Here is a 115343-nt window from a genome sequence, read left to right on the forward strand (position 1 = left end):
CCAGCCCGTGAACGCGCGCGATGACCACCTGCGGCACGGCCTGGATGGTCTTCATCAGCACCGTGCACAACTCCAGCAGCAGCCGCACGCCTTCCTCGTCACGGGCGTCCACGTCCCCGAAGTCGTGCCCGGCGGAGAAAACGGGCCCCTCGGCGGCCAGCACGATGCCGGCCGCGTCCGACGAACCCGCCTCGCGGAACGCCTCCAGCAGTTCGCTGAGGTGCTCGGCCGACAACGCGTTGCGCCGGGCAACCCGATTCATCGTGATCCGGACGACGGACCCGTCCCGCACAACGTCAACCATGCCGCGACACTAAGGCCCTACGTCAGGGAATGCACCTCGCGGATCACGGTGACGATCTCGTCCATGATCTCGGTCAGCTCGTAGTCCTTCGGCGTGAACACCCGCGCCACCCCACGATCGCGCAGCTTCGCCGCGTCGTCCGGCGGGATGATGCCGCCGACGATCACCGGGATGTCCCCGGCACCGGCCGCCTTCAGCCCGTCGACCACGGCGGGCACGACCTCGAGGTGCGAGCCGGACAGGATCGAGAGCCCGACGACGTGCACGTCCTCCTGCACGGCCGCGGCCACGATCTGCGACGGCGTGAGGCGGATGCCCTGGTAGACGACCTCGAAGCCGACGTCGCGGGCCCGCACGGCGACCTGCTCGGCGCCGTTGGAGTGCCCGTCGAGGCCCGGCTTGCCGACCAGCATGCGCAGCCGCTCACCGATCTCCTCGCCGGTCCCGCGCACGCGCTCACGCACCCGTGCGATCTCCGACCCGGCCTCACCGGACGCCGAAGCACCGGAAACACCGGTCGGCGCGCGGTATTCGCCGAACGTGTCGCGCAGCGCCTGCGACCACTCACCGGTCGTCACGCCGGCGCGAGCACAGGCCAGGGTCACCTCGACGAGGTTCTCGTCGGTCTTCGCGGCCTCGCGCAACGCGTCCAGCGCGACCTCGACGGCGGCGTTGTCGCGGGTGGTCCGCCACTGCTGGATCGCCTCGACGGCGTGCAGCTCGACGATCGGGTCGATGGTCTCGATCGCGTTCGCGCCCTCGGCCTGCAACGGCGACGGCTCGGTGGTGTCGAACTTGTTGACACCGACCACGATGTCCTCGCCCGCCTCGACGCGGCGGCGGCGATCCGCCAGTGAGGACACCAGGTTCGACTTCATGTAGCCGGACTCGACGGCGGCGACCGCACCGCCCATCGCCTGCACGCGGTCGATCTCCTCGCGCGCACCGGCGAGGATGTCGTTGACCTTGGCCTCGATCACCGGCGAGCCGTCGAAGATGTCGTCGTACTCCAGCAGATCCGTCTCGTAGGCGAGGACCTGCTGCATGCGCAGCGCCCACTGCTGGTCCCACGGACGCGGCAGGCCGAGCGCCTCGTTCCACGCCGGCAGCTGGATCGCGCGGGCGCGGGCGTTGCGGGACAACGACACCGCGAGCATCTCCAGCACGATCCGCTGGACGTTGTTCTCCGGCTGCGCCTCGGTCAGGCCGAGCGAGTTGACCTGCACGCCGTAGCGGAACCGGCGGTGCTTCGGGTTCTCGACGCCGTAGCGCTCGAGCGTGATCTCGTCCCAGAGCTGGGTGAACGCGCGCATCTTGCACATCTCCTCGATGAACCGCACACCGGCGTTCACGAAGAAGGAGATGCGCTGGACGACCTCACCGAACTTCTCCTGCGGCACCTGACCGGAGTCGCGCACCGAGTCGAGGACGGCGATCGCCGTGCACATCGCGTACGCGACCTCCTGCGCCGGCGTCGCGCCGACCTCCTGGAGGTGGTAGCTGCAGATGTTGATCGGGTTCCACTTCGGCACCTTCGTCACGGTCCACGCGACCATGTCGGTGATCAGCCGCAGCGACGGTCCCGGCGGGAACACGTAGGTGCCCCGGGACAGGTACTCCTTGATGATGTCGTTCTGCGTCGTACCGGCCAGCGCCGACGGGTCCGCGCCCTGCTCCTCCGCCACGGTGACGTACAGCGCGAGCAGCCACATGGCCGTCGCGTTGATCGTCATCGACGTGTTGGCGCCGGCGAGCGGGATCTGGTCGAAGAGCTGCCGCATGTCGCCGATGTGGCTGATCGGCACGCCGACCTTGCCGACCTCGCCCTTGGCGAGCTCGTCGTCGGGGTCGTAGCCGGTCTGCGTCGGCAGGTCGAAGGCCACCGACAGACCGGTCTGGCCCTTCGAGAGATTGCGGCGGTAGAGCTCGTTGGACGCCGTGGCCGAGGAGTGACCCGCATACGTGCGCATCACCCAGGGGCGGTCGCGTTCACGATCAGCTGGGTACGGCACAGCAACCTCCCACAACGTTGTTCAATGGAGCGTACTGGCCGGTAACTCCTGCTGCGCGTGCGCTTGCTCACTGAATCGTGACGGCAGAGCATCATGAAGGGGTGACGGGGATCTACCAGGCGGCAATCGTCTTCGGCGTGATCGGCCTACTGGCTCTGGCGCTGAGGTACTTCGTGGGCAACGACAAACGGCCCGTGCCGGATCTTGACGGCACGGACTTCGGGTTGTTGAGCGAGGTGGCCCTCGTCCCCACGGAGGAGGCGGCGAAGGTCCTCGTGCAGAAGCTGAAGGCGAACGGGGTGCGTGCCACGCGTTCGCGGCACGCGCCGTACCGGGTGATGGTGTTCCCGGCGGACGTCGCGAACGCGCGGCTGGTGCTCAAGAGCTGACGCGCTCCACGTCGGCACCGAGCTTGCGGAGGTTTTCCACGAACCCAGGGTAACCGCGCTCGATGTGGAAGATCTCGTAGACCTCGGTGGCCCCGTCGGCGCACAGACCGGCCAGCACAAGCCCTGCACCTGCACGAATGTCGCTGGCCCACACCGGGGCGCTCGACAGTTTCTCGATTCCGCGGATCACCGCGTGGTGACCGTCCGTGCGCGCATCGGCGCTGAGCCTGATCATCTCGTCGATGAACCGGAACCGCGCCTCGAACAGGTTCTCGGTGATCATCGAGGTGCCCTCGGAGACCGCGGACAGCGCGATCGCGAACGGCTGGTTGTCCGTGGCGAAACCGGGGTACGGCAGCGTCACGAAGTCGACCGCCTTCGGCCGGCCGTCCATGACCACGCGGAAGCCCTCGTCCTCGCCGCCCTCGTAGACGGTGACCTCGGCGCCCGCCATGCGCAGCTTCTCCAGCACCAGGTCGAGGTGGTGCGGGTTCACTCCGCGCACCCGCACGTCGCCGCGCGTCATGACGGCGGCGAAGCCCCACGTGGCACCGACGATCCGGTCGCCGATGACGCGGTGCTCGGTCGGCTTGAGCTCCGTCACGCCGTGCACGGTCAACGTCGAGGTGCCCGCGCCCTCGATGTTCGCGCCCATCTGGTTGAGCATCAGGCACAGGTCGACGATCTCGGGCTCACGCGCGGCGTTGTCGATGACCGTCGTGCCGTTCGCCAGCACGGCCGCCATCAGGATGTTCTCGGTGGCGCCCATGCTCGGGAAGTCCAGCCAGATCTGCGCGCCGTGCAGGCCCTCGGCCTCGGCGACGATGCAGCCGTGCTCGATCCAGGTCTTGGCGCCGAGCTTCTCGAGCCCGCTCTGGTGCATGTCGAGCGGCCGCGAGCCGATCGCGTCACCGCCCGGCAGCGCAACGACCGCGCGCTTGCAGCGGCCGACCAGCGGCCCCAGCACGCAGATCGACGCGCGCAGCTTGCCCATCGCCTCGGAGTCGGCGTGGTAGCTCAGCTCGGCAGGCGTGGTGATCCTCGCCACGTCACCTTCGAGCTCGACCTCGCAGCCCAGGCTCCGCAACGCGTCCGCCATCAGCGGGACATCGAGGATGTCCGGGCAGTTGGTGATGGTCGTGGTGCCCTCCGCGAGGAGTGCTGCTGCCATCAGCTTGAGGACGCTGTTCTTGGCGCCGACGACATCAACTTCGCCGACCAGACGTGCGCCACCGTGTACCCGGAAATGCTCACTCACGGGGCAATCCTACGTACGAGTCATAAAGTGCACTCATGGCGGTGCATCTCACCAAGATCTACACACGGGTCGGCGACGACGGCACGACCGGACTCGGCGACTTCTCCCGCGTGCCCAAGACCTCGCCTCGCATCGAGGCCTACGCGGACGTCGACGAGACCAACGCGTCGCTGGGCGTGGCGCTGGCGCTCGGCCAGCTGGCTCCTGACGTGTACGAGGTCGTGCGCAAGGTGCAGAACGACCTCTTCGACGTCGGAGCGGACCTCTGCACGCCGATCGTGCCGGAGCCGAAGTACCCGCCGCTGCGCGTGACCCAGGCGTACGTGGACCGCCTGGAGGGGTACTGCGACACGTTCAACGAGCGGCTGGGCAAGCTCGACTCGTTCATCCTGAACGGCGGCACGCCGGGCGCGGCTCTGCTGCACCAGGCCCGCACGATCTCGCGCCGCGCGGAACGCCGGGCGTGGGCGCTGATCGAGGACGACGCCGAGCACACGAACGTGCTGACGGCGAAGTACCTCAACCGCCTGTCCGACCTGCTCTTCATCCTGGCCCGCGTCGCGAACCCGGACGGCGACGTCCTCTGGCAGCCGGGCGAGAACGCCTGAAGTGCCATGAGGGTGACCTTCATGGACCTGAGGTCCATGAAGGTCACCCTCATGGCATTAAGAAGCCCAGGGAATGGAACGGCCCGGAGGCGCTGACTCCAACCAGGACAGGAATCCTGTGAGTGCGTCCGGGCCCATCGCGATCTCGACCTCACCAGAGCCGGAGCGGCAACGCAGCACGATCGCACCTGCCGGCATCGCGTACGCCTCCGGCCCTGTGGGCTCGCGGCGCGCGTCGATCTCGAGTCCGTCTCTGGAAATCAGCTGATCAGGCCCCGACCCGAGCGAGAGCACCCGGAACCAGGCGAACGAGTCGCCCCGGTAGTGCCCCACACCCAGGTGCCAGCCACGCCCACGATCGTCGAACACACTGCGCAGCGCGACGTGCACGCCACCCTCACGCAGCAGCCGGATGCGGCGCCAGGCGAAGTAGGCGATGACGATCGCCACCCCAAGAAGGATCAATCCGGCAATCTCGGTGATCCCCACGGCAGGGTCCTCGCGCCCGGTCTCAGGCCGACTGTTCCACGGCCCGCACGCGCGCGGCCGCACGTGCGCGCTCGGCGTCATCCGCGTCCTGCAGCGCCGTTCGCGCCGCGTCCACGTCGATCTCGCCGGCGAGCTCGGCGTCCTCGGCGAGAATCGATACGCCGGTGCCGGTCACGGAGAGGAAGCCACCATGCACGGCGGCGGTGACAAGCGCACCGTCCGTCGTGCGGACTCGAACCACACCACCCTCGACCAGCTGACCGAGAACGGGCTCGTGACCGGGCAGGATGCCGATCTCACCCTCGGTCGTCTGCGCCGAAACGGACGTGGCCTTACCGGACCACAGGCGGCGTTCAACGGCGACCAGTTCAACGGTCATCTCGGCCACGCGTATCTCCCTCGTCGTCTGGAGTCGAACCGAAGTCTAAACGAGTGCCTGACAACCTCGCCGCCCCGCCCGGTGTCAGTACGTTCGACAACCGCCGGAGGGGGGACATGCAGGACTTCGAAGACTTCGTTGCGTTGCGCTCGCAGGCACTGCTGCGCACCGCCTACCTGCTCTGCGGCGGTGACAAAGCCGCCGCCGAGGACATTCTGCAGGACGTCCTGATGAACATGTACGGCAAGTGGCGCCGGATCAGGACCTCGCCAGAAGCCTACGCGCGAAAAGCGATGGCCAACGCGGCGGCGAACCGCTGGCGGCGGCGTGCCCGCAAGCCGGAAGCACCGATGGAACACGCGGAGACGCCGACGACCAGGGGCCACGAGCAACAGGTCGTGGACACGGACAGCGTGGTGCGGGCGTTGGCGCAGTTGCCGAAGAAGATGCGCGCGGTTCTGGTGCTGAGGTTCTTCGACGACCTCAGCGAGGCCGAGACCGCCCGCACGCTCGGCTGCGGCGTCGGCACGGTGAAGAGCCAGACCTCGCGGGGCCTGGCCCGCATGCGGGAGCTGATGGGTGAGCAGGTGCTGACGTGGAACTGAAAGACGCAATGGAGGCCGCGACGGCCGACCTGGACGTGCGGCCGGGATTCGTGGGGGACGTCATGGCCGGGGCTCGACGACGGCACACGCGCAAGCTGGTCGCGATCACCGCGGCGGTGGCGCTGCTGGCAGGCGTGACCGCGGGGGTGGTGCTGACCCGCTCCTCCCCCGAACCGCAGACGGCGGCGGACGCGCGGCTGACCGCGACGACGACGGGTGACCTGGCGAGTGACGCCGAGTTCATCAAGCGGTCGCTCGCGGTGTGGGACAGGGAGTCGTCGACCGGTGACATCGTGAGCGAGATCTCAACGGACGCCCACGTGTTCTGGGCGGCGAACACCGCGAACGGCCCCGCGTCGCTGATCGTGCAGGAGGTGCGGGTGCACAACGCGCCCGGCCCGCAGACGCTCGTGGGCCTGGTGCATCGCGGCACCGTGGTGGACCAGGAGGTGTCCTACCGGGGCGCCGGGAACGAGCGCGGCCTCTACCTCGTCGACGGTCCCGAACCGACGTACGTGGTGCTGGACCTCGGGCAGCGGGTCTTCTGGTCGGCGAACCCGGTGCGTGGACCGGACCTGAGGTACTCGCGCGAGTGGCAGGAGCCCTCGTTCACGGGCGGAGTGGCCGTGGTGCAGACCGGCGCCATGGCGAAGCCCGTGTTCGTGCGCGCGAACACGGTTCCGGCCCCGCACGACTTCACGGCCGAACAGCTCCTCGCGCGCCAGGAGATCAAGCAGATGAAGGTGGTGGAGGCGCGCCCCGGCCTCGGCTGGATGGACGTGATGTGGGCGTCGAGCCGTCAGGAACCCAGCGGCCCCGGCAAGGAGCCGGACGGGTCGAGGGTCTACGACCTGAAGAAGCGCGGCTACCTCGACTACGGCAGCACGCCAGGCCGCTACGTGGACTGGGAGGTGCGTGCCTGGCTTCCGGACGGCCGGTACGCGGTGGTGCTGGACGCGAACGGGGAACTGCTCGGCGCGCTCTACCAGCCCGACGGCACGTTCGACCGCGTGCTGCCCGGTGGCCCGGCGGTGAAGGGTGCGGCGGTGCCGGTGCGGATCGCGTTGCCGGACAACCAGGGCACGATCCTCGCCGACCGCGGGTCGTTGCTGGGCCCCGACGAGCGCAGGGACGCGTGGCTGGCGCCGCCCGGCACGACCGAGGTGGCCGTGTTCCGCAACGGCGCCACCACCATGGTTCCGCTGTCCTAACCGCCCTGCCACGAACGCCAGAGCGTCGCGTAAGTGCCGTCTCTGGCCACCAGATCGTCGTGGGAGCCCAGTTCCACGACCCGGCCCGCGTCGACGACGGCGATCCGGTCGGCGTCACGCGCGGTCTGCAACCGGTGCGCGATCGCGATCACCGTGCGTCTCTCCCGCACGGCCGCGATCGCGCGCTCGGCGTGCCTCGCCGTTGCCGGGTCGAGTGAGGACGTCGCCTCGTCGAGCACCAACGTGTGCGGATCAGCGACCTCCACCCGTGCGAGCGCGAGTTGCTGTGCCTGAGCGGGATCCAGCTGCAGCCCGCCCGCTCCGAGTTCGGTGTCCAGCCCTGCCGGCAGGTCGTCGAACCAGCCCGCGTCCACGGTGTGCAGTGCCGCGACGAGCCGTTCGTCGGCAGCGTCGGGGGCGGCCATCGCGAGGTTCTCCCGCAACGTGCCGATGAACACGTGATGCTCTTGCGTGACAAGCACGATCCGCTGGTCACCCGCCGCCGTGAGATCCGCGACCGGCACCCCGCCGACGAGCACCGAGCCTTCCGCCGGCCGGTCGACGCCGGCGATCAGCCTGCCCAGCGTCGACTTGCCCGCACCGGACACACCCACGACCGCAAGCCGTTCGCCCGGCTGTACAACGAGGTCGACTCCGTGCAGCACCTCGTGACCGTCCACATAGGAGTACCGAACTCCGCGTACCTCGATGCGGTCGTCAGTCGGCTCACCGACCTCGGGCGCGGCTTCGAGGTGAGCACCGATCCCCTCCACGCGGGCGAACGACGCGCCGCCGCGCTGCAGTCCCTCCACCCAGAACAGGATCCGGTCCATCGGTTCGACGAGCCGCCACACGTAGAGGCTGCCGGTGACCACGACCTCGATCTGCACGCCGTCGGCCGCGTACAGGAGGCCGCCAACGAGCAGCACCAACGCCGTGGGCACGGTGTTGACGAAGCTGCTGACCGGGAACAGCACGTTGCGCAGCCGCAACGTCCGCAGCCGCGACCGGTAGGAGCGCGCGATGGCATCGTCCGCGGCGGCGACCATCCTGGTGCGCAGCCCGTAGGTCTCGATCGTCCGGCTGCCCTCGCCGACCGCCGCGGTCAGCTCCGCCACGTCACCGGCGGCCTCGGTCTCCACGAGGTACGCGTCGCGGGCACGGGCGAGGTACCACCGCGTCACCCAGGCGACGAACGGCAACCCGGCCAGTGTCACCAGGCCGAGTACCGGATCCAGCAGGAACATCGCCGCGAACACGACCACGAGGTGTACCAGCCCCGCGAGCACCTCGGGCACGCTGTCGCGCAGCGTCGTGCCGACCGTGCCTACGTCGCTCGACACCCGCGTGAGCAGATCGCCGGTGCTCAGCCGGTCCACCACCCGTGCGGGCAACGCCAGCGTGCGGGTCACGGCCTCCTCGCGCAACGAGGACAGCAGCCGCTCGCCCAGCCGTGCGGTCAGCAAGCTGCTGTACCGCACCAGCAACAGGTGCGCCACCGCCGCGCCCAGCACGCCCAGCGCCAGAACATCCACAGTGGACAGCGTGATCTCACCGCGGTCCACCCCGCCCACGATCTTGCCGAGCAGGTAAGGCCCGACCAGGCCGGACAACGCCGCCAGCGCGGTGAGGCCGAGAACCGCCACGAGCGCACGCCGTTCGCTGTGCAACAACCGCACGGCCGCCTGCCGGACCTCGCGGCGGTCCGCGATCGGGAGCCGGTTCATCGGGCCTCCTCCAGGTGAATCACCTGGTCCGCCTGCCCCGCCCACAACGGCGAAGACGACACGACCACGGTCGTCAGCCCGGATCTGGCCTCCCGCACCCGTTGCGCCACCGCCGCCTCGGTCACCGCGTCGAGCGCCGATGTCGGTTCCACCAGCACCAGCACCTCCGGTTCGCCGATCAACGCCCGGACGAGCCGAAGTCGCTGGCGCTGACCGCCGGACACGTTGCGGCCCTGCGATTCCAGGTGGGAGTCGAGCCCGTCCGGCATCGCCTCCACGACGTCCGCCGCTGCCGCCGCCCACACAGCCTGATCGAGCTCGCTGTCGTCGTGGTCCGCGACCGACACCGCGTCGCGCACCGGCCCGCGGAACAGGTAGTCGTCGTTGTCGGCCACGACGACCTGACCGGGCAACCGTTCCACGGCTTCTCTTGCCGCCGCGGCGTTCTCGGACACGACGACCGTCAGCGCGCCACTCTTCACGTCGAACGCCTCGGCGTCGGTGTCCTTGGGATCCGGTTGCAACGACAGAACGTCGATCACCCGTCGCGCCGACACCAACGCCCGCGGAATCGAGTCCGCACCTTCGATGAAGAAGCTCACCGGCATGATCAACGTCGTGACGTACAGGTACACCGCGACCATCTCGGGAATCGTGATCGCCCCGGTCACCGCCATCCGCGCCACGATCCACGTGACGACCGCGAGGAACAGCGCCGGCAGCCCGAACGTGAGCGCCTGCACCCAGCTCACCCACCGCGACACCCGGTAGCCGTCGGCGAGCACCTCGCGGGACATCGCCCGGAAACGCTCCTCGAACGCCGGCTTGCCGCCGATCCCGGACAGCACCCGCAGCCCGGCCACGATGTCCCCGGCCCGTGCCGCCAGTTCGCCCTGACTGTGCCGATAACCGGTCTCCACCGCGTGCAGCCTGCGCATCACCGGTCCGGTGACCACGGCCAGCACCGGCACACCCAGCAACACCACTACCGCAACGAGCGGCGAGATCCGCACGAGCAACACGGCCGTCACCGCGTACGCGATCACCGCCCCGACCCCAGGCCCGGTGCTGGTGAGTGCGTGTGCGATCCGCGCAGTGTCACCGTTCTGCACGTAGGTCAGCTCACCGCTGGACAACCTCCGCCGCACCACGCCACCAAGCCGCGTGACGTGCCGGACCACCACCTGGGCCGTGCGAAGAGCCGCATCGGTGCGCACCAACGACATCGTGCGGTGCCGGAACATCCCGGCGATCGCCAGCAACCCCGCCACCACGACCAACGCGACACTCCACCACACGAGCGCCTGCCGGTTCCCGGCCCGGAGACCGTCCTCAATGGCCTGTGCGATGAGGTACGGCGGCAGGATCAGCCCGCACATCCACAGCGACCCCCACCACGCCCCGGCGAGCACCCGCCACGGCTGCATCCGCACCAGCCACCACAGGTACCGCCAGGGCGAGCGGACGTCGGGCGTCCCCGGATCGTCGTACGGCGCATGTCGGGGCATACCCCGACAGTGCCATCACGCGGCGTGCTCGACCACCGAATTCGACCTGGCCCCGACCGCGGTGATCGCGACCGCGCCCAGTGCCGCCACCGCGGCGAAGGCGTAGAAGCCCCACGGATGCGCCAGCCCGGCCGTGAGGAGCGCGCCACCGAGCAACGGCCCGCTGATGGCGCCGAGCCGGCCGATCCCGGCGGCCCATCCGATGCCGGTCGCCCGGTTCTCCTCGTAGACCCGCCCGGCGTACGCGTAGACCAGCACCTGCGCGCTGAACACGAAGCACCCGGCCAGCAGCACCGCCACGTACACGCCGACGCCCGGCAACTTGATGCTCAGCAGCGCCAGGAACACCACCGCCGCCGAGAACCACCCGATCACCGCGGGCCTGATGCCGATCCGGTCGGCCACCGCACCCGCGATCAGCAACCCGAGCACCGCACCGATGTTGAGCGTGAGCAGAAGAGCAAGCGCCGTGCCGAGTTCGTATCCCGCGCTGCGCATGATCTGCGGCAGCCACGTGTTGAGCCCGTACACGAGCAGCAGCCCCATGAACGAGGCGATCCAGAACGCCGCCGTGGCCTTGCGCAGCCCCGGCTTGAAGAGCGACCCGACGGCCTCCCGCGCAGGGGCCTTGCGCGCCACCGTCTCCGGCAGGTGCTTGACCATCAGCGGAATCAGCACCAGCGCCGGCAACGCCCCGGCCACGAACAACGCCCGCCACCCGAGCTGGGGAATCAGCACGATCCCGAGCAGCGCCGTGATGACCGCACCGACGTGGTACCCGGTCATGATGAGCGTGGTGGACCGGCCACCCTGCTGCGGCCGCGAGTCGTTGACCATCGCGATCGCCGTGGGCAGGCAGCCACCGAGCCCCAGCCCGGCGAGGAACCTCAGCACGCCGAACGTCGTCGCGTCCTGCGCCAGCGCACAGGCGAGCGTGAACGCCGAGAACCCGGCCACCGCGAAGATCATCACCTTGCGGCGCCCGATCACGTCGGTGATCGTGCCGATGATCAATGCGCCCAGCATCATCCCGACCAGACCGGCCGTGGACACCGCGCTGGCGGACGCCGTGGTGAGCAGCTTCTCCTGCAACAGCACGGGGATCACCGTGCCGAGCACGACCAGGTCGAAGCCGTCGAGCAGGACGGCGGCCCAACACAGCGGCAACACCCATTTGTTCACGCGCTTTCCTCCTCGCTGAGGGCCCCTGGTGTTGCCGTGCATCGTGCGGCGACACCCCGGCGAGCAGCGAGGGGGCTTTCCACTGAATGGAAACCTAGTGCGCCCCGAAACGCCTGAAGGGCCGCCCCTCCACAAAGGAGGAACGGCCCTTCGAAGACGGCAGTCTTAGTTGCCGGCCAGCTTCTTGGCGTTGGCCTCGACGTCGTCCAGCCCGCCGCAGGAGAAGAACGCCTGCTCCGGGTAGTGGTCGAACTCGCCCTTGCAGACGCGGTCGAACGCCTCGACGGTCTCCTTGATCGGCACGAAGGAGCCCTTCTGGCCGGTGAACTTCTCCGCGACGAAGAAGTTCTGGCCGAGGAAGCGCTCGAGGCGACGGGCGCGACCGACGAGGACCTTGTCCTCCTCGGAGAGCTCGTCCATACCGAGGATGGCGATGATGTCCTGCAGCTCCTTGTACTTCTGCAGGATTCGCTTCACCTCCTGGGCGACCCGGTAGTGCTCCTCGCCGACGATCGACGGCTCGAGGATTCGAGACGACGACGACAGCGGGTCGACGGCCGGGTAGATGCCCTTCTGGGAGATCGGACGGGAAAGCTCCGTCGTCGCGTCCAGGTGGGCGAAGGTCGTCGCCGGGGCGGGGTCGGTGTAGTCGTCCGCGGGCACGTAGATGGCCTGCAGCGAGGTGATCGACCTACCGCGCGTCGAGGTGATGCGCTCCTGGAGCTCACCCATCTCGTCGGCCAGCGTCGGCTGGTAACCCACGGCCGAAGGCATGCGGCCCAGCAGGGTCGACACCTCGGAACCGGCCTGGGTGAACCGGAAGATGTTGTCGATGAAGAGCAGCACGTCCTGGTTCTGCACGTCGCGGAAGTACTCCGCCATCGTGAGAGCGGACAGGGCGACGCGCATACGCGTGCCCGGCGGCTCGTCCATCTGACCGAACACCAGCGCGGTGTCCTGGAGGACCTCCATCTCCTCCATCTCGAGGAGGAGGTCGGTGCCCTCACGGGTGCGCTCGCCGACACCGGCGAACACGGACGTACCGGAGAACTCACGGGCAATACGCGTGATCATCTCCTGGATGAGCACGGTCTTGCCGACACCCGCGCCGCCGAACAGGCCGATCTTGCCGCCCTTGACGTACGGGGTGAGCAGGTCGAGGACCTTGACGCCGGTCTCGAGGATCTCGGTCTTGCCCTCGAGCTGGTCGAAGGCAGGCGCCTTGCGGTGGATGCCCCACTGCTCGCCGTCGCGGCCGAGGCCGGGCGAGTCGAGGCAGTCACCGAGGGCGTTGAAGACGTGGCCCTTGACGATGTCGCCGACGGGCACCGAGATCGCCTTGCCGGTGTCGGACACCGTGGCGCCGCGGACCAGACCGTCGGTCGGCTGCATCGAGATGGTGCGGACGAGGTTGTCGCCGAGGTGCTGCGCGACCTCGAGGGTCAGCGTCTTGGCGACGGCCTCGAACGTGATCTCCACGTTCAGGGCGTTGAACAGCTCCGGCACGGCGTCGCGCGGGAACTCCACGTCGACGACCGCACCGATCACCCGGACCACACGGCCGGTGCGGGTGGTGGTGGCAGTAGCACTCATGTCACTCATCACTTCCTGCGCCACCGGTAAGCGCGGAGGCGCCACCGACGATCTCGCTGATCTCCTGGGTGATCTGGGCCTGACGGGCCGAGTTCGCCGCCCGGCTGAGGTTCCGGACGAGCTCCGTCGCGTTGTCCGTCGCGGCCTTCATTGCCGTGCGGCGTGCCGCCGACTCCGATGCCGCCGCCTCCAGCATGGCGGAGAACAGCCGGGTCTTCACGTACTTGGGCAGCATCGCACCGAGCAGCGCTTCCGCGCTGGGCTCGAAGTCGTACACCGCACGCGGCCCCTTGGGGGTCTCGCCGGTGTACTCGACGTCCATCGGCGCGATCCGCCTGGCGGTCGGCGTCTGGTTCAGCATGGACTTGAACTCGGTGTACACGACGTGGATCTCGTCCACGCCCTGCGCACCGTCCTCCGTGCCCTCCAGGAACGCCTCCACCAGCGCGTCACCGGCCTCAACGGCGTTGACGTAGTGCGGGGTCTGCGAGAACCCGCTCCACGACGCGGTGACCTCACGACGGCGGAACGTGTAGTACCCGATCGCCTTGCGGCCGGTCACGTACAGCACCGGCTCCTTGCCCTCGGACTTGAGCAGCTGGATCAGCTGCTCGGCGGCCTTGAGGACGTTGGCGTTGTAGCCACCGCACATGCCCTTGTCACTGGTCACGACCAGGACAGCGGCGCGCTTCGGGTTCTTGCGTTCCGTCAGCAGCGGGTGGTCGAGGTTCGCCGAGGCCTCGGCCAACGCGGAGAGCACGTTCGTGATCTCGTCCGCGTAGGGGCGCGAGGCCGCGACCCTGGTCTGCGCCTTGGCGAGGCGAGACGTGGCGATGAGCTCGTACGCCTTCGTGATCTTCTTGGTCGAGTTGACCGTTCGGATCCGCTGGCGTAGCTCCCGAATCTGTGCGCCCATGGCTCAGATCACTTCTTGGTGGGCTCGGGCTTGGGGACCTTCACCGACTCGTGAGCGACCTTGTCGGCGTCGAGCGCCTTCTCAGGTGCCTCGTTGACGATGGTCGTGCCGTCCGAAGCGGTGAACTGCTTCTTGAACTCGGAGACGGCCGCGACAACGCGCTTCTGCGAGTCCTCGGGGAACTTCTTGGTCTCCACGATGCTGCTCAGCAGGTCCGCGTGGTTGCGGCGCAGCGAGTCCTTGAAGTCCGCGACGAAGCGGCGGATGTCCGCGACGGGCACGTCGTCCAGGTGGCCCTTGGTCGCGGCGAAGATCTCGACGACCTGCTCCTCGACGGGGACCGGGGAGTACTGGCCCTGCTTGAGCAGCTCGACCAGACGGGCACCGCGGTCCAGCTGGGCGCGCGACGCGGCGTCGAGGTCGGACGCGAACGCGGAGAAGGCCTCCAGCTCGCGGAACTGCGACAGGTCCAGACGCAGCGAGCCCGCGACGTCCTTCATCGCCTTGATCTGCGCGGCACCACCGACGCGGGAAACCGAGATACCCACGTTGACGGCCGGGCGGACACCGGCGTTGAACAGGTCGGACTCGAGGAAGCACTGACCGTCGGTGATCGAGATGACGTTGGTCGGGATGTACGCCGACACGTCGTTCGCCTTGGTCTCGATGATCGGGAGACCCGTCATCGAACCGCCACCGAGCTCGTCCGAGAGCTTCGCGCAACGCTCGAGGAGACGCGAGTGCAAGTAGAAGACGTCGCCGGGGTAGGCCTCGCGGCCCGGCGGGCGGCGCAGCAGCAGCGAGATCGCGCGGTACGCCTCGGCCTGCTTGGTCAGGTCGTCGAAGATGATCAGGACGTGCTTGCCCTGGTACATCCAGTGCTGGCCGATGGCCGAGCCGGTGTACGGCGCCAGCCACTTGAAGCCGGCGGAGTCAGAAGCGGGGGCGGCGACGATCGTCGTGTACTCGAGTGCGCCCGCCTCCTCCAGCGCGGTCTTGACGCCCGCGATGGTGGAGCCCTTCTGGCCGATGGCGACGTAGACGCAGCGGACCTGCTGCTTGGGGTCGCCCGACTCCCAGGCCTTCTTCTGGTTGATGATCGTGTCGATGCAGACCGCGGTCTTGCCGGTCTTGCGGTCACCGATGATCAGCTGACGCTGACCGCGACCGATCGGGGTCATCGCGTCGATGGCCTTGATGCCGGTCTGCATCGGCTCGGACACCGGCTGACGCTGCAGCACGGACGCGGCCTGCAGCTCCAGGGCGCGGGTGTCGTCGGCGACGATGTCACCGAGGCCGTCGATCGGCTGGCCCAGCGGGTTGACGACGCGACCGAGGAAGCCGTCGCCGACCGGCACGGACAGGACCTTGCCCGTCCGGCGGACCTCCTGGCCCTCTTCGATCTTGTCGAAGTCACCGAGGATGACCGCACCGATGTTGCGGACCTCGAGGTTCAGGGCGACGCCGAGGACGCCGCCGGGGAACTCGAGCAGCTCGTTGGTCATCGTGCCCGGAAGTCCCTCGACGATGGCGATGCCGTCGTAGGTCTCGGAGACGGTTCCGACCTCTTCCCGGCTGACCTCCGGGGAGTAGCTCGAGACGTACTTCTCGATCGCACTGCGGATCTCGTCCGACGAGATCGTCAGCTCCGCCATGTCGTTCCTGCTCTCACTTCTTCGTTCTTGGGAAAGGGCTCGGGGGCTAGCTGGCGAGATTGCGGCGCAGTGCCGCCAACCGGCCGGCGATGCTTCCGTCGATGATCTCGTCGCCGATCTTGATCGTGAGGCCGCCGGCCAGGGCCGGGTCGACCTCGACGTGCAGCGCGATCGGGCGCGAGTAGATCGTGGTCAGCGTCGCGGTCAGGCGGTCGATCTGCTCCGCGGTCAGCTCCACCGCGGACCGGACGTGCGCGACGGAACGCTGACGGCGCTTGGCCGCCAGGTCGGCGAGCTCGGAGAGCCCGTCCGCCACGCGCACCCCGCGCGGGTTGCGGACCAGCTGGTCCACCAGCGTCTTGGTGACCGGGCTGACCTTGCCCTCGATCAGGGAGTCGACCAGCACGACCTTGCCGTCGACGGCACCGGCGGGGTCCGCCAGCAGCAGCTCGAGCTCGTGCGAGCCCGCCACGATGCGGCCGAGCCGGAACAGCTCGTCCTCCACCGAGTCGAGCTGGCCGTCGCCTTCGGCACGCACCAGCAGCGCGGTGCGCGCGAGCGACTCGACACCGTCGACGAGCTCGCGCGGGCTGGACCAGCGCGCGGTCACGACGGCGACCAGGACCTGCAGGGTCGCGTCGCTCACCTTGCTCGCGAACAGTCCGCGAACGAGCTGCTCACGACCGGCGGGCTCCGACGAGGCGTCGGCGGCGGTGCGACGCAGTGCCGGCTGCTCGATCAGCAGGCCGAGCACGGCGAAGAACTCCTCACCGATCTTGGCGAGGTCACCGGTCGACGCGGTGGCATCGGCCAGCTCCAGCAGCCGCAGTTCAGCGGCTGCCAGAGCTTCACGACTTGCGGCATGCAACGTCATCGGCAGCCTCTACTTGCTCGCGGGCGCCGAGACGGCGTCCAACTCGTTGAGGAAGCGGTCTACGGTGCCACGGCGGCGGGTGTCGTCCTCGAGGGACTCGCCCACGACCTTGCTCGCCAGCTCGACAGCGGTGCGGCCGAGGTCGGCGCGCAACTCCGCGACGATCTGGGCGCGCTGCGCGTCCAGCTGGTGCTGACCCTGCGCGACGATCCGCGCCGACTCTGCCTGCGCCTGCTCGCGCAACTCCTCGATGATCTGCAGGCCCTCGGCCCGCGCGTCATCGCGGATGCGTGCGGCCTCGGCGCGAGCCTCGGCCAGCTGCTCCTTGTACTGCTCGAGCGTCTTCTGAGCCTCGGCTTGCGCCTGCTCCGCTTTCTCGATGCCGCCTTCGATCTTGGCGGTACGCTCGGCGTAAGTCGCCTCGAAGCGCGGGACCGCGAACTTCTTCAGGACCCACAGCAGGAGCAGGAAGGCGACCAGTCCGAGGATGACCTCGGACGTGTGCGGAAGGACAGGGTTTGGCTGACCCTCCGCAGCGAGGACCAAGGAATTCACCACGACGTCGTCTCCCTACGCGATCAGAAGGTGCTCAGGCCGCGGATGCGATGAAGTAGAGAACCAGGCCGATCAGAGCGAGAACCTCGACCAGGACGAAGGTCGTCCAGGCGATGCTCATCAGCGGGCCACGGGCCTCCGGCTGACGGGCGGTGCCGTTGATGACGGCGGCCCAGATCAGGCCGACGCCGATACCCGGGCCGATGGCGCCGAGGCCGTAGCCGATCAGCGCGAGGCCGGGGTTGATGTTCGCGGCGTCCTGGGCGAGAACGATAGCAGCGCTCACTTGTGCATTCCCTTTCCAACTCGTTCCGCGGAAGGCGCGGATCGGAGGCTTGTTTGTTGAGTACCACTCAGTGGTCGGAGGCCAATGCCTGACCGATGTAGCTCGCAGACAGGAGAGCGAAGATGTAGGCCTGGATGACCATGACCAACGCCTCCAGGAACGTCATCGCGATGGCGAAGGCGAAGGAGATCAGAGAAACCGGCTTCAACCAGGTGCCGGCCTCCAGCAGGAGGTACTCACCAGCAAGTGTGAACACCAGGAGAATGAGGTGCCCCGCGAACATCGCGGCGAAAACTCGGATCGCCAGCGTGATCGGGTTCATGATGAACTTGGTGAAGATCTCGATGGGCGTCAGCAGCAGGTAGATCGGCTTCGGCGCGCCCGCCGGAAACAGCTCTTTCTTCAGATAGCCCACGAATCCGTGTCGTTTGAACCCGACGAAGTGATAGACCGGGTACACGACGAGGATCGACAGCGCCAGCGGGAACCCGATGTGCGACAGCGTCGGGAACTGCACCAGCGGGATGAGCCCGAAGAGGTTGTTCACCAACACGAAGGAGAACAACGTGAGGATGAGGGGCACGAAGGGCTTGAAGTCCTTCCCGCCGATCTGCTCCCTGGCAATGGTGTTGCGTCCCAAGTCGTAGATCGACTCGGCGGCGAACTGGAACTTGCTCGGGACGAGCTTCATGTTCCGGGTCGCCAGGACGAAGAACACACCGATGATGACGACCGAGAGGACGACCAAGACCATCGGCTTGGTGACGCCGCCGAAGATCGGTGGGAGGAAGAAGTCCTTGGCGCCAGGGGGAACAAACTCGCCACCCTCAGCAAGAAGTGCCAGCTTCGCCACTGTGTTCCTTCCGGTTCTCCCGGCCAGCGTTCACTCCGCCTGGGGAATCGTCACGATCGGGACTAAACGTACCTCACGGTGCGCATGCGCCTGCCGGGGGTACCCCCGACCCTGGAGCATCCCTGGTTCGAGCGGACCCTACCAGCCGCTATAGGTCACTCCGACAGGCAGGTTGGGAAGACTCGAGGCACCACACTCCTGATCTTCGCGGGGTGGGGCGACCAGCCACGATGATCGCCCGACCGGCGGCATGGCCATCACCCTCAGTTGCGTCCGGCGAACGCCTGACGCAACGGGAACGTGAATGCTAGCTTCGCGACGTGGACATAACTCCGATGCGAGTCCCCGACGCGTATCGCGTCACGCCGAAGCGCCACTCCGACAATCGCGGTCACTTCCACGAGTCGTTCCAGGACCAGGCATTGTCCAGCGTGATCGGCCATCCGTTCAACGTCGCCCAGGTGAACTGTTCGGTTTCCCGGCGGAACACCTTGCGGGGAATCCACGGCACCGTCCTCCCGCCGGGCACCGCGAAGTATGTGACCTGCGTGCGCGGCGCCGTTCTGGACATCGTCGTCGACCTGCGCGTGGGGTCACCGGCGTTCGGGTCCTACGACGTCACAGAGCTCGACGAGAGCACCGAAACGGCGGTGTACATGGCCGACGGCCTTGGCCACGCCTTCCTGGCCCTCACCGACGACACCTGCGTCTATTACTTGTGTTCAGAGGCCTACGTGCCGGGAACGATGATCGAGGTCAACGCCCTGGACCCCGACCTCGGACTGCCCTGGAACCTGACCGGCGAGCCCGTCATGTCGGACAAGGACCTGGTCGCGCCCTCGCTCGCCGAGGCGGCGGGGTCGGGACTGCTCCCGACGTACGAGGAGTGCCTCGCCCACTACGCGAAGCTGCGCGGGACCAGCGGCGACTGAAAGGCCTCTGCAAGGCTGTTGCCAGCGCGCTCCCTATAGCGTCCGCGGACATGACCAACGGCAAGTTCAGGGATCCCCGAACTGTTCCTCATGAATCGGAACAGGAGCGAGCCGTTCGTGAACGGCTCACGAAATTGTTGACGGAAACTCCGATTCCACCGGAGTACCTGATCGACAATTTGGCCGTCTACATGCGGAAGCACCAGCTGACCGATCTGCTTTCGATGGACATGCTTTATCGGATGCTCCCCGAGGTTCCCGGGGTCATCATGGAATTCGGTGTGCTGCACGGCCGCCACCTCGCGGCGCTGACCGCGTTGCGCAGCGTGTACGAGCCTTACAACTCGCTGCGCCGCATCATCGGGTTCGACACGTTCACCGGGTTCCCGGACGTGGCGGAAGTCGACAAGGTCAGCCCGAGCGCGGTGAGCGGCCGGTTCGCGGTTCCGACCGACGAGGTCGACCACCTGCGCGAGGTGTTGGCGGCGCACGAGGCCAGTGAGCCGTTCGGCCACACCCAGCGGACCTTCGTGGTGCAGGGGGACGTGCGGGAGACCGTGCCGAAGTACCTGGAGGAGCACCCGGAGACCATCATCGCGATGGCGTACTTCGACCTGGACCTCTACCAGCCGACCAAGGAACTCCTCGAGGTCATCAGGCCTCACCTCACCAGGGGGAGCATCCTCGCGTTCGACGAGCTCGCCCATCCCAAGTGGCCCGGCGAGACGCTGGCGCTGCGGGAGGTCTTCGGGCTCGACTGCGGCACCCTGCGCCAGCTGCCCGGCCGTGAGCCTCCGGTGATCTACCTGAAGTGGGGCGAGTGATCGTCGTCTCCGAGCGGCCCGAAGGAGTCGGCGGTGCGCTGGATCGTGCACGGTGAACGTCCGGTGTACCGGAGCGAGTGGGTCGAGCTGACGCTCGCCGAAGTCGAGATGCCGGATGGTGCGCGGTACGAGCACCACCTGGTCAGGCTCCCACCGGCGGTGGCCGTGGCGATCGTCGACGACGCGTCCAGGGTGCTCATGCTGTGGCGGCACCGGTTCGCCACGGACAGCTGGGGCTGGGAGCTCCCCGCCGGCGCGGTCGGCGACGGCGAGTCCCTCGTGCAGACCGCGGTCCGCGAGACCGAGGAGGAGACCGGCTGGCGACCGCACGGGTTGTCGGAGCTGGCCTACATCCAGCCGATCAGCGGCATCACCAACGCCGAGCAACACGTGTTCCGTGCCGACGGGGCAACCTTCGTCAGCCCACCCGCCGACTCGTTCGAGTCCGATCGCATCGCCTGGGTCCCGCTCGCCGGCGTGCCCGAGCTCATCGCGCAGCGCAAGATCGTCTCGGCGGCCACGGTCGTCGGCCTGCTGCAGCTGCTGGCGGCCGACCACCTGGGAGAACTCGGATGAACGTCCGGCTCACGGCAGGACAGCGACCCGCTCTGGGCGAGCTCGGCACCGCGGCGCGGTTCGCGTTGTCCGCCGCCACCACCGAGACCTCGGTGTCCAGCACAGCGGATCTGCACTCCTGGTACGCCGGTTGCCATGAGCGGCTGGGCGGCGCCGAGATCGAGCGCATCCCGTTCGCCGAGATGCGCGGGTGGAGGTTCCAGCAGGACACCGGCAACCTCGTGCACGACAGCGGCCGGTTCTTCTCGATCGAGGGCCTGCGGGTGCGCACCGACCGCTCGTGGGTGAGCAACTGGACACAGCCGATCATCGTGCAACCCGAGATCGGTGTCCTCGGCATCCTCGTGAAGGAGTTCGACGGGGTGCTCCACTGCCTGATGCAGGCAAAGATGGAACCGGGCAACGTCAACCTGGTCCAACTGTCGCCGACCGTGCAGGCCACCCGGAGCAACTACACGAGGGTCCACCAGGGCTCCTCGGTCCCCTACTTCGAATACTTCCGGCACCACCCCGACGCCCGGATCCTCGTGGACGTCCTGCAGTCGGAGCAGGGCGCGTGGTTCCTGCGCAAGCGCAACCGCAACATGGTGGTCGAGGTCTTCGACGAAGTGACTCCCGGCGAGGACTTCCGCTGGCTCACCCTCGGTCAGATCAGGCAGCTGCTCAAGGAGCCGCACCTGGTCAACATGGACACGCGGACCGTGGTGTCGTGCATGCCGACGATCAGTTCCGCGCACGACCTGGTGGCAGAGGTGCCCGGCGACGACTTCGCCGCCGACGTGCGGAGGTCGACCTCGGCAGAGGCGAAGTCCCTGCACACCATCGGCGAGGTGCTGAGCTGGCTCACCGAGGTACGCACCCGCCGCGAGCTGTTGCAACAGCAGGTCCCGCTGCACTGCGTGGCGGAGAACGGCTGGCTGCGCACCCAGACCGAGATCTCCCACCAGGACGGCAAGTTCTTCCGGGTGATCGGCGTGGACGTGCGAGCAGCCGGGCGGGAGGTCGCCTCCTGGTCACAGCCGCTCGTCGAGCCGACAGGGCCGGGGCTGCTGGCGTTCCTCGCCAAGCCGATCGAGGGTGTGCTGCACGTCCTCGTGCAAGCGCGCGTCGAGGCCGGATCGATGAACGTCGCGGAGATGGCGCCCACGGTGCACTGCCATCCGGGGAACTACAGCGGCGTGCCCGAGGCGTTCCGGCCGCTCTACCTGGACACCGTGCTGTCGGCGGATCCGGCACGGATCCGTTACGACACCATGCAGTCGGAGGAAGGCGGCCGCTTCCACCGCGCGGTCAACCGGTACGTGGTCATCGACGTGGACGACGACTTCCCGACCGAGACGCCGTTCAGCTACTGCTGGATGACGCTCAACCAGCTCGCCGGTCTGCTCGCCCACGGCAACTACCTCAACGTGGAACTCCGCAGCCTGATCGCTTGCATCCAGGCGGCATGACCGAAAGGTGACCAGCAGCCGTGTCCGACCATGAGCATCGCCCGATCCTCTTCACCAGCCATTCCCACCACGGTCTTTTCGCGCCGCTGGCGGCAATCGCGAGCGAACTCGACCGCCGCGGGGTCGAGGGCCTGTGGTTCGGTTGCACCGAGGACCGCAAAGCGGACGTCGAGGCGCTGTCACCACACGGGCGGATCGGCTTCGTACCCGTCGGCAGGTACGTTCCCGAGCTGCAGCCGGCCAACTGGAGCGAGGAGACCTTCCAGCAGCTGAACTCGAAGTCCAGGGTTCGCGGCTTCGCCACGTTCATGGACCAGTCGCTCGTCGGGCCGTACGCCGCCGAGTTCTACCAGCAGTCGCTGAACGCGATCGACCAGATCAAGCCGGCGTTGATCGTCGTCGACCTCGGAGCGACGTGGATGTTCGACGCGGCGATGACGCGCGGTGTCCCGTTCGTCATCAACTCCCCGACGATGGTGAGCTATCTCTACCCGAAGCCGCTGGCGTGGTCCTTTCCCGCCGCGTTCTCCGGGTTGCCGTTGCGGATGACGACGGCGCAGAAGCTCACCAACCTGTTGTTCGCGCTGGCTCGGATCGGGGTCTTCCTGCACCCCCGGCGAATCAAGGCCACGTGGGCGTTGGTACGGGAGCGCAAGGAACTCGGCATCGGCAACACCGCAGGCCTGTTGCCCGTCTACGCGGACAAGGCGGCGGCGATCATCGGGCACTCGCTGTTCGGCATCGAGTACCGGTTCCCCGGCGCGCCCGCGCACCTGGAGATGGTGGGCCCGGTGATGCCACCCGAGTCGGCCGCCACCCCGGATCCGGGCATCATGAGCTGGATCGAGGCCCACGATTCGGTCGTGTACATGGGTTTCGGCGGCATGAACCGGCCGACCCGCGCACAGATCGACGCACTCCTCGGCGCAGCCCGGCTCCTCGGCGACGCACATCACGTGTTGTGGAGCCTGCCGAAGTCGCAGCACCACCTCCTGCCGGACGACGTGCCGTCCAACGTGCGGATCGAAACCTGGGTGCCGCAGGTCGACGTGCTGGCTCACCCGCACGTGCGGGTGTTCATGACCCACGGCGGCAACGGCACGCATCACGGGCTGTACCACGGCAAGCCGGTGTTGCTGATGCCGCACACGTGGGAGGCCCGCGACGGTGCGGTCAGGTTCGCCGACAGCGGTGCCGGGCTCCTGCTCGACGACACGCGCACGCCGGACCCGGCCGAGATCGAGTCGAAGCTGCGACGTCTGCTGGCCGACGGATCGCTGCGGGAGAAGGCAATGCATTGGCAGCGGGAGCTGCGTGCCGCGGGTGGCGCGAACGCGGCCGCCGACATCGTGCTGCACCACCGATGAGCGAGGCCGTCCGCCTGGGCGTGCTCGGCTGCGCCGACATCGCGATCCGCAAGGTGCTGCCCGCCTTGGCACACGTTCCCTCCATCCGGCTCGTCGCGGTGGCGAGTCGCACCGCGGAGAAGGCAGCGGAGGTGGCCCACCGCTTCGGGTGCGCCGCGGTCGCCGGGTACGAGGAATTGCTGGACCGCACGGACATCGACGCGGTCTACGTGCCGCTGCCGCCCGCACTGCACGCGGACTGGGTCAGCGCCGCGCTCCGGTGTGGGAAGCACGTGCTGGCCGAGAAACCGCTCACGCCGCACCCGGCGGAGACGGCTGCCCTGCTCGATCTGGCCACCTCTGCCCGACGCGTGCTGATGGAGAACATCATGTTCCCCCACCACAGCCGTCAGCGGCGGGTGCGCGACCTGGTGACGACAGGCGCCATCGGCAACCCTCTCGCGTTCACCGGGTCGTTCACGATTCCGGCGCGCCCGGCCAGTGACATTCGCAACTCGGCGTCCCTCGGCGGCGGCGCGCTGCTGGACGCGGCCGTCTACCCGGTCGCCGCCGCCCAGATGCTGCTGGGCGAACTCGACGTCGCCAGCGCCGTGCTCCGGCACGACCGGGAACTCGGCGTCGACGTCGCGGGAGCGGCACTGCTGCACGGAGCGGGTGACGTCACCGCCCAGGTCGTGTTCGGGATGCGGCACGCGTACACGTCCGAGTACCAGGTGCTCGGCGACCGCGGCCGCATCACCGTCGAGAACGCCTACCACCCGCGGGCGGACGCGGTGACGGAGATCCGTCTCCAGTCGCGGAACGGAACCGCCGAGACCCTCGTCGTGCCGCCGGACGACCAATGTGCCAACACCCTCGAGGCCTTCGCCCAGGCGGTGCTGAAGAGCAACACCGGACCGGTCGGCGACCTCACGTCGCGGACAGCCGTCCTGATCGACGAAATGCGGCGGCGCGCACCGGCCGCCTGACGTGGTGGAGCACATGGCGAACCAGATCATCATGACCGACGAGCTCCTCGGCTACGTCTCGAGGATCTCCCTGCGCGACGACGACGTCCTGCGCGAGCTGCGCGAGCTGACCGCAGACCTGCCCGGCGGCAAGACCATGCAGCTCATGCCAGAGGAAGGGCAGCTGCTGACGTTGCTCGCGCGGCTCTGCGGCGCGACGTCCGTCGTCGAGGTCGGCACGTTCACCGGCTACAGCACCCTGTGCCTCGCCCGCGGCCTGCCACCGCACGGCCGCGTGGTCACCTGCGACATCTTCCGCAAGTGGCCCGAGATCGCGCGGCCCTACTGGGAGCGCGCCGGTGTCGCCGACCGCATCGACGTGCGCATCGGCAACGCCGTCGAGGTGCTCGCCGGACTGACGGAGACGTTCGACATGGCGTTCATCGACGCCGACAAAGCCCGGTACCGCGAGTACTACGAGGCCTGCCTCGCGCTCGTGCGGCCCGGTGGGTTGCTGGTGCTCGACAACACGCTGCTCTTCGGCCGGGTCGTCGATCCCGCCGCCGACGACCCGGACACCTCGGCCGTCCGCGAGCTCAACGAGCTGATCGCCGCCGACGACCGCGTGCTCGTGTCCGTGCTGCCCATGGCCGACGGCATCACCCTGGCACTCAAGAACTGAACGCCGCGCGCTCCTCACCGGAGTGCTCGTCGAAGGGGGTCCGCGCCGCTCAACGGCACGGACCCCCTTCGCGGTGACAGGCTTCCGCCCCTCAGCCCAGACCTCCGAACTCCGCGTCGATGAGGTCGATCAGCTGCTCCGCCGTCGCCGAGTCCAGATCGTCCTGCCCCGCGCCGTCTGCCGCCGCACCCTGCTCGGTGAGCTTCGCGAGCAGCACCTGCAGTCTGGTGACGGCCATCGAACGAACCGCCTCGTCGGGCATCGCCGACAGCAGGCTGCTCTCCACGCGGTCGAGCTCGGCGAGGACCTCGGCTGACGCGGTGTCCTCGGAGTCGGTGAGCAGGCCTCGCAGGTGCGCGGCCAGCGCCGCCGGTGTCGGGTAGTCGAAGACGAGGGTCGCGGGCAGCCGCAGACCGCACGCCTTGTTGAGGCGGTTGCGCAGGTCGATCGCCGTGAGCGAGTCGAAGCCCAGATCCTTGAACTCACGATCGGCGGACACCCCCTCGGCAGAGCTGTGGCCCAGCGCGGCCGCCACCTCCGCGCGCACCACGTCGAGCAGGGACAGCCCGGTCGTGGCCGGGGCAACTTCGGGTTGTTCGCGACGCGGCCTCGTCCGCGCCAGGTCGAGGCGGGCGGGCAGCAGTACCGGCAGCGGGCTCGCGAGCGCGCTGTCGAACAACGCCAGACCGTCCTCGTGGGACAGTGGTGACAGACCCGACGCGGTCATCCGGCGAGTGTCGACCTCGGTCAGTCCGGCGGTCATCCCGCCGCCGGACCACGGGCCCCACGCCAGCGAGTGCGCGGGCAGGCCCTGGGCCCTGCGGTGCTGGGCCAGGCCGTCGAGGTAGGCGTTCGCCGCCGCGTAGTTGGACTGCCCGGCGGAACCCAGCAGGCCTGCCGCCGACGAGAACAGCACGAACGCGTCGAGCTCACCGGCCAGGTCGTGCAGGTGCTTCGCCGCAGCCGCCTTCGCCAGGAAGACCTTCCTGACCCGTTGCGGCGTCATGGCCGTGACGACGCCGTCGTCGACGACACCCGCGGCGTGCACCACTGCCGTCACAGGGTGCTCGGCCAGCAGTTTCGCGACCGCGTCGCGATCGGACACGTCACACGCCGCCGTCACGATCTCGGCGCCCGAGGCGGTGAGCTCGCCCGCCAGCTCGGCGATGGCGCCGGCGCGCCTGCTCACCAGCACCAGCTTGCGCACCCGGTGCGTGGTCACCAGATGGCGCGCCACCAGCCCGCCCAGCAGGCCGGCCGCACCGGTGATCAGCACGACCGCGTCCGGGGCCCAGCCGGCGGATTCGGCGGGAGGGTCGACCCGCCGCAGCGTCGGCGCGAACGCCACACCAGAGCGAACGGCGAGTTGCGGTTCGTCCCTCGTCACGAACGCCTCCGCCCCCTGCTCCCCGTCCACCAGGACGATGCGGCCGGGATGTTCCGCCTGTGCGGAGCGCACCAGCCCCCAGACCGCGGCGAGAGCGGGGTCCACGTCGCCGTCGTCGAGGGTGACCGCCCCGCTCGTCCGCAGCACCAGCCGGGACAACGCCGTCCGCTCGTCGGCCAGCCAGGCCTGCACCAGTTCCAGCACTTCGCAGACGACCTCGGTGGGGTCGCCCGTGGCGGACACCTGTGCCAGCACGAAGTCCGGTACGGGCGAGCCCAGTGCGGCGAGGTCTGCGACACGCGGTTCGACGACCGCCCACGTGCCGGACGACACGGCAGGGTCCAGTGGAGTCCACGCGGCGGCGTGCAGCGTGCCCGCCCCCGTGAGACCGAGTTGCCCCGGCCGCACAGCTCGCAACGTCAGCGACTCGATCACGGCGACCTGGCGGCCGATCTCATCCGTCACCACCACCGAGATCGTGTCGTCACCCGCCGGTTCGACGACCACTCTCAGCGCCGTCGCGCCCTTGGCCAGCAACGAGACCCCTCGCCACGCGAACGGCAGTCGCGGGCCCGTGCCCTGTTGGGGGAGGGCCCCCAGTGCCATGGCGTGCAGTGCGGCGTCGAGCAATGCCGGGTGGATGCCGTACTCGCTCGCCCGCGCCGCCGTGCCGGCGTCCAGACCGACCTCGGCGAAGACGCTGTTGCCCACCCGCCACGCGGCCCGCAACCCTCTGAAGGCAGGGCCGTAGTCGAATCCGGCGGCGGACGCCTGCTCGTAGTAGTCGTCGACCGGTACCGGCACGGCGTCGGCCGGTGGCCAGCTCCCGGCCTGCGGCGGCGCGGTGACGGCACCGGGCGCGAGCACACCGGTCGCGTGCCGTTGCCAGGCCTGCTCCCCCGCCGCCCGTGAGTGCACGGTCAGCTCACGCCTGCCGGAGTCGTCCGGACCACCGACCTGCACCTGCAGCTGCCTGGCTCCGTCCGGCGGCAGGACCAGCGGTACCTCCAGCGACAACTCCTCGACCCGATCGCACTCCACCTGGTCCGCAGCGTGCAAAGCGAGTTCCACGAAGGCCGTGCCGGGAAGCACGATCGTGCCGAGCACGGCGTGGTCGGCGAGCCACGGGTGGGAACGCGCCGACAGCCGGCCGGTCAGCACGACCCCGGTCGAGCCGGGCAGACCGAGCGCCGCTCCGAGCAGCGGATGACCCGCCGGGCCGAGGCCCAGCCCTTCGGCGTCCACGTCGGAGTTCGTGCCGAGCGGCCAGTAGTGCTCGCGCTGGAACGCGTAGGTCGGCAGGTCCACCTGGTGCGGGTCGTGAGGTGCCAAGAACGCGCGCCAGTCCACGTCGACACCGGTCACGTACAGCGCGGCAAGTCCGGCGACGAACGACTCCGCCTCGGCGCGGTCACGGCGCAGTGCGGCGACCGCGGTGACGTCGTCGAGGCCGCGGCCGACCAGCGACGTGAGCCCACCGTCGGGACCCAGTTCGAGGAACTTGGTCACGCCTTCGGCGTGCAGCGTGGCGACGCAGTCGCTGAACCGGACCGTGTCCCTCACGTGGCGCACCCAGTGATCAGGCGTGCGGAGCTCATCGGCACGAGCGATCTCACCGGTCGAGTTGACGGCGATCGGAATCACCGGCGCCGAATAGGTGACCTGCTCTGCCACGAGCCTGAACTCCTCCAGCACAGGCTCCATCAGCGGTGAGTGGAAAGCGTGTGAAGTGCGAAGGCGCTTCGTGCGGTGGCCGCGCGCCGCGAGCGTCTCGGCGAGCGCTGTCACAGCACCGGCCGGACCGGAGATCACCGTCGAGTCCGGTGCGTTGACGGCGGCGATCGCCACCTCATCGTCCAGTAGCGCGCGTACCTCCTCCTCTGAGGCCTCGACGGCGACCATCGCCCCGTCCTGCGGCAAGGCCTGCATGAGGCGACCGCGGGCGGCGACGAGGGCACAGGCGTCGGCCAGCGAGAATACGCCCGCCACGTGCGCGGCGGCCAGTTCTCCGACCGAGTGCCCTGCCAGGAAGTCCGGCCGGACGCCCATCGACTCGATCAGCCGGAAGAGCGCGACCTCGACCGCGAACAAGCCCGCCTGGGCGTACACCGTCTGGTCGAGCAGTTCCTCGTCCGCGCCGAACACGACCTCCCGCACCGGGCGGTCGAGGTGGACGCCGAGGTGCGCGCACACCTCGTCGAAGGCGTCGGCGAACACGGGGAACGCTTCGTACAACCCGCGTCCCATTCCTGGACGCTGAGTGCCCTGCCCGGAGAACAGCACCGCGAACCGGCCTTCATCGACCTCTCCCGTGGTGGCGGCCGGGTCGTTCGCGGCGACGGCCGCGAGCCCCGCGACGAGTTCCCGACGGTCTGGTCCCCACACGACGGCCCGGTGTTCCAGCGCGGCCCGCGCCGTCACCAGCGACCACCCGACGTCCACCGCGGACTCACCCTGAACGGCGAGCCGTTCGGCCTGTGCCCGCAGCGCCCCTGCGGTCCGTCCAGACAGGACCCACGGCACCAGCGGACTGCCCTCTGGCGCCTCGCGTTCCTCCTCCGGCGGGCCTTGTTCGAGGACCACGTGCGCATTGGTGCCGCTGACGCCGAACGACGAGACCCCAGCGCGCCGGGGCGTGTCGACGGCAGGCCAGTCGCGGGTCTCGGTGAGCAGCCTGACCGCGCCGGAAGACCAGTCCACGTGCGGCGAGGGCTCGTCCACGTTCAGCGTACGTGGCAGCACACCATGCCTCATGGCCATCACCATCTTGATGACACCGGCCACGCCGGACGCTGCCTGCGTGTGCGCCGTGTTGGACTTGATCGAACCCAGCCACAACGGCCGATCACGATCCTGCCCGTACGTCGCCAGCAACGCCTGCGCCTCGATCGGATCACCCAGCGCCGTACCCGTGCCGTGCGCCTCAACAACGTCCACATCGGACGGACGCAGACCCGCGTTCGCCAACGCCTGACGGATGACCCGCTGCTGTGACGGACCGTTGGGGGCGGTGAGGCCGTTCGAAGCGCCGTCCTGGTTCACCGCCGAACCCCGGACGACCGCCAGCACCCTGTGGCCGTTGCGGCGTGCGTCGGACAGCCGTTCCAGGAGGAGCACACCGACGCCCTCTCCCCACGCCGTGCCGTCGGCGCCGGCACCGAAGGGCTTGCACCTGCCGTCCGGGGCGAGTCCGCGCTGCCGCGAGAACTCGACGAACGCGTGCGGAGTCGCCAGCACCGCCGCGCCACCCGCCAACGCCAGGGAGCACTCGCCCCGCCGCAGGCTCTGAGCGGACAGGTGCAGCGCCACCAGGGACGACGAGCACGCCGTGTCCACGGTCACCGCGGGCCCTTCGAGACCCAGCGCGTAGGACACCCGGCCGGACGCCACGCTTCCGGTGGTCCCGGTTCCGACATACCCCTCGACGGCCGCACCGAGCTGTTCGAGGCGGCTCGCATAGGCACCGACGGTCACACCGGTGAACACGCCCACCTGTTCGCCCCGCACCGACCTCGGATCGATCCTGGCACGTTCGAACACCTCCCACGACGTCTCCAGCAACAGGCGCTGCTGCGGATCCATCGCCAGGGCTTCCCTCGGGCTGATGCCGAAGAACTCCGCGTCGAACCAGCCCGCGTCGTGCAGGAAGCCGCCGTGGCGCACGTAGGAGGTGCCGGAGCGAGCGGGGTCTGCGTCGAACAGCGCTTCGAGGTCCCAGCCGCGGTCGGACGGGAAGTCCGTGACGGCGTCGCGTTCGGTGGCGACGAGCCGCCAGAGGTCCTCTGGCGAGCTGACCTCTCCTGGGAAGCGGCACGCCATCCCGATGATCGCGACGGGTTCGTCGACCAGCGCGTCCGGGGCGGCGGCCACCAGTTGCGGTTCGCCACCGAACAGCTCCTCCAGCAGGAACCGCGTGACGTGCTCCGGTGTCGGGTGGTCGAACACGACGGTGGCGGGCAACTTGAGTCCGGTCGCGGCGTTGAGCCTGTTGCGCAGCTCGACGGCCGTCAGCGAGTCGAACCCCATTTCCTTGAACGCCTTCGCCACACCGACCTGGTCCACCGAACTGTGCCGGAGCACCGCGGCCGTCTCGGTGCGCACGAGACCGAGCAGCGTGCTGTGGCGGTCCGCCGGCGCCAGCCCGGTGAGCCCGGCGTGTGGGCCAGATGGCTGGGCCTCCTCCTCTGCCCCCGCCAGCCTCGCCACAGCGGGGATTTCCGAGATCAACGGCCGCGGCCGTGCCAGCGTGAAGGTGGGGACGAAGCGCTCCCAGTCGATGTCGGCGACCGTGAGGCACGTCTCGTCGTGGTCGAGTGCCTGGTGCAACGCGGCGATCGCGAAGCCTGGGTCCATCGCGCGAACACCGTTGCGGGCGAACAGTTCCTCGGTGCGGTGGTCGACCATGCCGCCACCGGCCCAGCTACCCCACGAGATCGACGTCGCGACGAGCCCGCGCCTGCGCCGGTCCTCGGCCAGTGCGTCCAGCTCGGCGTTGGCCGCGGCGTACGCGGCCTGGCCGGCGCTGCCCCAGACACCCGAGCCGGAAGAGAACAGCACGAACGCGTCCAGCGGGTGGCCGTCCAGCAGCTCGTCCAGGTTGCGGGCACCACCGGCTTTGGCGGCCCGGACCTCGGCGAGAACCTCCGGTGTCAGCTCGTTCAGCGGCGTCCCGTCGGCAACGCCTGCGGTGTGGAACACCGCGTTCACCGGGCCGACCTCGTCGAGAAGGGCTGCCAGCGTTCGCCGATCGGACACGTCGCAAGCCATCACGGTGACCCGGTCGTCCACGGCCAGGTCATCGGCGATCGGTGCCGAAGGGCCGCTTCTACTCGCGAGCACGACGCGTTCGGCGCCGCGCTCCAACAGCCACCTGGTCACGTGCCCGGCCAGCGCACCGGTGCCACCGGTGACGAGCACGGTGCCCTTCGGTTGCCACGGCACGGTTTCCGCGTCGCGCGGCGGGGCGGGCACCATCCGGCGGACGAAGACCCCGGAGTCGCGGATCGCGAGCTGGTCCTCGTCGTGCGCCGTCGCCAGCACCGCCGCGAACCGGGACGCCGCACGCGAGTCGAACTCCACCGGCAGGTCGACCAGCCCGCCCAGCCGGCCGGGGCGTTCCAGCGAGACGACACGTCCGATGCCCCAGATCCCGGCGGCACCGGGATCGGTCAGCGGATCGGACCGGCCGATCGAGACGGCTCCGGTGGTGACGCACCACAGCGGAGCCGCCAGCCCCGTGTCGTCCATTGCCTGCGCCAGCGCGACGGTGTCGTCCGGGCCGAGCAGCGAGAGCACACCCGCGAGATCGTGGTGCGCGTCGAGCACTTGTGCCAGCCCGGCCCGATCGGTGTGCACAGCGGACAGGTCCGGCCGCACCGCGGTGACCCCGGCGGCGATCAGCTCGTCGGCGAACCACGGGGCCGACTTGTCGAGGACGAGCCAGGTTCCGGACGGCGTCCCCGTCAGCCGCTCACCGGCCGGTCGCCACTGGACCCGGTACCGCCACGAGGCGACCTCCTCGTCGCGACGACTGCGCCTGCGCCACGAGGCCAGCATCGGAAGCACCGCGCCCAGAGCGGACTCGGCGCCCGGATCCGTGCCGAGCGTCCTGCCGAGCGCCGGCAGGTCGTGCTGGTCCACCGCGCTCCAGAACGTCGTCTCCGCGGGATCGGTGGCCTTCGCCTGGCTCGCCTGCCGCGCAGTCAGCCAGTGCCGCTGCCGCTGGAACGGGTAGGTCGGCAGCTCCGTGTGCCGCGCGCCCGTGAACAGCGGCGTCCAGTCCACGGCGAGACCGCTCACGTGAGCTTCGGCCAGCGAGAGCAGCATGCGCTCGAACGATCCGTCGGTGCGCCGCAGGGACCCTGCGGCGACCGCGTGCGCGCCGCTCTCCTCGGTCGTCTCCTGGATCGCCGTCGTGAGCACGGGGTGCGGGCTCATCTCCAGGAACATCCCGTGCCCGCGCTCGAGAGCGACTCCGACGGCGCGCTCGAACTCGACCGTGTGCCGCAGGTTCCGGCACCAGTAGTCCGCGTCGAGCGCGGAGGTCTCCAGCACACCACCTGTGACCGTCGAGATGAACGGCACGGCGCAGTCGCGCGGCTCGATGGAGGCGAGGTCGCGCAGCATTTCCTCCCTCAGCACGTCCATCTGCGCGGAGTGCGAGGCGTAGTCCACGGCGACGCGCCGGGTGCGAATGCCTTCCCCTTCGTACGCCGATGCCAGTTCGTCGAGTGCCAGGGAATCACCGGACACGATGACCAGCCGGGGCCCGTTGATCGCCGCGATCGCGAGGCCCCCGGACAGCCGCCGCCGGATCTCGTCCGCCGGGAGCGGCACGTGCAGCATCCCGCCGGCTCCAGCGACCCGCACCAAGGCGCGGCTGCGCAGTGCGACGATGCGCGCGGCGTCCTGGAGTGACAACGCGCCCGCGATGCAGGCCGCCGCGATCTCGCCCTGGGAGTGCCCGACGACGGCAGCGGGCTCGACGCCGAACGCCCGCCAGACCTCGGCCAACGCCACCATGGTCGCGAACAGGGCAGGCTGGACGACGTCCACGCGATCGAGCGAAGGCGCACCCGGCAGGTCGCGCACCACGTCCGTCAACGACCAGTCGACGAACGGGTTCAGCGCCTCGGCACAGGCGTCGATCCGCTCGCGGAAGACCTCGTTGGACTCGTACATCTCGCGTGCCATTCCCGGCCACTGCGAACCCTGCCCCGGAAACACGAAGACTGGACCGGCGCCCGTGCCGGTCGCCACACCGACGCTCGACCGCCTGTCCGAACGGCCTTCTGCGACCGCGTCGAGTCCGTCGGCGAACCCGGCGGGACTGTCGGCGATCACCACCGCGCGGTGTTCCAGCCGTGCCCGCGCCGTCGCCAAGGACAGGCCGACGTCCGCGAAGTCCTCACCCACGTGCTCTCGCAACCGGCGCGCCTGTGCCCGCAGCGCCGCGGGGTCCTTGGCGGACAACACCCACGGCACCATGCCGCCGGTCCCGGAGCGGGGTTCGTGTTCGCCCGCAGGCGGAACGGACTCGAGGATGACGTGCGCGTTGGTTCCGCTCAGCCCGAAAGACGAGACACCGGCTCTGCGCGAGCCCTCCTGCCACGGCCGTGACTCGGTCAGCAGCTCGACACCGCCACCGGTCCAGTCGACGTGCGACGTGGGGGCGTCCACGTGCAACGTCTTCGGCATGACGCCGTGCCGCATCGCCATCACGACCTTGATCACGCCCGCGACACCGGCAGCGGCCTGGGTGTGACCGATGTTGGACTTCACCGACCCCAGCCACAACGGCCGGGTCCTGTCCCGCCCGTACGCGGAGAGGAGCGCCTGGGCCTCGATCGGGTCGCCGAGCCTGGTGCCGGTGCCGTGCGCCTCCACCATGTCCACATCGGACGGTTGCAGCCCCGCGGCTTCGAGTGCCTGCCTGATCACCCGTTCCTGCGACGGCCCGTTCGGGGCGGTCAGGCCGTTCGAGGTGCCGTCCTGGTTCACCGCCGAGCCGCGCACGATCGCGAGCACCGGATGCCCGTTGCGGCGTGCGTCGGACAACCGCTCGACGAGCAGCACTCCGGCGCCTTCCGACCAGCTGGTTCCGTCGGCCGCGCTCGCGAACGCCTTGCAGCGCCCGTCCGGTGCGAGGCCGCCCTGCCGGGCGAACTCGACGAACATCTCCTCCGTGGACATCACCGTGACACCACCGACGATCGCGAGCGAGCACTCGCCGTTGCGCAGCGCCTGGATGGCGAGGTGCAACGCCACGAGGGACGACGAGCACGCGGTGTCCACCGTCACCGCCGGGCCTTCGAGCCCGAACGTGTAGGACAGCCTGCCGGAGACGACGCTGGTCGCGTTGCCCGTCACCAGGAAACCCTCGGTGCGCTCGGGTACGTTCCGCATCGCCGTCAAGTAGTCGTTGCCCGCCAAGCCGATGTACACACCCGTCCTGCTGCCGCGCAGATCCTCCGGGTCGATGCCCGCCCGTTCGAAGACCTCCCAAGACGTCTCCAGCAGCAACCGCTGCTGCGGGTCCATCGCGGCGGCCTCCCGCGGGGAGATGCCGAAGAAACCGGCGTCGAAACCGGCCACGTCGGCGAGGAATCCGCCGGCAAGCCCGGTCTCCGTCCAGCCGCGGTCGGCGGGAGACTCACCGATGGCGTCGCGGCCGTCGTTGAGCAGCCGCCACAGGTCGTCGGGTGAGCCGACGTCACCGGGATAGCGACAGCTCATGGCCACCACGGCGATCGGGTCGTCGACGGTGGACGTCAGTGCGGGGACCACCGGGCGTTCGTCGCGCACACCGGTGATCTCCTCACGCAGGTGGGCCACCAGGGCGCCCGGCGTCGGATGGTCGAAGACCAAGGTCGTGGAGAGCCGCAGACCGGTGGCCGCGCTGAGCCGGTTGCGCAGTTCGATCGCGGTGAGCGAGTCGAAACCGATGTCGCTGAACGGTTTTGTGGTGTCCACCGCGTCCGGCGTCGCGAACCCCAGCACCGCCGCGACGTGGCCGAGGACGAGTCCGGCCAGGTCCGCCTGCCCGGCAGGTGTCCTCGCCGGCTGGACCGACTCCCGCACCTCCGGCAGATCGCTCACCAGCGCCGAGATCCTCGTGAACGCGGCGACGTAGCGGCTCCACTCGATGTCCGCGATCACCGGGGACGTCTCGTCGTGGTCCAGTGCCTCTCCCAGCCCGGCGAGTGCCCGCTCCGGGGCGATCGGCAGCGCGCCGTGCCTGCTCAACGTCTCCGCGACAGCACCGTCGGCCATGCCGCCGCCGGCCCACACGCCCCAGGCGACAGCGGTCGCGGACAGCCCCAGCGCACGCCGGTGCACGGCGAGCGCGTCCAGAAACGCGTTGCCGGGCGCGTAGTTGCCCTGCCCGACCGCGCCGAAGAGTGCGCCGGCCGACGAGACCAGCACGAACGCCGACAGGTCGAACCCGGAGGTCAGCTCGTGCAGGTTGAGCGCTGCCACCATCTTGGGGCGCAACGAGTGTTCGACCCGGGCGGGGGTGAGCTGGTCGAGCATGCCGTCGTCGAGGACGCCCGCAGCGTGGAAGACCGCGGTCAGCGGGTACCGCTCCGGCAGGTTCGCCAGCACTCGTGCCAGTGCGTCCCGGTCGGCCGCGTCGCACTCCTCGATGGTCACCTCGGCACCGAGACCGGTCAGCTCGGCCTCCAGCTGGGCTGCGCCGGGAGACCGGCTTCCGCTCCTGCTCACCAGAACGAGGTGTTCGGCTCCCTGTCCGGCCAGCCACCTGGCGATCTGGGTGCCGAGCACACCGGTGCCTCCGGTCACCAGCACGGTTCCCCGCGGCCGCCAGTCCCCGCGCGGTTCGCCTGGCAGAGGTGCGCGGCCGACGCGGCGACCGAAGATCCCGGCGCCGCGCACCGCGACCTGGTCCTCGTCGACCGCCTCGGTGGACAGCACGTTCATGAGGTACCCGAGCTCGCGTTCGCCGAGCTCCGCGGGCAGGTCGACCACCCCACCCCACAGCTCGGGGTGTTCCTTGGCGACCACACCTGCGAGGCCCCAGACGAGCGCCTGCGCCGGGCTGGTCAGCCGGTCGATGTCCGACACGGAGACAGCGCCACGGGTGGCGAACCACATCCGGGCGTCCGGCAGCGCTCGGACCAGCGCCATCGTCGCCGCGAATCCTCTTGGCACAGCGGGGAAGTCCGGATCCGCCCGCTCATCGATCGCCAGCAGCGACAGCACTCCGCCGACCGGCGCGAGTCCGCCCAGCTGCTCGGTGAACCACTCCGGGTCGGCGTCGGCGTCGGCGTCGACGTCCAGCCGGGCAACGGTGGCGCCACGGGCGATCATCGCGCTCTCGATCGGATCGAGCAGTGCGGGATCCGATCCGACGAGCAGCCAGCTGCCGCTGATCGGGACGGAGTTCTCGATCGCCGCCCAGGTCGTCCGGTAGCGCCAACCGTCCACAACGGACTTGCTCTCCGCCTGCCTGGCGCGCTTGCGCTCCGGCCAGTACCGCGTGCGCTGGAACGGGTAGGTGGGCAGGCCCGCCCGGCGCGCGCCGGGCAGCAACACCTGCCAGTCAGGCGACATCGCGCCCCTGTTGTGCAGTTCGGTGACGGCCGACATGAGCTGCCGGGGTTCGGGACGACCTGCACGTGCGGTCGCGACCACCAGTGCGCGCTCGGGCTCACGCAGGCTCGCCTCGACCATCGCGGCGAGCGACCCGTCCGGCCCGATCTCGACGAACGCCGAGATCCCTTCTGCTTCCAGCGCACGAACGCTGTCGCAGAACCTGACCGGCAGCCGGACCTGGTCGACCCAGTAGTCCGGACTGGACATCGCTCCCTCGGTGCGCAGTCCCGTGGTCGCGCAGACCAGCGGCAGCGTCGCGGCGTGGAACGTCACGTTCCCGGCGATCTCCCGGAACTCGGCGAGCATCGGTTCCACCAGCGGCGAGTGAAAGGCGTGGCTCACCCGCAGTCGCTTCGTACGACGTCCGTCAGCCGCCCACCGCTCGCCCACCGCGCAGACCGCGTCCACCTGACCGGACACCACCACGGACGAGGGTCCGTTGACGGCGGCGATCGCGACACCGGTGCCGGTGAGCGATTCCGCGACCTCGGCCTCGCCGGCCTCGATCGCGACCATGGCACCCACTGCGGGCAACGCCTGCATCAACCTGCCGCGTGCGGCCACCAGCGCGCACGCGTCCGCCACCGACAGCACTCCTGCCACGTGCGCGGCCGCCAGCTCACCGATCGAGTGCCCGGCGACGAAGTCCGGACGCATGTCCCAGTGTTCGAGCAACCGGTAGAGCGCCACTTCGAAGGCGAACAGCGCCGCCTGCGCGAACGCGGTCTTCTGCAGCTCCTCGGCTTCGTCCGACCAGATCACGTCGCGCAGCGGGCGTTCCAGCAACGGGTCGAGCCGGTCGCACAGTTCGTCGAAGACCCGCGCGAAGACCGGATGCGCTTCGTGCAGCTCGCGTCCCATGCCGAGCCGTTGTGCGCCCTGTCCGGTGAACAGGAAGGCCGTTCGGCCTTCGGCCACCTTGGTGCTCCCGGTCAGGTGGCGCAGCCCCTGGAGCAGTTCCTCCCGGTCGGCGCCGACGACCGCAGCACGGTGGTCCAACGCGGCACGCGCGGTGCCGAGCGCGAGAGCGATGTCCTCGGGACGCAGTTCAGGATGAGCCGTGACGTGATCGGCCAGGTTCGCCGCCTGGGCCCGCAACGCGTCCTCGCCTCGTGCGGAGAGCACCCACGGCAGCACCGCGGACTCGCCAGGAACGACTCCGACGCTCTGCTCCGGCGCCTCCTCCACGATCACGTGCGCGTTGGTGCCGCTCAGGCCGAAGGACGACACACCAGCCCGCCGCGGCTGCTGGGCCGACGGCCACTCCTGCGGCGTGGTGAGCAGCTCGACCGAGCCGGACGACCAGTCCACGTGCGGTGACGGCGCGTCGACGTGCAACGTCTTCGGCAACACCCCGGCACGCAACGCCGAGATCATCTTCAGCACGCCGGCGACACCGGCGGCGGCCTGGGTGTGGCCGATGTTCGACTTGATCGAGCCCAGCCACAACGGCCGGTCCCGCTCCCGCCCGTACGTCGCGAGCAGTGCCTGGGCCTCGATCGGATCACCCAGCTTCGTGCCGGTGCCGTGGGCCTCGACGACGTCCACGTCCGACGGCTTCAGCTCCGCGCTCGCCAGCGCCTGCCGGATCACCCGTTCCTGCGACGGACCGTTCGGCGCGCTCAGCCCGTTGCTCGCACCGTCCGAGTTCACCGCGGAACCGCGCAGGACGGCGAGCACCGGATGACCGTTGCGCAGAGCCTGTGACAGCGGCTCCAGCAGGAGGAGTCCGGCTCCCTCCGCCCAGCCGGTGCCGTCGGCGGCCGCCGCGAACGGCTTGCACCTGCCGTCGGGAGCCAGTCCGCGCTGACGGCTGAACTCGACGAACCCGAGGGGTGTCGACATGACGGTGACGCCGCCCGCGATCGCCATCGAGCACTCACCGTGGCGCAGTGCCTGCATCGCCGAGTGGATGGCCACGAGCGAGGACGAACACGCGGTGTCCACCGTGATGGCGGGACCTTCCAGACCGAGCGTGTAGGCGACCCGGCCGGACACGACGCTGGTCGCGGTTCCGGTCAACAGGTAGCCGGCTGCGTCGTCGCCGGAGTCCTCGTCCCACGCACCGCGGTAGTCCTGTCCGGCGACTCCGACGAAGACACCGGTTCGGCTGCCGCGCAGGGAGAGCGGGTCGATGCCGGCGCGTTCCACGGTCTCCCACGAGACCTCGAGCAGCACCCGTTGCTGCGGGTCCATCGCGAGCGCCTCCCTCGGCGAGATGCCGAAGAAGCCCGCGTCGAAGTCGGCCGCGTCGTGCAGGAACCCGCCCTCGCGGGCGTAGGAGGCGCGCGGATTGCCGGGATCGGGATCGTGGAGAACGGTGGCGTCCCAGCCGCGGTTCACCGGGAACGCCGAGATGGCGTCGGTGCCGTCCAGGACCAGCCGCCACAGGTCCTCCGGCGTGCGCACACCGCCCGGATAACGGCATCCCGCGCCGACGATCGCGATCGGCTCGCCCGCGGCCATCGGTGTGCTGTCCTCCGCGGCCGGATCCGTTCCCAGCGCGCACAGGTGTTCGGCCAGCGCGGCGGGCGTCGGCCGGTCGAAGACGACGGTCGTCGGCAGCCGCAGGTTCGCGGCCGCGTTCAGCTGGTCTCGCAGCCGCACGGCCATCAACGAGTCGAACCCCATGTCGCGGAAGGCCCGATCGGGTGCGACGTCCAACGGTGACGGGTGACCGAGCACCGCGGCGGCGTGGGTCCGCACCAGCTCCAGCGACTCGCGCAGGCGATCGGCCTCGTCCGGTCCTGCCGACCGGCCCCTGCCGGGTTCCGGTCGCGTGTCCACCGGGTCGGCGCGGTGGAGTTCGTCGAACAGACGACTCGGCCGCACGCTGGTGAAGGCCGCGACGAAAGCCGGCCAGTCCACGTCGGCGACGATCCGGGGATGCCGCCTGGGCGCGTTCATGGCCTGGCCGAACGCGGTAGCCATGGCCTCCGGTGCGAGCGGACGGACACCAAGGCGCTCGTCCAGGCCCGCGGTCTCCTGCCACGGTCCCCACAGTACGCAGCGCGCCGAGCCGCCGTCCGCGACCCGCTGATCGACGACGGCCGACCAGAACGCGTCGATCACGGCAGCGGTACCCCGGCCGATGCCTCCCCACGCACCGGCGACCGATCCGTTGACCACTAGCTCGGTCTCGGGCCGTTCGCACAACCGGCTCGCCACGGCGACACGGTCCGCCACGGCGGCGGCCAGTGCGTCGGGGTCGATGCCGAGCAACGGACCAGAAAACTCCGCTTCGTCCGCGTGGACCACGGTGGTGCAGGAGTCCGGCAGCGTGTCCAACGGCGCGATGACCGCGTCTGCCACGCCCAGCAGCGGCACGAGCCCGGCCGCGGCGTCGCTGAACACCGTGGTGCTCTCCGGCGTCCACGGACCCGCGGCGGGTTCGGAGACCGGAACTAGCCGGCGCGCGAACAGTCCGGAAGCCCGAACGGCGAGCTCGTCCTCGCCAGCGGTGAACGCGGCTGCGAGAAGTCGTGCGCTCCGGTCGTCGCAGCTGTCCGGAAGATCGACCAGTCCACCCCAGCGGTCCGGGTGTTCCACCGCCGCTGTGCGACCGAGGCCGAGAGTGACCGCCTGGACCGGATCGGCGACCCCGTCCGACGCCAGCACTCGCGCCACACCACGGGTGACGCACCAGAGTCGCGCGTTTCCGCCCGTGCGGAGAAGGGTCTGCAGCAGAACGAGGTTGGCCGCGGGAGCCGACTCGTCTAGGGCCATCAGGGAGACGACTCCCGTGAGCCCTTCAGGAAGACGATCGGCGTCCGCGAGTTCATGGGTGGTGACGGCGGCTCCGTGGTCACGCAGCGCGGCGCGCACGACCTCGACGGCAGGATCACCGGCACGTCCGGCCGGCACCACGAGCGACCACGTTCCGGCCGGACGGGGAGCAGGGTTCTCCGGCAGCGGCCACCAGACGGCCTCACAAGTGTCCGAAGAGGACAGGGCCGGCTCGGTCGCGGTACCGGTCAACCAGAATCGCTTGCGCTGGAACGCGTACGTGGGCAGGTCGAGCGGGCGCGCACGGGGCAGGAGTGCCTGCCAGTCCGGCTCGGCGCCGTGCACGGCGAGTTCGGCGACCGCCGCCACGACGGCGACGGACTCGTCCCGATCCCGTTGCTGCGCGGGAACCACGGCGATGCCGGAAGTCTCCACGCAGTCACGTGCCATGGCCGACAGCACGCCGTCCGGCCCGATCTCGACCAGCACGGCCGCCCCGTGCCGCTCGAGCGAGCGGACGCCGTCAGCGAACCGGACCACGTCCCGGACGTGCCGCACCCAGTAGTCCGCGCCGAGCACGTCCTGCCCGGCCAGCTCACCGGTGACGTTGGAAACGAGTGGAATCCGCGCCGGCTGGTAGGAGATCCCGCGCGCGACCGTCTCGAACGCGGCGAGCATCGGCTCCATCAGCGGTGAGTGGAAGGCGTGGCTGACCCGCAACCGGCTGGCCCTGCGACCGCTGTCGCGCCATTGCCCGGCGATCGACTCGACTGCGTCCTCGGTACCGGACACGACCAGCGACGCGGGACCGTTGACCGCGGCGATGCCCACTCCGTCCCGGAGCAGCGGCAGCACCTCGTCCTCCCGCGCGTCCAACGCCACCATCGCGCCACCCGACGGCAACGCCTGCATCAGCGCGCCCCGTGCGGCGACCAGCGCACACGCGTCAGGCAGCGACATCACGCCGGCGACGTGGGCGGCTGCGAGCTCACCCACCGAATGACCGAGCACGAAGTCCGGTGTGAGCCCCCACGATTCGAACAACCGGAAGAGGGCGACCTCGAAGGCGAACAGGGCGGGCTGGGCGAACTCCGTGCGGTCGAGCGCGGTCGCGTCGTCACCGAACACCACGTCCGCGACGGACCGGCCTAGCGTCCGGCCCAGCTCCGCGCACGCTTCGTCGAACGCGGTGGCGAACACCGGGAACTCCGCGTGCAGGTCCCGGCCCATGCCGAGTCTCTGAGAACCCTGACCGGAGAACAGGAACGCGGTCTTCGCCGCGGCGCCGGCAACTCCCGTGACCATGTTCGCCGCGGGCCGCGCGTCCGCGAGGGCGGCGAGACCGGCGCGGTACTCGGCGGGTGTGCGCCCGGTGACCGCTCCCCTGTGGGCGAACCGCGATCGCGTCGTGGCCAGTGCCGTCGCCACTTCGTGCGCGGAGAAGTCCTCTTCCAGGTGCGCGAGCAGCCGTCGAGCCTGCGCGCGCAACGCGTCGTCGGACCGCGCGGACAACAGCCACGGCACCGCCGCCGGTGCGGCGACGTCCGGTTCGGCCACTTCCGCATCGGGCGCCTGTTCGAGGATGACGTGCGCGTTGGTGCCGCTGATGCCGAACGCCGACAGCCCGCCCCGGCGTGGCCGCCCGGTGTCCGGCCACTCCCGCGCCTCGGTCAACAACCGCACCGCACCGGACGACCAGTCGACGTGCGGGGTCGGGGTGTCGACGTGCAGCGTCCTCGCCAGCACGCCGTGGCTCAGCGCGCCGACCATCTTGATCACTCCGGCCATGCCGGCGGCAGCCTGGGCATGGCCGATGTTCGACTTCACCGACCCCAGCCACAGCGGGTGCTCCGCCTGCCGGTCGCGGCCGTAGGTGGCGAGCAACGCCTGCGCCTCGATCGGGTCACCCAGCCTGGTGCCCGTGCCGTGCGCCTCGACCGCGTCCACGTCCCCCGGCTCGAGCCGGGCGTTCGCCAGCGCCTGCCGGATCACCCGTTCCTGGGACGGGCCGTTCGGTGCCGTCAGGCCGTTGGACGCGCCATCGGAGTTCACCGCGGACCCTCGGACCACGGCCAGCACGCGATGCCCGTTGCGCACCGCGTCGGACAGCCGTTCGACCAGCAGCACGCCGACACCCTCGGCCCAGCCCGTGCCGTCGGCGGCAGCGGCGAAGGACTTGCACCTCGCATCGCCGGCGAGACCTCCCTGGGCCTCGAACTCCATGAACAGACCGGGATTCGCCATCACGGCCGCGCCACCGACGAGCGCCATCCCGCACTCGCCGTTGCGCAGCGCCTGCACGGCGAGGTGCAGAGCGACGAGTGCTGACGAGCAGGCGGTGTCGATCGTGATCGCGGGCCCCTCAAGACCGAACGCGTACGCGAGACGCCCGGAGGCGACGCTGATCGACCTGCCGGTCAGCAGATGTCCTTCGACGCCGTCGACGGGCTGGTGCATGCGGGCGCCGTAGTCCTGATCGGCCACTCCGACGAACACACCGGTCCGGCTGCCCCTGATCGACGCGGGGTCCATGCCCGCCCGTTCGAAGACCTCCCACGACGTCTCCAGCAGCAACCGCTGCTGGGGGTCCATCGCCAGCGCCTCGCGCGGTGCGATGCCGAAGAAGTCGGCGTCGAAGTCGGCGGCGTCGTGGAGGAAACCGCCCTCGCGCAGAAACGACCCGCTGCGCCAGCCGCGGTCGAGCGGCGCCACCGACAGGGCGTCGCGCTCGGCGGCGACCAGCTCCCAGAGCCCCTCCGGTGACGTCACGCCACCCGGATACCGGCAGGCCGCGGCGACGACGGCGATCGGCTCCGACTCGACGTCCGCGAGCCGCTTCCGCGTGCGGTGCAGATCGGCGGTGACCCTCTTCAGGTACTCAACAAGCTTGTCTTGATCCGGCACGCGCGTCTCAGCTCCGTCTGGGGTCGAATGCGAATTCCACAAAGGTGACCCGATACTTGCTCCGCAACGTAATCAGGCAAACCTTGCAGACACCTTGTACAAACCTCCCAGAACAGCGCGAACAGCATTCCACGACTGCCCACGACACAGATTCGAAGCTACACTCGGAGGACCAGATCCCTTCACCGAAGAGGAATTCAATCCGTGTCCGAGGAAACGCAGCAAAAAGCAAAGAACGCCGTGAAGTTCTTCGAGATCTCCACTGACGACCGGGAGCGGATCGAGAGCTTCTACGGCAACATCTTCGGCTGGACTTTCCACCACATGCCGCAGCACAACTACAGCATCATCAACATCCCGGGGCACGGCGACTTCGTCGGAGGTGTGTACGACAACAAGGGCAAGGAGGACAACTGGGCAGTTTTCTGCATCGAGGTCGACGTCAACGAGATGGAGGACATCAGCCGCCAGGTCGTGGAGGCCGGTGGCACCATCACGTATCCGGTGGCGGAGGAAGGCGACGCCGACGGCACCACCACCGGCGCACAGTTTCTCGACCCGTCCGGAAACCGATTCTCGATCTTCTCGTTCAAGCCGGCGGAAAATCCGGCGGGCGAGTTCGCGGACCTGCTGGCGGGCAAGCCGGCGGAATCCTGATTCCACTGCTTCGAGAACGAAGGGCGCGTGCGAACCGAGCACGCGCCCTTCGTCGTCTCAGGCCAGGTCGCTGAACTCGCTCTCGATGAACTCGAGGAGCTCTCCCGCGGTGGCGGAGTGGATCCGGTCGGCGACGGAATCGTCGTCCGCGCCGCCGCTCCACCGGCGCAACATGGACCGCAGCCGCGCCTCGATCTCCGCCTCGGCACCGGCGTCCGGCTTCATCGACGACAGCGCCGCGTCGATCACCACCAGGTCGCGGAGCACCTGGTGGTGCGCCGATGTCTCCTCCGGCGCGAGCAGGGCCGTCAGGTGCGCCGCGAGTGCGTCGGGGGTCGGATGGTCGAAGACCAGCGTGGCCGGCAACTGCCGTCCCACAGCCGTTTGCAGCAGGTTGCGGAGCTCGACCGCCGTCAGCGAGTCGAAGCCCGTCTCCTTGAAGGCCCGCCCCGCGTCGACCAAGTGGGGCGAGATGTGTCCGAGCACCGAGGCGACGTGCACCCGCACCAGTTCCAGCACGGCGTCGTACCGATCGTCGGCGGACAACGCCATGAGCCTGGTCGCGAAGGACTCACCCGTCGCGACGACGGTCCGCAGCGGTGGGCGTGACCGGACGAGCGACCTGAACAGCGCGGGCACGTCGTGGTCGCCGCGGAGGTCGAGTCGCATCGGCACCAGTGCGGGCCTGCCAGAGGTGATCGCCGTGTCGAACAGAGCAAGTCCCTGCTGCGCCGTGAGCGCGGCGATCCCGGCGCGCAACACGCGTTGGAGATCCACTTCACCGAGGTGTCCGGTCATGGCGCTGCGCTCCGCCCAAAGACCCCATGCGAGCGACGTGGCGGCGAGACCCCGGTGGTGCCGGTGCTCGGCGAGCGCGTCGAGGAAGGCGTTGGCCGCCGCGTAGTTGCCCTGGCCCGCGTTGCCCGTCGTGGCCGCCGCGGAGGAGAACAGCGCGAACAGCGACAGGTCGAGGTGCGCGGTGAGCTCGTGCAGGTGCCAGGCCGCGTCGGCCTTCGGGCGCAGCACCCCGGCGAGCTGTTCCGGGCTGAGCGACCCGATCACGCCGTCGTCGAGCACGCCCGCCGCGTGCACGACACCGACCAGCGGGTGTTGCGCCGGGATCCCGGCCAGCAGGTCGGCGACGGCGCCTCGATCGGTGACGTCGCAGGCGGCCAGGGTCACGTCGGCGCCCAGTTCGAGCAGTTCCGCCTGCAGCCGTTCGGCCTGTCGCGGACGGCGGCCGGCCAGCACCAGGTGGCGCACACCGTGTTCGGCGACCAGGTGGCGCGCGACCAGGCCGCCGAGCACGCCGGTGCCGCCGGTGACCAGAACCGTGCCGCCCGGATCGAGCACCGGCGGCATCGTCAGCACGGCCTTGCCGACGATCGTCGCCTGGCTGAGCGCGCGGAAGGCCTCCGGCGCCCGGCGGACGTCCCAGGTCGTGACGGGCGGAGGCCGCAGCACCCCGGCTTCGAACAGGGCGCCCAGTTCGGCCAGCATCTCCCCGATCCGTTCGGGCCCTGCCTCGGCCAGGTCGAACGAGCGGTACCACACGCCGGGATGGCGGGCAGCCACCTCAGCGGGGTCACGCACGTCGGTCTTGCCCATCTCGACGAAGCGACCGCCATCCCGCACCAGTCGCAGCGACGCGTCGACGTACTCGCCCGCCAGCGAGTCCAGCACGACGTCGACACCCTTGCCGCCGGTGGTCTCGCGGAACCGCTCCTCGAAGTCGAGGGTGCGCGACGACGCGAGGTGCGCCTCGTCCAGGTCCACCGCCGGCCACTTGCCCGGACTGGCGGTGCCGAAGACCTCCGCGCCTAGGTGTCGCGCGAACTGCACGGCGGCCGTGCCCACACCACCGGCCGCGGCGTGCACCAGCACCGACTCGCCCGGCTGGAGCCCCGCCAGGTCGGCCAAGCCGTAGCAGGCCGTCAGGAACGCCACCGGAACCGAAGCGGCCGTGGCGAACGACCAGCCGGACGGCATCCGCACAACGGTGCGCTGGTCCGCGATCGCGAACGGCCCGAGCGCGCCCTGGAACATCCCCATCACCCGGTCGCCGGGCGCGAACCGGGTGACGCCGGAGCCGACCTCCACGACGACGCCGGCGCCTTCTGAGCCCATCTCGGCGGCTTCCGGATACATGTCCAGCGCGATCAGCACGTCGCGGAAGTTGACGCCCGCCGCGCGAACTGCGATCCGGATCTCGCCGGGCCCCGGCGCCGCGCAGGAGCCGGGGACGAGTGCCAGGCCGTCGAGCGTGCCCTTGACGGTCGTGTCCAACCGCCAGTCCGCGACCGCCGCCGGTGGGACGAGGGCACGGCCCAGCGCCGCGCGGACGAGCCGCCGTCCCAGCGCGACGCCGTCCCGCAGAGCGAGTTCCGGTTCGCCGGAAGCGACCGCTGCGGGCAGCGTCGCGACCGACTCGGGGGCGGAGTCGACGTCCACGACGACGATCCGGCCAGGGTTCTCCGTCTGCGCCGAGCGGACCAGGCCCCAGACCGGCGCGGCGGCGAGGTTGCCGACGTCCTCGCCTGTCCTGGTGGAGACGGCACCGGAGGTGACGATCACCAAGGTGCAGGTGGACATCCGCTCGTCAGCGAGCCAGGAACGCAGCAACGCCAAGCAGTTCGCGGTCATCTCGTGCACCGCGCCCGTCATGGCGGCGTCGTGCACGAGCGGAAGCCCCACGACCACGTAGTCCGGCGCGTTCGCTGCTCCGGCCGCCTCGACCTGTTCCACCGCGATCCCCGTGGCCGCGAGCTGCCGGACCGGAGTGAGCCGGTCGTCGCCGAGCACGGTCCAGCGCTGTGCCGGCGGGAGCCCGACCTCGAGGGGCGTCCACTCCACGCGGAACAGGGCGTCGTCCGAGGCCGCCGAGTCCCGTGTCCGCCGCAGCGTCACGGAGTCGATCTTGATGATCGGCACGCCGTCCGCGTCGGTGGCCTCCAGCGACACCGCGTCACCGCCCGCCGTGCGCAGCCTGGCGCGCAACGTCTTCGCACCGCCGGCGTACACCGAGGCACCAGACCACGCGAACGGCACGCACAGGCCGTCGGGAACCGGCAGCACTCCCAGCACAAGACCGTGCAACGCCGCGTCGAGCAGGGCGGGGTGCACGCCGAAACCGGTGGGATCGGTGCCGTCCGGCAACCGGACCTCGACGAACAGCTCGCCGGCACGCGTCCACGCCGCTGCCATGCCGCGGAACGCGGGTCCGTAGTCGAGACCGGTCACAGCCAGCCGGTCGTACAGGTCCTCGACGGCCAGCGCTTCGGCACCCGCGGGCGGCCACACCTCCACCGTCCCGGGCGGTGTCACCGCGGCCTCCGCGAGCTCACCACTCGCGTTGCGGACCCAAGGCGTTCCCAGAAGTCGTGAGTGGACGGTGACCGCGCGACGCCCCTCGGCGCCCGCCGCAGCCACCACAACGCGCACCTGCACGGTCTCGTCGCCCCTGACGACCAGCGGAGTCTCCAGCACCAGCTCGGCCACGCCCGCCGCACCGGCGTGCCCGGCGGCGAGCGCGGCCATCTCCAGGAAGGCCGTGCCCGGTAAGATCGCCTCGCCCGCGACGACGTGGTCCTCCAGCCACCGGTGCGACCGCGACGACAGCGAACCGGTGAGCACGAGCCCATCACCGTCCACATCGGACATGACCACGCCCAGCAGAGGATGGCCGGTCGCGGTCAGGCCCAGATCTGCCACATCTCCCCGCCGCGGCGCGTCAGGCATCCAGTAGTGCTCGTGCTGGAACTCGTAGGTCGGCAGCTCGGCCCTCCACACGCCGGCGTAGAACGCTCGCCAGTCGACGATCACACCGTTCACGTGCAGTCGTGCCAACGCGGCCACCAGCGACTCCTGCTCGGCCTGTGCGGCTCGCAGGGCGGACGCCAGCACGGCGTCCCCGCTGACGCAGTCATGCGCCATGGCCGTCAGAACACCGTCCGGCCCCAGTTCCAGGAATGCGGTCACACCGTCGGCCTGCAGCGTGTGCACTCCGTCCGCGAACCGGACGGTCTCCCGCACGTGCCGCACCCAATACTCCGGCGTACACACCTCATCCCCGACGACCGCACCGGAAACGTTCGACACCAACGGAATCCGCGGCGCCGAAAACGTCAGACCCGACACCACCGCACCGAACTCGCCCAGCATCGGATCCATCAACGACGAGTGAAACGCATGCGACGTCCGCAAACGCTTCATCTTGCGGCCCGCCAACAACACCTCGGCCTCAGCCACGGCATCCAACGGACCGGACAACACCACCGACGACAGACCGTTCACCGCCGCCACACTCACACCCTCCGGCAGCAACGACACGACCTCGGACTCCGAAGCCTGCACCGCCACCATCACCCCACCCGACGGCAACCCATCCATCAAACGACCACGCGCCGCCACCAACACACACGCGTCCTCCAACGAGAGGACACCAGCAACATGCGCAGCAGCAACCTCACCAACCGAATGCCCAGCAACGAAGTCCGGTCGAACACCGAAGTGCTCCACCAACCGGAACAACGCCACCTCAACCGCGAACAACCCAGCCTGGGTGTACAACGTCCGGCTCAACTCAACGTCATCACTACCCCACACCACATCGCGCAACGAACAACCCAGCAGACCATCAAGTTCCGCACACACAACATCAAACGCCCCAGCAAAAACCGGAAACGCCTCATACAAGCCACGGCCCATACCCAGACGCTGCGCACCCTGGCCCGAGAACAACATCGCCAACCGGTGCTCACGAGCACTGCCCTGCACCACGGCGGCTCCTGCGTCACCTCCGGCGAGAGCGGCCAGTCCTCGCAGGAGATCCGCGGGAGATCCGCCGACGATCGCGGCCCTGTGGTCGAACGCCGACCTGGACGCCAGCGTCGCACCCACCTCCGCGGCCGGAACTTCCTCGGAGGTGAGCTGCTCCAGCAGTCGCCGCGCCTGGGCGGTGAGCGCGGACGGCGTGCGACCGGAAAGCACCCACGGCGACGATGCCGGGACCAGCTCCGCGAGCGGTTCGCCGACGACAGGAGCCTGTTCGATGATCATGTGGGCGTTGGTGCCGCTGATCCCGAACGACGACACACCAGCACGCCGCGGACGCCCCGCCTCCGGCCACCCCGCACTCTCGGCGAGCAGCTCGACAGCACCAGAAGACCAATCCACGTACGGCGAAGGCTCATCAACGTGCAAAGTCCGCGGCAACACCCCGTGCCGCAACGACTCCACCATCTTGATCACACCCGCCACACCCGCAGCCGCCTGCGTGTGACCGATGTTCGACTTGAGCGTCCCGAGCCAGAGCGGAACCCCGCGGCGCTGACCGTAGGTGGCGAGCAAAGCCTGCGCCTCGATCGGGTCACCGAGCCGCGTTCCCGTCCCGTGCGCCTCCACAACGTCCACATCGGACGCTTCGAGGCCCGCGTTCGCGAGTGCCTGCTGGATCACGCGCTGCTGTGCGAGCCCGTTCGGCGCGGTCAGCCCGTTGGACGCGCCGTCGGAGTTGACCGCGGAGCCCGCGACGAGCGCCAGGACCCGATGGCCGTTGCGCACGGCGTCGGACAGCCGCTCCAGCAGGACGATGCCGGCACCTTCGCTCCAGCCGGTGCCGTCCGCCTGCGCGGCGAACGCCTTGCACCTGCCGTCCGAGGAGAGACCACCCTGCCGGTCGAACTCGGCGAACGCGTCCGGGTAGGCCATCACCGTGACACCGCCCGCCAATGCGAGCGTGCACTCACCCTGCCGAAGGGACTGAGCCGCCAAGTGCAAGGCCACCAAAGACGACGAACACGCCGTGTCCACCGTGATCGCCGGCCCCTCCAACCCCAGCGCGTACGCCACCCGGCCCGACACGACGCTGCCCGCACCGCCCGTGATCCGGAACCCGCTGTCGTCGGACTGCCCGTAGCCCTGGTTCGTGCACCCGGCGAACACCCCGGTGCGACTCCCCCGCAGTGCGGCCGGATCGATCCCCGCGCGTTCGAGCACCTCCCACGACGTCTCGAGCAGCAGGCGCTGCTGTGGATCCATCGACAGTGCCTCGCGCGGTGAGATGCCGAAGAACTCGGCGTCGAAGCCGGCCGCATCAGGCAGGAACCCACCACGCAGACCCGTCACGTCCCAGCCGCGGTCGAGGGGCGAGTCGGTGATCGCGTCACCGCCGGCGTCCACGAACCGCCAGAGCTCTTCAGCAGAACGGATTCCGCCGGGGAAGCGGCACGCCGTCGCCACGATCGCGATCGGTTCGCCGGGATCCACGAACATCGCGGCGGGAGCGTGCGCCGGTCCGTCACCGGATCCCAGCTGTGCCAGCACATGCCCGGTCAGAGCGCGCACCGTCGGGAAGTCGAACACCAGCGTCGCGGGCAGCCGCAGTCCCGTGGTCCTGGTGAGTTCGTCACGCAGTTCCACCACGGTCAGCGAGTCGAAGCCGAGATCGCGGAACGTCCGGTCCACGTCGACACCGGTGGCATCGGCGTGTCCCAGGACAGCGGCCGTCGCGGCCCGCACCAGCTCCGGCACGACGCGCTCGCGTTCGGCCGGCGACAGGTCCGCCGGCCCACCCGTCCGGTCGACGGCGGCGTGCTGACGGGTTTCCGCGAGCTCGTCGAGCAGCGGGCGGCGCCGTGCCGAGGAGAAGCTCGCGGCGAACCGTTCCCAGTCGACGTCGGCGACGGTGACGAACGTGTCGTCGAGGTCCAGTGCCCGCTGCAGTTCTGCGATCGCGGTGCCAGGACGCATGCCGCGCAGACCGCGGCGGCGCATGAACTCCCAGGTGGCGGCGTCGGCGGCCATACCGCGCTCGGCCCAGACACCCCACGCCACCGACGTTGCGGGTAGCCCGCGAGCACGCCGGCTCTCCGCGAACGCGTCGAGGAACGCGTTGCCCGCAGCGTAGGCACCCTGGCCTCCCCCGCCCCACACACCGGCGCCCGAGGAGAACAGCACGCAGGCATCGAGTTCACGGTCGCCCAGCAACTCGTCGATGTGCACAGTGCCGCTCACCTTGGCGTCCACCACCGCCGCGAAACCATCCACAGTGGACTCCATCAGCGGTGCCGAGAGTTCGGGCACGCCGGCGGCGTGGAACACCGCTCGGAGCACCGACCCCTCAGCCTCGAGCCCGGCCAGCACCTCCGCCAGCGCATCCCGGTCAGCGACGTCACACGCCACCACCGAGACCCGCGCGCCGGACGCCTCCAGCTCCGCTTCGAGCTCCGCCGCGCCCTCGGCCTCTGGCCCCCGGCGGCTCAGCAACACCAGGTGCTCCGCGCCGCCCGCGGCCAGCCACCGGGCCACCTCGCCGCCGACTCCACCGGTACCACCGGTCACCAGCACCGTCCCGCGCGGCTTCCAAGGCTCTCGCGTCTGCGGGGCCGGGGCACGCACCAGGCGTCGCAGCAGCACTTCCGGTCCGCGAATCGCCAGCTGGTCCTCGTCACGGGGATCCGCGAGAACATCGGCCAGAACGGCGAGCTCGTCGTCGCCACACGTCTCCGGCAGATCGATCAGACCGCCCCAGCGCTCGGGATGCTCCAACGCCACGACCCTGCCGAGTCCCCACACGAGCGCCTGTTCCGGACGCACGACCTCGGCGGACCGGCCCGTCCGGACAGCTCCGGAGGTCATCAGCCACAGCGGGGCGCCGACCTCGGCGTCGCCCAGCGCCTGCACCAGCGACAGAGATCCGGCGGCGGGATCCGCTCCCAGCGCCAGCAGGGAGACGACACCGTCGACTCCGGTGGCCTCCTCCCGCAGCCTGGCCGCCAGCTCCACCCGGTCGATCCGGGCCTCGTCCACGGCCAGGCCGCGTGCGCCCAGCCCCTGGATGATCGCGGCGATCCGCTCGTCCTCGGCGGCACCGGCGGGCACGACCACCAGCCAGTCGCCGGACAGAGCCGCGAGGCCGGTGGTCCGGGACCTCCACGCGATCCCGTAGCGCAGCGAACTCGCCGCCTCCGGCCGTGCGGCAGAGCCGGTGTCGACCCAGAACCGCCTGCGCTGGAAGGCGTACGTCGGCAACTCGACCCGACGGCCACCGCTACCGGCCAGCACCGCGGCCCAGTCCACCGTCACGCCACGAACGAACACCTTGGCCAACGCGGTCAGGAAACGGGTGCCATCCCCTTCCCCCCGCCGCAACGTCCCGGCCACCACAGCCTCGGCCGCATCGAGTGTGTGCTCAACACTCGGCGTCAGCACCGGATGCGGACTGACTTCGATGAACACCGAATGCCCATCACGGTGCAGAGTCTGAATGGCATCCTTGAAACACACGGTCCGGCGCAGGTTCTCGTACCAGTAGGCCGCATCACCCTCCGGCACGACGCCGACCTCGGTAGCGGAATACCACGGAATCACCGGCCCGCGCGGAATGACGCCTTCGAGAGACGCCAGCACTGCCTCACGGATCTGCTCGACCTGGCGGGTGTGCGACGCATACGTCACCGGAATCCGGCGCACCCGAACGCCGGAGTCCTCAAACCGTCCGATGAACTCCTCCAGCACCGCATCATCCCCGGCGACCACCGTCTGAGCCGGTCCGTTGACCGCGGCGACCTCGATCCGGTCACCCCAGTCAGCCAACCAGGTCCGCACGTCATCGGCAGCGGCCTCCACCGACACCATCCCGGCGGTACCGGTCAGCGACAACAACGCCCGGCTCCGCAACGCCACCACCCGCGCACCGTCCGAAAGAGACAGTGCGCCGGCCGCACACGCCGCCGCGATCTCGCCCTGGGAATGCCCCACCACCGCATCCGGCACGACACCCGAAGCCCGCCACAACCCGGCCAGCGACACCATCACAGCCCACAGGACCGGCTGAACGACATCGACCCGATCCAGGCCTGGCGCGTCTTCCGCTTCATGCAGGACGTCCACCAGCGACCACTCGACAAACGGAGACAGCGCCTGCCCACACCGGCTGATCCACTCTGCGAACACCGGCGACGAATCCAGCAGCCCCGCCGCCATACCGGCCCACTGGCTGCCCTGACCGGGAAACACGAACACCGTCTTCCCCACCGGTCCCGCAACCCCACGCACCCCAGAACCAGGCGACAAACCGTCCAGCAGCTCCGCCCGGTCAGACCCGAACACCACCGCACGATGCTCAAACAAACGACGCGTGGTCACCAACGACCACGCCACATCCACAACATCGGCATCGACGTCGCCCAACCTCTTCGCCTGTGCCGTCAACGCCCGCTCATCCCGCGCCGACACCACCCACGGCACCACACCACCGGTCAGCACCGAAGACCCGGGAGCCAGAGGTTCATCACCCTCGAACCCAGGAGGCTCTTCGAGGATGATGTGCGCGTTCGTGCCACTGATCCCGAACGACGACAACCCGGCCCGACGCGGACGCCCACTACGAACCCAGGAAACAGGCTCGGTCAACAACCGAACCTCACCACTGGACCAGTCGATGTGCGGACTCGGCTCATCAACGTGCAAAGTGCGAGGCAGCACCTCGTGCCGCATCGCCTCGACCATCTTGATCATGCCGATGACGCCGGCCGCCGCCTGGGTGTGTCCGATGTTCGACTTCACCGACCCCAGCAACAACGGCCGCTCACGACCCTGCCCGTACGTCGCCAGCAACGCACCGGCCTCGATCGGATCACCTAACGGAGTCCCGGTGCCATGCGCCTCCACCACGTCAACGTCCACAGCGGACAACTGCGCGTTCGCCAGCGCCTGCCGGATCACCCGCTGCTGCGCCACACCACTCGGCGCCGTCAATCCGTTCGACGAACCGTCCTGGTTCACCGCGGATCCGCGCACCACGGCCAACACCGGATGACCGTTGCGCACCGCGTCCGACAAACGCTCCACCAACAACAGACCGACACCCTCGGCCATGCCGAAACCATCAGCCCCCGCACCGAAAGCCCGGCACCGCCCGTCCGGCGACAGCCCACCCTGCCGGGAGAACTCGCTGAGCCATCCGGGGCCGGCCATCACTGTCACGCCACCGGCCAGCGCCAGCGTGCACTCGCCACGCCGCAGCGACTCGACGGCCAGGTGCACTGCCACCAACGAAGACGAGCACGCCGTGTCGATCGTGATGGCAGGGCCCTCGAAGCCGAAGGTGTACGCCACCCGGCCGGAGGCGACGCTCGCCAAGGTCCCGGTGACGAGGTGTCCCTGAAGGCTCTCGGGCGCCTCGTGCATCCGGGGGCCGTAGTCCTGGGCCATCACGCCCAGGAACACGCCGGTGCGGGTGCCCCGCAGAGAGTCCGGCACCACTCCAGCGCTCTCCAGCGCCTCCCAGGAAGCCTCGAGCACCAGGCGCTGTTGCGGGTCGACGGCCATCGCCTCGCGAGGGCTGATGCCGAACAGGTCGGGGTCGAACATGGCGGCGTCGTGCAGGAACCCACCTCTCCGGGCATAGGTGCCACGCAGGCTCTCCTCGTCCCAGCCGCGGTCGCTGGGCAGGTCGGAGGTGACGTCACGACCGGCGAACACGAGCCGCCACAGGTCGTCCGGCGACTGCACGCCACCCGGAGCGCGGCAGCTCATGCCGACGATCGCGATCGGCTCGTCCGTTGCGCGCGCGGCCACGACATCGTCGCCACCACCCGCACCGGTTCCGCGCACCACAGCGAGGAGGTGCGCTGCCAGCGCGGCGGGTGTGGGGTGATCGAATGCGATGGTCACGGGCAACCGCAGGCCCGTCGCGGCGCTGATCTCGTTGCGCAGCTTCATGATGGACAACGAGTCGAAGCCGAGATCGAGGAAGGTGCGGTCGGTGGGAACGTCCCGACCGGCGACGGCGGCCACCTCTCGGCGCACGAGAGCCAAGAGCCAGTCCGCCCAGGTGTCCGGTGGCATGTCCGCGAACGGCCCCTCCGACCGCACGGCCTGCCGCTCGACGACGACCGGCTCGACGGCGCGCGGGAAGACGTGGCCCGGTACCCCGGTCCTCCTGGCACCGGTTCCGGCGAAGCACGCGTTCCAGTCCACCGACACGCCACGCACGTGGGCCTCGGCAATCGCGGTCGTGAACCGGCTCGCGCCCCCGTCACCTCGCCTCAGTGTGGAGAGGGTCAGTCCGTCGACTCCCGCCTCCTCGAGCGAGTCCTGGATCGCGAAGGTCAAGCCCGGATGCGGACTGATCTCGATGAACGTCCGGTACCCCTGGTCGATGAGCGTGCCGATCGCACGCCCGAACCTGACCGTGTGCCGCAGGCTCCGGTACCAGTACGTGGCGTCCAGCTCCGTACCGTCCACCGGCCCGCCGGCGAGCGAGGAGAAGAACTCGGTAGTGGCGGGCACGGGAGCCACCGCGGCGATGCCGGACAGCACCTCGTCGCGGATCCGGTCGACCTGAGGCGAGTGCGCGGCCAGCCCGACGGGGATCTTCCGCGCGCGGACTCCCTCAGCGGTCAGCTCCGCCAGCAGCGCGTCCACGGCAGCGACCTCGCCGGAGACGACAACAGAGCCCGGCCCGTTGACGGCCGCGACGACCAGGCGGTCACCCCAGTGCGCCAGCCGTTGCTCGACCTCGTCCACCGGCAGGAACACCGACGCCATGTCACCCAAACCGCTCAACCGGCGTTGCGACTTGCTCCACAACGCCGCGACGCGCGCACCGTCCTCGATGGACAAGGCGCCGGCATCGCACGCGGCGGCGATCTCACCGAGGCTGTGCCCCAGGACGGCGTCAGGCACGACACCGACCGATCGCCACAAGGCCGCCAGTGACACCATCACCGCGAAGAGCGTCGGCTGAACCACGTCGGCCCGGTCCAACGACGGCGCCCCCGGCACCTCTCGCAGCACGTCGAGCACCGACCAGTCCACAAAGGACTGCAAGGCGGCGGCGCACTCCTCGATCCTGGTGCGGAACACCTCCGACGAGTCCAGCAGCTCCGCTGCCATCCCCGGCCACTGCGGCCCCTGGCCGGGAAACACGAAGACCACCTTGCCGGTCTCGGCCGCCACCCCGGTCAGGAGGTTGTCCGCCGCCGCGCCGTCCGCCAGAGCGTCCAGGCCCCGCCTGAAGTCCTCCGGGTCCTGTCCGACCACGGCCGCACGATGCCTGAACGTGGTGCGGCCGGTGGCCAGCGAGAAGCCGATGTCCGCGAGGTTCTCACCGGTGCTGTCCCGCAATGCCCGCGCCTGGTCCGCCAGCGCTTGTTCACCAGGCGCGGAAAGCACCCACGCGACAGGTCCGTGCCGCCTGTGGGTTCGTGGGCGTACCGGCGCAGGCTTGAACACGAGGCCTGCCACCTCGACCCTGTCCCGGCACGCGGCAGCGGTTCGGACGACGTCCGCCATCGCCCCGCCACCATCGGCGGCGCAGCGCACCAGGCAATGCGCCCGGTCGTCTCCGGGGAGGGCGTTCAGCACGACAACGCCGTCCACGCCCCCGGCCACGACGACGTCGATCTCGCCCGCACGCAACCGCTCGATCGCCGCACGCACCGCGCCGAGAGAGCTGGGATGCGACACGTCCACGACGAGACCGTTGTCGCGCAGTCGAAGCGCCCGCGAGAACTGATGGAGGTCCACGCGCCGGAGGAGACTCCCCGCCTCCGGATCTCCCGCAAGGACGATCGCGATCCGGCGATCTCCCAGGGAGACCTCGGTGACACCGGCGTCCTCTAGGGCAGCCCAGCACAGCTGCAGCTGCACCCGGCGCGACGGGCCGGCCTCGGCCGCCGCGGACGGCGTCAGACCGAAGAAGGTCGCGTCGAAGTCGCCGAGCCCGTCAGGATCCGCCACTCCCACGAGCGCAACGCAGTCATCAGATCCGTCCGCCGCCATCGCTTGCTCCAGCACCGCTACCCCCAGAAGTCACACTTCCCGGAAACTGTCCGGCAGAGCCCCTTGTGCCTGTCTTGCAACGCCCTCTCAACGGCTCACAACTCCCTGTCGCCGAGCCATTCCGCGACGCGCGCAGCGGTGACGGGGGCCCAGCCCTCCATCATCGTGAAGTGGTCACCAGGCACCTCCAGCACGTGATCGGCTCCGGGCCAGCTGGACCGCCACTCGTCGGTGTCCGGCCGCTCGCTGCCGAAGTCCACGGTGAACAGCTCTTCAGGGCGGACGAGCAGGAACGGCACCTCGACCGGCCCGTCCTGCCACTTCCTGATCAGCTCCATGTACCTCGTCATGCCCGACAACGAGCTGCTCTCGAACTCCCCGAAGCGGTCCTGCCGGTCGAAGGCTCCGGCGAACACCTGACCGGTGGCCTCGGTGGACTCGTCCTCGGACGGCACGTAGGTGTCGAGCAGGACGAGCCCGGACGGCGGCGTTCCCCGGTCGGTGAGGCACCTGGCCACGGAATGGGCGAACAACCCTCCTGCCGAGTAACCGGCGAGCACCACCGGACCATCCGCCGCGATCTCACCGACCGCGTTCGCGTAGAGCTCGACGACCGCCTCGATGGAGGCGGGCAGGGGCTCTCCCTCCGCGTAACCGGGGATCGGCAGCACGGCGAAGTCCCTGTCCCCGCGGAAGTGCGCCGCGAACCTGGCGAACTGCAGTGGTGTGCCCATGCCCATCGGCGACGGGAAGCACACCAGGGCCGGCCGCGGGCCGCGGGCCAGCGTGACCGGCGTGTAGGCGCCGCCCAGACCGTCGGCCGACGAGAACGCCGGGCGCAGGGCGGCGACCGAACCGAGGAACCGGAAGCCGTCGTCCCAACGACCGTCGCGCAACGCGGAGCGGAACAGCTCGACGATCGGGTCGGGCCCCTGCGCGATCGTCTCCTCGCGCACCGGACCGAGTTCGCCGAGCACGTGGTCGGCGAGTCCGGCCACGTCCCGGTGCTCGAAGACCGCGGTGACGGGGAGCCGCAGTCCGCAGGCGACGTTGAGCCGGTTGCGCAGTTCGACCGCGGTGACCGAGTCGAACCCGAGTTCGGCGATCACCCGGTCCGGCGTGACCTCCTCCGCCGACGAGTGGCCGAGCACGTCGGCGACAAGACCGCGCACCACGTCGAGCACCGCTGCCTGCCTGTCTGGCCCGGCCACACCCGCCAGCTTGTCGCGCAACGAACCGGAAGCCGCACCCGAGGCCGCGGCCGGCCTGCGCGATCGGATGACGCCACGCAGCATCGGCGGCACCTCGGTCGTCCACTCCGACGTGTCCAGCCTCGTCGCGACCAGCGCCGGCTTCCCGAGCGACCACGCCGCGTCGAACAGCTCCAGACCCTCCTCAGTGGACAGACCGGTCTCAGCCCATTCGCCCCACGCGACGGAAACCGCGGGAAGGCCGAGTGCCGTGCGGTGGGCGGCGAGGCCGTCGAGGAAGGCGCCGGCCGCCGCACGGCTTGCCTGACCTGGCGTGCCGAGCGTGCCCGCGGCCGAGGAGAACAACACGAACGCCGAAAGGTTCGCGGTGGCCGTCAGCTCGTGCAGGTGCCACGCGCTCACCACCTTCGCCCGCAGCACCCCTTCGAGGCGTTCCGGGGTGAGTGACGAGAGGACGCCGTCGTCGACGATCCCCGCCGCGTGCACGACCGCGGTCAGCGGGTGTTCGGGGGTGATCCGGCCCAGCAGCGCCGCGAGGGACGCGCGGTCGGAGACGTCGCACTCCTCCACGGACACGACCGCCCCGAGCCCGGTGAGCTCCGCGCACAGCTCCGCAGCCCCGGCAGCACGCGGCCCGCTCCTGCCGGCGAGCACAAGCCGCCGCGCGCCGTGCTCGGTGACGAGGTGCCGTGCCACCAGCGCGCCCAGCGTGCCGGTGCCGCCCGTGACGAGCACTGTCCCGTCCGCGATGAACCCCTCCTCGATCACCCCCGTCCACCGGGTGAGCGTGGGGGACAACGCGGCGCCACCGCGGATCGCCAGTTGCGGCTCACCGGACAGGGCGGCGGGAACGACGGCGGCGAGCGACTCCGGTGCGTCGTCGACGTCGATCAGCACGAACCGGCCGGGGTGTTCCGACTGCGCGGACCGCACCAGGCCCCACACCGCGGCGGCGGCCGGATCCCGCACCGCGTCCTGCCGGTGCACCGAAACGGCCTGCGTGGTCCGCACGACGAGGCGGGAGTTCTGCCAGCGGTCGTCGGCGATCCAGTGCTGAAGGGTGTCGAGCACCAGTCGCGCCGACGAGGCCAGGCTCACGGCGATGTCGTCACCCGGCTCGCTCCGGCACGACAGCACGACGAGTCCTGGCACCGGAGCGCCCGCGTCGATCGCGGTCTCCACAGTGCCGAGGTCCGGGTACCGGTGGAGGTTCGCCTCCCCCTGCTCGCCGAGCCACACGCACGGCGCCGTTACCGACACGTCCACAGTGGACGGAAGCCAGGACTGCTCGAAGAGCGAGTCGAGCGCGGTGCCGCGTCGTCCGATCGAACGGATTCCCACCCGATCGACGGTCACCACCGGTGCTCCGGACGCGTCGGTGCCGTGCAGCGAGATCCCGTCGGGGCCGCTGACGACCCGCACCCGCATCGAGGTGGCTCCGCTCCGATGCACCACCACACCTCGCCAGTCGGCCCAGTGCTCGTCTCCTGTCAAAGTCGCGGCAGCGCTCAACGCGTCGTCCAGCAGCGCGGGGTGCAGCCCGAACCGACCGGCGTCCTCCGCGTCCTCGGCTGGCAGCGCCACCTCGACGAACGCCTCCTCTCCCAGGAAGGCAGGGGCGTCCTCGGGTGTGCCGGTGAGCATCCCGGTCGCGTGCAGGACCCACACGTCACCGTGGCGGGCGTGGACCTTGAGCACACGCCGGCCCGACTGGTCGGCGGCTCCGGCGGACACCTGGACGTGCACCACCCCGCGTTCGGGGAGCACGAGCGGCTCGCACAGCGTCAGTTCCGCGATGCCAGGGCAACCGACCTCGTCACCGGCGAGCACGGCGAGTTCGAGGAACCCGCCGGCCGAGAGGACCTCGGCATCTCCCCGCCGCCTCAGCCGTCCGGTGAGCACCACTCCGCCGGAGTCCGGCAGCGGCACGACCGCGTCGACGTACGGGTGCCCCGTGCCCGCCTGCTCGTCACTCGACCACAGACTGCCGGTCAACCAGAAGCGGTTGCGCTGGAACGCGTAGGTCGGCAGGTCCACCCGGTCCGCGCCGACACCGCCGAACCACGCGGCCCAGCCGACCGGCAGGCCGCGGACGTAGGCCGCCGACAACGCTTCGGCCAGCGTCCGCACGGGGTCCTGATCCCTGCGCTGCAACGGAATCGACTCGACGCCGCCGGCCGGATCGGACACCAGGGTGGACAGTCCTCCGTCCGGGCCGAGCTCGATGAACGTCGTGACGCCCTTCTCCACCAAGCACCGCACACCATCAGCGAAACGCACGGCCTCTCTCACGTGCCGCACCCAGTACTGGGGCGTGCAGAGTTCCGCTCCTGCCAGCCGGCCCGTCACGTTCGACACGACGGGAACCGCGGGCGGGAAGTAGGCCACCCGTGCGGCCACCGCCTCGAACTCCGCCAGCATCGGCTCCACCAGGTGCGAGTGGAACGCATGCGCCACGTGCAGCCGCTTGGCGCGGAAACCGCTCGCGGTCAACAGCTCCAGCAACCGATCGAGCGCGTCGTCCGCACCGGAGACGACGACGGATGACGGACCGTTGACCGCGGCGATCTCGACGCGTTCCGGCAGCAGCGCCAGCACCTCGTTCTCCGAAGCGCCGACCGCCACCATCCCCCCGCCCGGTGGCAACGACTGCATCAACCGTCCGCGGGCGGCGACCAGCAGGCAGGCGTCGTCCAACGAGAACACGCCTGCGACGTGCGCGGCCGCCAGCTCGCCCACCGAGTGTCCCAGCAGGTGAGCGGGCTTGATCCCGAACGACTCCAGCAGCCGGAACAACGCGACCTCGAGCGTGAACAACGCGCTCTGCGTGTACACGGTCCGGTCGAGCAGGTCCGCGTCCGGCGCCTCCCACACGACGGATCGCAGCGGCCGGTCGAGTTCGGCGTCCAGTCGCGCGCACACCTCGTCGAACGCCTCGGCGAACACGGGAAACGCCTCGTACAGCTCACGGCCCATGCCGAGGCGCTGCGCACCCTGCCCGGCGAACAGCAGCGCCGTGCGGCCGGGGTTCGCGCGTTCCTCCGCGGTCACCGCGGCCAGCCCGGCGATCGCGGTGCCGCGATCGCTCGCGAGCACGACCGCGCGGTGCTTGAACGACGACCGCGCGGTGGACAACGTCCAGCCGACGTCCGTGACGTCGAGGTCGGCCGCCTCCTCCACGTGGTGTCGCAACCGATCGGCCTGAGCCACCAGCGCCGCACCGCTGCGCGCGGACACGGGCAGCGGGACCACCGGCGCGATCCGGTTCGTCACCGCCACGGCCACGGCTTCCGGAGCCTGCTCGATGATCACGTGTGCGTTGGTGCCGCTGATGCCGAACGCCGAGACCCCCGCACGACGCGGCGCGTGCGACTCCGGCCACTCCCGCGCCTCGGTCAACAGCTCGACGGCGCCGGCCGACCAGTCGACGTGCGACGACGGCGTCCCCACGTGCAAGGTCCTTGGCAGCAGGCCCGCGCGCAGTGCCATCACGACCTTGATCACGCCGCCGATTCCGGACGCTGCCTGGGTGTGGCCGATGTTCGACTTGAGCGACCCTAGCCACAGCGGCCGGTCCGCGGGACGGTCCTGGCCGTAGGAGGCCAGCAACGCCTGCGCCTCGATCGGATCGCCCAGCGTGGTACCGGTGCCGTGCGCCTCGACCAGGTCCACATCGGACGGTGCGAGCCCCGCGGTGGCCAGGGCCTGCCGGATGACTCGTTGCTGTGACGGCCCGTTCGGTGCCGCCAGGCCGTTCGACGCGCCGTCGGAGTTCACCGCGCTGCCACGCACGACCGCGAACACCCGGTGACCGTTGCGCAGCGCGTCGGACAGCCGCTCGACCACGACCACGCCCGCGCCCTCGCCCCAGGCCGTTCCGTCCGCGGCATCGGAGAACGACTTGCACCGCCCGTCCGGCGCGAGGCCGTTCTGCCGGCTGAAGTCGATGAATCCCCCTGGCGTCGACATCACCGCGACGCCGCCTGCCAGCGCGAGCGAGCACTCGCCTCGGCGCAACGCCTGCGTGGCGAGGTGGAGGGCGACGAGCGACGACGAGCAGGCCGTGTCGACGGTGATCGCCGGACCCTCAAGCCCGAGTGCGTAGGCCACTCGGCCCGAGAGCACCGACGCCGCGTTTCCGGTACCTAGGTGTCCCTCGAAGGCCTCGTTGGCGGTGGCCAACGCGGTGTAGCCCATATCGCTGGCACCCGCGAACACACCGACCTGCGCACCGTGCAACGACTGCGGGTCGAGACCCGCCCGTTCCAGCGCCTCCCACGAGGTCTCCAGCATCAGTCGCTGCTGCGGATCCATGGCGACCGCTTCTCTCGGGCTGATGCCGAAGAAGGCCGCGTCGAAGTGTGCAGCGTCGTCGAGGAACCCGCCGCTGCGGACGTACGTGGTACCTGGACGACCGCGCTCCGGGTCGTAAAGCGCCTCGACGTCCCAGCCCCGGTCCACCGGGAAGTCGCCGATGACGTCGGCGCCGTCCACCACCAGGCGCCACAGCTCCTCCGGCGAAGCCGCACCACCGGGGAAGCGGCAGGCCATGCCCACGATCGCGATCGGCTCGTCGGTGACGCCGGCGACCGGCCCGGCGACCGCGCCGGACGGGCGTTCCCCGACGAGTTCGGCGAGCAGGTGATCCGCGAGCGCGACCGGTGTCGGGTGGTCGAAGACCGCCGTGGCGGGCAACTTCACCCCGGTCGCCGAGATGAGCCGGCCGCGGAGGTCCACCGCGGTCACCGAGTCGAAGCCCAGCTCCCGGAACGCCCTGTGCGAACCGATCTCGTCCGGCGAGTCGTGGCCGAGCACCGCGGCGACCTGAGCACGCACCAGGTCGAGGACCGTGCGGTGGTGCTCGGACTCCGGCAGGCCGGCCAGCAGGGCGAGCCCGTCCGCGTGCTGCTGCCCGGTGGTCTCGGCGCGCAACGCCCTTGCCGCCGCCGGAATCTCACTGATCAACGGCCGGGGCCTCGCCACGGCGTACGTCGGTGCGAACCGCTCCCAGTCCATGTTGGTCACCGTGAGCAGGACCTCGTCCAGGTCGAGCGCCTGCTGCAACGCGCCGATCGCGAGCTCGGGCCGCATGCCGCGTATTCCCATGCCGCTGACCAGTTCCTCTGGCAGTTCGGCGGACATGCCCCCGCCGGACCACATTCCCCACGCGACCGAGGTCGCCGCCAGGCCACGCCGGCACCGGTCCTCTGCGAACGCGTCGAGGAAGGCGTTGGCCGCGGCGTACCCGGACCGGCCGGCACCGCCCCAGACACCGGCACCGGACGAGAACAGCACGAACGCGTCGAGTTCCTGCCCCGCGAGCAGTTCGTCCAGGTTGACCGCACCGGAGACCTTCGCCGCCAGCGAGCCTGCCATGTCCTCCGCGGTGAGGTCGCCGATGAACGTGCCGGTGGAGATACCCGCCGCGTGCACGACCGCCGTCACCGGGCCGACGCGGTCGAGCAGCTCGGCCACACAGGCGCGGTCGGCGACGTCACAAGCCGCGATCGTCGCGCGGCCGTCCAGGTCCGCCACGAGATCGGCGGCACCGGGCGCGTCCATGCCGCGGCGGCTCGTCAGCACGACCCGGTCCGCGCCCGTCGCCAGCAGCCAGCGCGCGACGTGGGTGCCCAGTGCGCCCGTGCCACCGGTGATGAGCACCGTGCCACGGGGCCGCCAACGAGATTCCGGCCGCTGCGGCGCCGGGGCGGGCAGCATCCGGCGGCTGAACACGCCGGACGGCCGCACCGCGACCTGGTCCTCCGCACCGCTCGCCAGCACACCGGCAAGCCGGGCGGAAGCGCGTTCGTCGAGCACCTCCGGCAGGTCGACGAGACCACCCCAGCGTTGCGGCAGTTCGAGGGACGCCACGATCCCGAAGCCCCACACCTGCGCCTGGCGCGGGCTGGTCAGAGGGTCGGACCTCCCGATCGACACCGCGCCCCGGGTCATGGTCCACAGCGGCGCGTCGACCGCGGCGTCACCCAGCGCCTGCGTCAGCGCGAGCGTCCAGGCCAGTCCGGACGTCTCGTCCAGCGACAGCAGGGAAACCACGCCTCGCAGGTCGCTACCGTCCAGCCGGGCCGCGAGGTCGTCCCTCGTGATCACGTCGTCGCCGATCGACAGCCGGACGACCTCGGCACCGGCGCCGGCCAGACCGCTGACGACCGAACCGGCCACCGGGTCACCCGCGTCGACGACCAGCCATCGGCCGTCGAGCGCTCCCGCGACGCTCCCCGCCGCCGGACGCCAGCCGACCCGATACCGCCATCCATCCACAACGGACTCGTCGGCACGGCGGCGGCGCCACGCGGAGAGAGCGGGGAGAACCGCGCCGAGAGACGCGTCCTCGTCGACGCCGAGTGCGGCCGTCAACGAGGCGAGGTCCTCACGTTCGACGGTCTCCCAGAAAGCGGTGTCAACCGGGTCGGCGGTGCCGCGGTCGTCCGCGGGCGCCGCCGTCAACCAGTAGTGACGGCGTTGGAAGGGATAGGTCGGCAGGTCGGCCTGCGGCACACCGCGCCCGTCGAACACGGCGGACCAGTCGACGCCGACGCCACGCACGTGCAGTTCGGCGACCGAGCTCAGCACCCGGCGCAGGCCACCGTCGTCACGGCGCAGCGTGCCCGTCACCACCGCCCGGTCGGCTCCCGCGGCGTCGAGCGTCTCACGCACCGCCGCCATCAGCACGGGATGAGGACCCACCTCGACGAAGGTTCCGTACCCGGCGCTCTCCAGTCCCCGGACGGCGCCTTCGAAGCCCACGGTCCGGCGCAGGTTCGCGAACCAGTAGTCCGCGTCGAAGGCGGCCGTCGTGATCCAGTCACCGGTCACCGTCGAGTAGAAGGGCAACGTGGGAGGCGCCGGAACCACGTCGGCGAACTCGGCGAGCAGACGATCGCGAATCGCGTCCACCTGCTCGGAGTGAGACGCGAAGCCGGTGGCAAAGATCTTTGCCCGCACACCATCGGCGGCGCAGTCATCGGCGATGCCCGCGAGCACCACCGAATCGCCGGACAACACGACGGACGACGGACTGTTGACGACCGCGATCGACACCTCTGGCCAGCGCTTGGCGACGTCCTCGGCCGACAGGGCCACCGCCACCGCGCCACCGCGTCCAACCAACGACTCAGCGGCGACGCGGCTGCGCACGACGACCACCTTCGCGCCGTCCGCGAGGGACAGCGCGCCGGCCACGCACGCGGCGGCGATCTCACCCTGCGAGTGACCGACCACGGCCGCCGGGCGCACGCCGAACGAGGCCCACAGCTCCGCGAGCGACACCATCACGGCCCAGAGCACCGGCTGCAGCACTTCGACGCGGCCCAGCTCCGATCCGTCCACATCGGACACGACGTCGAGCAGGGACCAGTCGACCAGCGGATCGACGGCCTCGGCGCACTCCGTCATGCGTCGTGCGAAGGCGGGCGACGCCGTCAGCAACTCCCGCGCCATGCCCAGCCACTGACCACCCTGGCCGGGGAAGACGAAGACCGGCCTGCCTCCGGTCCCGGCTTCACCGACGACCACGTTGGGCGCGGCCACGCCACGGGCGACGGCGTCGAGGCCGCGCAGCAGTTCTTCCCGGCCGGTACCCGTCACCACCGCCCGGAAGGAGAGCGTCGCGCGGGTGGTGGCCAGCGCGTGAGCGACGTCCACGGGGTTCGGCTGGTCGGCGCCGCCCAGGTGCGCCCGCAGCCGTGCCGCGGACTCGGCGAGCGCCGCCGCCGTCGCCCCGGACAGCACCAGCGGCACGGTGACGTCGCCGGCAGGCTCGTCCGCCTGCTCCGGTTCGGGATCGCCCTGCTCCAGCACGACGTGTGCGTTGGTGCCGCTCATGCCGAAACTCGAAACGCCGGCCCGGCGGGGGCGGTCCGTCACCGGCCACGGCGTGACCTCGGTCAGCGGCCGGACCGTCCCGGACGACCAGTCGACGTGCGGCGACAGCTCCTCGACGTGCAACGTCCTGGGCAGCACCCCGTGCCCGAGCGCCATGACCATCTTGATGACGCCCGCCACGCCCGCCGCGTACTGGGTGTGACCGATGTTGGACTTCAGCGACCCGAGCAGCAGTGGCTGCTCGCGGTCCTGGCCGTAGGTGGCCAGCAGCGCACCCGCCTCGATCGGGTCGCCCAGCGCGGTACCGGTGCCGTGCGCCTCCACCACGTCCACGTCCGCAGTGGACAGTCCGGCACCGGCCAGCGCCGCGCGGATCACCCGTTGCTGCGACTGGCCGTTCGGTGCGGTGAGGCCGTTCGACGCACCGTCGGAGTTGATCGCCGAGCCGCGCACCACCGCGAGCACCTGGCGGCCGTTGCGACGAGCGTCGGACAACCGCTCGAGCAGCACCATGCCGACGCCTTCCGCCCACACCGTGCCGTCCGCACCGGCGCCGAACGCCTTGCACCGGCCGTCGGCGGCGAGACCTCCCTGTCCGGAGAGCCCGGAGAACGACGCGGTGGTCGCCATCACCGTGACACCACCGGCGACCGCCAGTGAGCACTCCCCGTTCCGCAACGCCTGCGCGGCCATGTGCAGCGTGACGAGAGAAGACGAACATGCCGTGTCGACGGTGACGCTGGGGCCTTCCAAGCCGAACACGTACGAGGCGCGACCGGAGACGACGGAGCCGTTGATGCCGGTCATCAGATGCAGGCCGACATCGTCGGACATGTCAGCGGCGATCCCGTAGCCCTGTGTGCCGCACCCGACGAAGACCCCGGTACTGCTGCCCTTCAGCGACGTCGGCGCGATCCCGGCACGTTCGAACACCTCCCACACGGCTTCGAGCACGAGCCGTTGCTGGGGGTCGGTGGCGAGCGCCTCTCGCGGTGACATCCCGAAAAGTCCCGCGTCGAACCCGCCAGCGCCGTCGACGAACCCGCCGAGCCGCACGTAGTCCACATCGGACGAACCGAGGTCCCAGCCGCGATCTTCCGGGAAGCCGGTGATCGCTTCACCACCGGACAGCACGAGCTGCCACAGTTCCTCCGGCGACCCGGTACCGCCGGGCAGGCGGCAGCTCATACCGACGATCGCGATGGGGTCGCCCGCCACGGCCGCTGTCTGCGGGACGTGGGCCGCCGAGTCACCACCGAACAGTTCGTCGAGCAGGTGGCCGGCGAGTGTCCGTGCGGTCGGGAAGTCGAAGACGACCGCCGGGGGCAGCTTCAGGCCGGTCGCCGCGGTGAGCTCGTTGCGCAGTTCGACCGCCGTCAGCGAGTCGAACCCGAGGTCCCGGAACGCCCTGTCCGGGTCGATCAGCTCATCGGCACCGAGCACGGACGTGGCGCGGCGCAGCACCGCCTCCAGCAACGCCTGCTCGCGGTCGGACTCTGGCAGGCCGAGCAGACGGTCCCGCTCGGTCCCCGCCGGATCGGCCGGAACCACCTGCCCGCCGGCGAGTTCCGGCACCTCCCGCAGCAGCGCGGGGCACACCGGGGTGAGCTCGGCGAATCGCCGCCAGTCGAGGTCCATCACGACGGCCGAGGTCTCGTCGCGGTCCAGCACCCGTTGCAACGCGGTGAGTGCCAGGCGCGGGCGCATGGCGCGCACTCCGCGCCGCCGCAGGAAGTCCTCGGTCCCCGCGAGCGCGGCCATGCCGCCATCCGCCCACGCGCCCCAGGCCACCGACGTCGCGACCCGGCCGCGAGCACGGCGTTGTGCGGCGAACGCGTCGAGGAACGCGTTGCCCGCCGCGTACGCTGCCTGCCCGCCGTTGCCGAGCACACCGGCGGTGGACGAGAACAACACGAACGCGTCCAGCTCGCGGTCACCCAGCAACTCGTCCAGGTTGAGGGCGCCGCGCACCTTCGCCGCGTTCTCCGCGGCGAGGTCCGCCACCGACGTCTTCACGATCAGGGCGGGGCTGGTCACCCCGGCGGCGTGGAACACCGCCCGCACTGCGGACCCCTCGGCTTCAAGCCTCTCCAGCACCTCCGCCAGCGCATCCCGGTCAGCGACGTCACACGCCACCACCGAGACCCGTGCGCCGGACGCCACCAGCTCCGCTTCGAGCTCCGCCGCGCCCTCCGCCTCGGAACCCCGGCGGCCCAGCAGCACCACGTGCTCCGCGCCACCCGCGGCCAGCCACCGGGCGACCTGGGCTCCCACCCCACCTGTGCCACCGGTGACGAGGACCGTGCCACTCGGCCGCCAGGGTTGCGCGACCGGCTGCTGTCCAGCGGGGTTCGGCACCAGCCGCCGGACGAGAACTTCCTCGCCCCTGATGGCGATCTGGTCCTCGCCGCTCTGCGCCAGCACACCGGCCAGCAGGCCCGCGACGCGCTCGTCCGCCTCCTCCGGAAGGTCGATCAGGCCGCCCCAGCGCTCGGGGTGCTCCAGCGCCACGACCCGGCCGAACCCCCACACCGACGCCTGTCCGGGACGCACCACCTCGCCGGGCGCACCCGTCGTCACGCCGCCTCGGGTGACCGTCCACAACGGAGCCTCGATGCCGGCGTCACCCAGTGCCTGCACCAGCACCAGCGACGTTTCGGGCAGGTCCGGGTGGTGCTCGTCCACTGCAGGGAACCAGATCACGCCGGTGGGGTCGTCGCCGCCGCACTCGCGCAGTGCCTCTGCGAGTCGTTCGCGGTCGGCACCGGGGTCCACGACGAGCGTGCGCATCGGCACGCCCAGCTCAGGCACCTGGTCCTCACCGTTCGGAGGCACCACGGCCAGCCAGGACCCGGACAACGTCCGTTCCGGCGTCCACGGCCGCCACGCGATGTCGTAGCGCCAGGAATCCACGGCGTCCGGCTTGTTCGAGTTCACCACGGCAGGCCAGAACCGCTTGCGCTGGAAGGCGTACGTCGGCAGATCCACCCGCCGCACACCACGCCCCGCGAAGAAACCCGCCCAATCGACCTCGACACCCCGGACGTGCAAGCGTGCCACCGCCGTCACCAACGCGGTCGCCTCATCACGACCCGCACGCAACGCAGGCACGAACGCCGCCTCCGCAACGCTTTCCTGCCCCAGCCCGGACAACACACCATCCGGACCCAACTCCAGGAAAGCGGTCACGCCGTTGGCCTGCAACGTACGCACACCATCCGCGAACCGGACGGTCTCCCGCACGTGCCGCACCCAATACTCCGGCGCACACACCTCATCCCCAGCGACCGCACCGGAAACGTTCGACACCAACGGAATCCGCGGCGCCGAAAACGTCAGACCCGACACCACCGCACCGAACTCGCCCAGCATCGGATCCATCAACGACGAGTGAAACGCATGCGACGTCCGCAAACGCTTCACCTTCCGACCCGCCAGCAAGACCTCAGCCTCAGCGACAGCATCCGCCGGACCCGACAACACCACCGACGACGGCCCATTCACCGCCGCCACACTCACACCCTCCGGCAGCAACGACACGACCTCAGACTCCGAAGCCTGCACCGCCACCATCACCCCACCCGACGGCAACGCATCCATCAAACGACCACGCGCCGCCACCAACACACACGCGTCCTCCAACGAGAAGACACCAGCAACATGCGCAGCAGCAACCTCACCAACCGAATGCCCAGCAACGAAGTCCGGCCGAACACCCCACGACTCGACCAGCCGGAACAACGCCACCTCAACCGCGAACAACGCAGCCTGCGCCCACCCGGTCCGGCTCAACTCCGCTTCATCACTGCCCCACACCACATCACGCAACGAACTGCCGAGCTCTGCGCACACAGCATCAAAAGCCTCGGCGAAAACCGGAAACGCCTCGTACAACCCACGCCCCATGCCCAAACGCTGCGCACCCTGGCCCGAGAACAACAACGCCAACCGGCCATCCACAACGGCACCAGACAAAGCCAGATCCGCCAGCTGCCCCAGCAAACCCTCACGATCGGCCGCCACCACCACCGCACGATGCCCCAACGCCGCCCGCGACGTCGCCAGCGAAAACGCCACGTCGGCCACCGGCAACTCCGGACGTTCATCCACATAGGACTTCAGTCGTGCGGCCTGCGCCCGCAAAGCCTCCGGAGTCCTGGCCGACAGGACCCACGGCATCACACCGGTGAGTCCGGAGCCGGTAACCGTTTCCTCGACCGGCGGAGCCTGTTCGATGATGACGTGGGCGTTGGTACCGCTGATCCCGAACGACGACACACCAGCACGCCGCGGACGCCCCGCCTCCGGCCACCCGACGCTCTCGACGAGCAGCTCGACAGCACCAGAAGACCAATCCACATAAGGCGAAGGCCCATCAACGTGCAAAGTGCGCGGCAACACCCCGTGCCGCAACGACTCCACCATCTTGATCACACCCGCCACACCCGCCGCCGCCTGCGTGTGACCGATGTTCGACTTCACCGACCCCAGCAACAACGGCCGCTCACGCCCCTGCCCGTACGTCGCGAGCAACGCACCGGCCTCGATCGGATCGCCCAACGGAGTCCCGGTGCCGTGCGCCTCCACCACGTCAACGTCCGCTGTGGACAGTTGAGCGTTGTCCAGGGCCGCACGGATGACCCGTTCCTGTGCCGGTCCGTTCGGCGCGGTCAAACCGTTGGAAGCACCGTCCTGGTTCACCGCCGACCCGCGCACCACCGCCAACACCGGATGACCGTTGCGCACCGCGTCCGACAAACGCTCCACCAACAACAGACCGACACCCTCGGCCATGCCGAAACCATCAGCCCCCGCACCGAAAGCCCGGCACCGCCCGTCCGGCGACAGCCCACCCTGCCGGGAGAACTCGACGAACGAGGACGGCGTGCTGATCACCGTCGCACCGCCGGCCAGCGCCATCGAGCAGTCGCCCGCGCGCAGCGACAGGCAGGCGAGGTGCAGTGCCACCAGCGAAGACGAGCACGCCGTGTCGATCGTGATGGCAGGGCCCTCGAGCCCCAGCGCGTAGGCGATGCGGCCAGAGGCGACACTGCCCGAGTTGCCCGTCGCGAGGTAGCCCTCGTGTTCCTTCGACGGCGTTCCCATCGCCTGCAGGTAGTCGTGGTAGGTCAGGCCGACGAACACGCCGGTGCGGGTACCGCGCAGCGACTCGGGCGTGATGCCGCCGCGTTCCACGGCCTCCCAGGCGGTTTCCAGCAACAAGCGGTGCTGGGGGTCGGCCGCCAGCGCCTCCCGCGGATTGATGCCGAAGAACTCCGCGTCGAAGTCGCCCGCGTCGTGCAGGAAGCCCCCGCTGCGGGTGTACGACGTGCCCGATCGGCTCGAATCGGTGTCGTACCACCGGTCGACGTCCCAGCCCCGGTTCTCCGGAAAGCCGGTGATCGCGTCCTGCCCGGACGAGACCACGCGCCAGAGGTCTTCCGGAGACTCCACGCCTCCGGGGAAGCGGCAACTCATGGCGACGATCGCGATCGGCTCGTGCGACCGCTCGGTCATCTCCTTCAGGCCTCGGCGGGCAACCCGGAGATCTGCCGTGAGCCGCTTGAGATAGTCGAGGTACCGGTCGTCGTTCATGGTTGTCTTCATCTCCCGTGCGGGTTGGCGAAGGCCGGCGTCACGCCGAGCCGAGTTCCCTGTCGATCAACTCGAAGATCGACTCCTCGGTCGCCGATTCGAGGTCCTGGTCGGCGGCGGCACCGGTCGTCCCGTCGCTCTTGCTCCACGTGCCCAGAAGGTGCCGCAACCGCTCCGCGACCACGGCTCGTTCGGCGTCGTCCGGTTCCACCGACAGCAGGACCCGTTCCAGCCGGTCGAGTTCCACGTGCACCGACAGGTGCGCGTTGCCCTCGGCCCCGCCGGGGAACATCCGGTCGTGCAGGTGGCGGGCGAGCGCCTCCGGCGTGGGGTGGTCGAACACGATGGCCGGAGCCAGCTTCAGCCCGGTGTGGGAGGCGAGCCGGTTGCGGAACTCCACCGCGAGCAGGGAGTCGAACCCCAGCTCGGTGAAGGCGAGCCTCGGCCCGATCGCGCCGGGGTCCGGATGGCCCAGCACCTTCGCCGCGTTGGCCCTGATCAGCTGCAGCAGCACCCGATCCCGTTCCGCCGCGGACAGCCCGGACAGGTCATCGGCCAGCGAGGGCCCGGTGCCGATCCCCGCAGCCGCCGCACGCAGGACGCGCCGGCCGGCCGCCGGCACCAGCGCGGACCACAGCGGCGGAACATCGCCGCCGGCGGCCAGCGCACGCACGTCGAGCGCGATGGGCATGAGCAGCGGCAGATCGCTGCACGAGGCCAGATCGAACAGGGCCAGTCCGTCCTCGTTCGACAGCGGCAGCACACCCCCACGGGACATCCGCTCCACGTCGGTGCCGGTGACAGCTCCTGTCATCGCACCGCGTTGTTCCCAGAAACCCCAGGCGAGCGAGGTCGCCGGAAGGCCCAGCGTCCTGCGGTGGCCCGCCAGAGCGTCCAGCACCGCGTTCGCCGCGGCGTAGTTGCCCTGACCCGGCCCGCCGGCCACTCCTGCCATCGAGGAGAACAGCACGAACTCCGAGAGCGATGTCCCACTGGTCAGCTCGTGCAGGTTGATCGCTCCGTCCACTTTGGCCTGGAGGACCTGCCGGACCTGTTCTGCGGTCAACGACTCCACCAGGCCGTCGGACAGCGTCCCCGCAGCGTGGATCACGGCGGTGAGCGGCCGGGTGTCCGGAACGTCGTCGAGCACGCGGCCCAGCGCCTCCCTGTCGGCCACGTCGCAGGCCACGATCTCGACGTGCGCGCCCAAGCCCGACAGTTCATCCACGAGTTCGCGCGCGCCATCGGCGGCGAGCCCTCGCCTGCTCGTCAGCAGCAGGTTGCGCACACCGTGCCGGGTCACCAAGTGCCGGGCCACCAGCGCACCCAACGCTCCGGCGCCTCCAGTGATCAGCACAGTTCCCGGCTCCACCCAAGGGGCTGGGGGAATCGTGAGCACCGCCTTGCCGACCAGTTGAGCCTGGCCCAGTGCGCGGAAAGCCTCACGGGCGTGCCTGATGTCCCACATGGTGATCGGCATCGGTTGCAGGGCACCACATTCGAACAGGTCCACGAGCGCCAGCAGGATCTCCTGGGTCCGGTCGGGCCCCGCCTCCATCACGTCGTAGGCGCGGTACTGGACACCGGGATGCCGTTCAGCCACCTCTTGCGAGTCGCGCACATCGGTCTTGCCCATCTCGACGAAACGGCCGCCACGCGGCAACAAACGCAGACTCGCGTCGACGAACTCGCCGGCGAGGCAGTCCAGCACCACGTCGACACCACGTCCACCGGTCACGTCGAGGAACTGCTGCTCGAAGTCGCAGGAACGCGAGCTGGCGATGTGGTCCGCGTCCACACCGTTGCGCCGCAACGCATCCCACTTGCCCTGGCTGGCAGTGCCGAACACCTCAGCGCCCAGGTGACGGGCCAGTTGCACGGCGATCGTGCCGACACCACCGGCAGCCGCGTGCACGAGCACCGCGTCACCAGGTCCGACGTTCGCGAGGTCGCACAGGCCGTAATAGGCGGTCGCGCCCGCCACCGGCACGGTCGCCGCCTGGGTGAACGACCAGCTGTCCGGGATCCGGACCAGCAGGCGATGATCGGTGACGGCCACCGGTCCGAACGACTCGGCCACCATGCCCATCACCCGGTCGCCCGGCACAAGCTCTGGGACGTCGCTGCCGACCTCCAGGACCACGCCCGCGACGTCACCGCCGATACCGAGGCCACCGGAGCTCGGGTACATGCCCAGCACCACCAGCACGTCACGGAAGTTCATGCCCGTGGCACGCACACCGAGGCGAACCTCGTGCGGCCCCAGCGGTTCGAGCACTTCAGGACAGGGCACCAGCGCGAGGTCCTCGATCGTGCCCCTGCCCGTGGTCGCCAGCCGGTACGGCTGCGCAGCGGGCGGCTGCAACACGTCGTGCTCCCCCAGCCGGACCACTCGCGGTGCGGTAACAACCCCCTCACGGATCCGCAACCGCGGCTCCGTTTTGGTGAGCACCGCGCGGAGCACGGTCTCGGAGTCCGCGTGCTCGTCGCAGTCGACGAGCGAGAACCGGCCTGGATGTTCGTTCTGCGCCGAGGAGACCAGCCCCCACGTCGCTGCTCCCGGCAGGTCGGTGCCGGAGGCGACCAGCACCAGCCTGCACGCGGCGAACCGGTCGTCGGCCAGCCAGGACTGCAGCAGCGCCAACGTCTCCAGCGCCGCGGCGTGCACGGCCGAGGAGTCGGCAGGCCCGGACGGGCGGCAGACCACGACGGTCTCCGGCGCCGCGTCGTCGTGCATCGCGGCACGAAGCGCGTCCAGGTCGTCGAACGCGGCAACGTCTCCGAAAACACCGAACGGGTCGGTACCGAGCAGGGCGATCGTATCTGCGGACACCAGCGGTGACACCGTCACGGGCGTCCAGTCGAGGCAGAACAGCGAGTCCTCGGCACGAGTGCGGGCACCGGCGAGCCGCGCGACGGACACCGGCCGTGTCACCAGCGACTCCACTGTCGCGATGAGCGCGTCGTTCTCATCGGTCAGGGTCACGGTGAGCCGACCAGAGTCCGATTCGGACAGTCGCACCCTTGCGCTCGTGGCACCGCTGGCGTGCAAGGTCACGCCGGCCCACGCGAACGGCAAGTGCGCACCACCATCAGCACGCCCCGCCAGATACGGCGCGGCGTGCAGAGCGGCGTCGAACAAAGCGGGATGCACCCCGAACCTCGCGGCGTCGGCGTGCTGCTCCTCCGGCAGACGAATCTCGGCCAGCACCTCGCCGCCGCGCCGCCACACCCGGTGCAGGCACTGGAAAGCGGGGCCGTACTCGTACCCCGCGCCGGCGAGTTCCTGGTACCCGGTACTGACGTCGACCTCCTCGGCGTCGTCGATCCGCCATTCGATCGTCGGCACCTCGGGTACGTGCTCGCTGAGCACGCCCGTGGCGTGCAACGTCCACGCGCCGTTCTCCGGCCGGGAGTGCACACGGACCGCAGATCGGCCGTCCTCACCCGGTTCGTCCACCCGGAGTTGCACGGTCACGCCGGACCGCAACACCAACGGTTCGTGCAGAGTCAGTTCTTCGACGTGTGGGCACCCCACCTGATCGCCCGCCCGGATCGCGAGCTCGACCAGCGCGGTACCGGGCAACAGCACGACCCCAGAGACCGAGTGGTCGAGCAACCACGGCTGCTCGTGCGCGGAGAGCCGACCGGTCAGCACCACACCATCGCCCTCGGCGAACGCGACGACCGCGCCCAGCAACGGGTGCGCGGCGCCGTCGACCCCCGCCGACGCCAGGTCCGTGGCGAGCGGCCCGGACGTCAGCCAGTACCGCTCGTGCTGGAACGCGTAGGTCGGCAGATCCACCTGACGACCACCGGGGAACAACACGTGCCACTCGACCGGCACCCCGTGGACGTGCAACTCCGCCAACGAGGTCAGCCAGCGCCGAGGTCCCCCGTCGTCACGGCGCAGCGAACCGACCGCGACCGCGTTCTCCTCGTCAAGACATTCCTGCAGCGACGGCACCAGCACGGGATGCGGGCTCACTTCGAGGAACACCCCGATGCCGCGCTCCACCGCGGCGCGGGTGGCCTGCTCGAACTCCACCGTGCACCGCAGGTTCCGGTACCAGTAACCAGCATCCAGGCCTGCCGTGTCGAGCACCTCACCCGTCACCGTCGAGTAGAACGGGATGACCGACGACCTCGGCTCGATGCCGCCCAGCGCGTCGACGAGTTCGTCCTCGATGCTTTCCACCTGGGTCGAGTGGGACGCGTAGTCCACCGGGACACGGCGGACGCGCACGCCCTCGGCCGCACACCGGACGAGCAGTTCCTCAATCGCCCCAGCCGCACCGGACACGATCGTGGTGCCCGGACCGTTGACCGCCGCCACGGACAGCGCGAACTCGTCCCACTCCCGCAGCAGATCCGTCACCGCCTTCACCGGCAACGACACCGAAACCATCCCGCCCCGCCCAGCCAACTCCGCACCAATCAGCTTGCTGCGCAACGCGACCACACGCGCCGCATCAGCCAAACTCAACGCGCCGCAGACGTGCGCGGCGACGATCTCACCCTGGGAGTGCCCGATCACCGCTTCCGGCACGACACCTGCGGCCTTCCACAGTTCAGCGAGCGCGACCCCGACTGCGAACAGCACAGGCTGCACGACATCCACACGATCCAGCGGTGGCGCACCGGGTTCACCGGTCAGCACCGCGAACAAGTCCCAATCGACGTACGGGCGCAACGCGTCAGCGCATCGGCCGAGGTGCTCGCGGAAGACGGAAGACGACTCGATCAACTCCAACGCCATCCCAGCCCACTGCGCCCCCTGACCCGGGAACACAAAAGCCACCCGAGGATCCTCAAGCGCCCGCCCGGTCACGACGTCGTTCGGCGAGTCCGATCCGGCGAGTCCGGCAAGCGCGGCAAACCTGTCGTCACCGACCAGCACAGCGCGCTGTGCGAACCGCGTCCTCGCCGCGAGCGACGTCCCGACGTCGAGCGGAGCCAGACCAGGGCGTTCTTCCAGATGCGCCAACAGTCGCGCGGCCTGCGCCCTCAGGGCGGCGCCATCCCGCGCCGACAGCACCCAGGGCGGCATCTGGCCGTCCAGCAGTGCCGGGCTCGCGTGGACGGAGTCCTGACGATCCAGCTCCGGCTGTTCGATGATGACGTGGGCGTTGGTGCCGCTGATGCCGAAGGAGGAGACCCCCGCACGACGGAGGCGGTCTGCCGGCCAGTCCCGGTTCTCGGTCAGCAAGCCGACCGCACCGGCCGACCAGTCCACCTCCGTCGAGGGCTGTCCTGCGTGCAGCGACTTCGGCAGCACCCCGTGCCGCATCGCCATCACCATCTTGATCACACCGGCTACACCCGCGGCCGCCTGCGTGTGCCCGATGTTCGACTTGATCGAGCCCAGCCACAACGGCTGCTCGCGGTCCTGCCCGTAGGTCGCCAGCAACGCCTGCGCCTCGATCGGGTCACCGAGCCGGGTGCCGGTCCCGTGCGCCTCGACCACGTCGACGTCCGAAGTGGACAGACCGGCGTTGGCGAGTGCCTGCCGGATCACCCGTTGCTGCGCCGGTCCGTTCGGCGCGGTCAGCCCGTTCGACGCGCCGTCCTGGTTGACCGCCGTACCGCGCACGACGGCGAGGACCTGGTGGTTGTTGCGCCGGGCGTCGGAAAGCCTTTCCAGCAACAACATTCCGACACCCTCACCCCAGCCGGTGCCGTCGGCGGCCTCCGCGAAGGACTTGCACCGGCCGTCCGGCGACAGACCACCCTGCCTCGACAGCTCGACGAACACGGTCGGTGTGGACATGACGGTCACACCGCCGGCCAATGCGAGCGTGCACTCGTCGTTGCGCAGCGCCTGACACGCCATGTGCAACGCCACCAACGACGACGAGCACGCCGTGTCGAGCGTGACGGCGGGTCCTTCGAACCCGAAGGTGTACGCGACCCTGCCCGACGCGACACTGCCCGCCATACCGGTGCTCAGGAAGCCCTGGGCCTCCTCCGGAACGGCGGCCAGCTGGGTGCCGTAGTCGTGGTACATCACGCCCGCGAACACCGCGGTGCTGCTGCCCCGCAACGACTCCGCGGGAATGCCCGCACGCTCCAGCACCTCCCACGACGCCTCGAGCAGCAGTCGCTGCTGCGGGTCCATCGACACGGCCTCGCGCGGGGAGATCCCGAAGAACGCCGCGTCGAACTCAGCGGCGTCGTAGAGAAAACCGCCCTCGTGCGCGACCGATGCCCCGGCGTGCAGTCGTTCGACGTCCCAGCCGCGGTCGGCGGGGAACACCGAGATCGCGTCACCGCCGTCGGCCACCAGTCGCCACAGGTCCTCCGGTGACCGCACGCCACCCGGATAGCGGCAGCTCATGGCGACGATCGCGATCGGGTCGTCGTCGAGCACGGCCTGTCCCCGCGGCCGCATCTCGACGACGGCACCGGACAGTTCGGCGGCGAGGAAACCGGCCAGCTCGACCGGTGTCGGGTAGTCGAACACCAGAGTGGCCGGCAGCCGGAGCCCGGTCGCCTCGTTGAGACGGTTGCGCAGCTCCACGGCGGTCAGGGAGTCGATGCCGAGTTCCTTGAAGGCCTTGCGCGGACTGATGGGCTCACCGTCCGCGTACTGCAGCACGGTCGCCGCCTGCGTGCGGACCAGCTCGAGAAGGACCTCGTCGCGCTCGGCGGGATCCGCCTCCGCGAGCGCGTCGAGCACCCCGGTGCTCACCGGGGGCGGTGTGCCTCGACGGGGAACCAGGCCGCTCAGCAACGCGGGAACTCGTCCGCCGGTCGCGGTCCACACCGCCTGCGGGTTCAGCCCGATCGGCAGCAGCAGCGCGTCGTCATGGCTGATCGCCTCGTCGAACAGCGCCAAGCCCTGCTCAGCCGAGAACGGGGTCGTGCCGCTGCTCGCGAGCCGCGCCCGCGCGGTCCGGTCGAGCACCCCCGCCATTCCGCCGTCAGTCGCCCAGGGACCCCACGCCAGCGACTGTCCACACAGGCCCTCCGCGCGGCGCAGGACGGCCAGCGCGTCGAGGAAGCTGTTGGCGGCGGCGTAGTTGCCCTGTCCGGCATTGCCGAACACGCCCGAGGCGGACGAGAACATGACGAACGCCGAAAGATCCATGTGCCGGGTCAGCTCGTGCAGGTGCCACGCGGCGTCCGCCTTCGGGCGCAGCACGTGGTCCACCCGCTCCGGGGTCAGCTCGGCGAGCACGCCGTCATCCACGACCCCGGCCACGTGCACGACCGCCGTCAGCGGGTGCTCGGAGGAGATCCCCGCCAGCAGCTGTCGCACCGACTCCCGGTCTCCGACGTCGCAGGCCTCGATCCGCACCGTCGCACCGAGAGCCGCGAGCTCGTCCCTCAGCTCGCTGGCGCCACCGCTCCTGCTCGCCAGCACGAGGTGCCGGACCCCGTGCGTCCTCACCAGGTGCCCGGCGAGCAACCGCCCGAGCTCGCCCGTGCCACCGGTGATCAGCACAGTACCGTCCGGGCTCCACCGCGGACCGTCCGATGCCGGCTGTGCCTCGACGCGCGCGAGCCGCGGCAGGAACACCGCGCCTGCCCGCACGGCCACCTGAGGTTCGCCCGTGCGCAGCGCCGAGGTGACGGAACTGTCGAGGTCACCGAAGTCGTCGACGTCCACCAGGACGAACCGGCCGGGGTGTTCGGCCTGTGCGGACCGCACGAGTCCCCACACAGCGGCACCCGCCGGGTCGACCGGTGGGCCGGCGGGGCCGTCCGCCCCGCTGGTGACGAACACGAGCCTGGCGGGCGAGTCCGGCTCCTCCAGCCATTCCTGCATCCGCGCGAGCACCGAGTGCGAACGGGATGCGTGCGCCCCGTCAGGTGGGCACGGCACGACCACGGCGTCGACGTCCTCGCCGGACACGGGGGTGCCCGGCACCCACTCCACCCGGAACAGCCACCGGGAGCGGCCGCCGAGGTCCCGCGAGGACACCGGGCGCAGCGCGAGTTCGTCGATGACGCACACCGCGGCACCCGCGTCGTCGGTCATGAGCACCTGGACGCGGTCGTCCGTCCGTCGCGTCAGTCTCACGCGCAACGACGCTGACTCGCTGCTGTGCAACGAAACCCCGCGCCAGGTGAACGGCAGCACAGCCCGCTGGTCGTCCGCGGCCAGCCCCATCGGGTGCAACGCGACGTCCATCAGCGCCGGGTGCACCGAGAACGATCCAGCGGTTGCCCGGTGTGCGGGGTCCAGCGCGACCTCCGCGAACAGCGCGCTGTCGGTTCGCCACGCCCCACGGATGCCGCGGAACGCCGGGCCGTAGCCGAAGCCCACCGCCGCCAGGTCGTCGTAGAAGCCTTGTACGTCAACAGGAACAGCGTTCTCCGGCGGCCACGGGAACGAACCGGGCACAGCGGTGGCCACGGGAGCGAGCACACCACCGGCGTGCCGCACCCACGACTCGCCGTCCGTCCGGGCGAAGACGCTCAGCGCTCGCCGGCCGGACGCGTCCGAATCCTCGACGATGAGTTGCAGACGGACCGGCCGCTCGTCCGGCACCACCAGCGGTACCTCGACCGTCAGCTCTTCCACGCCGCCCGCGCCGAACTCGCCCGCCGCCCACAGACACAGTTCGAGGAACGCTGTGCCTGGCACCAGAACGGCCCCGAGCACCACGTGGTCGGCGAGCCACGGCTGCGCGTCCACCGAGATCGCTCCGGAGTAGAGCACCCCGCCCGAGGCGGGCAGCTCCACGCGGGTGTCCAGGAAGGGGTGCCCGGCGGCACCCGACCCGATCGGCTGCACGCCGTCCAGCCAGTAACGCTTGCGCTGGAAGGCGTACGTGGGCAGGGCAACGCGCCTGCCTCCCCTGTCGGCGAAGAACGCGGCCCACCCGACTTCGGCACCGTGCACATGCAACCGCGCCAACGCGGTGGTGAACGCTGTCACCTCGTCATGCCCGGCGCGCAACGACGGCACGAACAACGCGCCGTCGACGTCGCCGAGAACGTCGTCGCCTGCCGCGCACAGCACCGAGCTCGGCCCGACCTCGAAGAAGATCGCCGCACCAGCCTCGGCGAGCGCGCGCACGCCGTCAGCGAAGCGAACCGGCTTCCGCACGTGCCGCACCCAGTAGTCCGGTGACGTCAACTCGTGGTGTTCCACGACGCGGCCCGTCACGTTCGACACCAAGGGGATGCGCGGCGCGTTCAGCTCCAGTCCCGCGATCTCACTTCCGAAGCCGGCCAGCACCGGGTCCATCAGCGGCGAGTGGAAGGCATTGCCGACGCGAAGCCGCTTCGTCTTGCGGCCTTGCTCCTCCCACCTCGCCGCGATCTCCAGGACGCGCTCCTCGGCGCCGGAGAGCACGACGGACGTGGGACCGTTCACCGCGGCGACGGCCACCTCGTGCTCATGACCGGTGAGCGAGGCCAGAACCTCCTCCTCGGTGGCCTCGATCGTGACCATCGCGCCGCCTGCGGGCAGTGCCGCCATGAGCCGTCCGCGCGCGGCGACCAGAACGCACGCGTCGCCCAGGGAGAGCACTCCCGCGACGTGCGCCGCCGTGATCTCGCCGACCGAGTGGCCGCTCACGAAGTCCGGCCGGACGCCGTGGTGTTCGAGCAGCCGGACCAGTGCGACCTCGATCGCGAACACAGCAGCCTGGGTGAAGTCGGTCCGATCCAGCAGTGCGGAGTCGCCGGAGTCCTCCTGGGCGAACAGCACCGGGAGCAGCGGCTGGGGCAGCAACGGGTCGAGATGTGCGCACACCTCGTCCAACGCGGCGGCGAACACCTCGGACGTGGCGTACAGGTCACGGCCGGCACCGACTCGCTGCGAGCCCTGACCGGAGAACACGAACGCCAGAGCGCCCTCGGTGATCGGCGCCCGCACGACGCCGGGACCGGATGTTCCGTCCGCCAGCGCCCTCAGGCCCCGGACCAGCTCGTGAACGTCACCACCGACGACCGCGGCACGGTGACCGAGCGCGGCGCGCGTCGTGGCGAGCGACCAGCCGACGTCCGCGGGTCCGGCGTCCTCGCCCAGGTGGTCGAGCAACCGTTGTGCCTGGGCCCGCAGCGCGCTCTCCGTCCTGGCCGACAACAACCACGGGAGCACGCCGGGCTCGCGCGGCGCGGCCGGAACGGGGTCCGCGGCGGGGGGCCCTTCGAGGATGACGTGCGCGTTGGTCCCGCTCACGCCGAACGACGAGACGGCCGCCCGGCGGGGCTGGTCGCCGGCGAGCCACGGCACCTGTTCGGTGAGCAGTTCGACGGCGCCCGCCGACCAGTCCACATGGGACGATGGCGTCCGGGCGTGCAGGGTCCTTGGCAGCACCCCGTGCCGCATCGCCATGACCATCTTCACGATTCCGGCCACACCGGCCGCCGCCTGGGTGTGGCCGATGTTCGACTTGATCGACCCCAGCCACAGCGGTCGCTCCCGCCGTGCGCCATAGGTCGCCAGCAGAGCCTGCGCCTCGATCGGGTCGCCCAGCACGGTGCCGGTGCCGTGCGCCTCGACTACGTCCACCAGGTCGGCGGACAACCGCGCGTTCGCGAGAGCCTGCCGAATCACCCGCTCCTGGGACGGGCCGTTGGGCGCCGTCAGTCCGTTGGACGCGCCGTCGGAGTTCACCGCGGATCCGCGGATCACGGCCAGGACGTCATGCCCGTTGTTCAGTGCATCGGACAGCCGTTCGACCACGAGCACGCCCGCGCCTTCTGCCCAGCCAGTGCCATCGGCCGAGTTGGCGAAGGCCTTGCACCGCCCGTCGGACGCGAGACCGCCCTGCTTGGCGAACTCGGCGAACCCTCCCGGCGTGCACATGACCGTGACGCCACCGGCCAGTGCGAGTGAGCATTCGCCGTTGCGCAGCGCCTGCACCGCGAGATGCACGGCGACCAGCGACGAGGAGCACGCGGTGTCGACGGTGACCGACGGCCCCTCGAGACCGAGCGCGTACGACACGCGGCCCGAGATCACGCTGCCGGCCGCACCGGTGACGCCGTATCCCTCCGCCTCCGCGGACCTCGCCAGGAAAGCCACGTAGTCCTGGCCGTTGCTGCCGGCGAAGACGCCGACCCGCTGCCCGCGCACCGAGGTGGGAGCGATGCCCGCGTGTTCGAGCGCCTCCCACGACGTCTCCAGCAGCAACCGCTGCTGCGGGTCCATCGCGGCGGCCTCACGCGGGGAGATCTCGAAGAACTCCGCGTCGAACTCGGCCGCGCCGTGGACGAAACCTCCCTGCTGTGCAAGGGAGTCCCCGTCCTCGATCTCCCAGCCTCTGTCGACTGGAAAACCTCCGATCGCGTCGACTCCTTCCGCGACCAGTCGCCACAACTCGTCAGGACCGCCTACCTCACCGGGATAGCGGCACCCGATTCCGACGATGGCGATCGGTTCCGCACTCGCCGCGGTGAGCTCGACGTTGCGCCGGCGCAACCGCTCGTTGTCCAACATGGACGCACGAAGCGCTTGGACCACCTCGTCGACCGACGTGTCCATCAGGGAGCTCCCCAGTCTTTCAGGACCACCGCCACCCCAGGCGTTTTCGGGGTCACAGCAACTTTCGTGCGGCCCGCGGACGCACACCGCCCGCGGTCACGACAGTAGGTCGGCTCTCCTTGTAACCGGCTTGCATCACCTTCCGTCGCCGGCACCGCCGAGTGCCGCACGCACCAGATCCGCGACGTCCATGGTCATCACGTCATCGCGGTGCGGAACGTCCCCGGACACGTGGTCGTTGGTCAACGCCAGCAAGGAATCCAGCAGTCCCGCCTCCCGCAGGCGGGACAACGGCACCGACGCGATCGCCCGGCGCATCTCGCCCTCGTCGTCCGCTTCCCCGGTGTCGTCAGGAACCAGCAGCCCGCGCAGGTGGGCGGCCACCTCGATCGGTGTCGGGTGGTCGAACGCTAGGCTGGACGGAAGCCGCAGGCCGGTGGCTGCGCTGAGCCGGTCGCGCAACTCGACCGCCGCCAGCGACTCGAAGCCCAGCTCCCGGAACGGCCTGCGCGTGCCGATCGCCGAAGGCGACCTGTGTCCCAGCACGATGGCGGCCTCGGTCCTGACCAGGTTCAGCAGCACGACACCGCGTTCGACCGCGCTCAGGTCCGCGAGCCGCGCGGCCAGTCCGGTGCCGGACACCTCCGCCTCCGGACTGTGCGAGATCGCCACGACGTCCGGCATGTCCTCGATCAACGGACTGGGCCTGCTGATGGTGAACATCGGCGCGAACCGGGCCCAGTCGATGTCCGCGACGACGGTCAGCGCGTCGCCACCACCGACGGCCTGACGCAGCGCGGTGATCGCCGGTCCTGGCTCCATCGCCCGCAGTCCGAGCCGTTCCCACATCTCCGCCGCCATGACCGCGGCCATGCCGGTGGACCACCTGCCCCACGCGACCGAGGTGGCGGGCAGCCCTCGGGAACGACGATCCTCCGCCAGTGCGTCGAGCGCGGCGTTGGCAGCGGCATAAGCGCAATGCGACGCGCTACCCCAGGCGCTCGATCCCGACGAGAACAGCACGAAGGCGTCCAGTCGCTGGTCACCCAGCAGTTCGTCCAGGTGGAGCGCACCGTCGACCTTGCCCGACATCACCTGAGCGCACTCGGCGAGATCGGCTTGCGCGAGCGGCGTCTGCTGACCGACGCCGGCTGCGTGCACGACCGCGGTCAACTCACCCGGCAGGTTCTTCAGCAGCGTCGCGACCGAATCCCGGTCCGCGACGTCGCACGCGGCGATCGTCACCGCGGCTCCGAGCCCGGCGAGCTCGGCACGCAGTTCGTCCGTCCCCGGTGCCTGCTCACCCCGGCGACTGGTCAGCACCAGGTGATCGGCGCCCGCGCGAGCCAGTCCGCGCGCGACCTCGGCACCGACCGCACCGGTGCCGCCGGTGACGAGGACCGTCCCCCTCGGCCGCCACATCTCCGACGGCTGCCGCGCAGCGCGCACCAGCCTCCTGGCGAACACACCGCCGGCGCGCACCTCCACCTGGTCCTCTCCGAGCGCACCACCGACGACCGCGCGAACGCGGTCGACCGTCTGGTCGTCGAGCACCTCGGGAAGGTCGACGAGCCCTCCCCACCAGCCGGGGTGTTCCAGTGCCGCGACTCTGCCGAGGCCCCAGACCAGCGCGTGCTCGTGATCGGCGGACGCGTTGCGGGTCGCGCACCACAGCCTGGCGCCGAAGCCGAGATCTCCCAGCGCCTGCACGAGCAACGCGGTGAGCGTGAAGCTCGCCGGCCCTGGCCCTGGGTGATGATCAGCGAAGGCCAGCAGCGACAACACGCCGGACACCGGTGCGCCGTCGGCGGCCTCGCTCAACCGCTGCCCGAGATCGGTTCGGGTCCATGAAGGATCCACGTCCACCTGGACGGCCCTGCCGTCTGCCAGCACGCGCAGGGCCGCGTCACGCAGAACCGGATCGACGGCGGGCGGCACGACCAGCAACCACACACCGGAGACCGCACCGGCGGCGTCGTCGACCGGCTGCCACGAGACCCGGTAGCGGCACGAGTCGACGAGCGAGTCCTCCCGGCGACGCCTGCGCCAGGACGACAACGCGGACACCACAGTGCCCATCGACTCCTGGTCGACCTCCAGCTCGGCCGCGAGCCCCTCGACGTCCTCGCGGTCCACCGTGTCCCAGAACGCCTGCTCGGCCGCGGGCAGGGGCCCGGCGCCGGTCTGCGCGACCTCCGGCCAGTACCGGCCGCGCTGGAACGCGTAGGTCGGCAGGTCGGCCGGGGAACCGGAAACCCGCCAGTCGACGGGGACGCCGCGCACGTTGACCTGAGCCAGCGAGGTCAGGAACCGGTCCGCGCCACCGTCGCCGAGCCGCAGCGAGCCCACGGCGGCGACCACGCCGGGACGGGTGTCGGCGATCTCCTCGACCGCGACCGTCAACGTCGGGTGCGGACTGATCTCGACGAACACGTCGCAGCCGTCGTCGAGCACCGTCGTCACGGCCTGCTCGAACAACACGGTCTGCCGCAGGTTGCGGTACCAGTAATCGGCGTCGAGGCCGGCCGTGTCGAACCGGCCGCCGGTGACCGTCGAGTGGAACGGGATGCGGGACGACCGCGGCCTGACGTCGGCGAGCCGGCGCAGCAGTTCGTCCCGGATCAGCTCCACCTGCGGCGAGTGCGAGGCGAAGTCCGCTTGCAGCCTGCCCGCGCGCACGCCGAGCGAGGTCAGTTCGGACAGCAGCTCGTCGGCGGGCCCCGGCTCTCCCGCCACCGTCACCGACGACGGCCCGTTCACCGCGGCGATCGACAGCCGGCCGTCCCACTTCGCGATTCGTGCCACGACGTCGTCCACCGGCAGCGGCACGGTGATCATGCGCCCGCCGCCGCTGATGGCGGCGATCGCGGCGCTGCGCAACGCCACCACCCGGGCCGCGTCCGCGAGGGACAACGCACCCGCCACATGTGCTGCGGCGATCTCACCCTGCGAATGACCGAGCACCACCGAGGGTTCGACGCCGTGTGCCCGCCAGAGCTCGGCCAGCGACACCATGACAGTGAACAGCGCCGGCTGCACCACGTCCACCCGCGACAACGACGGAGCACCGCGCTCACCGCGCAGGACGTCGGTCAACGACCAGTCGAGATGTGGTGCGAACGCGCGATCACAAGCCTCGACGGAAGCGCGGAACACCTCGGAGGAGGCCATCAACTCCGCGCCCATGCCCCGCCACTGCGTGCCGGTGCCCGCGAACAGGAACGCCACCCGGCCGCGGACGTCCGCGGTTCCGCGAACCACGCGGGCCGCGGACTCGCCGGCGGACAGCGCGGTGAGCCCCGCCAGCAACTCCTGCCGGTCATCGCCGAGCACGACAGCCCGGTGCTCGAACTCCGAGCGGGTCGCCGCGAGCGAGAAGCCGACGTCACGCACTGACAGCTCTGGTCGTCCGTCCAAATGCGACAGCAGCTTGGCGGCCTGATCCCGCAACGCCGCGCTGTTCCTCGCCGAGATCACCCACGGCACCGGAGCGGCCGGCGCGTCGGTGATCTCCGCCGCCGGTTCGTCAGGTGCCTGCTCGATGATCACGTGCGCGTTCGTCCCGCTGATGCCGAACGCCGACACGCCCGCACGCCGCGGACGGCCGATCTCGGGTATCGCCGTGGTCTCGGTCAGCACTCTGACCGCGCCCGATGACCAGTCCACGTGCGTGGACGGCTCGTCGGCGTGCAACGTCCGCGGCAACACCCCGCGCCGCAACGCCATCACCATCTTGATCACACCCGCGACACCCGCAGCCGCCTGCGTGTGACCGATGTTCGACTTCACCGAACCCAGCCACAACGGCCGCTCACGACCCTGCCCGTACGTCGCCAGCAACGCCTGCGCCTCAATGGGATCGCCCAGGGCCGTGCCCGTTCCGTGCGCCTCGACGACGTCCACATCGGACGGACGCAGACCCGCGTTCGCCAGCGCCTGCCGGATCACCCGCTGCTGCGCGGGCCCGCTCGGCGCGGTGAGACCATTCGAGGCACCGTCGGAGTTCACCGCGGAACCGCGGACCACCGCCAGCACCCGATGTCCGTTACGGCGAGCGTCGGACAGCCGTTCGAGCAGGAGCACACCTCCGCCTTCTGACCAGCCTGCGCCGTCCGCTCCCGCGCCGAACGCCTTGGAACGACCGTCCGGTGCGAGTGCCCCCTGCTTGGCCAGCTCGACGAACGACGCGGCGGTCGCCATCACCGTGGCACCACCCGCGAGTGCGAGCGAACACTCGCCGCGCCGCAACGACTGCGCGGCGAGGTGTAGCCCGACAAGCCCTGACGAGCACGCCGTGTCTACCGTGATGGCAGGCCCCTCCAGGCCGAAGAAGTAGGAGATCCGGCCCGACGCCACACTGGCGGAGGTGCCGGTGATGACGTCTCCGCGCACCTCGTCGACCGCGGCGGACAACAGCGCCGTGTAGTCGTGCAGGATGGTGCTCGCGAACACGCCGGTGTCGCTGCCGCGCAACGAGGACGGCTTGATGCCGGCCGATTCGAAGGCCTCCCACGCGGTCTCCAGCAACAATCTCTGCTGTGGGTCCGTCGTGATCGCCTCGCGGGGACTGATGCCGAAGAAGTCCGCGTCGAACTCGGCGGCACCGGCGAGGAAACCGCCTCGCCGCGGGCACGACGGACCCAGTACGCCGAGGTCCCAACCTCGGTCCGCAGGGAAGCCGGACGTGGCGTCGACCTCGTCCACGACCAGTCGCCACAGCTGGTCAGGGGTCCGGACGTCACCTGGGAAGCGGCAGCTCATCCCGACGATCGCGATCGGTTCGTCGGCGTCCACCGCCGCGGTGGTGCTCGCCGCCGGGGCCGCCGCCCCCGCGGTCAACCGCGTCCTCAGCTCGCGGGACAGCTCGAGCGGGGTCGGGTGGTCGAACACGACAGTGGCGGGCAGGCGCAGCCCGGTGGCGGCGTTCAACCGGTTGCGGAACTCCACGCCGGTGAGCGAGTCGAAGCCGATGTCGCGGAACGCGCGCTCGGCACCGACGGCGGCCGAGTCCGGCAGCGCCAGCACCGCGACGGCGTGCACGCCGATCAGGTCGAGCAGCAACCGCTCCTGCTCGCCGACCGGCAGCCCGGCCAGCCGACCGGCCAGCCGACCGGCCGGCGACGTGGGCGCCGGGGCGGCGCCCGGTTCCGCGGTGCGCCGGACGGGCACGCGAACCAGCTTCCGCAGCAACGGTGACACCACGGCACCCGCTTCCCGCAGGCCGTGCAGGTCCAAGTGCATCGGCACCAACAGCGGGTCGCCCAGCGCACCCGCCGCGTCGAACAACCTCATTCCGTCCTTTATGGACAGTGCGCCACCCATCCTGCTCAGGTCGCGCTCGGTGAGCCCGGCGCCCATGCCCGCACCCGCCCACAGGCCCCAGGCGAGCGACTGCGCCGGCAGGCCGCGGGCACGCCGGTGCTCGGCCACCGCGTCCAGCACGCAGTTCGCGGCGGCGTAGTTCGCCCGTCCAGGCCCGCCGAACACAGCGGACGACGACGAGAACATCACGAACGCCGACAGATCCATGTCCGCGGTGAGCTCGTGGAGGTGCCACGCCGCATCACCCTTCGCGCGGAGCACAGCGTCCACGCGATCCGGTGTCATCGACGAGAAAGCGCCGTCGTCGAGGACGCCGGCCATGTGCACGACCGCCGTCAGCGGACGTTCTGCCGGAATGGCGGCCAGCAGTGCGGCCACCGCCTCCCGATCGCCGGTGTCACAGGCGGCCACGACGACGTTCGCACCGAGCTCGCTCAGTTCGGCCCTCAGCCCGGCTGCGCCCGGTGCCTCCTCGCCGCGCCTGCTCGCCAGCACGAGGTCACGCACACCGTGCCGGGTGACGAGATGCCTGGCGACCTCGGCACCGAGGCCACCCGTTCCTCCGGTGAGCAGCGTCGTGCCCGCCACGCTCCACGGGACCGGCATCGTGAGCACGACCTTGCCGATGTGCTTGGCTTGACTGAGGAACCGCAGCGCCTCCCGCGCCCGGCTGACGGGCCAGCTCCGCACCGGCAGCGGCCGCAGCGCGCCCGCGGCGAACAGCTCGGCCAGGTGCGTGAGCATCTCCTGGACCCGGTCCAGGCCCGCGTCGTCCACCAGGTCGAACGACCGGTACACGACGCCCGGATGTGCCACGGCGACCTGGGCGGGATCACGGAGGTCGGTCTTCCCCATCTCGACGAACCGTCCGCCACGCGGCAACAACCGCAGCGAGGCGTCGACGAAGTCGTGCGCGAGCGCGTTCAGCACCACGTCGACGCCACGGCCGCCGGTGCCGCCGAGGAAGTGGGACTCGAACCCCAGATCGCGCGACGACGCCAGATGACGTTCGTCGAAACCCTGCTCACGCAGGACGTGCCACTTGCCGGTGCTCGCGGTCACGAAGGCCTTGGCGCCCAGATGTTCGAGCAGCTGCACGGCGGCCATGCCCACGCCACCGGCGGCCGCGTGCACGAGCACGCTCTCGCCTGCGCGCACGCCGGCGAGGTCGACCAACGCGTAGTACGCGGTCAGGAACACCGACGGCGCAGAGGCCGCCTGCTCGAAGGTCCACCCGTGCGGAATCCCGGTCACCATGCGGTGATCGGTCACCACGAGCGACCCGAAGGCCGCCGGGAACAGACCCATCACGCGGTCGCCGGGTATCACCCTCGGCACGCCGGGACCGACTTCGAGCACGACGCCCGCACCCTCGAGACCCAGCTGGTCCACGTCGCCCTGGTACGTCCCCAACGCCATGAGCGCGTCGCGGAAGTTGATTCCGGCGGCCCGCACCTGAACGCGCACCTGCCCGTGCCGCAACGGTTCCGCCGCTTCCGGGTGGGGAACCACCCGGACGTTCTCCAAGGCCCCGTCGCCCACGACCGCGACCCGCCACGAACCGTCCGGTGGCATGAGCTCAGCCTCACCGGCAGAGATCAGCCGCGGTATCTCCACCACGCCACCCCTGACCGCCAGCCGCGGTTCGTCCTGCGCCGAGAGCACTCCTGCCGGGAGCGCTCCCCCGTCCCAGGAGAGCAGCACGATCCGGCCGGGGTGCTCCGACTGCGCGGACCGGACGAGCCCTTGGACGGCGGCGCTCGCCAGGTGCTGTGCGGCGTCGGCGGAGTCGCGGGTCACCACGACCAGTGTGCCGTCGGCGAAGCGGGCGTCGTCCAGCCAGAGCTGCACCGATCCCAGCACCTCGTGCACCGCCGCGCGCACGGCGGCGGGCACGTCCGCACCTGACACCAGCGGCGCGGGCATGACGACCGTGCGCCGATGTTCGTCCACCGACAGGAGATCGTCGCACCGGTGGACCTCGAACCCCGCCACGGCGAGCGCGTCCGCGAGCTCCGCGTCATCGCCAAGCAGGCTGCACGCTTCAACTCCGGTGCTCGGATCGGCGTTCTGCTCGAACCACTCGACGCGGAACAGGTCGTCAGGCGCGGAGCGGCTTCCGGCCGACAGCGGACGCAACACCAGCGAGTCGACGGTCGCGACCGGCAGTCCCGCGGCATCGGTGGCCTCCAGTGACACACCATTCCCGATACGGGAAAGGCGCACCCGCAACGCGGTGGCACCAGTCGCGTGCAACGAGACACCACGCCACTCGAACGGCAGTGCCACCTCACCCGCGTCATCCGGAGCGGCCGCGATCAGCGCGTGCAACGCGGCGTCGAGCAGTGCGGGATGCAGTCCGAACCGCGCGGCCTCCTCGGTGAACTCACCTGGAAGCGCGACCTCGGCGAACACCTCGTCGTCGCGCCGCCACACCGTCCGCAGACCGCAGAAGGCTGGTCCATAAGTCAGTTCTGGCCCCAGGTTCTCGTACAACCCTTCGACGGCAACGAGTTCCGCTCCAGCGGGCGGCCACGGCTCTGGCGAGGGAGCGGTCCGGCCATCCGGCGCCAGCGTGCCGATCGCGTGGCAGGTCCAGACCCCGTCCACCTCGGCGGCCGCACCGCGGCTGCACACGCTGACCGATCGGTGCCCCGTCTCGTCCGCGTCGCCCACCAGCACCTGCAGGTGCACGGCACCGAGCTCCGGCAGCACCAGCGGTGTCTGCAGGGTCAGCTCCTCCAGCACCGGGCAGCCGGCCTCGTCACCGGCACGGACCGCCAGCTCCACGAACGCCGTGCCGGGCAGGACGACGGCGCCGTCCACCACGTGGCCGGCCAGCCAGCCCTGCTGCTCCAGCGACAGCCGTCCGGTCAGCACCATCCCGCCGGAGTCCGCGGGTGTCAGCGCGGCGGCCAGCAGCGGATGGCCGACGCCGTGCTGCCCGAGCTCGGCCGGGTCGGTGCCGGGACCGGAGGCGAGCCAGTACCGTCCCCGCTGGAACGCGTAGGTGGGCAGGTCGACGGTCCGCGCACCGGTGCCGGCGAAGACCTGTGGCCAGTCGACGTCAACACCGCGGGCGTGCACCCTGCTCACTGCCTCGGACATCGCGAGCGGCTCCGGCACGTTCGCGCGGGTGAGCGGGACGGCGGCGAGATCGTCGCGGTCGCCGAACACGTCACCGGCCGCGGCGCACAGCGCGCCACCGGGACCGACCTCGAGCAGGGTGCGCACACCCTGTTCCAGCAGGAAGTCCACCCCGTCGGCGAACCGCACCGTCTCCCGGACGTGGCGGACCCAGTAGCCGGGTGAGCACAGGTCGGCAGGACGCGCCTGTGCGCCGGTGAGGTTGGAGATGATCGGGATCTGCGGCGGCCGCAACGACAGGCGTGCCACCAGCTCGGCGAACTCGGCCAGCATCGGCTCCATCCGGTGCGAGTGGAAGGCGTGGCTCACGCTGAGGCGCTTGGTCCGGCGGTCCGCGAACCGGGACGCGACCTCGGCGACGACGTCCTCGTCACCGGACAGCACGACCGAGCCAGGACCGTTGACGGCGGCGATGCCGATCGCGTGCGAGAGCCCCTCGACGGCGGACCTGGCCTCCTCCTCCGTCGCCTGGACGGCGATCATGGCTCCACCGGGCGGGAGTTGCCGCATGAGCCGGCCCCGTGCGGCGACCAGCGCACACGCGTCCGGCAGCGACAGCACGCCCGCGACGTGCGCGGCGGTGATCTCGCCGACCGAATGTCCCAGCAGGAAGTCCGGGTGAACACCCCAGTGGCCGAGCAGGTGCGCCATCGCCGTCTCGACCGCGAACAACCCTGCCTGGGTGAACTCCGTGCTGTCGAGCTCGCCGCCCGCGGACGTGAACACCACGTCCTTCAGCGAACGGCCGAGCAGCGGGTCGAGCAGCGCGGTGATCTCGTCGAACTTCGCCGCGAACACCGGATGTGCCTGGTACAGCTCCCGTCCCATGCCGGCGCGCTGCGATCCCTGACCGGAGAACAGGAAAGCGAGCCCGCCCGTCCGTTGGACGTCCCGCACCACCCGCGGTGCCTCCTCGCCGCGGGCGAGGGCGGTCAGACCGGCGGTCAGCTCATCGGTTCCGCCCGCCAGCACGACGGCCCGGTGGTCGAGCCGAGCCCTGGTCGTCGCCAGCGACAGTCCGACGTCCACCAGGCTCGTCCCATCATCCACAAAGGACAGCAGGCGGGCTGCCTGTGCGCGCAACGCCGGCTCGTCGTGCGCGGAGATCACACAGGGCACCACCGGCAACCCAGTGGTCGCGCCGGCGGCGGGCCGTTCCGCTGCCGCGGGAGCCTCCTCCAGGACGACGTGGGCGTTGGTTCCGCTGAATCCGAAGGAAGAGACCGCCGCCCGGCGAAGGCGATCGGCGGCCGGCCAGTCCTGATGCCGGGTCAGCAGCTCCACCGCGCCCGCGGACCAGTCGACGTGCGGCGACGGCGCGTCCACGTGCAGCGTGCGCGGCAACAGACCGTTCCGCATCGCCATGACCATCTTGATCACGCCGGCGACACCCGCGGCCGCCTGCGCATGCCCGATGTTCGACTTGATCGACCCGAGGCGCAGCGGACGATCGGCCGGCCGATCCTGGCCGTACGTGGCCAGCAGGGCTCGTGCCTCGATCGGGTCGCCTAGCCGCGTGCCCGTGCCATGAGCCTCGACTGCGTCCACATCGGATGGTGACAGTCCCGCGTTCGCGAGCGCCTGCCGGATCACCCTCTCCTGCGCGCGACCGTTCGGCGCGGTGAGCCCGTTGGACGCGCCGTCCTGGTTGACCGCCGAACCGCGGATGACCCCGAGCACCTGGTGGCCGTTGCGCACGGCGTCCGAGAGCTTCTCGACCAGCACCAGGCCGACGCCCTCCGACCAGCTGCTGCCGTCGGCCGCCGCGGCGAACGACTTGCACCGCCCGTCCGCCGCCATGCCCCGCTGCCGGGAGAACTCGACGAACGTCGTCGGCGTCGACATGACGGAGGCACCGCCGGCCAGCGCGAGGTCGCACTCGCCGAGCCGCAGTGCCTGCACCGCCATGTGCAGCGCCACCAACGAGGACGAGCACGCCGTGTCGACGGTGACCGCCGGCCCCTCCAGGCCGAACGAGTAGGCGATCCGGCCCGACATGACGCTGCCCGCGCCACCCGTGCCCAGAAATCCGGCGATCGACTCCGGCACGCGGCGCAAGCGAGCCACGTGGTCGTGGTAGATGACGCCGGTGAACACACCGGTCCTGCTGCCGCGCAACGACTCCGCCGGGATCCCCGCCCGCTCGAACGACTGCCACGCCGTCTCCAGCAGCAGTCGCTGCTGCGGATCCATCGCGAACGCCTCGCGCGGCGAGATCCCGAAGAACGCCGGGTCGAACTCGCCCGCGTCGTGCAGGAACCCGCCCTCGTTCGCGTAACTCGTTCCCACGTGCTCGGGATCGGGGTCGTAGACGTCGGGCCAGCCGCGATCGGCGGGAAACGGCGAGATCGCGTCCCCGCCGTCGGCGACGAGCTGCCAGAGGTCCTCCGGCGACCTCACGCCACCGGGGAACCTGCAGGCCATGCCAACGATCGCGATCGGCTCGCTCGTCCTGCCCTCCACCTCGCGCAACCGCTGCTGGAGCTGGCGGGCATCGGTGATCGCCCGCCTGAGGTAGTCGCGCAGCTTGTCCTCTTCTGACATTCGAATCCTTTCTCGCGGTGCGGGTCAGTCAGGAGAGTCCGAAGCCCTTGTCGATCGCGTTGAACAGGTCCTCGTCGCTCGCGAGGTCCAGGTCGTCCTCCTCGTCGCCGTCCACGGCCGTCCACCGGGACAGCAGTTCACGCAGCTGGTCGGCGACCCGGTCCCGGTCGGCGACTTCCAGGTCCAGTGCGGCCAGGCGCCCGGCCACGCCGGCCAGCCCGGCGAGTTCTCGGTCCACATCGGACACTCGCACCGGCGTCAGCTCGGCACGGAGATGGCCGACCAGGTCGAGCGGGGTCGGGTGCTCGAAGACGACGGTGGGCGCGAGCCGCAACCCGGTGGCCGCGTTGAGCCGGTTGCGGAACTCCACCGCGAGCAGGGAGTCGAACCCGAGCTCGGTGAAGGCGAGCCTCGGCCCGATCGAGCCGGGGTCCGGGTGGCCCAGCACGTTCGCCGCGTTGGCCCTGATCAGCTGCAGCAGCACCCGATCCTGTTCCGCCGCCGCGAGCTCGGACAGGTGCTCGGCCATCGAGGATCCACCGTCGCCGCCCGACCGCGCTGCCGTCGCGCGCAGAACACGCCGGCCAGCTGGCGGCACCAGCGCGGACCACAGCGGCGGAACCACGCCGCCGTCCGCCAGCGCGCGCAGGTCGACCGCCACGGGCAGGACGAGCGGGAGATCACTGCGCAGGGCCAGGTCGAACAGAGCCAGCCCGTCCTCGTTCGACAGGGGCAGCACACCGCCGCGAGCCATCCGCTCCACGTCGGTGCCGGTGACAGCTCCGGTCATCGCACCGCGTTGCTCCCAGAAACCCCACGCGAGTGACGTAGTGGGAAGCCCGAACGACCGGCGGCGCGTCGCCAGCGCGTCCAGCACCGCGTTCGCCGCGGCGTAGTTGCCCTGACCGGGTCCGCCGGTGACGCCCGCCATGGAGGAGAACAACACGAACGCCGAAAGTGGTGTCCCACTGGTCAGTTCGTGCAGGTTGATCGCTCCGTCCACTTTGGCGCGCAGCACCTGCTCCACTTGGTCGGCGGTCAGGGACGCGACCAGGCCGTCGGACAGCACACCCGCGGCGTGGACCACAGCGGTGAGCGGCCGATCGACCGGGACATCGCCGAGCACACGGCCCAATGCCTCCCGATCAGCCACATCGCAAGCCACGATCTCAACGTGCGCACCGACGCTCACCAATTCGTCGACCAGTTCGCGTGCACCCTCGGCAGCGAGGCCCCGCCTGCTCATCAGCAGCAGATCGCGCACACCATGCCTGGTCACCAGATGCCGGGCGACCAAGGCGCCCAACGCGCCGGTACCGCCCGTGATCAGCACGGTTCCCGGCGCCGTCCACGGCTCGGACGGAATCGTGAGCACCGCCTTGCCGACCAACTGGGCCTGGCCCAGCGCGCGGAACGCCTCACGGGCATGCCTGATGTCCCAGGTGGTGATCGGCAACGGCTGCAACGCACCACGTTCGAACAGATCGACCAACGCCAGCAAGATCTCCTGGATCCGGTCGGCCCCAGCCTCCATCACGTCGTAAGCGCGGTACTGGACACCGGGATGCCGCTCAGCCACCTCCTGCGGATCACGCACGTCGGTCTTGCCCATCTCGACGAAACGACCACCACGCGGCAACAGACGCAAGCCCGCGTCGACGAACTCACCCGCCAGGCAGTCCAGCACCACATCGACGCCACGACCACCGGTCACATCGAGGAACTCCTGCTCGAAGTCACAAGTGCGGGAACTGGCGATGTGCGCCTCATCCACACCGTTACGCCGCAACGCACCCCACTTGCCCTCACTGGCAGTACCGAACACCTCCGCACCGAGATGACGGGCCAGCTGCACAGCGATCGTGCCGACACCACCGGCAGCCGCGTGCACAAGCACCGCGTCACCAGGTCCCACGCCGGCGAGGTCGCACAGGCCGTAGTAGGCGGTCGCTCCTGCCACCGGCACAGTCGCGGCGTGCACGTACGACCAGCTGTCCGGGATCTGGACCAGCAACCGGTGGTCGGTGACGGCCATCGGTCCGAACGACTCGGGAACCATGCCCATCACCCGGTCACCTGGCCGAAGTCCTGCGACGTCCCGGCCGACCTCCAGGACCACGCCCGCGACGTCACCGCCGATACCGAGCCCGCCAGGGCCTGGGTACATGCCCAGCACCACCAGCACGTCGCGGAAGTTCAGGCCGGTAGCGCGCACGTCGAGGCGGACCTCGTGCGGCTGCAACGGTTCGGCCACTTCAGGACAGGGCACCAGCGCGAGATCCTCGATCGTGCCCCTGCCCGTCGTCGCCAGCCGGTACGGCTGCGCAGCGGGCGGCTGCAACACGTCGTGCGCACCGAGCCGGACCACTCGCGGCGCGGTGACGACCCCCTCGCGGATCCGCAACCGCGGCTCCGCCTGAGTCAGGACAGCGGGGAACACGGCTCGGGAGTCCGAGTGCTTGTCGCAGTCGACGAGGAAGAACCGGCCTGGATGCTCGTTCTGCGCCGAGGAGACCAACCCCCACACCGCCGCTCCCGGCAGATCGGTGCCGGACGCACCGGAGGCGACCAACACCAGCCTCCGTCCGGCGAACCGGTCGTCGGCCAGCCAGGACTGCAACAGCGCCAACGTCTCCAGCGCCGCGGCATGCACAGCCGAGGAGTCGGCAGGACCTGACGGGCGGCACACCACGACGGTCTCCGGTCCGCCACCGTCCTGCAGCGCGGCACGCAGCGCGTCCAGGTCCTCGTACGCGGCAACGTCGCCGAGCACGCCGAACGGATCGGTGCCGAGCAAAGCGATGGCCCGCAAGGTGTCTCCGGACACCAGCGGCGAGACCTTCACGGGCGTCCAGTCGAGGCAGAACAGCGAGTCCTCCGCACGACCGCGGACACCGGCGAGCCGCGCGACGGACACCGGCCGTGTCACCAGCGACTCCACTGTCGCGATGAGCGCGTCGTTCTCATCGGTCAAGGTCACGGTGAGCCGACCAGAGTCCGATTCGGACAGTCGCACCCTTGCGCTCGTGGCACCGCTGGCGTGCAAGGTCACGCCGGCCCACGCGAACGGCAAGTGCGCACCACCATCAGCACGCCCCGCCAGATACGGCGCGGCGTGCAGAGCGGCGTCGAACAAAGCGGGATGCACCCCGAACCTCGCGGGGTCGGCGTGCTGCTCCTCCGGCAGACGAATCTCGGCCAGCACCTCGCCGCCGCGCCGCCACACCCGGTGCAGGCACTGGAAAGCGGGGCCGTACTCGTACCCCGCGCCGGCGAGCTCCTGGTAAGCGCCGCGAACGTCGACCTCCTCGGCGTCGTCGACCCGCCATTCGACCGCCGGCACCTCGGGTACGTGCTCGCTGAGCACACCAGTGGCGTGCAGTACCCACTCGCCGTTCTCCGGCCGGGAGTGCACCCGGACCGCGCATCGGCCGTCCTCACCCGGTGTCTCCACGCGCAACTGCACGGTCACGCCGCTGTGCGAGCCGGACCGCAACACCAGCGGTTCATGCAGGGTCAGCTCCTCGACGTGCGGGCACCCCACCTGATCGCCCGCCCGGATCGCGAGCTCGACCAGCGCGGTACCGGGCAACAGCACGACCCCAGAGACCGAGTGGTCGAGCAACCACGGCTGCTCGTACGCAGACAAGCGACCGGTGAGCACCACACCGTCCCCGTCGGCGAACGTCACCACGGCTCCCAGCAACGGGTGCGCGGCGCCATCGATCCCCGCCGACGCCAAGTCCGCTCCTACCGGACCGGACATCAGCCAGTACCGCTCGCGCTGGAACCCGTAGGTCGGCAGCTCCACCTGACGGCCGCCGGGGAACAACACGTGCCACTCGACCGGCACCCCATGCACGTGCAACTCGGCCAACGAGGTCAACCAGCGCCGGGCTCCACCGTCATCACGGCGCAGGGAACCAACCGCGACAGTGTTCTCCTCGTCCACACACTCCTGCACCGAGGGCACCAGCACCGGATGCGGGCTCACCTCGAGGAACACGCCGACACCGCGCTCCACCGCCGCCAGAGTCGCCCGTTCGAACTCGACGGTGCACCGCAGGTTCCGGTACCAGTAACGAGCGTCCAGGCCGGCTGTGTCGAGCACCTCACCTGTCACGGTCGAGTAGAACGGGATGTCCGACGCCCTCGGCTCGATGCCGCTCAACAGGTCGACGAGTTCGTCCTCGATGCTCTCGACCTGAGCTGAGTGCGACGCGTAGTCCACCGGAACACGGCGAGCCCGCACACCCTCAGCCGCACACCGGACAAGCAACTCCTCGACCGCCTCGACCGCACCAGACACAATCGTGGTGCCCGGACCGTTCACCGCCGCGACGGACAGCACGGACTCGTCCCACTCCCGCAGGAGATCCGCCACTGCCTTCACCGGCAGCGACACCGAAACCATCCCACCGCGCCCGGCCAACTCCGCACCAATCAGCTTGCTGCGCAACGCCACCACACGCGCCGCATCAGCCAAACTCAACGCACCGCATACATGCGCGGCCACGATCTCACCCTGGGAGTGCCCGATCACCGCCTCCGGCACCACACCCGCCGCCTTCCACAGCTCGGCGAGCGCAACCCCGACTGCGAACAGCACAGGCTGCACGACATCCACACGATCCAGCGGTGGCGCACCGGGTTCACCGGCCAGCACAGCGTTGAGGTCCCAGTCGACGTGCGGACGCAACGCATCGGCACAACGCCCGAGGTGCTCGCGGAAGACCGGCGACGACTCGATCAGTTCCAGCGCCATTCCCGCCCATTGCGCACCCTGGCCGGGGAACACGAACGCCACCTGTGGATCGGCGAGCGCCCGTCCCGTCACGACATCGTTCGGCGAGTCCGATCCGGCGAGTCCGGCAAGCGCGGCAAACCTGTCGTCACCGACCAGCACAGCGCGCTGTGCGAACCGCGTCCTCGCCGCGAGCGACGTCCCGACGTCGAGCGGAGCCAGACCAGGGCGTTCTTCCAGATGCGCCAGCAACCGCGCGGCCTGCGCGCTCAGCGCCGTGCCGGTCCGCGCCGACAGCACCCAGGGCATCTCCTGGCCCTCCAGCAGTGCCGCATCCTGGCGGAAGACCGCTCGCTGATCCGGCCCAGGCTCCTCGATGATCACGTGGGCGTTGGTGCCGCTGATGCCGAACGCGGAGACACCTGCACGACGCGGCCGCCCGTCCACGTTCCAGTCGCGGTTCTCGGCCAGCAGGCTGACCTCGCCGGCCGACCAGTCCACCTTCGTCGACGGCTGTCCGGCGTGCAGCGACTTCGGCAGCACCCCGTGCCGCATCGCCATGACCATCTTGATGATCGCCGCGGCGCCCGCGGCAGCCTGCGTGTGCCCGATGTTCGACTTCACCGAACCCAGCCACAGCGGCTGCTCGCGGTCCTGCCCGTAGGTCGCGAGCAGCGCCTGTGCTTCGATCGGGTCGCCGAGCACGGTACCCGTTCCATGCGCCTCGACAGCGTCCACATCGGACGGACGTAGTCGTGCGCTGGCGAGCGCCTGCCTGATGACCCGCTGCTGCGCCGGCCCGTTCGGCGCGGTGAGCCCGTTCGACGCGCCGTCGGAGTTGACCGCCGTGCCGCGCACCACCGCCAGCACGCGATGCCCGTTGCGACGCGCGTCGGAAAGCCGCTCCAGCAGCAGAAGTCCGGCGCCCTCGCCCCAGCCGGTGCCGTCGGCGGCCTCCGCGAAGGGTTTGCACCGGCCGTCCGGCGACAGACCACCCTGCCGCGACAGCTCGACGAACGCCGTCGGCGTGGACATGACGGTCACACCGCCGGCTAGCGCGAGGTCGCAGTCGTTGTTCCGCAACGCTTGTCCGGCCAGGTGCAGCGCGACCAGGGAGGAGGAACACGCGGTGTCGATGGTGACGGCGGGGCCGTGCAGCCCGAGCACGTACGCGATCCGGCCGGACGCGACGCTCGCCGAGACACCGGTGCTGAGATGTCCCTCCACTGTTTCCTTCGGGTTGACCGCGTAGTCGTGGTACATCACGCCGGCGAACACGCCCGTGCGGCTGCCGTGCAACGTCTCCGGGTCGATCCCGCCGTGTTCGAAGGCCTCCCAGGCGGTCTCCAGCAGGAGCCGCTGCTGAGGGTCGGTGGCGAGCGCTTCCCGTGGCGAGATCCCGAAGAACGCGGCGTCGAACTCGGCCGCGTCGTGCAGGAACCCGCCTTCCCGCGTGCGGGACGTGCCGGGCCGGTCGAGATCGGGGTGGTGTAGGCGTTCGAAGTCCCAGCCGCGGTCGACCGGCATCGGCGACGTCGCGTCCCGCCCCGAGGACACGAGGTCCCACAACTGGTCGGGCGAGCGCACCCCGCCGGGGAACCGGCAGGCCATGCCGACGATCGCGAGCGGTTCGTCGGTGACGGTGACGGCCGGCGCCACCGGCACCGGCCCGGCGTCCGCCGCGGTGTCCATCAGCAACCCGTGCAGGTGAGCGGCCAGGGCGACGGGGGTCGGATGGTCGAACACGAGTGCGGGCGGCAACGTCAGTCCGGTGGCGGCACCGAGCCTGTTCCTCAGCTCCACCGCCGTCAGCGAGTCGAACCCCGCGTCCTGGAAGGCCTGGCCCGCGGCGACGGACCCGGCGTCGCCGTGGCCGAGCACGGCGGCCACGTGGGTGAGCACCAACCGAAGGAGTGCGCGGTCGCGGTCGGCGGGCGACAGGCCCGCCAGGTCCAGCCGGTCGTCGCCACGACGCCGGTCCACCGTGCGCTTCGGCACCTTCACGAGGGCGCTGAACACCGGGGGCAGTTCACCGGATCGCGCGTGGACCCGCAGTGCGGCGGTGTCGAGCGGGGCGGGCACGAGGACGGGTTCGGTGTGCGAGAGCAGGCGGTCGAAGAGGTCCAGGCCCGTCTCGGTCGCCAGCGGCAGGAGACCGGATCGGCGCAGCCGTGCGTGGTCGGCCCTGCCGAGCCCGGAACTCATGCCGTCACCGGCCCAAGGCCCCCATGCCAGCGAGATCGCAGGGAGTCCGAGCCGGTGCCGGTGCCTCGCCAAAGCGTCGAGGAACGAGTTGCCCGCCGCGTATCCCGCCTGTCCACCGCTACCCAGCACACCGGCGGCGGACGAGAACAACACGAACGCGGACAGGTCGAGATCCGCCGTCAACTCGTGCAGGTTGACCGTTCCGTCCACCTTGGGCCGCAACGTCGCCGTCACCCGTTCCCCGGTCAGCGCGGTGATCACGCCGTCGTCGAGGACACCGGCCGCGTGCACCACACCGGCAAGCGGATGTTCGGCCGGAACCGAGTCCAGCAGACCGGCCAGTTCCTCCCGGTTCGCCACGTCGCACGGCTCGATCCGCACGGTCGCGCCGGCGGCGGTGAGCTCCGCGACCAGGTCGTCGGCCCGTCCGCTCCGGCTGACCAGCAGCAACTCACGCACACCGTGCGCGTGCACGAGATGCCGGGAGACCGCCGCGCCGAGCTGGCCGGAGGCACCGGTGACGAGCACGGTCCCGCGCTCGTCGAACACCGGGTTCGCCACCGGCACCTCGACGCTCTCCAGCCGTGGCACGCGCACCACGCCGTCACGCACCGCCAGTTGCGGTTCGCCGGTGGCGATCGCGGCGGCCAGCGCCTGGCGAGACGTGTCCTCGTCGTCCAGGTCGACGAGCACGAACCGGCCAGGGTGCTCGGTCTGCGCCGAGCGGAGCAGCCCGAGCACACACGCCTGCACGAGGTCGGCGGGCTCGCAGGGGTCCAGCTCGACGGCGCCGCGGGTCAGCAACGCCAGCCTGGATCGCGACCAGCGCTCCTCGGTGAGCCAGGCCTGCACCAGCGCGAGTGCGTGGCAGGTCGCGGAGCGCACGGCGGCGGCGAGGTCGTCGCCTGGTTGCCCGGTGGGCAACCAGGACAGCACCAGCTCCGGCACCTCGTCGTCCGGCCCCAGCGCGGCCAGGTCGGGAAGCTCTCCCGGCGCGATGCCCCCTGGGCAGGAGACCGTGTGCCAGCGGATCCCGAACACGGACTCGTCACGTGTCCCAGGCCCGCCCTGTTCGGAGGGAATCTCCCTCAGCACCAACGAGTCCACAGTCGCGACCGAACGACCACCCCCGTCGGCGACAGCGACCGACAGCGCGCCGGCACCGACCGGCCTCAGGCGCACGCGCAGCACGTCCGCACCGGTCGCGTGCAGCGCAACCCCGTTCAACGCGAATGGCATGAGCTGCCGTTCCGACCCGGCGGGCGTCCACGCGACGGCGTGCAGTGCCGCGTCCAGCAATGCCGGGTGCACGCCGAACCCTTCCACCGCACCGGCTTCCCGAGGCAGACGCACCTCGGCGAACACCTCGTCACCCGACCTCCACGCCGCGTGCAGCCCGCGGAAGGCCGGACCGTAGTGCAGGCCCTCGCCGGTCATCCGGTCGTACAGGTCGGCCACCGGCAGCGGCGTGGCGCCAGGAGGGGGCCACTCACTCAGATCGGCGGGTGCCGCTTCGGCGACGGCGAGCGCGCCGCTCGCGTGCCTGCGCCATTCCCCGTCCGGATCGTCCTTGGCGTGCACGGAAAGCACGCGACTGCCCGTGTCGTCGGGCGCGCCAACGGACAACTGCACCGCGACGACGGCGTTGTCCCCGAGGAAGAGCGGAGCCTCCAGCGTGAGTTCGGCGAGCTGATCGCAGCCGAGCCGGTGCCCGGCCCACAGCGCGAACTCGGCGATTGCCGTGGCAGGCAGAACGGCCACGCCGTGCAGGGTGTGATCCGCCAGCCACTGCTGGTCGTCGAGGGACAGCCGCGCGGTGAAGACGTGGCCACCGGAGTCCGCCAGCCCGATCACCGCGCCCAGCACCGGGTGATCGGCGGCGGTCAGCCCGACCGCCGCCACGTCGCTCCTGCGTGGCGTCATCGGAAGCCAGTACCGCTTGTGCTGGAAGGGAAAGGCCGGCAGGTCGAGCAGCCGGGCACCGGAGTCCGCGAACACCGCGGTCCAGTCGACCGCGGCACCGCGGGCGTACAACCGGCCGAGAGCTGTCAGCGACGCCCGAGTCTCCTCGTGCTTCTCCCGCAACAACGGCACGAACACCGCGTCCTCGGCCGAGCTCCCACCGAGCGCGGACAACACGCCGCCGGGACCGACCTCGAGGAACGTGTCCGCACCACTGGCCCGCAACGTCCGGACCGCGGCACCGAACCGCACGGTCGACTCGGCCTGGTCGACCCAGTGACCGGCGGAGAACACCGCGAGCGGCTCACCGGTCAAGGTGGACACGATCGGAATCGACGGTGTGCCGAAGGACATCCGTTCCGCGACGCGGCGGAACTCGGCCATCGCGGGAGCCATCAGCGGCGAGTGGAACGCGTGGCTCACCCTCAACCGCTTCGGCCTGTGTCCCGCGGCGGTGAGGCGTTCCACGACCACGGCGACCTCGTCCTCGGCGCCGGAGAGGGTGACCGACCGAGGACCGTTGACCGCGGCGATCGCGACGCTCCCGGTGAGCAGCGGCCGGACCTCGTCCTCGCTCACCGGTGCCGAGACCATCGCGCCACCGGGCGGAAGTGCCTGCATGAGGCGCGCCCGCGCGGTCACCAACTCGGCCGCGTCCGGCAACGACAGCACGCCGGCGACGTGCGCGGCGACGACCTCGCCGATCGAGTGGCCCGCGAGCAGGTCGGGGCGGACGCCCCACGACTCCAGCAACCGATACAGCGCCACCTCGATCGCGAAGAGCGCGGGCTGGGTGAACTCGGTCCTGTCCAGCAGCTCCGGTTCGAGCCACATCACCTCGCTCAGCGGACGGTCGAGGAAGACGTCGAGCGCGCCGCACACCTCGTCGAACGCACCGGCGAACGCCGGGAACGACCGGTGCAGCTCACGCCCCATCCCGAGGCGCTGCGACCCCTGGCCGGAGAAGAGGACCGCGAGCTTGCCACCCGTGGCGACGTCCTCGGCCACCGTCGAATCGCCGGTTCCCGTTGCCAGCGCGTCGAGTCCGCGCAGCAGCTCGTCCCGGTCGGAGGCGAGGACCACGGCGCGGTGGCTCAGTGCCGCCCGGGTCGTGGCCATCGCGTGTGCCACGTCGGCAACAGCCACATCGGGCCGCTCACGAAGGAACTCACCCAGCCGAGCGGCTTGTGCGCGCAGCCCGTCTTCGGTCCGTGCCGACACGGGGCACGGCGCCACCCGCATCGATTCGCCCGCGGCGGGCTCGCCGATCTCCGCGGGTACCTCCTCGACGATGACATGGGCGTTGGTACCGCTGATGCCGAACGACGACACGCCCGCACGCCGCGGACGGCCCACCTCCGGCCAGTCCCGCGACTCGGTCAGCAACTCCACACCGCCCGAGGACCAGTCCACGTGCGTGGACGGCTCGTCGACGTGCAAAGTCCGCGGCAACACCCCGTGCCGCAACGCCATCACCATCTTGATCACACCGGCAACACCCGCGGCCGCCTGCGTGTGACCGATGTTCGACTTCACCGAACCCAGCCACAACGGCCGCTCACGACCCTGCCCATACGTCGCCAGCAACGCCTGCGCCTCAATAGGATCGCCCAGGGTGGTGCCCGTGCCGTGGCCCTCCACCACGTCCACATCGGACGGAGCGAGCCGGGCGTTCGCGAGCGCGTGCCGGATCACCCGTTGCTGTGACGGACCGTTCGGCGCGGTCAGGCCGTTCGAAGCGCCGTCCTGGTTCACCGCGGAACCGCGTACGACGGCCAGCACCTGATGTCCGTTGCGACGCGCGTCGGACAACCGCTCCAGCAGCAGCACGCCGACGCCCTCGGCCCACCCCGCGCCGTCCGCGGCGTCCGCGTACGACTTGCACCGGCCGTCGCGAGCCATCCCGCGTTGCCGTGAGGACTCGACGAAGGTGGACGGCGTGGCCATCACCGTCACGCCGCCCGCGATCGCGAGCGAACATTCCCCGCGCCGCAACGACTGCGCGGCCAGGTGCAGCGTCACCAAAGAGGACGAGCACGCCGTGTCCACCGTGATGGCGGGACCTTCGAGTCCGAGTGCGTACGCCACCCTGCCGGAGGCGACACTGCCCGCGGCACCGGTGCTCAGGTATCCCTCGATGTCCGGCGGGATCGTGCCGAGCCTGGCCGCGTAGTCGTGGTACATCAGCCCGACGAACACGCCGGTCTTGCTGCCCCGCAACGAAAGCGGGTTGATCCGGGCGCGCTCGATCAGCTCCCACGACGCTTCCAGCACGAGCCGCTGCTGCGGGTCGGTCGCCGCCGCCTCCCGCGGCGACAGGCCGAAGAACTCGGCGTCGAAGCCGCCGGCGTCCTTCAGGAACCCGCCCTCCCGCGAGTACGACGTGCCGGCTCGGGCACCGTCCGGGTCGTACAGGTCGTCCAGTTCCCAGCCGCGGTCGGCGGGGAACTCGGACACCGCGTCGACGCCGTCCGACACCAGCCGCCACAACTCCTCTGGCGTGGTCACGCCACCGGGATAGCGGCAACTCATCGCGACGATCGCGATCGGTTCGTGTGCCTCCTCCTGGACCTCGTGCAGCCGCTGATGGGACTGCCGCAGGTCGGCGGTCACCTTCTTGAGGTAGTGAACGAGCTGCGCTTCGTCAGCCATTGGTGTGCCACTCCTTCACGACAGCAAGGAGCCGCGCCAGGACCAGAAGGGAGATCACCCGCCCACCTTGCACGCGCGGACCTCACAAAACCCTGGCAGCGCGCTAGCAGCTCCACCCCGTGCGGGCACCTGCCAGGTCGGTACAAGCCTGGCGCAAGCAGCACCGCCCTAGCCTCCGGTGACGACGACCGCGGCCGAACGGCGGCTCGCAGGTCCGGTGGAGGATCGGTGTCGGAAAGTCACGCGGCTCGGCCGCTCGCCGTGCTCGGCGCGGGCGTCATGGGGTGTGGCATCGCCACCCTCGCGGTCGGATTCGGGCTGCCCGTCGTGCTCGTCGACGTGGACGAGGACAAGCTCGCCTCCGCCGGCAGGACGATCGCCAGGGAACTGCGGCTGGCCGCGTTGATGGGAGCGCTGCCACCCGGCGTGGCGACCGGCGGCCTCACGACGAGCGCCTCGGTGGCGGACGTCGCGGGCGCGGAGCTGGTGATCGAGGCCGTGACGGAGGACGCCGCCGTGAAGGCGGAGGCGCTGGCCTCCCTCTCCGGCATCGTCGCACCGGACACCCCGGTGGTGTCCAACACCTCGTCCATCCCGATCGGCGAGCTGGCGAACTCGCTGCGCCACCCGGAGACCTTTCTGGGCACGCACTTCATGAACCCGCCGTATCTCATCGAGACGGTCGAGGTGATCCGCGGCGACCGGACGGGGGACGCGGCGCTCGGCCGGCTCGAGTCCGTGCTGGCGCGGCTCGGCCGCAAGCCGCTGACCGTCGGCGACAACCCCGGTTTCGTGACCAGCAGGGTGCTGCACCCCATGATCAACGACGCGGTGCGGGTCGTCGAGGAGGGCACCGCGACACCGGAGACGGTCGACGCGCTCTTCGTGGGCTGCCTCGGCCATCGCACCGGACCGCTGCGCACCGCGGACCTCATCGGTCTCGACAACCTGGCGGACTCGCTCCGCGTGCTCCACGAGCGAACCGGGGACGAGGGCTGCAAGCCCCGGGAGCTGTTGCTGGCCAAAGTACGTGCAGGTGACCTCGGACAGAAGAGCGGCCGGGGCTTCTACGAATACGGGGGCGCGAAGTCGTGACCACATCGCCGGACAAGGCCATCACAGCGGCCCACGTGGAGAAGGAGGTGCTCGAGTTCCTGACCGCGCGCACGAAGCAGAGCTGGGACCCGGACACCGACCTGTTCGCCGACGGTGGTGTGTCGTCGCTGTTCGCGATGGAGCTCGTCGTGTTCCTCGAAGAGGCTTTCGGAATCGTCATCGCGGGCGCCGACCTGCGGCTCGACAACTTCCGCACGGTGCTGCGCATGATGGAACTGGTGCGCCGCCTGTCCACGAACGATCTCGTGCACGGTGGCTGAGAAGCTGACCGCGCTCGCGGACGAGCTGATCGGCGGCCGCGCCGGGGACTGGGACGGCGCGGGCGCCATCCCCCTCGAACTGATCAGGTCGGCCGGCGCGGCGGGACTGCTCTGCGCCCAGGTGCCGGCCGAGTACGGAGGCCCCGGCCTCAGCAGCGCGGACAACGGTGAACTGACCGCGCACGTCGGCGGGCTGTGCAGCTCCTTCCGCAGTCTGATGACCTCGCAGGGCATGGCCGCGTGGGCGATCCAGCGCCTCGGCGGCCTGCGGCAACGACAGGAGTACCTGCCCCGCCTGACCGGTGGGGAGCTGGCCGCCGTCGCGTTCAGCGAACCGCAGGCCGGCAGCGACCTGTCCGCCATCACCACCTCCATCGAGACCGACGGTGACTCGATCGTCCTCACCGGACAGAAGGTGTGGACGACAGGAGCCACTTATGCCGATCTGATCGTGGTTTTCGGTCGCCTTGGGGACGGCGCCGCCGCGGTGGTGGTGCCCACGTCCGCACCGGGTGTCACGATCGAGCGGATCGCGGCGCCGCTCGGTTGTCGTGCCGCGGGGCATGCGAACGTCACCTTCGACTCCGTACGCCTGCCCGCAACCTGCCTCCTCGGTGGTGCCGGGCAGTCCGTCGCGCTGGTCGTGACGGCGGCGCTCACCTACGGCCGGCTGTCGGTCGCCTGGGGCTGTGCCGGCATTCTCCGCTCCTGTCTGCGTGAGGTGACGCGGTTCGCGAGGACCCGGGAGCAGTTCGGCGAACGGATCGGCGGGCACCAGCTCGTCGCCAGACACATCGCCGGTCTGCTGGTGGACGAACGCACCGCGACCCGCGCCGCCGAGCACGCCAGCCACTGCTGGGACGAGCGATCCCCCGACATGATCATCGCTGCCGTGCAGGCGAAGTACGTCGCGTCGACCCAGGCTTCGCGCGGTGCGGCCACCGCCGTCCAGGTGCTCGCTTCCGCGGGTGCGCACGACGGCAGCGCGGTCGCGCGGGCGTACCGGGACGCGAAACTGATGGAGATCATCGAGGGCAGCACCGAGATCTGCCAGCTGATCCTGGCCGACCACGCGCTCTCCACCACGGCCTGAACGAGGGAACAAACGTTGCCGGACCACAAGAACACGCCGACGCTGGTCAAGTGCCTCATCTGGGACCTGGACAACACGCTGTGGCGAGGTGTCCTGCTGGAGAACGACGAAGTCGTGGTCCCGGACGCCATCCGCGACGTGATCGTCGAGCTGGACGCGCGCGGTGTCCTGCACGCCGTGTCGAGCAAGAACGACCACGACCTCGCGTGGGAACGCCTGCGCGAACTGGGGCTCGCCGACTACTTCGTGGCCGCCCGCATCGGCTGGGGACGCAAGTCCGACGCGGTCAGGGAGATCGCGGGGCTGCTCGAGTTCGCCGAGCGCACCGTCGCGTTCATCGACGACCAGGCGACCGAACGCGCCGAAGTCGAGTTCCACCTGCCGGAGATACGGTGCTATCCAGCGGAACGCGCCACCGAGCTGCCCGGTCTGCCGGAGTTCACCCCTGTCTCCCACACGGCCGACTCCGGCCGCCGGAGAACGATGTACCAGGCGAACCTGCGCCGCAACGCCGAACGGGCCGAGTACCAGGGCCCGGACGCGGAGTTCCTCCGATCACTCGGCCTGCGGCTGACAGTGGCCCGCGCGGGCGAGGAGGACATCGCCAGGGCCGAGGAACTGACGGTGCGCACGAGCCAGATGAACGCGACCGGTGTGCACTACTCCGACGCCGACCTGCGCGCGCTGCTCACCGATGCGCACCACGAGGTGCTCGTCGCCTCGCTGTCGGACCGGTTCGGCTCGCACGGCGTGATCGGCATCGTTCTGGTCGCCAGGCACGCCTCTTCGTGGCACCTCAAGCTGCTCGCCACGTCGTGCCGGGTGATGTCGTTCGGCATCGGTGCCGCGCTGCTCGGCTGGATCGCCGATCAGGCCGCGCGAGCGGAAGTCCACTTGATCGCAGACTTCCGCCGGACGGACCGGAACCGGATCATGGAGGTGGCGTACCGGTTCGCGGGATACGAACAGCAGGACTGCGGCTGTGCGCAGGAGCTCGCACCTGGCGGGAACAACATCGAACGCCTGCACCTGAAGCCGGTGCGGCAGGAGCCACCGGTGACGCTGGCTCTCGCCGCACCCGACCTCACCGGGTGACCTGTCAGACGCCGGCCTCGGCCATCCGCAGCGCGTCGCGACGGTTCGCGTCACAACGCAGGACGTACGCCCGCATCAGGCTGTGAACTCGATAGTGCCCGAACCGCAAGGGTTCCACCACGTTCGCATCGGCGAGGGACTCGAGCACCCGCTCGGCCACGAACCGATCGCCGGAACGGGCTCCGGCCGCCGACACGTCGAACGGCCGGCTCTCGAAGGCGCTGACCGAGAGGAAAACGGTCCGCTGCTCCGCGCTGAGCCGGTCGTAGGACGTGCTGAACGCGGCGGCCAGCCCGTTCTTGCCGATGTCCAGATCCGCCATGGCGAGACGGTCCCTGCTCAGCAACGCGGTGAGGTCGCTGATGCTCCACACCGGACGGTTGCACAGCCGCACCGCCGCGAAGTGCAGCGCCAGCGGCAGTCCGCCACACATCTCGGCGAGTTCGGCGACGGCGTCCGGTTCGGCCGCGACCCGTTGCGGCGCCAGGGTCGCGGACAGGAAGTCGACCGCCTCCCGCACTTCCAGCGGTTGCAACGACACCGTTTGCGTCGTGTGCGAACCAACGAGCCGGTTGCGGCTCGTGACCAGCACGGAGCAGCCCTTGCCGCCGGGCAGCAGCGGCTCGATCTGAGCCGCGCTGACGGCGTTGTCCAGCACCAGCAACACCTTCCGGTTCACCAGCTGGGTGCGCCACACCGCGACGCGCTGCTCGAGAGTGGCCGGGATCGAGGCAGCCGGCACACCCACCGCCTCCAGCAGCTCGGCCAGCGCGGCGGCGGGATCCATCGGCTCCTGGCCTCCACTGTGCCCATGCAGGTCGACGAACAGCTGGCCGTCCGGGAACTGGTCGGCCAGCAGGTGCGCGGCGTGCACGGCGAGCCTCGTCTTGCCCACGCCGGCCATCCCGTCGATGGTCGTGATGCCCAGCGCGCTCCCGGCAACCCCGCCCGACGTCGCCGCGTCGACGATCCGGCGCAGTTCGTCGGCGCGGCCGACGAATCCCGGCGTGTCCGGCGGCAGTGAACGCCTGCCCGCACCGAGGCTTCCCGCGGGCAGTGCGAGTTCGACGTCGTGGTTGAGGATCTTCTGGTGCAACGACTTCAGCTCGGGCCCCGGCTCGACGGCCAGGTCGTCGACCAGCGCCTGCCGCGCTGTGCGGTAGACCTGCAACGCCTCCGCCTGCTGGCCGCTGCGGTAGAGAGCGCGCATCAGCAGTGCGGCAAGGCGTTCCTTCTTCGGGTGCTGCAGGAAGAGGGTGCGCAGCTCGGGGATGACCTGCGTGTGCCGATCGAAGGCGAGGTCGATCTCCAGGCTCTCCTGCCGCGCGGCGAGCCGTTCCTCGTTGAGGCTCACCGCTTCCAGCTCCGCGAACGAACCGGGGATCTCCGACAGCGCCGGGCCCCGCCAGATCGACAGCGCCGACGACAGCGCCTCGGCGGCCTCCGTCAGGGACCCCACGTTCAGCGCCGACCGGCCGTGTTCGATCCGCTCCCTGAACACCTCCACATCGGACTCACCGGGCTCGAGCCGAAACCGGTAGCCCGTCGCGTCCGTCAGGATCCTGTCCTCGCCGTCCAGTCCCACCGAGGCCAGCCGGGCCCGCAGCCTGCACACGTACGAATGGACGGTTGCGGAACTGGTGAGCGGCGAATCGTCATCCCAGGCCGCATTCACCAAATGCTTGACCGAAACGGGTTGATTCCCACGAAGTACCAATGCGGCGAGCAACGCGCGCACTCGTGGCCCGCCCACCTGAACGACGGAACCGCTACTGCGAACCTCGAACGGCCCCAAGAACCGAAACTCCACAAAAGCCCCCCAGCTCTTTGTGATGATCACGCACGTCAGGAGGGCGACCGACACTCACTGCACGTCAGACGGTGTCCAACGAGACAGGAAGCGCTACCTGAGCGGGGTCCGAACAGGACCGGCGACTAGACGATGAAGCCAGACGAGAACAAGGCAGGAAAATTCCCGCAATCCACCGTTGAAACGGTGCTCGTACTCCCGGCGAACCCCCCAGGTTCCTCCGCGCCCGACGATACCCAGCACCCACAGCTCTGCGCAACATCCGCTGATCACAGAGTTCGAACACCTATCAGTACGAGTAGAAGCCTCGTCCGCTCTTACGGCCGAGATATCCGCCATCGATCATGCGCAGCAGCAACGCGGGTGGGGCGTGCAGCGGTTCCTTGGTCTCGGCGTACATCGACTCGCCTACGGCCGCGACGGTGTCGAGGCCGACGAGGTCGATCAGCGCGAGCGGTCCCATCGGGTGGCCGCAGCCCAGGGTCATGCCGCGGTCGACGTCCTCGGCGGAGGCCGTCTCCGACTCGACCATCCGCACCGCCGCCATCAGGTACGGAAGGAGCAGGGCGTTGACGACGAAGCCCGCCTGGTCCTTCGCGGCGATGACCTGCTTGCCCAGCGTCTTGGTGAGGAACGACGTCGTTCGCGTGATCGTGCCGGTGTCCGTGGCGAGAGAGCTGATCACCTCGACCAGTGGCATGACGGGCACGGGGTTGAAGAAGTGCACCCCGATGACCCTGCTGGGGTTCTCGGTCGCCCGGCCCAGCTTCATGATCGGCAGAGACGAGGTGGTCGACGCGAGCACGGCCGCGGGATCGGTGATGATCTCGTCGAGCGTCGCGAAGATCTCCTGTTTGGGCGCGAGCCTCTCGACCACTGCCTCCAGCACGAACTGGCGATCGGCGAGGTCCTTGAGGTCGGTGGACCAGGTGACCAGGCCGAGTGCGGCGGAGCGGTCGGATGCTGACAGTTTTTCCTTGTTCACCAAGCGGTCCAGCGAACGTTCGAGTTGCCTGCGGCCGCGGTCGGCCGACTCGGGGCGCGATGCGGCTACCAGTACGTCGAGGCCGGCGCGGGCGCAGATCTCCGCGAACCCCACGCCCATCTGGCCGGCGCCGACGACGCCGACGCGGTCGATCGCGGTCATGCCGACCACCTGACCAGGCTGGTGCCGATGGACATGCCACCGCCGAAGCCGGCCAGCAGCACCAGGTCGCCAGCGGCGATCTTGCCGGTTCGCACCGCGTCGTCCAGTGCGACGGGCACCGACGCGCTGCCGAGATTGCCGTACCGGTCGACGGTGAGGTGTGTGTGGGCGGCACCGAGGCCGCTGCGCTCGGCCAGCTCACGCAACAACACGCCGTTGGCCTGGTGTGGAACGAAACAGTCGACGTCGGCGATCCCGCCGTTCTCGACCTCACCGACAACCACGGCGCCAGCGCCGTCGCCCAGCAGTACCGAGGTGCTCCGATCGCTGAAGTCGAGGATCCGCGAGAAGACGTCGGCGCCGATGACGAGCGCGAGCGCGCCGGGCCTGGCGGCCACGAGTGACCGTGCCAGTTCGACGCCGTAAACGAACCCGGCGCAGACGGCGTTGATGTCGAAGCAGGCCGCGCCGGTCATTTCCTGCACCAGGCAGGCCGTCGGCGGCTGTGGGAAGTCGCTGGTCGAGGTGGACAGGATGAGGTAGCTGACCCGGTCGGCCCGCACGCTGGCGCTTTCCAGCGCACGGGTGGCGGCGACGGCCGCAAGGTCCGACGTCGCTTCGCCGTGGCGGGCCCAGCGGCGCGTCGCGATCCCGGTCTTGCGCAGGATCCACTCCGGCGTCGCCTCGGTGACCAGTTCGGCGATCTCCTCGTTGGTCACGACGCGGTCGGGAACACACGAACCGGTGCCCAGCACTCCGATGGCCATCTCACACACCGATCCCCGCAGCGATGCCGCGCAACGGGTTCAGCCTGTCCTCGCCGATACGGGACCGCAGCTCGGGGTTGGTGACGCCGAGACCGCGGCCCGGCGCCATGCACAGCACCGCGATCTTGCCGAGGTGCCGGTTCGTCTGCACCAGGCGGGTCGCCTCCGCGACCTCCTCGAGCGGGTAGACCGCGGACATCGTGGGCGCGATGTGGCCGAGTTCGATGAGCCGATTGGTGTCCCACACCTCCTGGAGGTTGGCGCCGTGACTGCCGATCACCCGCTTGAGCTTCATCCAGAGATAGCGGTTGTCGAACACGTGCTGGTAGCCGGTGCTGGAGCCGCAGGTGACCACGACACCGCCACGGCGCACCACGAACACCGAGACACCGAACGTCGCGCGGCCGGTGTGCTCGAACACGATGTCCGGGTCGCGGCCGACCTTCTCGCGGATGATCGAGCCGAGCCTGCGGCCGACCTCCAGCACGCGTTCCGGATCGTCCGCGATGTCGTCACCGAGACCGAGCTGCTCGCGGTTGATCACGATGTCGCAGCCGAGCGCCTTCAGCGCCTCGGCCTTGCGTTCCGAGCTGACGACGCCGATCGGGATGCCACCGCCGTTGCGCACGAACTGGACGGCGGAGCCGCCGAGACCGCCGGCAGCGCCCCAGATCAACACGACGTCGCCCTGCTTCATGCGGGCGCCGCGGTCGCTGACGAGCATGCGGTAGGCGGTGCCCGCGCACAGCGTGTTGCTGGCGGCCTCCTCCCACGTGAGGTGGGCGGGCTTCGGCGCGAGCTGGCTCGCGCGCACCACCGTGTAGTCGGCGAGCCCGCCGAAGTTGGTCTCAAACCCCCACGCCCGCTGTTCGGCGCCCATCATGCCGTCGGAGTGTGTCGCGGGTTCCTGGTCGTCGACATGGACGGGGCTGACGACCACGTGGTCGCCGGCCTTCCAGCGCCGTACTCCGGATCCGACCCGGACGACGACGCCCGCGCCGTCAGAGCCGACCACGTGGTGCGGCAGGTCGTGCCTGGTCGCCCAGCCGCCCTGGCGGGCGAACTGTTTGAGGAAGCGGAACGTCGGGATCGGCTCGAACATGGCCGACCACACCGTGTTGTAGTTGATCGAGCTGGCCATCACGGCCACCACGACCTCGTCCGGCGCAGGCTCCGGCATCGGCACGGGGCCGAGCCGCAACGACTTGCGGACGTCCTTGTCGACCACCCCGCGGAACATCTCGGAATCCTCGACCCGCAGATGTGCGGCCAGAAATTCCGCCGGCAGCGGAATGCGCTCGATCTCCTCGGGTGTCGCGCCGCCGAGCAACGCGTCAGACAAAGTGCTCATCGTCGCCTCTCGTGTGCATCACGGTTCTCCGCGCCGAAAATGGCGACGAGAACAACCACCACAAAGGCCAGGTCAGCCAATCGCACACTGTTCACCTTCCAGAACAGCCGAGATCAGGTCGGCGGCCGCGCCGACCCCGCCGGCCGCGGCGAGCTCACGTCCCCAGTGGACGGCTCGCTCCCGCAGACGGTCGTCGGTCAGCAACCGGCGGAGCTTGTCCACCAGCTCGCCCCTGCCAACCGACCGCACGTCCTCCACCATCAGCGCACCGCCCGCGTCGACGAAGCGCACAGCCAGGTCACGCGTCTCCCAGGACCGCGGCGTCAGCAGCAACGGCTTGCCGAAGCGCAGTCCGTGATGGCTGCTGTTGCCGCCGTGTGCCCAGTACACCCGAACGTTCGGGTGGGCGAGGACCTCCACCTGCGGGACCCACGACTCGACCCGCAGGTTGGCGGGCAGGACATCCGGAAGCAGCGTCTGCTGCGCCTTCGTCATGCTCCACAGGAAGTGGTGCTCGGGACCGAGACGCTCGATCGCCGCGACCATCTCGGCCGCGGTGGCCGCCGACACCCGCATGAGACTGCCGAGTCCGATGTAGACGACGGACTCCCGCCGGTCCAGCCAGTCGAAGAGGTCCGCGTCGGTTCCGGACGCCTGACCACGCGGCCGCACCATCGTGCCCAGCATGTGCACGGAGGACGGAGCCGGGAACGGGTACTCGATGCCGAACACCGTGTTCCCGAGAATCGCGGCAGCCCCGTCGGCGTAGACGGTGTGCACGACCTTGAGGTTCTTCATCCCGAGCTCCTGGCGACGGCGCTGGTGAGCGACCATCCGCTTGAGGAACGCAGGCTTGCCGATCATCATCAGCTTCGGCAGCACCTTGAACAGGCGGTTCTCCCAGCTCTGCCGCCAAGTCATCCGCAGCGGCAGTCCGCTCAGCATGGCCGGATATCCGCTCGGCACCCGAGTGGCGAACAGATAGCTCACCGGTGCCGCGCTGTTCATCACGTACGGGATGTTCCTGTTCATCGCCGCGTCCAGGGCCGCGAAGTCGGCCGAATCGATCACCATCAAGTCCGGTCGCACCCGATCGATGACCTCCAGCGTCCGCTGGTACATCCGCTCGCCGTGCTCGGGGTCGAACAGCAGCTCGAAGAACGCCACCAGGCTGCGCGAGCGAGACGAGTTGTTGACGAGGTCGTAGGTCTCGTCGCTCCACTCGGTGGGCTGCAAGTCGGCGTGTGGGCCAGGTCCGCGTGACACGAACCG

Annotated in this window: 41 protein-coding genes and 1 pseudogene (2 of these 42 running past the window's edge); 16 read left to right on the plus strand and 26 right to left on the minus strand. The window is 70.2% G+C overall.

Features of this window, described 5'->3' with window-relative positions; all coding sequences use genetic code 11:
* Together ACIA8G_RS15095 and ACIA8G_RS15100 are read right to left on the minus strand one after the other, a co-directional pair.
* Nucleotides 1–304: the 5' end (the start) of an enoyl-CoA hydratase-related protein gene (locus tag ACIA8G_RS15095; protein WP_396419025.1), read on the minus strand. It extends 455 nt beyond the left edge of the window; only the first 304 of its 759 coding nucleotides appear in the window; the start codon lies at nucleotides 302–304; its stop codon lies off the left edge, out of view.
* 17 nt (nucleotides 305–321) lie between these two features.
* Nucleotides 322–2316 carry a protein meaA gene (locus tag ACIA8G_RS15100; RefSeq protein ID WP_396419026.1) on the minus strand — a complete coding sequence of 665 codons (1995 nt, stop codon included), beginning with the start codon at nucleotides 2314–2316 and terminating at the stop codon, nucleotides 322–324.
* 101 nt (nucleotides 2317–2417) lie between these two features.
* Between ACIA8G_RS15100 and ACIA8G_RS15105 the strand changes: the two genes are divergently transcribed.
* The gene (locus ACIA8G_RS15105; protein ID WP_396419027.1) at nucleotides 2418–2705 is read left to right on the plus strand and encodes a hypothetical protein; all 288 of its coding nucleotides are present in this window, start codon (nucleotides 2418–2420) and stop codon (nucleotides 2703–2705) included.
* Here ACIA8G_RS15105 and murA read toward each other — a convergent pair.
* A complete protein-coding gene (gene murA, locus ACIA8G_RS15110; RefSeq protein WP_396419028.1) occupies nucleotides 2695–3963 on the minus strand; it encodes a UDP-N-acetylglucosamine 1-carboxyvinyltransferase in 1269 nt (422 codons plus the stop codon). The two genes, ACIA8G_RS15105 and murA, sit on opposite strands and share 11 nt — an antisense overlap.
* 35 nt (nucleotides 3964–3998) lie before the next feature.
* Here murA and ACIA8G_RS15115 point away from each other — a divergent pair, with 35 nt between their 5' ends.
* Nucleotides 3999–4571 (plus strand): cob(I)yrinic acid a,c-diamide adenosyltransferase, encoded by a 573-nt coding sequence (locus ACIA8G_RS15115; RefSeq protein WP_396419029.1) that lies wholly within the window; start codon nucleotides 3999–4001, stop codon nucleotides 4569–4571.
* Between the two features lie 57 nt (nucleotides 4572–4628).
* On the opposite strand, the gene ACIA8G_RS15120 is transcribed toward ACIA8G_RS15115, so the two are convergent.
* Nucleotides 4629–5060, minus strand: a complete 432-nt coding sequence (locus ACIA8G_RS15120) for a DUF2550 domain-containing protein (RefSeq protein WP_396419030.1) — start codon at nucleotides 5058–5060, stop codon at nucleotides 4629–4631.
* A gap of 22 nt (nucleotides 5061–5082) precedes the next feature.
* Nucleotides 5083–5448, minus strand: coding sequence for a F0F1 ATP synthase subunit epsilon (locus ACIA8G_RS15125; RefSeq protein ID WP_396419031.1), 366 nt, complete (start codon nucleotides 5446–5448; stop codon nucleotides 5083–5085).
* Nucleotides 5449–5555: 107 nt separating this feature from the next.
* Between ACIA8G_RS15125 and ACIA8G_RS15130 the strand changes: the two genes are divergently transcribed.
* Nucleotides 5556–6044, plus strand: a complete 489-nt coding sequence (locus ACIA8G_RS15130) for a SigE family RNA polymerase sigma factor (RefSeq protein WP_396419032.1) — start codon at nucleotides 5556–5558, stop codon at nucleotides 6042–6044.
* Nucleotides 6035–7255 carry a hypothetical protein gene (locus tag ACIA8G_RS15135; RefSeq protein ID WP_396419033.1) on the plus strand — a complete coding sequence of 407 codons (1221 nt, stop codon included), beginning with the start codon at nucleotides 6035–6037 and terminating at the stop codon, nucleotides 7253–7255. Before ACIA8G_RS15130 ends, ACIA8G_RS15135 begins: the two co-directional genes overlap by 10 nt.
* Here ACIA8G_RS15135 and ACIA8G_RS15140 read toward each other — a convergent pair.
* The 10 genes from ACIA8G_RS15140 to atpB all read right to left on the minus strand — a co-directional run bounded on the left by ACIA8G_RS15140 (nucleotide 7252) and on the right by atpB (nucleotide 18404).
* Nucleotides 7252–8982, minus strand: a complete 1731-nt coding sequence (locus tag ACIA8G_RS15140) for an ABC transporter ATP-binding protein (protein WP_396419034.1) — start codon at nucleotides 8980–8982, stop codon at nucleotides 7252–7254. The genes ACIA8G_RS15135 and ACIA8G_RS15140 overlap by 4 nt on opposite strands.
* Nucleotides 8979–10490: an ABC transporter transmembrane domain-containing protein gene (locus ACIA8G_RS15145; RefSeq protein WP_396419035.1), complete on the minus strand. Its 1512-nt coding sequence runs from the start codon at nucleotides 10488–10490 to the stop codon at nucleotides 8979–8981. The genes ACIA8G_RS15140 and ACIA8G_RS15145 overlap by 4 nt, the downstream gene beginning before the upstream one ends.
* Before the next feature lie 15 nt (nucleotides 10491–10505).
* Nucleotides 10506–11672, minus strand: coding sequence for an MFS transporter (locus ACIA8G_RS15150; protein WP_396419036.1), 1167 nt, complete (start codon nucleotides 11670–11672; stop codon nucleotides 10506–10508).
* A 165-nt stretch (nucleotides 11673–11837) separates the two neighbouring features.
* Nucleotides 11838–13274: a F0F1 ATP synthase subunit beta gene (atpD, locus tag ACIA8G_RS15155; protein ID WP_396419037.1), complete on the minus strand. Its 1437-nt coding sequence runs from the start codon at nucleotides 13272–13274 to the stop codon at nucleotides 11838–11840.
* Complete coding sequence (locus ACIA8G_RS15160; RefSeq protein WP_396419038.1) at nucleotides 13267–14181, minus strand: F0F1 ATP synthase subunit gamma; 915 nt, start codon at nucleotides 14179–14181, stop codon at nucleotides 13267–13269. Before ACIA8G_RS15160 ends, atpD begins: the two co-directional genes overlap by 8 nt.
* Nucleotides 14182–14189: 8 nt before the next feature.
* The gene (gene atpA / locus ACIA8G_RS15165; RefSeq protein ID WP_396419039.1) at nucleotides 14190–15836 is read right to left on the minus strand and encodes a F0F1 ATP synthase subunit alpha; all 1647 of its coding nucleotides are present in this window, start codon (nucleotides 15834–15836) and stop codon (nucleotides 14190–14192) included.
* Between the two features lie 46 nt (nucleotides 15837–15882).
* Nucleotides 15883–16716, minus strand: coding sequence for a F0F1 ATP synthase subunit delta (locus ACIA8G_RS15170; protein WP_396419666.1), 834 nt, complete (start codon nucleotides 16714–16716; stop codon nucleotides 15883–15885).
* Nucleotides 16717–16719: 3 nt separating this feature from the next.
* Entirely contained in the window at nucleotides 16720–17265 is a 546-nt protein-coding gene (locus tag ACIA8G_RS15175; protein WP_396419040.1) for a F0F1 ATP synthase subunit B, read from the minus strand.
* A 34-nt stretch (nucleotides 17266–17299) separates the two neighbouring features.
* Complete coding sequence (locus ACIA8G_RS15180) at nucleotides 17300–17551, minus strand: ATP F0F1 synthase subunit C (RefSeq protein ID WP_396419041.1); 252 nt, start codon at nucleotides 17549–17551, stop codon at nucleotides 17300–17302.
* Between the two features lie 67 nt (nucleotides 17552–17618).
* Nucleotides 17619–18404: a F0F1 ATP synthase subunit A gene (gene atpB, locus ACIA8G_RS15185; RefSeq protein ID WP_396419042.1), complete on the minus strand. Its 786-nt coding sequence runs from the start codon at nucleotides 18402–18404 to the stop codon at nucleotides 17619–17621.
* Between the two features lie 320 nt (nucleotides 18405–18724).
* Between atpB and ACIA8G_RS15190 the strand changes: the two genes are divergently transcribed.
* The 7 genes from ACIA8G_RS15190 to ACIA8G_RS15220 all read left to right on the plus strand — a co-directional run bounded on the left by ACIA8G_RS15190 (nucleotide 18725) and on the right by ACIA8G_RS15220 (nucleotide 25183).
* Nucleotides 18725–19336, plus strand: a complete 612-nt coding sequence (locus ACIA8G_RS15190) for a dTDP-4-dehydrorhamnose 3,5-epimerase family protein (RefSeq protein ID WP_396419043.1) — start codon at nucleotides 18725–18727, stop codon at nucleotides 19334–19336.
* 134 nt (nucleotides 19337–19470) lie between these two features.
* Complete coding sequence (locus ACIA8G_RS15195) at nucleotides 19471–20160, plus strand: class I SAM-dependent methyltransferase (protein ID WP_396419044.1); 690 nt, start codon at nucleotides 19471–19473, stop codon at nucleotides 20158–20160.
* Nucleotides 20161–20193: 33 nt separating this feature from the next.
* Complete coding sequence (locus ACIA8G_RS15200; protein ID WP_396419045.1) at nucleotides 20194–20736, plus strand: NUDIX hydrolase; 543 nt, start codon at nucleotides 20194–20196, stop codon at nucleotides 20734–20736.
* Complete coding sequence (locus tag ACIA8G_RS15205) at nucleotides 20733–22187, plus strand: NDP-hexose 2,3-dehydratase family protein (protein WP_396419046.1); 1455 nt, start codon at nucleotides 20733–20735, stop codon at nucleotides 22185–22187. The genes ACIA8G_RS15200 and ACIA8G_RS15205 overlap by 4 nt, the downstream gene beginning before the upstream one ends.
* Nucleotides 22188–22207: 20 nt before the next feature.
* Nucleotides 22208–23554: a glycosyltransferase gene (locus tag ACIA8G_RS15210; RefSeq protein ID WP_396419047.1), complete on the plus strand. Its 1347-nt coding sequence runs from the start codon at nucleotides 22208–22210 to the stop codon at nucleotides 23552–23554.
* Entirely contained in the window at nucleotides 23551–24522 is a 972-nt protein-coding gene (locus tag ACIA8G_RS15215) for a Gfo/Idh/MocA family protein (RefSeq protein ID WP_396419048.1), read from the plus strand. Before ACIA8G_RS15210 ends, ACIA8G_RS15215 begins: the two co-directional genes overlap by 4 nt.
* Nucleotides 24523–24535: 13 nt before the next feature.
* Nucleotides 24536–25183, plus strand: coding sequence for an O-methyltransferase (locus tag ACIA8G_RS15220; RefSeq protein WP_396419049.1), 648 nt, complete (start codon nucleotides 24536–24538; stop codon nucleotides 25181–25183).
* A gap of 91 nt (nucleotides 25184–25274) precedes the next feature.
* Here the strand turns inward: ACIA8G_RS15220 and ACIA8G_RS15225 are convergent, their stop codons facing one another.
* Nucleotides 25275–43316 carry a type I polyketide synthase gene (locus tag ACIA8G_RS15225; RefSeq protein ID WP_396419050.1) on the minus strand — a complete coding sequence of 6014 codons (18042 nt, stop codon included), beginning with the start codon at nucleotides 43314–43316 and terminating at the stop codon, nucleotides 25275–25277.
* Between the two features lie 204 nt (nucleotides 43317–43520).
* On the opposite strand from ACIA8G_RS15225, the gene ACIA8G_RS15230 reads away from it, so the two are divergent.
* The gene (locus tag ACIA8G_RS15230) at nucleotides 43521–43973 is read left to right on the plus strand and encodes a VOC family protein (RefSeq protein WP_396419051.1); all 453 of its coding nucleotides are present in this window, start codon (nucleotides 43521–43523) and stop codon (nucleotides 43971–43973) included.
* A 57-nt stretch (nucleotides 43974–44030) separates the two neighbouring features.
* On the opposite strand, the gene ACIA8G_RS15235 is transcribed toward ACIA8G_RS15230, so the two are convergent.
* The 5 genes and pseudogenes from ACIA8G_RS15235 to ACIA8G_RS15255 all read right to left on the minus strand — a co-directional run bounded on the left by ACIA8G_RS15235 (nucleotide 44031) and on the right by ACIA8G_RS15255 (nucleotide 105432).
* On the minus strand, nucleotides 44031–56720 hold the full coding sequence (locus ACIA8G_RS15235; protein ID WP_396419052.1) for an SDR family NAD(P)-dependent oxidoreductase: 12690 nt from the start codon (nucleotides 56718–56720) through the stop codon (nucleotides 44031–44033).
* A 137-nt stretch (nucleotides 56721–56857) separates the two neighbouring features.
* The gene (locus tag ACIA8G_RS15240) at nucleotides 56858–71422 is read right to left on the minus strand and encodes a type I polyketide synthase (protein ID WP_396419053.1); all 14565 of its coding nucleotides are present in this window, start codon (nucleotides 71420–71422) and stop codon (nucleotides 56858–56860) included.
* A 28-nt stretch (nucleotides 71423–71450) separates the two neighbouring features.
* A pseudogene (locus tag ACIA8G_RS15245) lies at nucleotides 71451–82823 on the minus strand (SDR family NAD(P)-dependent oxidoreductase); the annotation flags it as partial.
* A gap of 168 nt (nucleotides 82824–82991) precedes the next feature.
* A complete protein-coding gene (locus ACIA8G_RS15250; RefSeq protein ID WP_396419054.1) occupies nucleotides 82992–93869 on the minus strand; it encodes a type I polyketide synthase in 10878 nt (3625 codons plus the stop codon).
* Nucleotides 93870–93897: 28 nt separating this feature from the next.
* Nucleotides 93898–105432 carry an SDR family NAD(P)-dependent oxidoreductase gene (locus tag ACIA8G_RS15255; RefSeq protein ID WP_396419055.1) on the minus strand — a complete coding sequence of 3845 codons (11535 nt, stop codon included), beginning with the start codon at nucleotides 105430–105432 and terminating at the stop codon, nucleotides 93898–93900.
* Nucleotides 105433–105660: 228 nt separating this feature from the next.
* On the opposite strand from ACIA8G_RS15255, the gene ACIA8G_RS15260 reads away from it, so the two are divergent.
* From ACIA8G_RS15260 to ACIA8G_RS15275, 4 genes are read left to right on the plus strand one after another with little or no spacing between them, the layout of a single operon-like run.
* Nucleotides 105661–106527 (plus strand): 3-hydroxyacyl-CoA dehydrogenase family protein, encoded by an 867-nt coding sequence (locus tag ACIA8G_RS15260; protein WP_396419056.1) that lies wholly within the window; start codon nucleotides 105661–105663, stop codon nucleotides 106525–106527.
* The gene (locus ACIA8G_RS15265; RefSeq protein WP_396419057.1) at nucleotides 106524–106808 is read left to right on the plus strand and encodes an acyl carrier protein; all 285 of its coding nucleotides are present in this window, start codon (nucleotides 106524–106526) and stop codon (nucleotides 106806–106808) included. Before ACIA8G_RS15260 ends, ACIA8G_RS15265 begins: the two co-directional genes overlap by 4 nt.
* The gene (locus ACIA8G_RS15270) at nucleotides 106801–107901 is read left to right on the plus strand and encodes an acyl-CoA dehydrogenase family protein (RefSeq protein ID WP_396419058.1); all 1101 of its coding nucleotides are present in this window, start codon (nucleotides 106801–106803) and stop codon (nucleotides 107899–107901) included. The genes ACIA8G_RS15265 and ACIA8G_RS15270 overlap by 8 nt, the downstream gene beginning before the upstream one ends.
* Before the next feature lie 15 nt (nucleotides 107902–107916).
* The gene (locus ACIA8G_RS15275) at nucleotides 107917–108996 is read left to right on the plus strand and encodes an HAD-IIIC family phosphatase (protein ID WP_396419059.1); all 1080 of its coding nucleotides are present in this window, start codon (nucleotides 107917–107919) and stop codon (nucleotides 108994–108996) included.
* Between the two features lie 4 nt (nucleotides 108997–109000).
* On the opposite strand, the gene ACIA8G_RS15280 is transcribed toward ACIA8G_RS15275, so the two are convergent.
* The 5 genes from ACIA8G_RS15280 to ACIA8G_RS15300 all read right to left on the minus strand — a co-directional run.
* Nucleotides 109001–110860 (minus strand): BTAD domain-containing putative transcriptional regulator, encoded by a 1860-nt coding sequence (locus tag ACIA8G_RS15280; protein ID WP_396419060.1) that lies wholly within the window; start codon nucleotides 110858–110860, stop codon nucleotides 109001–109003.
* 235 nt (nucleotides 110861–111095) lie between these two features.
* On the minus strand, nucleotides 111096–111953 hold the full coding sequence (locus ACIA8G_RS15285; RefSeq protein WP_396419061.1) for a 3-hydroxybutyryl-CoA dehydrogenase: 858 nt from the start codon (nucleotides 111951–111953) through the stop codon (nucleotides 111096–111098).
* Entirely contained in the window at nucleotides 111950–112720 is a 771-nt protein-coding gene (locus ACIA8G_RS15290) for a 3-oxoacyl-ACP synthase III family protein (protein WP_396419062.1), read from the minus strand. The genes ACIA8G_RS15285 and ACIA8G_RS15290 overlap by 4 nt, the downstream gene beginning before the upstream one ends.
* 1 nt (nucleotide 112721) lies before the next feature.
* On the minus strand, nucleotides 112722–114071 hold the full coding sequence (gene ccrA / locus ACIA8G_RS15295) for a crotonyl-CoA carboxylase/reductase (RefSeq protein ID WP_396419063.1): 1350 nt from the start codon (nucleotides 114069–114071) through the stop codon (nucleotides 112722–112724).
* A gap of 72 nt (nucleotides 114072–114143) precedes the next feature.
* A protein-coding gene (locus ACIA8G_RS15300; protein ID WP_396419064.1) for a glycosyltransferase crosses the window boundary here: on the minus strand, nucleotides 114144–115343 show its 3' portion. 156 nt of this gene lie beyond the right edge of the window; 1200 of the gene's 1356 nt are visible here — the last part of the coding sequence; its start codon lies off the right edge, out of view — the gene reads right to left on this strand; the stop codon is at nucleotides 114144–114146.

This window comes from Lentzea sp. NPDC051213 (assembly GCF_044455585.1).
Lineage (GTDB): Bacteria > Actinomycetota > Actinomycetes > Mycobacteriales > Pseudonocardiaceae > Lentzea.

What these genes read in the sequence shown, in the direction of transcription:
- ACIA8G_RS15160 (WP_396419038.1), bottom strand. Translation starts at nt 14,181, where the DNA reads ATGGGCGCACAGATTCGGGAGCTACGCCAGCGGATCCGAACGGTCAAC.
- ACIA8G_RS15250 (WP_396419054.1), bottom strand. Translation starts at nt 93,869, where the DNA reads ATGTCAGAAGAGGACAAGCTGCGCGACTACCTCAGGCGGGCGATCACC.
- ccrA (WP_396419063.1), bottom strand. Translation starts at nt 114,071, where the DNA reads ATGAGCACTTTGTCTGACGCGTTGCTCGGCGGCGCGACACCCGAGGAG.
- ACIA8G_RS15205 (WP_396419046.1), top strand. Translation starts at nt 20,733, where the DNA reads ATGAACGTCCGGCTCACGGCAGGACAGCGACCCGCTCTGGGCGAGCTC.
- ACIA8G_RS15215 (WP_396419048.1), top strand. Translation starts at nt 23,551, where the DNA reads ATGAGCGAGGCCGTCCGCCTGGGCGTGCTCGGCTGCGCCGACATCGCG.
- ACIA8G_RS15220 (WP_396419049.1), top strand. Translation starts at nt 24,536, where the DNA reads ATGGCGAACCAGATCATCATGACCGACGAGCTCCTCGGCTACGTCTCG.
- ACIA8G_RS15285 (WP_396419061.1), bottom strand. Translation starts at nt 111,953, where the DNA reads ATGACCGCGATCGACCGCGTCGGCGTCGTCGGCGCCGGCCAGATGGGC.
- atpA (WP_396419039.1), bottom strand. Translation starts at nt 15,836, where the DNA reads ATGGCGGAGCTGACGATCTCGTCGGACGAGATCCGCAGTGCGATCGAG.
- ACIA8G_RS15140 (WP_396419034.1), bottom strand. Translation starts at nt 8,982, where the DNA reads ATGAACCGGCTCCCGATCGCGGACCGCCGCGAGGTCCGGCAGGCGGCC.
- ACIA8G_RS15240 (WP_396419053.1), bottom strand. Translation starts at nt 71,422, where the DNA reads ATGAAGACAACCATGAACGACGACCGGTACCTCGACTATCTCAAGCGG.
- ACIA8G_RS15115 (WP_396419029.1), top strand. Translation starts at nt 3,999, where the DNA reads ATGGCGGTGCATCTCACCAAGATCTACACACGGGTCGGCGACGACGGC.
- ACIA8G_RS15290 (WP_396419062.1), bottom strand. Translation starts at nt 112,720, where the DNA reads ATGGCCATCGGAGTGCTGGGCACCGGTTCGTGTGTTCCCGACCGCGTC.
- ACIA8G_RS15145 (WP_396419035.1), bottom strand. Translation starts at nt 10,490, where the DNA reads ATGCCCCGACATGCGCCGTACGACGATCCGGGGACGCCCGACGTCCGC.
- ACIA8G_RS15130 (WP_396419032.1), top strand. Translation starts at nt 5,556, where the DNA reads ATGCAGGACTTCGAAGACTTCGTTGCGTTGCGCTCGCAGGCACTGCTG.
- ACIA8G_RS15255 (WP_396419055.1), bottom strand. Translation starts at nt 105,432, where the DNA reads ATGGCTGACGAAGCGCAGCTCGTTCACTACCTCAAGAAGGTGACCGCC.
- atpD (WP_396419037.1), bottom strand. Translation starts at nt 13,274, where the DNA reads ATGAGTGACATGAGTGCTACTGCCACCACCACCCGCACCGGCCGTGTG.